Here is a 110175-nt window from a genome sequence, read left to right as displayed (position 1 = left end):
GAGGATCGCCGCGACGCCGAGCGCGAGCTGCGCGCCGGCGAAGACGCCGAGCGTCGCCGGTTCGGCGAGCGGATTGTCGAGCGCGGCCTGGGACAGCGCCCCCGACAGACCGAGCGCCGCGCCGGCCAGCAGAGCGACCGCGATCCGTGGCGCAAGGCTGTAGAGGACCAGGGCGCGATCGACCTCGGCCGATGCCGCGCTGAGGCTCGACAGAACGTCCTGGAGCGAGAGGGCTGCGGCGACCGCCGCCAGAACGCCCCACAGGAGCCAGGGCCCGACAAGCGCTCGCGGCATGCGTTCAGCCGACCGCAAGCGCTTCAAGCCCATCGGCGAGGAGCCGCGCGAAGCGCTGCGCGGCCGGCAGGGCGCCATAGGGGTTCACGGCCGGGAGCCCGACGAAGCGGCCGGAGGCGACCGGCGGCATGGCGCGCCAGAGCGGGCTCTCCCGCACGGCCGCGAGCGCCGAGGGCGGGCTCGGGCCGACGTTGACCACGATCGCCTCCGTCATCGCCGCGAGGGCCTCGACGCCGACGGCCGGAAAGGCGCCGAACCGCGTCGGAGCGCTCCAGGCGATCGTGAGCCCCAGCCGCTCGGCCACGTCGCCGAACATGCTGTCGGCGCCGAACACCCGGAAGTGACGGGAATCCGCGAGGTTCATGATGAGCACAGGGCGGCCGGCCGATCGCGCGAGCCGCGTCCGGGCGGAAGCGAGCTCCGCGTCGGCTTGGGCGACCGCCCGCTCGGCCTCGGCGCTGCGGTCGATGCGCCGGCCGAGGTCGCGCGTCGCCGCGATCGCCGCCTCGTAGGGACGACGGCCCGGCTCATAGATCGAATAGTTCGCGACCGGCGCGATCCGCGACAGGAGGCGGGCGCGGTTCTCGTACCAGGGCGAGATCAGGATGAGGTCGGGGCGCGTATCGAGGAGCTGCTCGTAGCTGATCGAACCTCGCAGGCCGAGGTCGGCGGTCGAGCGGGGCACGACCGGCTCCACCGCGGCGGTGCGGAACAGCACGAGCTCGGCCGCGGCGACCGGCGCGACCCCGAGGGCGAGCGTCGTCTCCAGCATCGCCCAGTCGATCGCCGCGAGCCGCATGGCGGGGTCCGCGCGGGCGGCGCCCAGACAAGCGAAAGCCGCGGCGCCGGTGAGGACGCCGCGGCGGGAGAGAAAACCAGGCCGGCGAACCGGCCTGTCGTCGTTCACCACGTGTAGCTCGCCCTCACCAGCGCTTTGCGCGCCTCGCCATAGGAGCACACATTGATGCCCTGGCAGCCGGAGACGTAGCGCTTGTCGAACAGGTTCGTCACGTTGAGGCTGACCTTGTAGGCGTCCCACTCGTAGCGCGCCGCGACGTCGAACAGGGTCGCGGACGGGACCTTGACGGTGTTCGGCTGCGTCGCCTCGGACTTGCCGAGATAGCGCACGCCGCCGCCGAGGCTGAGGCCCTTCATGGCCCCGGTCGTGAAGGCGTAGTCGAGGAAGGCCGAGGCGATCACCTCCGGGACGAGGAAGGGCTGCTCCCCCACCATAAGCGGGTTCTCGTCCTTGAGGATCTTCAGCTGATAGGCCGTGAACGCGCCGATGAACTTCCAGTTCTCGTTCAGGTTCGCCTGCGCCTCGAATTCGAAGCCGCGCGAGCGCACCTCGCCGAGCTGCGTCTGGACCGACGTCGGGGAGGTCGTGCCCGAAACGACGTTCTTCTTCTTCAGGTCGAAGACCGACGCGGTGAACAGACCGGAGAACCAGGTCGGCGCCCACTTCACGCCCGCTTCGTACTGGATGCCGGTCTCGGGCTTGAACGGCGTGCGGCCGATGGTCTGGAACGCCGCGTTCTGGATGTTGTTGGCCTGCACGAGCGGGTTGAACACGCTCGCGATGCTCACATACGGCACGACGCCGTTCGCGAACTCGTAGCCGAGGCCCGCGCGTCCGCTGAAGCGGCCCTTGTCGAGCTTGACGTCGGCGCCCGTGTCGGTCGGAAGCGGCTTGTAATCGCCGTTCAGCCACATGCGGTCATAGCGGCCGTTCAGGGTGGCGATCCAGCCGCCGCCGAAGCGGATCTGGTCCTGAACGTAGAGCCCCGCCTGGTGGAGCTTGCTCTTCTCGTCGATGTAGGGCGAGCCGAACGACGACTGGACCTCGTCGATCTCGTAGAACTTGTAATCGAGGCCGATGAGGAGGGTGTGATCCAGCCCGCCGGTCGCGAACTTGCCGACGACATTGTTGTCGGCGGTGAAGCTGTACGACTTGGTGTGGTGGTTGAACGGGATGAGCGAGAGCGCCGTGTTGCCCGCGCTCGGCCGCGGCTGGAAGCCGTAGCCGAACGGGTAGATCTGCGCTTCCTTGAGATCGGCGTAGGCGAACCGCGCCCTCGAGTTCACCGTCCACACGTCGTTGATGTCGTGGTTGAACTCGTAGCCGGCCATCGCCTGCCGCCGGTCGTAGCGGTCGAAATCGGAGTCGGAGAAGTTGGCGCGCCGGCTGATGCGGCCGAGGTCGATCGTGCCGTCCACCGAGGTCGCGCGCTTCACGGTGCCGTAATACGGCAGGAAGTCGCCGCCGCCGTGCTTCTGGTCGACGTGCTGGTAGTTGGCGTAGACGGTGAAATCCGTGCCGGCGTCAGGCGAATAGGTCGCCGCGCCCTGGAACACGCCGCGGATGCCGTCTTCGCGCTTGGAGTAGCCGTCGCCGCCCTCGAACTTGCCGGTGAAGCGGTACTTCCAGACCGGCGGCAGCGCGTCGCCCTTCGTGACGACGCCGTTCGGCACGACCTTGTTGATGTCGAACGCCGCGAACGCGGTGGGGTAGTTGTTGATGCCGACCTCGACCTCGCCGAAATCGTAGTCCAGCGGCCGCTTGCTGACATAGTTGATGATGCCGCCGACATTGCCGCCGCCATAAAGCGCCGCGGAGGCGCCGCGGAGCACCTCAACGCGCTCGAGCAGCCACGGGTCGGTGAAGAAGTTGCCGAAGGCGTAGTTGTAGAGCTGCATGCCGTCGCGATAGACGCCGGTCTGCGTGGCGTCGAAGCCGCGAATGTAGAACCAGTTGGTGTCCGTATCGTCGCCGAAGGGCTGCGCGAACACGCCCGCGGAGTAGCGCAACGCCTCGTCGGTCTTCATCGCGCCGAGGTCGTCCATCTGCTCGCTGCCGACCACGCCGATCGACTGCGGGATGAGCTTGATCGGCGTGTCGGTCTTGGAGCCCGTGGTGGTGGCGACCGGCGCGTAGCCCTGCACGGGCGCCACGCCCGAGCCGTTCCGCCCGATCGAGTCGCCGCGGCCCTCTCCCTGCACCTCGATCGCGTCGAGTTGCGTCGCTTGCCCGGCCTGCTGCGCGACAGCAACTCCAGGATGTGCAATCGCCGCCAGCGCCACGCCCGCAAGCAGCCCGGCCCGCATTCCCCTTACGTAGATCACCATGGTCCCCGGCGTTGTCGAAACTCGCGAGCTACAACCACCCCGGCTCTTTAGAATATATATATTCTAATCTATGAGCCGGAGTCTTGACTGCCCTCGGGGCGAGACTAAGAGTTCGGCCCGGTGCTTCCGTATTGTACGTTTCTGGCCTCAGATACTCTGAATCACTGGTGTGCCCCGCGCGCACCAGGCCGAAAGGGATTGCCGCGCGCATGGCGGGACGGCGATGAACACGTTCCAGCCGCGCATGGTCTCCGAGAGGCGCGGCGTCGCCGTCACCGGAGCGCCCCTCGCCCACGCGTCCGACATCGGCCTGGCCGAGATCTGGCGGGCGCGCTGCGCGGCCGGAGCGCGCGGCGATTACGTCTCCCGCGATCCGCGCCTTTTCGTGGTCATCGAGGAGCCCGCCTCGGAGATTGCGCTCGATCTCGGCCAGCGCGCCGGCCGCGCATCCTCGCGCAGGCTGAGCGCGACCTATGTGCCGGCGGAGGCGCCGCTCACCATGACGATCGACGGCGCGACCGAGGTCCGCCACCTCGACGTGCATTTCGACCTGGAGCGGCTGGGGCCGGTCGACGGGCTCGACCACGCCGCCGCCACGACGCCGCGGCTGATGTTCAGCGACGGTCGGCTCGAGCGCCTTGCGCGGCTCCTCGAGCAGGCCTGCGCCCGCGGTCCCGCGCCGCTCGGGCTTCTGGGGGACGGCCTGCTGACGGCGCTGGTGTCGGCGGCGTTCGCGCCGCCTTCGCGCCGCCCCGGCCGCAGCGCGCTTTCGGACCGCCAGCTGCGGCTCGCGGTGGACTACATCGACGAGCGCTGCGGCGAGACGATCCGGCTGAGCGAGCTCGCCCGCCTCGCCGGCCTCTCCGAGAGCTATTTCAGCCACGCCTTCAAGGCCGCGACCGGGATGCCGCCGCATCGCTGGCAGCTCCAGGCGCGGGTCCGCAAGGCGAAGCGCCTGATCGCCCGCGCCGAGGCCTCGCTCAGCGAGATCGCGACCGAGCTCGGCTTCGCCGACCAGGCGCATTTCACCCGTGTGTTCCGGAAGCTTTCCGGCTGCACGCCCATGGAGTGGCGTGCGACATGTCGATGATGCGGCGTAGCGCGTGCACGAGGACGGTTCCGCGATGACCCAGGGCGACCCCTCGGCGACGGCCGCCTTCGAGCTTTCGCAAGCCTCCTTCTCGGTCGGCGAGCGCGCGCTGCTCGCGCCGCTCTCGGCGCGTTTCGCGCCCGGCGCCGTGATCGGCCTTGTGGGCCATAACGGCTCGGGCAAGTCGACGCTGCTGAAGCTCCTGGCGCGGCAGCAGACCGTCACCAACGGCGCCATCCGCTATGGCGGCCGGCCGATCGGCGACTGGCGCTCCCGGGACTTCGCGCGCGAGGTCGCCTACCTCCCGCAAAACCCGCCTCTGGCGTCGGGGCTCACCGTACGCGAGCTCGTCGCGCTCGGGCGGTATCCGTGGCACGGGGCGCTCGGCCGGTTCGGCCCGGAGGACGCCGAAGCGGTCACGGAGGCGATGGAGCTCGCCGACGTTGCGGTCTTCGCCGACCGCATGGTCGAGGAGCTTTCGGGCGGCGAACGACAGCGCGTCTGGCTCGCGATGCTGGTCGCCCAGCAGGCGCGCTGGCTGCTGCTCGACGAGCCGACCTCGGCGCTCGACGTCGCCCATCAGATCGAGGTCCTGGCGCTCGTCCGCAAGCTCGCCGAGACGCAAGGGCGCGGCGTCATGGTGGTGCTGCACGACGTCAACATGGCGGCCCGGTTCTGTGACGAGGTGGCGGCGCTCCACACGGGCCGCCTGATCGCGCGCGGCTGCCCCGCCTCGATCATGGCGAAGGACCGCCTCGAGGCCATCTACGGCCTCGGCATGGAGGTGCTGCGACACCCGATCAGCGGCATGCCCCTCGCCTTCGCGAGCTGACGCCGGCGAAAGCTCAGCCGGACGACGCCGGCTGATGATCGGACGAAGGCGCCGCGCCCGACGCCGCGGCGTGCTTCTGGAACCGCTCGAAACGCGCGAGCGCTTCGTCGATCGCCTCCCGGAGACCTGCGTCCGCCTCGGCAAGCCACGTCCATTTCTGGATGAGAAGACGTCCGGCCCGCCGGTCCATCTTGAGGTCGATGGCCGCCACGAATTCGTCGCCCGCCAGAAGCGGGAGCGCGAAATAGCCGAACTCCCGTTTCGCGACCGGCACATAGGCCTCGAACCGGTGCTCATAGCCGAACAGCGCCTTGAGCCGCCTGCGCTGGATCACCAGCGGATCGAACGGCGAGAGGATGCGGATGCGGTCACGCGGGGCGGCCGGCCGGCGGGCGCTTTCGAGGACGGAGGGCGCGGCCCAGTGCTGCGTCTTCTCGAGGCCCTCGATGCTGACCGGCGTCAGGCGCTTTCGCTTCACCTCGGTCGCGATCGCCTCCGCGACGAGCCGCTTCGCCCGGAGGTCGCCGAAACAGACGGAGTCCAGGCTCACCACGCCCTGGGCGCGAAGGGCGCGAGCCAGAAGGTAGGACGCGCACTGTTTCTCGGAAGCCGGGGCAGGCCGCCTGCGCCATCCGAAGTGGCGCTTCGTCAGATCATAGGTCTTGAGCATTCCGGTTCGGCGGCTGACCACCAGGTCGCCTGCGAAGAACCCGAACCGCAGCGTCGCCCGGGACGGCTTTCGGCTCCCCCAGGGATGCGTCTTTTCGACGAGCGCGTCGTCGTCGACGTCCCGGATCGACAGCGGCCCCTCCTTGGCGATGCGCCGCAGCAGCGCTGCGTAATTGTCGCCCGGGATCGCGGCGAACATTCCGGCAGGCGCCTCCCTGAACCTGTCCATCGCCGGCGCGAAGAACCGGTAATCCGCGGTCGGCACATAGGCCAGCGCATGCGTCCAGTACTCGAAGACAGACTTGTCATCGGCCTGGGCCGTGTCGAGATCGCTCCTTCGATAGCTCGGGATGCGGGTGTGCAGGATGTGGTGGTGGCTGCGCTCGATCACGTTGATCGTGTCGATCTGCACGTAGCCGAGATGCTCGACGGCGCGGCGCGCCGCCTCCGGCCCTTCACCGAACGGAGCGTCCTGGTCGAGCTTCTGCGCGCTCAGCCAGGCGCCGCGCGCCGCCTTGAGAGACAGCGGAATCGAGCGGTCGGGCATGATGCGTTCCGGCATCTCCAGGGAGCGTTCGCGCCGGCCCGCGGGCGCGCGGAACAGCGGCTCAGCAAGCTAACGCGCCGCGGGCGCCGTTCCAGTCGATCACGACCGGTCCGGCGGGGCGCCGTCCCCTAGGCCTCAGCGATGCGCCGGAGCCATGCGCAGAACGAGCGAACGGCCGGATCGTCGGCGCAGCCGTCCGGCACATAGGTGAAATAGCTCCTGGCCGGCAGAGCCGGCTCTCTGAACGGCATGACCAGCCGTCCGGCCCGGACGTCGTCGGCGACGAGCGCCGTCGGCCCCATCGCGACCCCGACGCCATCCAGAGCCGCCTGAAGCGTCAGGTAGAAATGCTCGAGCGTGATCGAGCCGGCCGGCTTCAGGTCCGGAATCCTCGCGGCCACGAGCCATTGCGACCACACATCCGGCAGGGTCGCGGAATGCAGGATCGTGTGGCGCGCGAGATCGCGCGGATGCGTCATCGGCCGCTGTTCGATGAGCTTCGGACTGCACACCGGAATGCGCGTCTCGGACAGGAATTTCTGCGCCACATGAGCGGGGATCCGCTCCGGACCGCCGCGGATCGCCACGTCGTAAGGCTCCCGAAGGTCCTGAAGCGGCGTGTTCGAGGTCGTGAGACGGACCTCGATTCCCGGGTGGCCGAGCTGAAAGGAGGATAGCCGCGGTATCAGCCAGCGCAGCGTGAACGTCGCCATGGCGTTCACCTGCAGCAATCGACGCTCGTCGCGCTCGAGCTGCCGCGCGGTGGCGGCGGCGATCCGGTCGAACGCGGCCCCGACATCCGAGAGATAGTCGGCTCCGCGTTCCGTCAGCGCGATGCGACGGTTGCCGCGTTCGAAAAGCGGCTGCCCGAGCCACTCCTCCAACAGCCTGACCTGCCGGCTGAGGGCGCCGTGCGTGACGTTCAGCTCCTGCGCCGCGCGCGTGAAGCTCAGGTGGCGGCCGACCGCTTCAAACGCCCTCAGGGCGTTCATGGAGGGGAGACGGCGGCTCATCTGCGTCAGATTTTCTCACGCGACGTGGTCCAAAAAATCGTTTGTCGCATCACGAGGCCAAGCGCAACTTTCGCGGCTCTTCCAAGATGTTGAGCCAGATGTCGTCACTTGAGTCCGCCGGGCGCCCCGCTGCTCCAAATCGCACGCTCGCCGTGGCTGGCGTCGTCCATGCTGTCCATGACGGCTACACCGATCTCATCTACGTGCTTCTGCCGATCTGGCAGGCGGAATTCGGGCTCAGCTACAGCCTTCTCGCCGTGCTGCGCGGCGTTTACGCGGGATCAATGGCCGCGTTGCAGGTGCCGGCGGGCCGCCTCGCGGAGAAATTCGACGGACGCGTGATCCTCGCCGTCGGAACGCTCCTCTCGGCGCTGGGCTATGTGCTCGCCGGATTTTCGGGCGGCGCCATCGGTCTTTGCGTCGCCCTGGCGTTGTCGGGAGCGGGATCGAGCACGCAGCACCCGATCGCGTCCGCCGCCGTGTCGCGGGCGTTCGGCGACGCGTCCAGGGGTCCGATCGGGACCTACAACTTCGCCGGCGACGTCGGGAAGGCCTGCCTGCCCGCCTTGACGTCGCTGCTGGTAACCCTGATGCCGTGGCGGCACGCGCTCTGGCTGGTGGCGGCGCTCGGTCTGATCGCCGCCGCCGCGGTGGCGTTGATGCCGAGGATCCGCATCCCGCACCACGACCTCGCCGGTCCCGCAAGGCGGTCGCTCGGAGACCGACGCGGTTTCGCCCTGCTCTGCTGCATCGGAGGCCTTGATACGGCGGCCCGGATGGGCTTCCTCACCTTCCTTCCCTTCGTGCTGCAGGCGAAGGGCGCGGCCCTTCCGGCGATCGGGACGGCGTTGGCGACCGTCTTCGTCGGCGGCGCGTTGGGCAAGTTCGTCTGCGGCTGGCTGGGGGCGAGGCTCGGCGTTCTGCGCACGGTGCTGATCACCGAAAGCGCCACGGTCGCGCTCATACTGGCCACCGTGGCGCTGCCCCTGGCGCCGACCCTGCTTCTGCTGCCGGTCGTCGGGCTCGCGCTGAACGGCACCTCGTCGGTGCTTTACGGCACCGTTCCCGAACTCGCGCCGGCGGGGCGGGTGGAGCATGCGTTCGCGGTCTTCTACACGGGGGTCACCGGGTCGGGCGCCCTGGCGCCGATCCTGTTCGGCGTCGTGGGCGACGCAGCCGGGCGCTCTTGGGGCGTGTCCTGCGCCGCCGCCGCGTCCCTGCTGACGCTGCCTGTCGTCATTCTGCTGGGGCGCCGTCTTGTCCCCAGTCATGGGCGGGCTGGCGCGTGAATATGCGGAAACAGAACTTGTCCAGAGACGCGCCAGATCTCGCGATACGGAGAAGCATGTCTGGCGCAGCGCAGAGTTTTGCTTTCCACGGAGGCGCGTTTGATGAGTGAGGGCAGTCAGGCTCCCGTCATCCTGATAACGGGCGGCGGTCGCGGCGTCGGCGCGGCGACCGCACGGCTCGCAGCCGAGCGCGGCTACGACGTCGCGATCAGCTTCGCCTCCAACGAGGCCGCCGCCCGCGCGGTGGCTGACGACGTCAGGGCCGCCGGTCGCAAGGCGCTGGCCGTGCAGGCGGACAGCGCCGACCCCGGGCAGGTCGTCCGGCTGTTCTCCACGATCGACCAGGAGTTCGGCCGCCTCGACGTGCTCGTCAACAACGCGGCGATCATCGCGAAGCAGAGCCGGCTCGAGGACATCGGGTACGAGCGCATGCAGCGCATCTTCGCCGTCAACGCGATCGGTCCGATGCTCTGCGCGCAGCAGGCCGCGAAGCGCATGTCCCGCCGTCACGGCGGGCGAGGCGGAGTGGTGATCAACATCTCGTCGGCGGCGGCCCGCCTCGGAAGCCCGGACGAATATGTCGACTACGCCGCCTCCAAGGGCGCGCTCGAGACCTTCTCGATCGGCTTCGCCAAGGAGGTCGCGCGGGAGGGCGTCCGGGTCGCGTGCGTCCGCCCGGGCCACATCTATACCGAGATGCACGCCGACGGCGGCGAGCCCGGGCGCGTGGATCGCATCAAGGACACAATCCCCATGGGAAGAGGCGGCCGGCCCGAGGAGGTGGCGCGCGCGATCCTGTGGCTGGCGAGCGACGAGGCGTCCTTCATCACCAACACGTTCCTCGACGTCACCGGCGGGAAGTAGAGCCGAGCCATGCGGCCCGGGCGGCGCAGCGTCTCGGAAAGGAAACCGCCCCAGGACGAAGCGGACGTGCTATGATGAGGGATGGCTAAACATCAATTCGCAGTCGGCGACCCCGTTCGCCTGACAATTTCGCATGGGTCGGCCGCGACCACCCAGTTCAGGATCGTGCGCCTGGTGCCTGGAGATCGAGAGGATCTTCCGCCGGCCTATCGCATCAAGGCTCTGACCGAGAACCATGAGCGGATGGTCAAGGAAGACGAGATCGCTCCCTCGGTGTGAGTGAAGCGGCTCCGGCCGCTTGCCGATACGAAAAACCCCGCCGCCCTGAGGGCGACGGGGTCCATGACGCTCAGAAGCGCTTTCGGGCCTGAGGCTGCGGCGCTGCGACGAGCGAGGTTCGCCAGTACATCCGTGGTCGACCTCGCCGGTCGGCGCCTACGCCGGTCTGCCGCGGAAAACCGCAGCGGTCGGCGCGATCACGACTGAATCTGCAGCCGGTCGGCCGTCATCTTGCCGCTCTTGCGATCGGCGACGAGCTCGTAGGTGACCTTCTGGCCCTCCTGGAGATCGTGGATTCCGGAGCGCTCGAGGGCGCTGATATGCACGAAGGCGTCGGCGCCGCCGTCATCCGGCGCAATGAAGCCGAAGCCCTTCTGGGCATTAAACCATTTCACCGTTCCCGAAGACATGGGAACTCCTTTTTAGATCACAAAACATCCGCCGGACCTCGAAAGCCCAGCGCACCAGACATGCCACTTCATGGAAATAAAATCCGGCGCGAGATTTTCATCTCGTCGGCGCCAAATCGTATGTCGCTGAACCAACATTTTCAGCATGCGCCCTGCACGCGGGATTTACAAGGGTTTGTTTGTCGGTCGATTTCCGTGACAAAAGACGGGGCGCGTGCCGGAAGCGCGAAATCTCGGACCGCCGCTGGCTCGCTCGCAGCCCGGCCGACCGGGGCAGGCGGGGTGAGGTCTTGGACGTCATGGTCAAACCCGCGGCAGACGCGAATGAGTGGCTGCTGACCGATCTTCTGGGCCGCTCCATGGGCGTGGTTCGACGGAGCGACGGCGGGACTTTCCTGGTCGAGCCAGGCGGCAACGCGAAGCTGACGATGACCGGAATGCGCTGCGGCCCGTTCCATTCGCTCGATGACGCGCTATCCGCGATCGAGACGCACACGCGGGGCATATGCCGCCGCGAGGCCGCCCCGGACCAGTAGCTCCGCCGCAGTTCGCGGGGCGGGGCCGTGCCAACGCCCCGTCAGGTGAGAAGGCGTCGGGAACGCGCGTCGGTCGCCGAAGTTTGGATCGCGATCACCCGATCCGGACGGACGAAATTCACCCCGCCGGGGCTCTTCACTTCAATCAACTTCGCCAAGGAGCAGCCTTCCGCTGTCATGCCGCGCCGCGACTTGAATGAGCCCAGGCCCGGAACGATCACTCGTTCGATGAAGAACTTCGATCATTCACACAACTTTGCCGCGACATCTGGATAAATACGAAATTCTTTCTAGATACCAGCCGGATTTTGAAGGAGGACACGAGATGAAATATTTAGGGCGCATTAATCGACGGGGTGTTCTGGGCGGCGACTCCATAGCGAGCCTTCTCGAGATCGAGTGCTACGAACAGAAGGGCGGGCACATCACGGCGTCGGGTGAAATCGAGGCCTGCGACTCGGCGCTGGCGCTGTTTCACGGGGGCGCCAAGGTCGCGTTCGTCACGGCGGACGGTCACGCGCTGAGCCTGGCGCTGGCGGACACCAAGACCATGCCGGACGGAGCCGTCGCCCAGGTCGTCGCGACGGGCGATCTCCCCGTGATGAAGAACGGCCTGCTCGGCTGGTCTGAACCAGCCCCTCGCTCGGCCGCGACGAAGGCGCCCGCGGCCCTCTGATCGCTGAGGGCCCGCTGAACTCCGGCTCGCCCGCGCCCCCTCCGCCCTAAAGGGCATCCAGGCGCCCAGTTCCTCCCGAACTCCGAGAACAGTGCGTGCGGAAGGTCCGGCCATGATTGTCGAAAAGTGGGAGGAAGAGCTGAACCAGACGCATCGCAATGACCTTCATTCGACAGCGGAGGCCTGACGAGCGAGCGCGCCATGGCCCTGAGCCGACGGACCGCGATGATCCTGCTCGGCGCGCTCGCCCCGGGCGGGGCCCGAAGCGCGGGAGAAGCGTCCTTGAACCACGTCGTTCTCCTCGGGGACTCGGTGTTCGACAACGCCGCCTATGTGGCCGGCGGTCCCGACGTCGTATCGCAGCTTCGTGAGCGTCTGCCCCCTTCGTGGCGGGCGAGCCTTCGCGCGGTCGACGGGAGCGTGATGTCCAGCATGCCTCGCCAGCTGGCGCATCTTCCGGACGACGCGACCCATCTGGTCGTGAGCGTCGGAGGCAACGACGCCATTGCGCTCTCGGCTGTCCTGCGCGCCTCTTCGAGTTCCGTCTCCGGAAGCCTTCTTCGCCTGGCCGAGGTGAGAGACGGCTTCAGGCGTGACTACGCGGCCATGTTGCACGAGGTGACGAGAGTCGGCCTGCCGGCGGCCTTCTGCACCATCTACGAGCCGCGCTATCCGGACGCGGCCTCCCGACGCGCGGCCGCCACGGCTCTCGCGCTGATCGACGACTGCATCATCCGCCTGCTCATCGACCGGGGGCTCCCGATCATCGAGCTGCGGTCGGTCTGCGCGGATGACGCAGACTTCGCGAACCCGATCGAACCTTCCGTTCAGGGAGGCGGAAAGATCGCCGACGCCATCGCCCGCCTCCTCGCCACGCATGAGTTCGGCCGCGGTCGATCCGAGATCATCACGCGCTAGCGGATGCTGGCTCGGCGCGACCGCAGGCGGCGCACCGCCGCCAGGTTCAGACTCGCTTCAGGCCCCGGCGTCAGGCGCCAGCTCTCGCGGCCGTGAGCCGCGCCTCTTCCCTCGGGCGGGGAGCGCGCAATATGCGCCTTCACGAACAGCCGGCCGCAAGGCGGCTGACCGACACGAGACGCGCGTCAGCAGCACGCGCGACAGCCACGGGTAACGCATGAACAAGATTTCGACTCTGATCGTCTCGGGCGTGTGTTCGCTCGGGATGACCCTCGGCGTGGCGCCGGCCCAGGCGTCCTCCGTCTCCGTCCCCACCGTGGCGGGCGTCCCCATGGATCAGATCCAGACCGTCGGCCATCGGAGCCACAGGGGAGGCCATTACGGCGGCGGCAGACATGGTCACCGTGGCTGGGGCCACCGCGGCGGCTGGCGCCACGGCGGCTGGGACCGCGGCCATCGAGGCTATTACGGCCATGGCTACCGCCGACATCATCGCAACCACACGGGACGCTACATCGCGGCCGGCGTGCTGGGCCTCGCCGCAGGCGCGGCGATCGCGAACAGCAGCCGGGGCGACCGCTGTCGCTATGTCCGGAACGGACGGGCCTATTATCGTCCCTGCTGATCTGCCAACAGCTTCAGGTTCTCCGCGGCCGGGCCGGAAGCTCCGGAGATCGGCCGCGGAGAGCAGAGAAAAAAGCATGGGACTCAACACCGACGACGGCTTCTTCATCGAGAGCCGCATGACCGACGACTCGGGCGAAGGAGCGGATCGAGGCGAGCGCGTCATCCGCTGGATCGTGCTCGCGGCCTCAGCCGATGAAGCGCTGTCGCTCCTGAAGCGCGACTATCCGGGCGCGGAGCACTCCGTGGCCGACAGCGGCCGTGACATCCGCGCCCAGGCGGCGCGGCTGGGGCTCGTCCCTGGCATCTACCAGCGCGCCTGAGGGCGCTCGGGCGCCGCTCGCCGCCGCCGGCGGCGAGCCCGCGCAGGCGCTCTAGTCGCTGATCTCGGGTTCGACCAGCTTGGCGAGCTTCCTCAGGGACTCCTGCCATCCGAGGTAACAGGCCTCCGGGGGTATGATGTCGGGAACGCCGGTCTGTTCGATGCTGACCTCGGTTCCGACCGAGACGGGCTTCAGGCTCACCGTGACGGTCATCTCTCCGGGCAGGTTCACATCGTCAAACTTGTCCGTGTAGACGAGCCGCTCGCCCGGGATCAGCTCCCTGTATTGGCCGCCGAAGGAATGGACGGCGCCGGTGGTGAAGTTGCGGAACGACATGCGGTGCTCGCCGCCGACCGTCGCGTCGAGCTTGTGCACCGTGCAGGTGAACCCGTTCGGGGGCAGCCAGCCCGCGACAGCGTCGGGCTCGACAAACGCGCGGTAAACCTTCTCGGGTTTGGTGGCCAGGACCCGGTGCAAAGTGATGGTGCTCGGCACGACCGTCTCTCCTAGGTGAGCGATAGCAACAACCCTAAGACGGATGAGAGCCGCGTCCGCCGACATCGAAGCAGATCTTTTCGTGCGACGTTCACGCAAGGCGATGCGCGCCGAGCCTTCGCCATGTCCACGGCGACCTGAGCCGACGCGACTTGGGATCGACGTCGATCATCCCAGCCGGAGCGGCGCGCGGACGACCGACGACCAGTTTGAGGCGTCCCTTGGAGAGGGCCGGGATCACGGCGACGCCGCGCGGCGCCTCTTCTTGGATGAAGACGCCCGCGGCGCCGGAGGGCGCAGCGGGCGTCTTCACAAGCACAGTTCAGCCGGCTCCGGTCGCCGGCCTGAACCTCATGCGCGCCGGTTGGGGCTCCGCACGGTCAAGGCCCCTGCCCGGCCGGCGAGCAACGCCGCAGCGCCGCCGAGAAGGAGCGCGAAGAACCCGATCAGGGCGCCCATGGAGGTCGCCTCGGCGGTCGCGTCCGCCGCCTCCGCGGCCTTCTGCTTCGCCTGATCGACCGCCTGCCTGTACTGCGCCTGGTACTGGTCGATCTGGCCGCGGGCCTGCTCGACGGGGATGTTCTGCGCCTTGGCGAGCGCCTCCGCGGCCTGGGTCTTGGCCTGCTCCTGCTGCGCCGGATCGGCGCTCATGGCGCCGCGCACCGCCGAGATGGCGCGGTCGCGCAGGGCCGCCGGGTCGTCGCCGCCGGACGCGCTGCGGATGGCGCCCTCGATCGAGCCGAACGGATCGGGCGCGTTCTGCAGCGCCGGCGCCGCGCCCTGCGCGGCCGAGGTGACGGCCTGGCCTGCGCCGCTCAGGGCGCTGGTCGCCGTCGTGTACGCGCCGCCCACGAGCGCGCCCATCGCGCTCGTCAACAGATAGACGATCACGAGCGTGGTCGCGGCCCAGGCCGTCAATCCGTGCAGCGCGCCGAGCGTGGGCCGCGTCACGCCGCTCGCCCGGCCGGCGACGTAGCCGCCGATCGCGCCGGCGATGACGCCCGAGACGACCCACCAGACCGCGGCCGAGATCGAGATCGTCTGGACGTCCGGGGAGCCGTCCCCTGCCGGGTCGACGGTCGCAAGGCCGATCCCGACGCCAAGCATGCTGAGCAGCAGATGAGCGACCAGCGCCAGCGCCACGCCCGCGAAGACGGCGCCCCAGGAAATCCTGTTCAGTGCGCCCGGAATGGCGACTTCTACGACTTCTTCGGTGGTGGAATAGACCGCCATGTCGTCACCTCGATTGTCTTCATCAACGCGACGGGTCGCCCGTTGAGTGGGCGAAACAATCAGGATGGCGCTTTGTTCATGAGGCGGCGGCGCAGGGCCGGAATCCGGGTCAGCAAAACGAACGAAGAGAAGAGGATCACCCGGCCCGCGGTTCGATGCGCAGCGCGCGCAGGGCGTTCAGGATGACGGCGATGTCGATCGCCTCCTGAAGAAGCGCGCCCTGCACCGGCGTGAGATGGCCGAAAGCGGCGGCGATCATGCCGACCACCGACAGGCCGATGCCCGCCACCACGCTTTCGAGCGCGATGCGCCGCGCGCGCCGGGCGATCTCGATGCCGGTTCCCAGCCGGTCTATCCTGTCGACGAGGAGCACGACATCGGCCGCCTCGGCCGATGCGGCGGCGCCGCGGGCGCCCATCGCCACGCCGACATCCGCGGCCGCGAGCGCAGGCGCGTCGTTGACGCCGTCGCCGACCATCATGACCGGCCCGTGCTTCCGCTCGCTCAGGACGAGCAGCACCTTCTGGTCCGGACGAAGGCCGGCCCGCAGCGCGTCCAGCCCGAGCCCCTGCGTCACCTGCTCCGCGACCTCGGCGCGATCGCCGGTGGCCAGCAGGATCCGCTCGATCCCTTCGCCCCGGAGCTTGAGGAGCATGGGGCCCGCGTCGTCCCTGAGGGCGTCCGCCATGACGAGATGCCCGGCGATCGCGCCGTCGACCGCGATCGTCACCAGCACCGAGCCGGCCGGGAGCTTGCGGTGGCTCTCCGGCGCCCTCCCAACCGCCTCCGCGACGAAGCCCGGGCCGCCGACGGCGACCCTGCGGCCGTCGACGAGGCCGGTCAGCCCTTCGCCGGGGCTCTCGTCGACCTCCCCGGGCGCGGAGAGAACGAGGCCGCGGGCGAGCGCCGCCGCCATGACGGCGTGCGCGACCGGATGGCCGGACGCCTGCTCGAGCGACGCCGCCAGGCGAAGCATCTCCTGATCGGCCATGACGCCATGGTTCTCGATCGCGACGATCTGCGGGCGCCCGTCGGTCAGGGTGCCGGTCTTGTCCAGGACCAGCGTGCGGATTCGGGACATCGTCTCGAGCGGCCCGGCGCCCTTCACCAGGACGCCGGAGCGCGCGGCGCGCGACATGCCGGCCACCAGCGCGACCGGCACCGCGAGGATCAGCGGACAGGGCGTCGCCACAACCAGCACCGCGACGGCCCGGATCGGATCATCGGTGAACCACCAGGCCGCGAACGCCAGCGCGACCGTGACGGCGAGGAAGCCGACGGACCAGCGGTCGGCGAGGCGCGCCATCGGGGCCTTGGAGCGCTGCGCCTCCTCGACCAGCCGGACGATGCCGGCATAGGTGCTCTCGGCGGCGGGACGCGTCGCCACGAGGTCGAAGGCTTCGCCCGCATTGGTGGCGCCGCTCATGGCCTCGGCGCCGCGCGTCAGACGCACCGGAAACGACTCGCCCGTGAGCGCCGACGTGTCGAGGAGCGCCGTGTCGGACATGATCACGCCGTCGACCGGCGCCACGTCGCCCTGCCGGATCAGCAGGCGGTCGCCAGGCTCGATTGCGTCGAGGGAGACCTGCTCCAGCCCGCCGTCGCGGTGCCGTATCGCGGTTCGGGGAACGCGCGAGAGCAAATCCTGCATCTCGCGCCGCGCGCGGCCTTCGGCGAAGCTCTCGAGGAAGGCGCCGCCCGAATACATGAGGGCGACGACGGACGCCGCGAGCGTCTCGCCGAAGATGAGGGCGGCGGACATCGACAGGGCGGCCACGACGTCGAGTCCGACGTCGCCCCGGCGCAGGCTGCGCGCGATGTCGACCAGGAGGGCGAGCAGGACCGGCGCCGCCCCGGCGAACCATGCGATCCGGGCGGCCTCGGCGTTCCACGCGAAGGAGAAGGCGAGCCCGGTCAGGAGACCCGACAGCGCGAGCAGCAGCAGCGCCGTCTTGAAGCGGTCGACGCCGCCGCCGCCCGATCGGCTCAGTTCCATCAGCCGTGTCCATTCCTGTCGGCCCGCCGGAAAAGCGACGCTCGATTCCTGTATATCGGGCCCTGCCCCATCATCGCGGGGCGGTCACAGGGCGTCGAGCCTCGACGGCGGCCTCCGTCGGCCCCCAGGTGCGCGCGGACAGGCGTCGATCGCGAGCCTCCGATCAGTCGCCGAAGGCCAGGTTCTCGATGTGCTCGGCCGCAGCCTGCTCGATGCCCGCGAGCTCCGCGTGCCTGACCCGCTTCGGGCCGATCAGGATCATCAGGCCCTCTATCTGCGCGGTGATCAGCGCGGCCCGGAGATCGCGGCTTTCCCGGCCGATGTCGGGGCGCACGCGCTCGATCATGTCCGAGAGCCAGGACCGCATCCGCGCGTAGAACGCGCCCAGCATCTTGGACACGGGGGGAGAGTGGTTGGCCATCGCCCACATCTCCATGAGGAGCGTCACGGTCCGCTCGCGCTTGTTCTCCTCGATCATGAACTTGATCGAGAACTGGAAGATCTCGCGGTCGCCCTTGAGCCGCGACGGCACCCGCTTCTTCAGGCGTTCGTCCCAGCGATCGAAGATGAACTCCGCGAGGTCGACCATCAGGTCGTCCTTCGAGGGGTAGTAGTAGTTGACGTTGCCGACCGCGATGCCGACGCGCTTGGCGATATTGCGATAGGACAGGTTCGCGAAGCCTTCGGACACCACGATGTCCTTGGCTGCCTCCAGGATCATGGCGGACCTGCCGGCGCCCTTCCGGGTCGAACCCTTCGCGGCCGGCGACGGCAGATTGACCATGCGGGCTCCCCGTCGCTGGCGCGGCTTTCGGAAGCGCCGCGCCATTCCCAGTACGACCGTACAAGAACTTTGACCAGAGGGTGCGCCGCCGCTTCATCGAACCCTATGGGGGCCAAGGAAAATCCGATCGTGCGCGCGCAAACGCGCTGCAGCGCAGGGGGCCAGTTGGGCGCCCAGCATTTTTGCTAGGCAGCGTACTAATCTGCACACCATTCGAGCGCTCTAGGACGCCCGTACGATTTACCGGGACCGGCTCCTTGGTATCGTTCCAGACAGTCGCAACGTCTTGGAAGGACGGAGCCAGCCATGAACGCTGAGATCGACACCATGATCGTGCGCGGCGCCTGCCCGCACGACTGCCCGGACACTTGCGCGTTCGAGTACCACGTGAAGGGCGGCAAGCTGGTCGAGGTGACCGGCGACAAGAACCATCCGATGACGCAGGGGCGCCTCTGCGTGAAGCTCAAGGACTTCGCCGGCCATCATTACAATCCCGAGCGGATCCTGACGCCGCTGAAGCGCGTCGGACCGAAGGGATCGCGCCAGTTCGCGCCGATCACCTGGGACGAGGCGCTGACCACGATCCGGGACAAGTGGAACGGGATCATCGCCGAATACGGCGCGCAGGCGATCATGCCTCACGCCTATCTCGGCCATCAGGGAACGCTGAACGGGCTCACCGCGGGCGACGCGTTCTTCAACCGCCTCGGATCGACTGTCGCGGAGAAGACCTACTGCGAGAGCGGTTCGTCCACCGCCTGGGTCATGACTGTCGGGCCGTCCGGCGGACTGGACATCGAAAGCTTCGTCCACGCGAAGTACATCATCGTGTGGGGCATGAACATGACCAGCACGAACATCCACGGCTGGCCGTTCATCGTGAAGGCGCAGGAAGCCGGGGCGAAGGTCGTCGTCATCGACCCCGTCCGGACCCGCACCGCGAAGGCCGCCGACTGGCACATCCAGATAAATCCGGGCACCGACGGCGCGCTCGCGCTCGGCATGATGAACGTCATCATCGCCGAGGACCTCGTCGACCACGACTATGTCGAGAAATACACGCTCGGCTACGAGGAGCTGAAGGAGCGCGCGGCGCTGTTCCCGCCGGAGCGCGTCTCCCGGATCACGGGCATCCCGGCCGAGGACATCGTCAGGCTCGCGCGCGAATACGCGACCACGCCGCCGGCCGCGATCCGCGAGGGCGTCGCGATCGAGCGCAGCCGCGGCGGCGGACAGGCGATCCGCGCCATCACCTGCCTGCCGGCGCTGATCGGCGCGTGGCGGCATGTCGGCGGCGGCGCCATGGAGATGCCGATCTGGGAGTTCCCGACGAACTTCGACTTGATCTGCCGGCCGGACTGGATCCGCCCGGGCACCCGCGTGGTCAACGAGCTCGACCTCGGGGCCGCATTGACGGGCGAACTGCAGCTCGACCCGCCGATCAAGTCGCTGTTCGTCTACAACTCCAACCCGATGAGCCAGGCGCCCGCGCAGGCCAAGATCGCGAAAGGTCTCGAGCGCGAGGACCTGTTCACGGTCGTCAGCGAGCTCTTCATCACAGATACGGCGAAATACGCCGACATCATCCTTCCGGCCGCCATGCAGGCCGAGCAGCTCGACATCATGGTGACCTGGGGCCACCTCTACATCAGCCTCAACCAGCCGGCGATCGCGCCGCCGCCGGACTGCGTGCCGAACGTCGAGATGTTCCGCCGCCTGGCCAAGACCATGGGCTTCAACGACGATTACTGGGACCGCTCCGACTGGGAGATGCTCCAGGACTTCTACGACTGGGATTCGCCTGCGCTTGCGGGCATCACGCTCGAGACGCTGAAGGAGACGGGCTGGGCGCGCATCAATGTCGGGCTGCCGCATGAGCGCAAGCCGCACGCCGAAGGCAACTTCAAGACTCCGTCCGGCAAGTGCGAGTTCAAGTCGAGCGTCACCGAGAACTTCGTCGTGCCCGTCTGGCGGTCGATGTACGAGGGCATGCAGCCCGGCGACCCGATCGACCCGCTGCCGGATTACGTGCCGCCCTACGAGTCGCGCGAGACCAACCCCGAGCTCGCCAGGCGCTTCCCGCTCTCGATCGTCTCGCCGAAGGCGCACGCCTTCCTCAATTCGCAATACGCGAACGAGGCGCCCAAGCAGAAGCGCCAGGGGGAGCAGACCGTGTTCATGCATCCCGCCGACGCTGCGGCCCGCCAGATCGTCACCGGATCGACGGTCCGCGTGTTCAACGAGCGCGGGCATTTCGACGGCCGCGCCGAGATCGTCGACGCGCTGATGCCGGGCCTTGTGATGGCGAACCTCGGCCATTGGCCGAGCTTCACCAAGTCGGGCACGGCCGTGAACTCGATCAGCTCCGACGCCCACTGCGGCATGGGCATGGCCGGGAGCTACTCGGACAACCTCGTCGAGGTCGAACACGTCGCCGCGTGAGCCGGAGGCCGCGGCGCGCCACGACGCGCCGCGGCCGACCTTGATGGAAATGCCCAGGACGCCAGCATGACCCACGTCGTCACCGCCAACTGCCAGGCCTGCCGCTTCACCGACTGCGTCACCGTCTGCCCGGTCGCCTGCTTCCACGGCGACGAAGAGCGGCTCTACATCGATCCGGAGGTCTGCGTGGATTGCAGCGCGTGCATCCCCGCCTGCCCCGTCGGCGCGATCAAGGAGGAGTTCGACCTCTCCGGCGACGAGGAGGAGTGGATCGAGATCAACGCGACGCGGGCGAGCGCGCTCCCGGTCATCCGTTCGAAGCAGCCGCCGCTTCCTTCGGCGGAAGCCCGGCGAAGCGAGCTCGGCCTGAACTGAGGACGCGGCAGGTGAACCCGCCGGGGCCGCTCAAGGTCGTCGTCGTCGGCAGCGGGCCGAGCGGCTTCTACGCCGCCGAGGCGCTGCTCGCGGCGGGCGCGGAAGTCGACGTCGTCGAGCGCCTGCCGACGCCGTTCGGGCTGGTGAGGTTCGGGGTCGCCCCCGACCACCCGAAACTGAAGCAGGTCTGCCAGAACTTCACCGAGATCGCGGGCCACGAGCGCTTCGCCTTCTTCGGCAATGTGGCACTCGGCCGGGACGTGTCGGTCGACGAGCTGCGCGAGCTCTACGACGCCGTCGTGGTCGCCAGCGGATCGTCCGCCGACCGCAAGCTCGGCGCGCCCGGCGAGGATCTGCCCGGAAGCTGTTCGGCGACCGAGTTCGTGGCCTGGTACAACGGCCATCCGGACTATCGCGACCGATCGTTCGATCTGTCCTGCGAGACCGCGGTCGTGCTCGGCCACGGCAATGTGGCGATCGACGTCTGCCGGATCCTCTCCAAGTCCGTGGACGAGCTCCGCCAGACCGACATCTGCTCCCACGCGCTCGAAGCGCTCGCCGAGAGCCGGGTGCGGGACGTGCACCTCGTCGGCAGGCGCGGGCCCGCCCAGGCGAAGTGGACCGCGAAGGAGATCCGTGAACTCGGAACGCTTTCCGAGGCCGACGTGGTTCTCGACCCAGCGGACCTCGCGATCGGGCCGGCCTGCGCGGCCGAGATCGCCGACGCCCGGGGCGTCACGGCCGCGCAGAGCCTGAAGATCCTCAGGACGCTGGAAGGCCGGCCGCGCGAGCGGCGCAAGGCGATCCACCTGCGGTTCAACCTCAGCCCGAAGGCCATCGAGGGCGCGGGACGCGTGGAGCGGGTGCTGTTCGACCGTTGCCGGCTTTCCGGAGAGCCCTTCGCCCAGGTCGCGACGCCCTGTGGCGAAACAGCCGCGATCGAGGCGGGCCTGGTGTTCCGGAGCGTGGGCTACACCGGCGTTGCGATCGAGGGCGTCCCGTTCGACGCGAGGTCCGGCACGATACCCCACCTCCGCGGGCGCGTGATGGATCAGGGGGGCCCCGCGCCCGGTCTCTATGTCGTCGGCTGGATCAAGCGGGGGCCGTCCGGGGTGATCGGCGTGAACCGGGCCTGCAGCCTGGAGACCGTCGAGACGCTTCTTTCCGACCTTCACGGCGCGGCGCCGGGCAAACGCGGCCGCGCCGGGCTGCGCGGCCTGCTGGAGAGACGCGGCGCGCGCCCTGTCGATTTCGGAGCCTGGAAGCTGATCGACGACGCCGAGCGCCGCGCCGGCTCGGCGGCCGGCAAGCCCCGCGAGAAGCTGACCTCGATCGCGGAGATGCTGGCCGCCGCACGCCGGGATCCGGAGGCGCCCGACATCCGCTGCTGCGCGTGAGCGGCCGGGTCAGCGCATCCAGCGGAACATCGCCCGCAGCATCCGGGCGTGTCGGGCGTCGTATGGCGGATCGAGCAGCCGCGCCACCGTCCAGCGTGCGTGCCGGACATGCCCGCGCATGTTCGAGAACGTCTCGAAGCCGGCCCGCCCGTGGTAGCGGCCCATCCCGGACTGGCCGACGCCGCCGAACGGCAGCGACTCGATCGCCGCGTGGGCGACCGCGCCGTTGACCACCACCGCGCCGGAGCGCGTGCCCTCGAGGATTTTCTGTTCGACGCCGCGGTCCCGGGTCATGGCGTAGACCGCGAGCGGGGCCGGCCGGGCGCGCAGCGCAGCGAGCGCCGCATCGAGGTCCGGATGGGCTTCGATCGCGAGCAGCGGCCCGAACAGCTCCTCGGTCGCGGCGGGCGAGCCGGCGGCCGGCTCGATGACCGCAAGCCCTTCGGGAGCGGCCTGGGGCCCGAGCTCCTCGACCCGCTCCCCCTCGCCCAGACGTTCGAGCCGCGCGCGGTGATCCGCCGAGATGATGGCGGTCGGGAGCCCCTCCGGGAAGATCAGGCGGGCCGCGTCGCGCAGCGCCGCCTTGAAGGGCTCGGGGGCGACGCCCGCCAGCAGCACCGTGTCGGGCGCAAGGCAGGTCTGGCCGGCGTTCAGCCCCTTCCCGGTCACGATCAGGCGCGCCGCCTCGTCGAGGTCGGAGTCCGGCGTGATCAGCACGGGGCATTTGCCGCCTAGCTCCAGCGTCACCGGCGTGAGGTTTTCGGCGGCGGCGGCCATCACGGCGCGGCCCGCAGCCGTCGAGCCGGTGAACAGGAGATGGTCGAGCGGCAGGCGCGCGATCGCCTCCGCGACCCGCGCGTCGCCCTGCACGACGCGCGCGACCTCGTCGCCGAGCGCCTCTGCGATCAGCGCCGCCAGCAGCGCCGAGGTCCGCGGCGTCCGCTCGGAAGGCTTGAGCAGGATGCGGTTGCCGGCGGAAAGCGCGCCCACGAGGGGCAGCAGGCACAGCTGCACGGGGTAGTTCCACGGCGCGATCACGCCCACCACGCCGAGCGGCTGCGGCGTGACCCAGGCGCGGCTCGGCCAGAACGGCGCGTCGACCGCGACCCGTCGCGGCCGCGCCCAGCCGCGAAGCCGGCGCCGCGCGTGCCGGATCGCGTTAAGCGTCACGATCACCTCGGCGATCAGCGTCTCCTCGCGCGACCGGCGGCCGAAATCGCGGTCGACGGCCTCGGCGATCTCGTCCCGGCGCGCGACAAGCGCGTCCTGCAGGGCGGCGAGCCGCTGCTTGCGGATCGAAAGCGGCAGCCCGCCCTCGCGCCGGTCGGCGGCGCGCAGCGCCGCATAGGCGGTCGCGACCTCCTCCGTCACGCCAGCGCGCCGAGATCGACCGGCGCGAAGCGCACGTTCTCTTCGGGGTCGCCGACCTCCGACACCGAAATCGCTCTCCATGAAGCGAGACGGTCCAGAAGCTCCTGCACCAGTTCCTCCGGGGTCGAGGCGGCCGCCGTGACGCCGAGAACCTCGGCCTCCTCCACGAAGGCGCGCGGAAGCTCGCCGGCCTCCTCGATCAGCAGCGTCGGTCGGCCTTCCGCCTCGCCGACCTCGCGCAGCCGGTTGGCGTTGGAGCTGTTGCGGGCCCCGCACACCACCAGCCGGTCCGCCCGCCCGGCGATCCGCCGCAGCGCCGTCTGCCGGTTCTGCGTGGCGTAGCAGATGGTGCGCACGTCCGGCCCGGCGACGTCCGCGTAGCGCGCGTGAAGCGCCGCGATCACGGCGCGCGCATCGTCCACGGACAAAGTCGTCTGCACCACATAGGCGACCGGGTCCTCCGGCGCGAAGCCGAGCGCCTCGACCTCCGCCGGGCTCGCCGCCACGGCGGCCTCGCCGTCGATATGGCCGAGAATGCCCGTCACCTCCGGATGCCCCTCATGGCCGATGACGACGATCTTGCGCCCGGCCTGCGCGCTGCGGGCCGCCTCGAGGTGGACGCGGCGCACGAGCGGACAGGTCGCGTCCAGCACGGGCGCGGCGCGGCGGGCCGCCTGCCCGGCCACCTCGCGGCCGACGCCGTGCGCGCTCAGCACCGTCACCGCGTCCGGCGGAATCTGCTCCAGCTCGTCCACGAACCTCACGCCAGCGGTTTCGAGACGGTCGGTCACCCGGCGGTTGTGGATGATCTGGTGCCGGACATAAATCGGGCGATCGGTGGCGGCGCGCGCGTCCTCGACGGCCTGGACGGCGCGGCGCACGCCGGCGCAGAAGCCGCGCGGCGCGGCGAGCAGGACGGTGAGCGGCCTCAAATCGCGGCCTCACGCAGGGCGGACGGCCGCTTCGAGCGCCGGGAGGCGTGGATGCGACGTCGCCCGGCCGCGCGCCCCGACGCCACCGCCGCCTCGATGGTCGCCGGCAGCGGGCCGCCCCAGTCGCCGGCGAAGACGAGATTTTCGACGCGCGTGCGCGGGAACCCGATCGGGTCACCGACCGCATGGCGGATCGTCGCCCGCCGCTCGATCAGGACGCGGGCGTCAGGCGCCGCCTCCGACGCGTCGAGGCCGACGCACAGCCGCGCCGCGCGCACCTCGGGCCAGACGCGGTCCGCGAGGTCGGCGCGATCGAGGTCGGAGGCCGCCGAGATCGTCACGCTGGCGCAGGCCTCCCGCAGGGCGACCCATTGCGAGAGCCCGCCCGTGATCCCGACAAGCCGCGGGGCCGCGGGACCCCGCAGGGCGAAGTGGACGCCGGCGATGCTTTCGAAGGCTGCGGGCGTCGCAAGCTCCGGCATCAGCCGCGAGACCTCGTGCGGCGGGAGCGCAAGAATGACCATGTCCTCCGGCGCCACCGCCACGGAGCCGAAGCCGAAATCGAGCCGAACGACGCGCTCGTCAGCGACCGCGAGCGCCCGCAGCCGGGCGTTGAAGGCGATCGTCGCGCCATGACGCCCGAGCGCGCGCTCCGCCGGCTCGATCATGTCCGGGCCGAGGCCGCGGCGCGGAATCATGAGGCGCGCCGCGCCGGGTCGCGCCAGCCGGCGCAGCACATGACCGAGGCGACGCGACGAGGCCATCTCGGAGCGCGTGTTCAGCACCGCGACAGCGAGCGGGTCCACGAAGGTCCCGGCGAGACCGCTTGCGGCGAAGCGCGCCGCGACCGGTCGATCGCGCAAGGGGAGCGCCGCGGCCGCCAGACGGACGAGATCCGCCGCCGCGAAGCCGGCCGGCCGCCGATTCGGGTCGAGCCAGCTGAACGGGGAGAGACCGACGCAGCGCGCCGTCCCGGTCCGCGCATCCACCATCGGCAGGCCGTCCGGCTCCGGCTCCACCCAGTCGCCGAGCGCGCCGATCGCCTTCAGAAAGCCGGTCGCGGCCGTGTTACAGGAGAGAAGAGCGTGGGTGCCGTTGTCGTGGCTGAAGCCGTCCGGGCCGACCACCGTGCGACAGCGGCCGCCGAGCTGCGGCGCAGCTTCGTAGACCACCGTCCGCCGGCCCGCGACCGCGGTCTCATACGCCGCCGCCAGCCCCGCGACGCCACCGCCCACAATGTGCGCCGCGCCGCTCATGCCGGGGTCGCGGCGCGCGACAGCAGACGCAGCCGCTCGCCGAACCGCAGTCCGGACCGCGGGGCGTCGAGCTTCGGTCCGCCCTCGCGCGCCATGCGCCGGAACAGGCAGCGATAGCCTTCCATCATCAGGATGGCCGGCTTCAGCCTGCGGCGGTCGAGATGGCGGAGCATCTCGCCGGAGGCCGCAAAGCCCTGCTCGGCTTCGGCCGCGAGCCGGATCCACGCCGCCTCGAAGCGTGGCGACCGGATGAGCTGGAGGGCCGGCAGGCCCGGATCGGCCTCGATCCACGAGAGCGGGACATAGACGCGGTCGGCGCGGGCGTCCTCGCCGACATCGCGCATGACATTCACGATCTGCAGCGTGCGGCCGAGCGTCAGCGCGAAGTCGCGCGCCGACGTCGCGCCGAAGATCGAGACGGCCAGCACCCCGACGGCGCCGGCCACCCGGCGGCAGTAGAGATCGAGCGCCTCCGTGTCCGCGATCCGGACGCGGCCCCTTGCGTCCTGCTCCATGCCGTCGAGGACCGCGAGAAGCTCCTCTGGCGGCAGGTCGAACCGCTCCCGCGCCCAGGCGAGCTCGCGGCCGACGGCGCCGGTCGGCCGGTCGAGCTCGGATCGCCAGCCCGCCAGCAGGCGCGACTTCTCCTCGCGCGGCGCGGAGCAGTCCGCCACGTCGTCGACCCTGCGGCAGAAGGCGTAGACGGCGTTGATCGCCCGCCTGCGGTCGGCTTCGAGCACCGACATGCCGAGCCTGAAGGACGAGCGGGACCGGCTGACGACCCGGCGCACCGCGCGGGCGTCCGCGCCGGCGCGCCGCGCCCGCGCGAAAGTCGCCGGCAACGCAGCGATGAAGTCGCGCCGGCCGACAGCCACACGGCCAAGCACCGGATCCTCGCGCGAGAGCTTGAAGCGCAGCCGCCACGCCATCTCGATGGTGGCGCAGGCCTGCAAGGCGAGCCGGCGGTCGCGGATCGCCTCCGGAAGGGCCGCAGCGTCGCAGATCATCTCGTCGACCCGGTCGAGCAGAGCGTCGAGCACCGGGCGCCGGGCCGCGCCGCGCTCCGCGTCGAAGAACGCCGCCTCGCCGCCGGCTTCCGCGAGCCAGCTCTGCGGCAGGTACACCCGGTCGAGGGACCGCCGGTCGTCGGCCGCGTCCTGGATGTGGTTCAGGATCTGAAGCGCGGCGCAGAGCGCGTCCGAGGCCGGGAAGGCGGACTCGGTCTCGCCGTGCAGCCGGAGCAGGAAGCGACCGGCCGGCGCCGCGCTTTTCGCGCAATACGCCCTGAGGTCGTCGAGCGTCTCGTAGCGCCGAGGGCTTGCGTCCTGCCGAAACGCCTCGATCATGGCGAGCGCTTCCGCCCGGCCGACGCCGAACCGGCCGTCCACGTCGGCGAGAGCCTTCGCGACCGGATCCCCCGAATCGCCCGCCAGCAACGCCCCCTCGAAAGCCGCGAGACGAGAGAGCTTCTCCTGCGGCGCGAGGACAGGATCGTCCGCGACATCGTCCGCCCGCCGGACGAAGCGGTAGAAGGCGAGCGTCGGCGCGCGCATCTGCGGCCGCAGCAGGAAGGACGCCACCGGAAAATTCTCGTCCGCCGGCGTTTTCGACAAAGCGGCGCTCAACGGTCGCCCTCGAAGCCTGGCCGGGCGCCCTTGCGGTGCGCGGGATCCCAGCGCCCCCCGCGCGCGACGGCCGCGACGCTCTTCCAGGCGTCGTAGACGCCGCCAACCCCGGCGCGGCCCGTCAGCACCGTCTCGAAGCGCTCGGGATCACGGGAGACGACGTCGCGGGCGAGCTGGTCCATGGTCTCGGCGAGCCTGCGGCTCAGGTCCTCCTGACGCACCTCACGGTCCAGCGCGAGCAGCTCCGCCGCCGGAACAGGCTCGCCGAACGCCGCGAAGGCTTCGGCGCTCCGCTCCGTCCAGAACGCGTATTCGAACGCGACCGGCGCGAGGACGGCACCCGGCGCCGCCTCGCACAGCCAGGCGAGGCCGGGCTTCAGCCCGAGCGGGCGCTCGCGCGGATCGGAGAAGCGACCCTGCGCGGCGATCCACAACAGGCTGTCGTCACGCGAGAGGATCAGGGCGCTTTGCCGGAAGAAATCGGCCGCGCCCGACATCTTTTCGAGATCGACCCCATAGGCCCCGATGCGGCCGAAGAAGGCGTACTTCTCCAGCATCTCGCGATCCATCGGAGCGAAAGGGCGCCGGTCCGGAAACAGCCGGCGCGCCAGGATCAGGTAGAGGGCCGCGTCCCACCAGCCCGGGTGGTTGGCGTAGAGGATCAGCGGGCCGGCTCCGCCATTTCGGACGCGGGTCGCGCCCGTGAGCCGCAGCGCGTTCATATGGCGGCGGAAGTAGCGCTCGAAATAGAGCGCGAAGAAGCGCGCCTGAAACGGCGAGTACCGCTCCACGACGTTCGCGGAGCGCGGAGCCGGGGCGCGCCGCGGGGTCATCAGGCCGCTCCAGCGGCCGCCGAGGCGTCGCGGTCGAGCACGTCGGCCGCGATCCAGCCGGACATCATCACCATCGGCATGCCAGGGCCCGGATGGGCCGCGCCGCCCGCGAGATAGAGGCCCGGCACCTTGCGGCTGCGGTTGCCGGGCTTGAACGCGCCCATGAACTTGCCGTGGCTCGCAAGCCCGTAGATCGCGCCGTCCAGCACCTTGTAGCGGTCGTGGATGTCCTGAGGCGTCAGCGCGCGCTCGAACGTGATCCGCTCCTCGATGTCGTGCAGCCCTGCCGAGCGCTTCAGCTTGTCGAGGATGACCTGGCGGTAGCCGGGCAGCATGCGGCTCCAGTCCTGGCCGGGCCGGAGATAGGGGGCGTGCACCAGAACATAGAGCGCCTCGCCGCCCTCCGGCGCGACGCCCGGCTCCGTGAAGGAGGGCGCGGCGAGGTAGCAGGTCGGGTCGGGCGCGGGCCGGCCGTGCTTGTAGATCGCGTCGAACTCCTCCTCCGGGTCGCGGGAGAAGACGAAGCAGTGATGCGCGAGATGTTCGTAGCGCTGCTTGAGGCCGAGATAGAGCACCACGCCCGAGCAGGCCGGCTCGAAGCCCTTGCTCTCATAGGCGCGCGCCGCCGGTCCGCCGACCAGCTCGCGATAGGTGCGGATCGCGTCCATGTTGGAGACGACCGCGTCGAAGGCCAGGATGTCGCCCGATGCGGTCCGGACGCCGACGACTGCGCCGTCGCGAAGCTCGACGCCGGCGACGTCCGTTCCCGGCCGGAACGTGACGCCGAGCTCCCGCCCGAGCCGGACGAGCGCCTCGACCACCGCCCGCGTGCCGCCCATCGGGTACCAGACGCCGTCCGCCGCCTGCATGTGGGCGATGGCGCACAGCACCGCCGGCGACCCATAGGGCGACGAGCCCACATATTGCGTGAAGTGATCGAGCATCTGCGCCAGACGATCCTCGCGCACGTGCCGGCGGATGGTGCCGGCCACCGAGCTGCCCATCCGCAGCGACAGCACGTCCCGCATGGTCGCCGGGCTGAAGTTCGCCCGAAGGTCGATCGTGTCGAACAAGTCCTCGACCGGCTTCCAGAAGAAGAAGCGCTCCGAGACCCCGTGCAGCCCCGCGGCGACCTTCTGGAACCGGCGATAGCCCTCGCCAGCGCCAGTCCCGGGCGCGAAGCGGTCCATGGCGCCCGCCATCGCGTCGACGTCGGCCAGAAGGTCGATGCTCTCGCCTCCGTCGAAGAAGCAGCGCCACTGGGGATCGAGGCGGCGGAGGTCGAGATAGTCCGCCATGTCCCGGCCCGCTTCCGCGAAGATGCGCTCGAGCACCCGCGGCACCGTCAGGATGGTCGGCCCCATGTCGAAGCGGAAGCCGTCGGCCTCCAGCACCGCCGCCTTGCCGCCGAGCCAGCCGTTCTTGTCGAACGCCGTCACCCGATGGCCCCGCGCCGCGAGCACGCAGGCCGCAGCGAGGCCGCCCAGTCCCGACCCGATCACCCCGACCGATTTGCCGCTCATGCCACGTTCTCCGAAGCCGCCGCGCGGCGCGGGCGGAACCATCCAAGCCCCTTGGCCGCGGCGACGAGACCCAGATCCTCGAGCAGCAGACGGGTGGTGATACGCGCCCCCTCATAGATCACCGGCAGCCCGCTGCCCGGATGCGTGCCGCCGCCGACGAGATAGAGCCCCTTCGACAGGCGGTTGTGCGGCCGAAGATAGAGCATCTGTCCGAGATCGTGCGAGAGGTTGAAGGTGGCGGCCTCGTTGATGGCGAACTCGTCCCGCCACTCGTCCGGCGTGATCATCCTCTCGAAGCGGATGCGCTTCTCGATGTCCGGAAGGCCGACCATGGCGAGCCGCCTCAGCACGGTCTCGCGGAACCGGCCCGCCGCCTCGCTCCAGTCGACGCCGGAGCGCAGGTTCGGCACCGGCGCGAGCACGTAGAGCGCCGAATGGCCGGGCGGCGCGAGGCCCGGATCGGTCCGGCAGGCGTTCTGGATGTAGATCGACGGCTCGTCGGACAGCGTGCCGCCCATGATCTCGCGCACGTTCCGCTCGTGATCGCGGGCGAGCAGGATGGTGTGGTGCTCGAGCGCCGACGTGTCGCCCTCGAGACCGAGATAGAGCATGAAGGTCGAGCAGGAGAGCCGCGCCTTGTCGATCTTGGCGTCCGGCCAGCGAGGCCGGGCGCTCTCCGGCAGGAGACGGCGCGCGGCGTGGCCGAAGTCGCCGTTGATCACCACCGCATCCGCCGGAAGCAGGCCGCCGCTCGTCTCCACGCCGACCGGGGCGCCGTCGCGATAGACGACCCGCTCGACCGTCTCGCCCAGCCGGATCTCGACGCCGAGCTTCTCCGCCACACTCGCCATGGCTTCCGAGATCGCGCCGCACCCGCCGATCGGGTGGAAGACGCCGTGCTCGTATTCCAGGAAGCTCAGGATGGTGAACAGGCTCGGGCACTGGAACGGCGACATGCCGAGGTATTTGGTCTGGAACGAGAAGGCGAGCCGCACCCGCGCGTCCGAGAAGAAGCGGCGCAGGTCGCGGTCGACGCTGAACCGCGGCCGCAGATGGGGCAGCGCCGCCAGCATCGCGGGCGACGCATAGTCGGCCGGGCGGCAGAAGGACTGCTCCAGCACCGGCCGGAAGGCCGCCAGCTTGTTCCGGTTGTCCTGCAGGAAGCGCTCGACGTTCTGCGCGTCGCGGGGCGAGAACCTGGCCACCTCGGCCTTGAGCCGGGCCACGTCGGAACTCGCGCGAAGCTCTCCCGCGCCTTCGAAGACGAGGTTGTAGAGCGGATCGAGCCGCTTCAGTTCGACATGGTCGGAGAGCCGCTCTCCGCACGCCGCGAAGATGTCCTCGAGCACCCGCGGATAGAGGAAGAAGGTCGGGCCGAAGTCGAACCGGAAGCCCTCCGAGGTCGTGAAGCCGCGGGTGCGGCCGCCGACCGCGTCCGCCCGCTCCAGCAGGGTGACCGAAAGGCCGGCCCGCGCGAGCAGCATCGCGGCCGCAAGGCCTCCCGGCCCCGCTCCGACGATCGCGACGCGGCGTCCCGCCGGAGGCTGTCGGCCGACCATATCTTGCTTCTCCATGCGGAAGGTCCCGGGCGCCGGCCGCCAGCCGACGTCGCGTTGAGCATCCGAAGCGATGTCGGGGGGCGCTCAGGCGACACCCAAACGCCGCCCGTCGGATTTCGATCCGGGGCAACGGCACTAACGCGGCCGCCGATCGTTCGGACGGTGCGATGACACGATTGTGAGGAAGAATGGCGGCGCGTTGCAAGAAGGTTGGCGGCTCGACTGGTGGAGCCGCCGGATTTGCTTGAGGTCCTGATCTTCGTCGGCCTGGCCCTCGCGGCGCTGCCGGCCGGCATGACGGCGTGGAACCTCTGGCTTCTCTCGGCCCCGCCGCTGCCGGCCTCGCATCCCTCGGTCGCCATCCTGATCCCGGCGCGCGACGAGGAGGAGACGATTGGGCCCTGCGTGGAGGCAGCGCTTGGCAGCGTCGCGGCCGAAATCCGCGTGATCGTGGCCGACGACGGGTCGACCGACCGCACGGCCGAGATCGTCGGCGCGATCGCCGCGCGCGACCCCCGGGTGGAGCTGTTCTCCCCGCCCGCCCTGCCGCCGGGCTGGAACGGCAAGCAGCACGCCTGCCAGCGGCTGGCCGAACGCGCCGACGCGCCTTTCCTGCTGTTCGTGGACGCCGACGTCCGGCTGTCCCCCGAGGCCGCGGCCCGGCTCGCCGGGAGGCTGGAGAGCGGAGGCTTCGCGCTCGTCAGCGGCGTGCCGCGCCAGATCGTCGAAACCGTCTGGGAGCGCTTGCTGATCCCGATGATCAACGCGCTGCTGCTCGGTTACCTGCCGGTCTCGGTCATGCGCCGGCTCACGGCCCCCTCGCTCGGCGCCGGATGCGGACAGCTGATGATGGCGCGGCGCGACGCCTACCTCCGGGCGGGCGGGCATGCGTCCATCCGGACCTCCATGCATGACGGCCTGAAGCTGCCGCGGGCCTTCCGCCGGGCCGGCTTCATGACCGACCTAGTCGACGGAACGCCGCTCGCCTCGTGCCGGATGTACCGTTCGAAAGCCGAGGTCTGGGCGGGCTTCACCAAGAACGCGACGGAGGGCATGGCGACGCCCGTCGGTCTGCCGATCTGGACCGTTCTGCTGTTCGGGGGGCACATCATGCCCTGGCTGCTGCTGCCTTTCGCACTGGAGGCGGGGGTCTCCGCGCCGGCCGCCGCGGCGGCCTGCGCGCTGCCGATCGCCGCTCGCCTTCTGCAGGCGTGGCGATGCCGCGAGCCCTTCTGGGACGTAGCCCTGCACCCGCTGTCCATCGCGGCGACCCTGGTCCTGCAGTGGCGCGCGCTTCTCCGCCATCGTCGCGGCGCCACTGCCTCCTGGCGCGGGCGTGACTACCAGACGTCGAACTGATCGATCATGACGCGGCCCCCGCCACGGCGAGCGCCGCGATCGAGACCGCAAGCACGTCCTCGATGAGCGCCGCCGGCAGGTCCCGGCGAAGGGCGTGCGCCAGCTTGCGGCGCAGCATCGCGCCGCCGAACGCGCCCGCGACCGCCGCGCCTGCGCCAAGCGCCGCCCCGAGCAGGCCGCCGGACGCCGCTCCGTTCGCCGCCAGCCCGAAGGCGCAGCCGCAGAAGCCGCCGCTTGCGATCCGCGACCCAAGCTGGAAGGGAATGAGCCGGCTCGGCGTCGAGGGAAGCTTGTCGACGACGAGCTCGACGGCCGCGAGCGCAGTGAAGATCAGGGGCGAGGCGAGGTGTCCGAGAAAGAACAGCGGCGTCGCCGAAAGATCGATGGCGCCCGAATGGGCCGCCCAGCTCACCGCCGCCGGCGCCGTCATCGTCCTCAGCCCCGCCGCAAGCCCGATCAAAACCGCAGCGTAGATCATCTGGAAGCATCCTGAGACAGGGTGGCGGGTCCCAACTGGACCGGGCTGCGTATAGGGTCCGGCATATGCGAGCGGCGCAAGATCGATGACCGAGCAACTTCCGCTGCGCCTCGACGGCGTGAGCTACGCCTATGGCTCGCGGCGCGGCGTCGACCGGATCGGGCTCGTCGTGGAGGCCGGGGAAGTCTGCGCGCTGATCGGCCATAACGGGGCGGGCAAGAGCACCGCGATCGGCCTCGCCTGCGGCCGCCTCCGTCCGCAGGCGGGCAGCGTCCGGGTGCGGGGGCGCGACCCGGCGCGTGAGCGGGCGGCGCGCGCCGTCGTCGGCTTCGCGCCGCAGGAGGTGGCGCTCTATCCGAAGCTGACGGTGCGCGAGAACCTCGTCGCCTTCTCCGCCTTCGGAGCCGGCGACGCGAGGCCCGGCTCGGCGGGGGTCGACGACGCCCTGCGACGCGCCGACGCCGAAGCGATCGCGGGCCGGCGCGTCGAGTCGCTGTCGGGCGGCGAGAAGCGACGGGCGAACGTCGCGGCGGCGCTTCTGGGCCGCCCCGCCCTGCTGATCCTCGACGAGCCAAGCGCCGGCGTGGACGCGGAGTCGCGCGCCGTCATCCATGGCGCCGTCCGCTCGGCGCGCGCGGACGGCGCCGCAGTCCTGGTCTCCACCCATGACATGGATGAAGCCGAGGCGCTCGCCGACCGGGTGGCGCTGATGTCGGAAGGCCGCATCCTCCGCATGGGACGCCCGCGCGATCTGCTCGCGCAGGCCTTCGGCGCGGACGCGATCGAGGTGACCGCCTTCGTGGCGGAGCGTTCGCCCGACGCGCTGCGGCTCGCCCTGCGGAACGCGGGCCTTCGGGCACAGGAGGACGCCCGGCGGTGGAGCGCCATCACGCAGGGCCGCGACGACGCGATGCGGCTCGAGGAGCAGCTGTCCCGCATCGAGGGCGTGGTCGAGCTGCGGATGCGCAGGGCGGGCCTCGCGGCCCTGCTCGCCGTCGCGGCGCGCGACGCGGGAGCATCGGTCCCGTGAGCTGGCGCGCCGCAGCCGCCGTGGCCGTCGCGACCGCGCTGAGCTTCTGGCGGGACCGGGGCGCGCTTGCCGCCGCTCTCGCCATGCCGCCGCTGATCTTCGTCATCTTCGCGGCCGTGTTCTCCGGTCCCGACGGCGGCGGCGCCCGGCTGCGGCTCGTCATCGCCGACGTGGCGGCGACACCGACCACGCTCCGGCTTGCGGCCGCGCTGCCGCAGAGCGGCGCGCTCGCGGTCACGCAGCTCGCCGGCGCCGACGCCGCCGAGCGCGCCCGCGAGATGGTGAGCGCGGGGGTCGCCGACGCGGGCGTCCTGCTTCTCGCCGATCTCGCCGAGGCGGCGGAGAGCGAAGGCCGTCCGTCCGGAGCGCGTGCGCCGATCGTCATCCTCAGCTCGCAGGCGCGGGCCGGCGCCGCCGCGCTGGCGGCCGGGCAGGTGCAACGGGCGCTGTCGGAACGCCTGCCGGACGTCGCCATCGGGCAGGCGCTGGCCGGCATCGAACGCGGCGGGGGCATCACCTCCGAGCAGCACGAGTGGCTGAAGGAGGAGTTCGCCACGCGCCTCGGCGCCCAGGCCGAACGTGGAGCGGCGACGAGCCTCGCCGACCTGATCGAGATCGAGCCCGCGTCGGCTTCAGCCGGGCCCGTCGCCTACTATGCGGGATCGATCGCGACGCTGTTCCTCATGCTGGCCGCGGCCCATGGCGCGCTGGGCTTCATCGACGAGCGCGCGAGCGGGCTGCATGGGCGAATGGCCGCGACCCCCGCGGACGCGCTGGCGTCGATGCTGCTCGGCAAGTTCGTGTTCCTGACCGCGCTCGGGGTCGTGCAGGCCGCGCTCGTCTTCCTGACGGCCGCCCTCGCCTACCATGTGGACGTGTTTTCGCGCCTGCCGGTCTGGTTCGTCACCACGGTGGCCGTGTCGGCCTCCCTGTCGGCGCTCGCCCTCGGGCTCGTGGTCGGGTGCCGCTCCCGACATCAGGCCCAGACCGTCGCGACCTTTGCGCTGCTCATCCTCGCGGCGATCGGCGGCAGCATGGTTCCCCGGTACCTGATGCCGGAGTGGCTGCAGGAGATCGGCCGTCTCACCCCCAACGGCTGGGCGGTCGAGGCCTACGCGCTCACCTTGTCGGGCGCAGGATCCGGACACGCGCTGTTGGCCGCCTGGGTAATTCTGATCGGCTTCGCCGCCGCCTGTCTGGCGATCTCCCTCGCGGTCGCGCGGCGGACCGCATGAAGCGCGGCCCGGTCATTTCGGCGGCGGGTTGAGCTCGACGCGGACCGTCATGTCGCCCGTCACGGCGAACGCGGCCTTGTGGAAGCGTGGCGGGGCCGTCCTGCCGACGCCGTTGGAGAAGCCGAACCGCTCGCGCGGCAGCCCGACGGGCGTCTTGGCCAGGCGCCCGTCGCCGTCCTCGTCCTGGAAGGCCGCGGCCGCGTAGACGCCTTCGGGCAGGTCGCGGAACATCATGACCGCGACGCCGTCGACCGGCAGCGCGCGCTGCGCCGCCATGCAGTTCCGGGCGTCGAACGACTTGGAGCACAGGCTCACGAACACAGGCGCTCGGCCGGCCGCGCCGGCGACGGAGACGGTCACGTCCGCGGCCGCCGCGGCGGTGACGGACGCCATCAGGAGCGCGGCGACGAGCACGGATCGGGGATTTCGCATCCGGGCAGGATAGCAGAGGAACGCCCTCCGGGGCGCCGCGCGCTCGGCGGCTTCGGCTCGGGCGCTGATCGTCGATGGCGTACATGAAGACGAGGCTCCATGCCGAAGGCGGCGTAGGGCGCGCCGTCCCGGTGGACCATGGTGACCGAGAGCGTCGTGCGGGGGCGCTTGCCGGGCGCGAGCGACGAGGGCAGGCGGGGCTTCAGCCAGAACATCTGCGCCCGCGTCCCGTGGCTGCTGGACCGGGATCTCTGTTGGAGATCTAGTGAGATCCAACTCGGCCAAGGAGGCCTAGCTCTCCGCCATGCTCGCTGGCCATCTCGCTCTGATCGTCGCGGCCTTGTTCACCGGGGCCGCCGTTTACATCAACGTCGCGGAGCAGCCGGCGAGGCTGCTTCTCGATGACCACGCACTGCTGAGGGAGTGGAAGCCCTCATACAAGCGCGGCCTTGCCATGCAGGCTCCGCTCGCGGTCGCCGGCTTCGTCCTCGGCGTCATCGCGTGGTGGCAATCGAACGAGTGGTCCTGGCTCGCGGGCGCCGTTCTGTTGCTCGCGAACTGGCCCTACACGCTCCTGGGCGTCATGCCGACAAACAACCGCCTCATGGCGACGGACCCGAACGCCGCTGACCTCGACATCAGGGGATTGGTGGTGAAGTGGGGCGGCCTGCATGCCGTCCGCAGCGCTCTCGGCGCGCTCGCGACCGTCGCCTTCTTGTGGGCGGCGAGCGTCTGACGGCTCCCTTCCCGCCCGGCGCCGGCGATTTTCTTCCCTCCTGATGATCGCGACTGTGGGAAACCGCGCCTGCGTTTGACCTTGAACAACGTGCGGGTTGGCTCCCGGGCGCAAGAATGACACGCAGGTGCAGACAACCTGCGTGCAGCGTCACGGCGCGCGCCCGATGAGGCTCCCAGCAGAGCGAGCGCATGGACGAAGACCTTCTGGCGCAGGGCCGCCCGGGCGATCCCAAGGGAGAAGCGCGGTTCATGGCCCTGGCCCTCCTGGCCGGGTCGATCACCGGGTTCGTCGGCTCGCTCTTTCACAAGGCGATCGACAGCGCGGTCGCATGGCCCGACTGGATCGCCCTCCGTCTCGACGGCTTGGCGCTCGTCTGCGCCGCTGCGGCGATCGCCATGGCTGGCGCGGTCATAGCGGTCGCGATCGTCCGCGCCTTCGCGCCGGAGGCCGGCGGCAGCGGCGTCCAGGAGATCGAGGGCGCCATGGAGGGGTTGCGCGAGGTCCGCTGGCGTCGCGTCCTGCCGGTGAAGTTCTTCGCAGGCGTGATCGCCATGGGCTCGGGACTCGTGCTGGGGCGCGAGGGACCGACGATCCATATCGGTGCCTCCGCCTCGGCGGCGGTCGCCGAGACCTTCCGGACGACGGAGCTCGAACGGCGCGGGTTGCTGGCCTCGGGAGCGGCGGCGGGGCTCGCCTGCGCCTTCAACGCGCCGCTCGCAGCGGTGCTCTTCGTGATCGAGGAGACCCACAAGGAGTTTCCGTACACCTTCCGGACCTATCTGGGCGTGATCCTTGCGGCGATCGCCTCGACGGTCGTGACCGAGATCATGGGCGGGACCCGCCCTGACCTGCCGCTGGCGGCCGGCGCCGCGCCGCTCGCGTTCCTGCCCGCCTTCCTGCTGCTTGGGATCGTGCTCGGCGTGGTCGGACGCGTGCTCAACGCCGCCATCCTCAAAGCCTTGGCGTTTGCGAGCCGCTGCCAGCAGCGGCTGCCCTACGCCTATCCGGCGGTGATCGGGGCGGTGGTCGGCGCCCTCTTGATCCTGCTGCCGCAGGCGGTGACAGGCGGCGAGAGCGTGATCCTGCAACTCGCGAGCGCCCATCCGGGGCTGAGCCTGCTTCTCGCGCTCGCAGCCATCCGCTTCGTCACCATGGTGGGAAGCTACTCGAGCGGAGTTCCGGGCGGGATCTTCGCGCCGATATTGTCCCTCGCGGCCTGCATCGGCTTCGCGTTCGGCGAGGGCGCGCGCGCCCTCGCGCCGGCGGCTGGCTTCGACCCGACGGCTTTCGCGATCGCCGCGATGGGCGCGCTCTTCACCGCATCGGTCCGGGCGCCGATCGTCGGCGTCGCCCTGACGCTTGAGTTGACCGGGTCCTACGCGCTTGTCGTGCCGCTGATGGTCGCCTGCTTCGCCGCGGACCTCACCGCGCAATGGTGCGGGGGGAGGCCGATCTACACGCAACTCCTGGAGCGCACCCTGGCGCAGGCGGGGGTCAAGGCGCCGCAGCGCCCCGACGGGACCGGGCTGGCCTGATGACGGCGTAAGGGCGGCGACCTGCCTTCCCGCTTCACCGCGCAGCCCAGCGCGGAGCAGGCGCCAGAAAACGCGCCTGCTCACATTCCGGCATCTCGAACTTCGCCGATAAACCGGCGCCTCAGAACGGGAACTGGCGCTTGCCCATCTGCAGCGTCACCCATTTCACCTCGGTGAGCTCCTCCAGCGAGTGGCGGCCGCCCTCACAGACGATCGCTACGATTGAACTGATGCGGATCTTTTGGCGCTCGGCTCAGTCTTCGTCCTGCCACCGGCGCAGATCCGTCTGGTCACGGTAGTCCATGCGGGCAGGCGTGGTGATGAATTCAACGGTCGTGCCCCAAGGCATCCGGCAGTAGCAGACCTTGTTTCCAGGGCCCTTCTCGGTTTCGTAGGGAATAGAGCGCGGCGCGGTGAGGGGCGTGCCTCCCGCCTTCTCGAAGCGCTCGACGGATGCGTCGATGTCGTCCGTGTAAAGAGCGAAGTGCGTGATGCCGAAATCGCTGGCGCGGATCGGCTGTGCTTGCTCGGGGCCGTGCATTTCGAACAGCTCGATGTCAGGCCCCGTCCCGATCTTGACCATCGCCTGCGCGCGCACGACTGTTCCGGGGAAAGCGTTGACGGCCCGCTCGAATTCGGGACCCTGCCGCGGCGGATCATGCGGTCCGAAGGACTGGTAGATCACCTGGGCGTCGAAAGCTTCCACCAGAAACGATTTCGCTGCTTCGACGTCAGGCACCGTGATGCCGATATGATTGACGCCGCGAACGATGGGTGCGGTCATGACAGGCTCCTTCTTGTCTGCTCGATCCGTTGCAGTCGCTGCGGCGTAGTTCGCCCGCAGCATCGCGATTAGTCGGGCCGGCCACGCCAGCGCAGAGTCTTCAATCGGCTTTGAGAAGATCGATCAGAGCGGCCGCGACTTCATCCGGCCGTTCGTCCGCCACATAGTGGCCGCATCGCGGGATCGAGCCGCCAGTAACGTTGCTGGCGAACTCTTTGAGCATGGGCGCCATGTGCGCGCCAAAACGTTGTTCCCCGCCCAGAGCGAGCACCGGGATCTCGAGCGGCTGCTTCTTGTACTCGAGCGCAGCTGCGTGATCGGCGGCGAGGGTGCGATACCATTCCATCCCGCCACGCGTGCGGCCAGGAAGAGCCATCGCCTTGGCGTAGATGTCTATGTCGGCCTGATCGAAGGTGTTGTGATCGTAGAACCGCTCGGCCATGAAGGTCGAGACATAGTCATATTCACGGCCGTGGATCAGGCGCTCGGGTAGATCCCGATTCATGTGGAAGCTGAAGTGCCAGAGCTTGGCGATGGTCGCCTCCCAACCGGTCCAGCCGGGAAGCGGCACGTCCAGGACGGCCAGATGCGTGACGGCCTCCCGATAGATGGCGGCCTGCGGCAACGCCACCATTCCACCGATGTCATGTCCGCACACCGCGTAACGTTCATGCCCGAGGGCGACCATGACTTCATGCGCGTCGCGCGCCATCACGGCCTTCTCGTAGCCGTCGAGCGGACAGTCGGAAAAGCCCGCGCCGCGCAGATCGATGGCCACCACGCTGAAATGCCTGGCCAGCAGCGGCATCACGTCGTGCCATTCCCACCATGTTTCCGGCCAGCCGTGCAGCAGAAGGATCGGCTGGCCTGAGCCTCCCGTGACCGCGTTGATCCTGACGCCGTTCACCCACATCAGTTGCTGGGTGAAATCCTCCAAGGTCCCGATCATGATCGTCTTCCAGTCAGATGCTGGCGTTCAAGAAGAGCTCGCGGCGACCAGCACGCCTCAATCGAAAGGCGCCAACGCGCCTGTCAAAGTGGCTTTGCGGTCCGAGGGGAACTTAGGCGCTCGGAATTTTTTCTTGAATCGACATAGCTGCACTTCCGTCGTTCAGTTTTGTGCGGGCGGGGCGTCGATCCGCACCGGGAGACGCGGCGGCAGCGCAACTGATCAGCCCGCCGTTGACACGACTGCTTAGATCGCGTCGGGAGCCAGCTCGGCGTGACGGAGCGCCGGCGTGCCCGCGGCCGGGTGCCACCGAGTGGCCCGGCCGTAATGGCGCTTCATGAGCGTCGGTGACCCGAGGGTTACTGTGGCCGGCGGAACGGGTCCGGCTTCGCAGTCGGTCCCAGCGCGACCTTGGGTGCGCGGGCGGCCGATAGCCGAGCGCCAGGCGCCGTCGGACGGCCTTGGAGCGCCTCCGCCACCTTCCATGACGCCCAGCTCGGCGACCGAGCAGGCGTCCTCACGCTCATGAAGCTTTCAGGAACGCGCTGCTGATCGCCCAGACGCCGGACAGCCTGAGCTTTCGAGAGGGCCGAGGAGCCGACAATCTTCGCGACCTTCGTCCTGCGAAGCCGGCGGAAGCTCAATCAGCAGCGGACACAGCGCCTGCGCCGCAGCGCGACGTCTCTTCGGGTCTCTGTCGCGCGCCGGATGCGGAGAGAAACGTCGGCGATCGCAGGCTGGCGGAGGGAGGGGGATTCGAACCCCCGATACGGTTGCCCGTATACACACTTTCCAGGCGTGCGCCTTCAACCACTCGGCCACCCCTCCGTGGGGCGGGAGTTAGCAAGGCGGCGTCCGCCTGACAAGCGGCGCGAGGCATGGCGGCGCGCTCCGCCCAGGTCCGCATTGCCGGCGGCGCGCTAAAAATCCATCTTCGTCCGGGTCGGCGGCGACGCCGGCGCAGCCTCAACCACGGAAGGCCGTTCATGATCCGCTTCCTTCTCCGTCTGCTCGGCTTCCTCATCCTCGCGGGCGCCTTCGTCGCGCTGGTGATCGACGGCGCCCGTTCGATCGCGGCCGGCGCGATCAGCTTCACGCCGCTGCAGGCGACCTGGAGCGCCGCGTTCCCGCCCGGGATCGAGAAGACCCGGAAGTTCTTCGACGAGACGCTGCACGCAAGCGGGATCCTCGACGCCGTGGCCGCACAGCCGACCTTCATCGTGCTGGGCGTTCTGGGCATCCTTCTGATGCTCCTCGGCCGCAGGCGGAGGCGGCTCGTCGGCGTGGCGCCCTGAGCCTCGGCCTGCTCTCTGATGTGAACGGCCGGGCGGCTTGCCCGCGCGCCAGGGAAATGCGATGCCGCGCGCCTCTAGCGAGGGAAGCACGATGATCGAAAGACTTATCGAACGGGGCCTTTTCGCCAGCCGGTGGCTGATGGCGCCGTTCTACATCGGACTGGTGGGCGGCCTGGTCATCCTGCTCATCAAGTTCGCGCAGGAGCTGCTGCATTTCGCGGAAGGCGTGTTCTCCGCGACGGAGAGCGAGGTCATCCTCGGCGTCCTGTCGCTGATCGATCTCTCGCTGACCGCCAATCTCGTGCTGCTGGTGATCTTCTCCGGCTATGAGAACTTCGTGTCCCGGATGGACCTTCACGACCATTCCGAGCGGCCGGAGTGGATGGGCAAGATCGATTTCTCCGGCCTCAAGCTGAAGCTGATCGCCTCCATCGTCGCGATTTCGGCCATTCAGCTGCTCAAGGCGTTCATGGACCTCAATTCGGCGACGGACCGGGATCTGTGGTGGATGGCCGGCATCCATGTGGTCTTCGTCGGCTCCGGCGTCTTCCTCGCGCTTTCCGACTGGCTGAGCGACCACGCTCACCTGATCGAGGCGCGGATAAGCGCGCTGCACGGCAAGGGCGACAAGGGCGAGCCCACCGCCGACGCCCACGCCCCCGATCACGGCGGCAAGCCGCGCTAAGCGCGGCCGCCGCTGTTGGCCTCACCGCCCGGCTTCGTTTATGAAGTGCCCCCCGAAGCCGGGCGGCCATCACCGTCCGGCTGCACCAGCGGCCGACATCTCATGAACGACGCGTTCTCAGATCCGCTCGCCGATATCCGGCGTGAAATCGACCGGATCGACGAAGCCATGCACCTGCTCCTGATGGAGCGCGGCGCGGTGATCGATCGTCTGGTCGAGATCAAGCGCACCTCCGAGACCGGCTCGGCGTTTCGCCCGGCGCGCGAGGCCGACATGATGCGTCGCCTTGCGGCGCGCCATCAGGGCCGGCTTCCGCTGGCCACCGCCGAACATCTCTGGCGCACCATCATCGCGACCTTCACGCATGTGCAGGCGCCCTTCACATTGCATGTCGAACAGGGCGCGCGGGCGCTCGAGATGCACGATCTCGCGCGTTTCCACGTCGGCTTCGACGTGCCTCTGGAGGGTCATGGCACCGCCGCCCGAGTGGTGGAGGCCGTTCGCGGCTCCACTGGCGATCTGGGGCTTGTGCGGATCGATCCCGCGCCCGCGGCCGCCTGGTGGGAAGGCCTTGGGGGCGACGGTCCCCATGTGATGGCCCGTCTGCCGTTCTTCCCGGGGCCGCAGCGGCCCGCGCCGCTCGACGCCTTCGTGATCGCCCGCCCGCTCGGCCCCGCCGCCGCTGCGGAGGTGACCGTCTGGTCCACGACAGACGACGGCGGGGAAGAACTCGGAAACGAGGCCGAGACCATCGCCACGGTCACACGCAACGGGCAACGCAACCGGCTCGTCGCCGTCCGGGGCGACGCGCCGCCTGCCCCGGATGCGCGGCCGGTGGGCGGCTACGCCGCTCCGTTCGCCCCATGAGCGCGACCCTCAGCCCGGCGCCGCGGCCCGATGCGCCCGCTCCCCGGCCAGGCGCGCTCGCGATCGACATCTACGTGCCCGGCAAGAGCAAGGCGCCGGCCGGCGTGCCTCTGCGCAAGCTGTCGTCGAACGAGACCCCGTTCGGCCCGAGCCCCAAGGCCGTCGAGGCGTTCCGGGCGGCGGCGGCGGATCTCGAGATCTATCCCGACGGCGGCGCCCGCGCGCTGCGGGAGGCGATCGCCCGCGCGCACGGGCTCGATCCGGCGCGGATCGTCTGCGGCGCCGGTTCCGACGAACTGCTGTCGCTGCTGGCGCACGCCTATGTCGGCCCGGGGGACGAGGGGCTGTTCACCGAGCATGGCTTCCTGGTCTACCGGATCGCGATCCTTGCGGCTGGGGGAACGCCGGTCGTCGCGCCGGAAACGAACCTGACCGCGGACGTTGACGCGATCCTGGCCCGCGTCACCGACCGCACGCGCATCGTCTACCTCGCCAATCCCAACAATCCGACCGGCACCTACCTGCCTTTCGACGAGGTGAAGCGGCTGCAGGCGGGACTGCCGCGCGACGCGCTGCTGGTGCTCGACGCAGCCTATGCGGAGTATGTGCGGGCGAACGATTACGCGGCTGGGATCGAGCTCGTCAGCTCCTGCGAGAACGTCGTGATGACCCGCACCTTCTCGAAGGTCTTCGGCCTTGCGAGTCTCAGGATCGGCTGGCTCTACGGACCTGCCGGGGTCGTCGACGCGCTGAACCGCATCCGCGGCCCGTTCAATGTCTCCGGTCCGGCGATCGCGGCCGGGGCGGCTGCGATCGCGGATCGCGCGCACATCGACCGAGCGGTGGCGCACAACGCGCGCTGGCTGGCGGAGCTGACCGAAGGCATCCAGGCGCTCGGGCTCACGGTCACGCCGAGCGTCGCGAACTTCCTGCTGATCCATTTTCCGGACGAGCCGGGGCGCCGCGCCGCGGACGCGGACGCTTTCCTGACGCAACGCGGCCTGATCCTGCGCGCGGTCGGGGCCTATGGCCTGCCGAATGCGCTTCGCCTGAGCATCGGGTCCGAGGACGCCAACCGCGCGGTTCTGGCGGCTCTCGGCGAGTTCGCGAAGGATCGCCAGCTTGGCTGAGCCTCTGTTCGACCGCGTGGCGATCATCGGCGTCGGGCTCATCGGCTCCTCGATCGCGCGGGCCGCCCGCAAGGCTGGCCTGGCGCGAACGATCGCGGCCGCCGACCAGGACGCCTCCGTGCGCGAGCGGGTCGCGGCGCTTGGCTTGGCGGACGAAGTCTTCGAGCGCTCAGGAGAGGCCGCCGCGGAGGCGGATCTCGTCATCGTCTGCACGCCTGTCGGCGTCTGCGGCCCCGTCGCGGCCGAGATCGGGCCCCGCCTGAAGCCGGGCGCGATCCTGTCCGATGTGGGCTCCGTGAAGGGCGCCGTGGTCCGCGACATGGCCCCGCATGTGCCCGCGCACGCCCACTTCGTCCCGGCTCACCCGATCGCCGGAACCGAGGATTCGGGGCCGGACGCCGGCTTTGCGGAGCTGTTTGACGGACGCTGGGCGATCCTGACGCCGCTTGAGTCGGCCGACCCCGCCGCCGTCGCAGCGCTCCGGGCGTTCTGGGAGGGCGCCGGGGCGCGCGTCGACACGATGACGGTCGAGCATCACGACCTCGTCTTCGCGATCGTCAGCCACGTGCCTCATCTGATCGCCTACAACATCGTCGGGACGGCCGCTGACCTCGAGGAGGTCACCCAATCCGAGGTGATCAAATACTCAGCGTCCGGCTTCCGGGACTTCACCCGGATTGCGGCTTCCGATCCGACGATGTGGCGCGACGTTTTCCTCAACAATCGGGATGCGGTCCTGCAGATGCTCGGCCGCTTCGTCGAGGACCTGACGGCGCTCCAGCGGGCGATCCGCTGGGGCGAGGGCGACAAGCTGTTCGAGCTGTTCACGCGGACGCGAGAGATCCGGCGCAGCATCATTGAGCAGGGCCAGGATACCGCCGCGCCAGATTTCGGTCGCAGAAACGCCCCGTCGGCCGGCGACCATGGCGCGATTTCACCTCCTGGGCCTTGATCGCGCGCCTGCGTAGAGTCAGAGGAAGTTCATGAATTCCGCCCAGCGCGCGCCCCACTCCGTCCATCCGGTGACAAAGCTTGCGATGGAGCTCGGGCCCCTCGTGGTCTTCTTCATCGCCAACGCGCGAAGCAACCTGTTCACCGCCACCGCGCTGTTCATGGGGGCTACGGTGATCTCGCTGGCGGCGTCCTGGTTTCTGACGCGCCGGTTGCCGATCATGCCGCTCGTGTCGGGCGTGGTGGTGGTGGTGTTCGGCGGGCTGACGCTGGCGCTGCAGGACGAGCTGTTCATCAAGCTCAAGCCCACCATCGTGAACCTGCTGTTCGCAGGCGCGCTGTTCGGCGGGATCGGCTTCGGCAAGCCGCTGCTCGAGGTCGTGTTCGACCAGGCGTTCAACCTGACCCATGAGGGCTGGATGAAGCTGTCGCTGCGCTGGGCGTGGTTCTTCGTGTTCCTGGCCGTGGTCAACGAGGTGGTCTGGCGGACCCAGACCACGGATTTCTGGGTCGCCTTCAAGGTCTGGGGCATCATGCCCCTGACCATGATCTTCGCGATGGCGCAGGCGCCGCTGCTGCAGCGCTATTCCGCCGGGGCCGCCGCCGAGTAGCCCGCGCCGGGCTTCTCCGATCCATCGAACCGGAACGGCGACAGGGGCTGGGCCCAGCGCGGCGGCTTGCGGGCCAGCGCCAGCCCCTCGCTGACGGCCCGCACCTCGGCCGGCGGGTTGGCCTCCTCCGGGATGGCGCCGATCCGCAGACGGCTGCTCTCGCGCGACGTCAGGACCGCGAACGGAACCGCAAGCAGGAAGCTCGCCACCACCGGCGCCGCCCAGAACAGCACGGCGGGCGCCGACAGGGCGAAAGACAGCGCGAGCGCGCACCCGAAGGCGGTGGCGGGCCAGAGCAGCGCGGCGCTCTCGCGCCAGCCCACGCGGTCGCCCGCGCGGTTCTGCGCCGCCCAGCCGACGCCCCGGCGCAGGACGAACAGCCGGAACAGGAAGGCCGTCACCGTGAAGCTCACGATCGGCGCGAACAGCAGTCCGAACGAGACCTCCGCGGCCACGCTCCCGAGGAACACCGGCACGCCGCCGTAGCGGCGGCTCTCGGCGGGCCGCAGCGCGACGTCCAGATAGCCCATGATCTTCGGGGCGAAGAGCACCAGCATCATCACGGCGAGCAGCACCGTGCCGAGCGTCAGCGAGAACTCGCCGCCGCCGCTCACGGGGATCAGGGTCGGCGCGCCCCAGGCCTGCGCCGCGCCGGCGATCATGAAGCCCATCCAGGCCGGCGCCCCGAGATACATCAGGATCGCGATCAGCAGGTTCACGCGCCCGACGAAAGGAAGGCCCGGGCTGCCGATCAGCCTGAGATACTGCATGTTGCCCTGGCACCAGCGCAGGTTGCGCCGGATGAACTCGGTCAACGTCGCGGGATTGTCCTCCCAGGAGCCGCTCTCCTCCGGCAGCACCCGCACCTCGTAGCCGGCCTTGCGCATCAGCACGGCCTCGTAGAGGTCATGGCTGAGCACGTCCCCTCCCAGCGGCGCCGCGCCCGGCACCTGCGGCAGGCGCGCGTGATCGCGGAACGCCTTGGCCCGGATGGCGGCGTTGTGGCCCCAATAGGGACCGCAGTCGCCGCTCCACCATGCAGCGCCCATCGAATAGGAGCGCATGCTGGCCCGCATGCCGAACTGGAACGCGCGGCCGAACACCGTGCGCGCCGGCAGGCCGACCACCAGCGTCTGAAGGATGCCGAGCTTGGGGTTCGCCTGCATGATCCGGACGAGCCGGAGGATCGTCGCGCCGGACATGACGCTGTCGGCGTCGAGCGTGATCATGACCTCGTAACGGTCCGCCCAGCGATCCAGAAACTCCCGTATGTTTCCGGCCTTGAAGCCCTCATTGGTGTCGCGCCGGCGATAGATGACGCGGCTCGGGTCCTCGAGCCCGGCTCTCCAGGCGCTGATCGCCGCCTCTTCGTCTTCGATCAGTTCGGGCTTCTGGCTGTCGCTGAGGACGAACAGGTCGAAGCGGTCGCCGAACGGCGTCGCATCGAGGCTCGCCATGATGGCGTCGAGGCGGCGCACGACGCGCGCCGAATCCTCGTGGCGGATGCACATGACGATGGCGTGGCGACCCTCCACGGGCGCGTCCACACGCGTCGTCAGGACGCAGGGCGCCACCGACGCGACGGGATCCTTGGCGAACCGCAGCAGCGCGAAACCGATCGTCGCGTTCCAGAAGCCGAGAACGATCCAGGGCGACGACACCAGGAAGCAGACGAACATCGCGAGCTCCGGCGCCGACCATCCGTCGCCGCCGATGACCTGGGCGAAGGAGTAGGAAAGCGCCGCGTAGGTCGAGAGCGTCAGAGCGCCCATCGCGACGCGCCTGAGCCTGAGCGCCAGGATCGACTGCGAGCCGGTCGGAGTCGTGCCGGCGCGGCGGCCGCTCGCGGTGAGGAGGCTGGGAGTGGCGGCCTGAAGCAGGTCGGTGTCTGAACGCATCTTACGCTTTCGGGTGGGCCGGACGAGGGACGGTCTGGCGGCTCCGGGGGGCGCCGCTATATCACTTCCGCGGTCGTCAAACCGGCACGACCTGCTCCGAATTTAGGCGGATGACAGTCACCGACAACGGCCCAGAGACACTAAGTGCCAGAGCCCTCTGGTATGACGGCCGTGGCGGCGTCGAGCTTCGGGAGGAGCTGCTGGCCCGCCCGGACCCGCGCGAGCCCCTCGTCCGCACGCTTTTCTCCGGCGTGAGTCGGGGCACCGAGCGACTGGTCTGCGGCGGCCGGGTGCCGGAAAGCGAATGGCGGAGGATGCGCGCGCCCCGTCAGGAAGGCGAGTTTCCCGGCCCGGTCAAATACGGCTACGCGGCCGTCGGGCGGGTCGAGGCGGGCCCGCCGGACCTGACCGGCCGGATGGTGTTCTGCCTGAACCCGCACCAGGACGCGTTCTCCGCGCCCGCGTCGACCCTCCACCCTCTGCCGGCTGGACTGCCCCCTCGCCGCGCGGTCCTCGCCGCCAACATGGAGACCGCCCTGAACGCGGTCTGGGATTCCGGCGCGGGCCCCTGCGACCGCGCCGTGGTGGTCGGCGGCGGCCCCGTCGGGCTTCTGACGGCGGCGCTGCTCAGCCGGCTGCCGGGCGTCGAGGTCACGGTGGTCGACGTCGATGAGCGGCGGCGGGCTCTGGCGGAGAGCCTTGGCGCCGGATTCGCCGAGCCGGGCGACGCGCCCCGCGACGCCGATGTCGTCTTCCACGCCAGCGCGACCGCCGCGGGGCTTGCGACCGCGCTCGCGGCGGCGGGCGAGGAGGCGACCGTGGTGGAGATGAGCTGGCATGGCGTGGACGACGTCGCGGTGCCGCTCGGCCGCGCGTTTCACGCGCGCCGGCTCAAGCTGGTGTCCTCCCAGGTCGGTCAGGTCGCGCCTTCGCGAAGGCCGCGATGGAGCACGCGACGCCGTCTCGGCGCCGCGCTCGCGCTGCTCGCGGCCGATAACCGCTACGACCTTCTGCTCGACACCGAGATTCTGTTCGACGACGCTCCCTCCGCCTTGCCGGACGCTCTGGCGCCGGGCGCGCAGGGTCTCGCCGTCGTTCTCCGCTACCCCTGAGGTCCGCCATGTACGCCGTCGAAGTCCGCGACCACATCATGATCGCCCACAGCCTGAAGGGAGACGTGTTCGGGCCCGCCCAGGCGCTGCATGGCGCGACCTTCGTGGTCGACGTCGCGTTCTTCCGGGAAGAGCTCGACCCCGACAACATCGTCGTCGACATCGGGCGCGCCACCGAAGCGCTGAAGGCTGCGCTCGCGCCGCTGAACTACCGGAACCTCGACGAGGCCGAGGAGCTGGCCGGCCAGGTGACCACAACGGAATTCCTGTGCCGCCACATCTTCGACCGCATGGCGGAAGCCGCCCGGACAGGCGCTCTGGGCGCGCACGCGGCGGGCCTGTCCCGGATCCGGGTCACGCTCGAGGAGTCCCATATCGCCCGCGCCTGGTTCGAAGGCCCTGTCGGTGGGTGAATTCATCCTGGCCGCGCCCGGCGACCTCGCGACGCCGACGGGCGGCTATCTCTACGACGCCCGCATTCTGCGCGAGCTCAAGGCGCGCGGGCACGCGGCGCGCGCGCTGGCGCTGCCGGATGATTTTCCGCGACCGACCGAAGCCTCGCTCGCACGGAGCCTCGATCTGCTGGCCGCCGCTCCGCGCGGCGCCACGCTGGTGATCGACGGCCTCGCCTTCGCGGAGTTGCCCGCCGAGAGACTTCGGAGCCTGGGCCGACCGCTCGTCGCGCTGGTGCATCATCCGCTGGCGCTCGAGACCGGCCTCGCGCCCGCCGAAACGGAGCGGCTCGAGGCGAGCGAACGCGAGGCGCTCGCGCAGGCCGCGGCCGTCGTGTGCACGAGCGCCGCGACCCGGCGCACGCTGGTCGCGCGCTACGGGGTCCCGGAAGAGCGCGTGCATGTCGCCGAGCCTGGCGTCGACCCGGCTCCGCGCGCGGCGGGCAGCCGCGGCGGCGCGCCTGTGGTGCTCAGCGTCGGCGCCCTGATCCCGCGAAAGAACCACGAGACCCTTGCCCGCGCGCTCGCCCTGCTGGGCGATCTCGCCTGGCGCTGGAGACTCGTCGGAAGCCCGGATCGGGATCCGGCCTGCGCGCGGCGTCTTTCCGGGCTCATCCGCGAACTCGGACTGGACGAGCGGGTCGAACTTCTCGGCGCCGTCGCGCCGGCCGAGCTCGAGGCCGCCTACGCGAGCGCCGATCTCTTCGCCCTCCCCTCGCGCCACGAGGGCTATGGGATGGCCTATGCGGAAGCTCTTGCGCGCGGGCTGCCGGTGATCGCCGGAGACGCAGGGGCGGCTTCCGAGCTCGTCCCCCGCGACGCGGGCGCGCGGGTCGACCCCGACGACGTCCGGGGCGTCGCGGCGGCGCTGCGGCGGCTGATCGAAGATGGCGGCGCGCGCCCGGCGGCCTCCGACGCCGCCTGGTCCTGCGGCCAGACCCTGCCGCGATGGGCGGACGCCGCCACCGTTTTCGAACGCCTGATGGCTGGGGCCCCGCGCGCGGGCAAGGCCGCGTGAGCGGCTTCGATCCCGCCTGGCTCGATCTGCGGGAAGCCGTCGATCACAGATCCCTGGCCGCCGGCCCTCTGGAGCGGCTCGCCGCGAAGTTCGGCGACGCGCCTGTCTCCGTCGTCGATCTTGGCGCGGGCTCCGGATCGGCGTTGCGGAAGCTGGCGCCGCTGCTCGCCACGGTTCAGAGCTGGACCCTGATCGATTCCAGCGCCGCCCTTCTCGACCATGCCCGCAGCCGGCTCCGGGACTGGGCCGACGCCTCGGACGCCGAGGGCGACGCGCTGAAGCTCCGCAAGGACGCGGCGACCATCGAAGTGCGGTTCAGCCGGGCGGACCTCGCCCCGGCCCCCTTGCCGCCGGCGGCGGCCGCCGCCGACCTGATCGTCGCGGTCGCCTTCTTCGACCTCGCGGGAGACGCCTGGCTCACCGCCTTTGCTGAGCGCCTCACGGCGGCCCGGCGCACGCTTTACGCGCCGCTGATCTATGACGGCGCCAAGCGGTTCCAGCCGCCGCACGACCTTGATGAGGCGGCGCTCGCCGCCTTCAACGCGCATCAGCGAAGCGACAAGGGACTGGGGCCGGCGCTCGGGCCCGAAGCGGGAGCGCGCCTTTGCGAGCTGGCCCGCCGGAGCGGCTATGGGGCGCTGGAAGGCCGCAGCCCCTGGCGGCTCGGCCCCGCCGATCGGGCGCTTACGACGGCGCTCGTGCGCGGAATGGCCTCCGCGGCCAGCGAGACGGCGGAGGCGCCGGACGGTCTGGCGGCCTGGCTCGCCTTCCGGGAGGCTTCCGCCGCCGGCGGCGGAGAGGTCGGACATGTCGATCTGCTGCTCGAGCCGCCCGGAACCGCGCGCTAGGTCATCCGGGCCAGCACGGCGTCGCGTCGGACGAAGCGGTGAAACAGCACCGCGCCGATATGCACGCAGATCAACGCCGTCACGGTGATCCCGAGCGCGGCGTGCCAGCCGAGAAGAGTCTTCGCGAGCTCCTTGTTCTCGGCCACCAGGTCCGGGAGCGTGAACAGTCCATAGACGCTCACCGGCGCGCCGAAGGCGTTCGAGCCAGCCCAGCCGAGCCACGGCATCGTCAGCAGGATGGCGTAGAACGCGTAGTGGTTGGCGGAGGCCAAGGCCTGCTGCCAGCGCGGCATGTCCGGCTCCGGCGGGGGCGGCGGGCAGGCCAGCCGCCAGCCGAGGCGCACGATCATCAGCACCAGGACGACGAAGCCCGTCGACTTGTGCATCAGATAGGCGAAGTCCTGAACGGGTCCCTGCGGCAGCAGATCGAGCGAGAAACCGACAGGGATCAGCCCCAGCACCAGGGCTGCGATCACCCAGTGCAGGACCTTAGCCGTCCGCGAATAATCGCCCCGGGCTGGCGTCGCGCTCATCGCGTCCTCCGTCGCATCGGGCGCCCGCGGAAGCGCGCATGTCACAGTCGAACAGCACGTCGCCGTCCGCGAGCGGGTGAACGATCGTGACCGGTCGCGCCGCGCGGTCAAGGTCGCAGATCGGAGGAAGGCTCAGGCCCGGCTGGCCGGAGCCGACGATCAGGGGCGCCACCACGACGTGCAGGCGGTCCAGCGCGCCGCCCGACATGAAAGCCGAGACGGTGGCCGCCCCGCCTTCGATCAGCAGGCGACGCAATCCCCGCCGCGCGAGCGCCGCGACGATGTCGGCGGGCGCGATGAGGCCGCCGCGCGATCTCAGATGCACGGTCTCGACGCCGGGCTCGGCGCAATGCGGCGCGCCCTCGGCGCGGATGACGATCCGCCTCACGCCGTCGTCGCGCAGCGCGCGCGGCCGCGGCGGCATCCGTCCGCGCGGGTCTATGACGACCCGGGCCGGGGACGGCCCCTCCACGCGGCGGACCGTCAGCTGGCAATCGTCCGCGCAGACCGTGCCGACGCCGACCAGCACGGCGTCCGCCAGGGCGCGCAGCCGGTGCAGATGGTCGAGGCCGCAAGGTCCGTTGATGAGCGCGGAGCCGCCGCCGATCGTCGCGATCCGTCCGTCCAGCGACTGGCCGAGCTGCGCGAGCACGAGGGTCTCGGGTCTCGCGACCGGCAGCATCATCCGGCACAGCGGATGGTTTTCGAGCGACGCAGGGACGACCGCGCCCTGCCGGACGGCTCTGACCGCGCCCCAGGCGGCGGCGTCATCGGGCGGCAGCGGAACCGCTCCGCCGGACGGACTGACCATGCGTCTTCTCGCTCGATCGGGGCGAAGCCTAAGGAGCTGCCCCGCACGAGATAGCGGAGCCGCGGCCCGCCGCCAGTGTGCCCCGCATCCACGAAGACGAGGATTGAGAAACCCGCGACGGTCTGCGCCGTTGACGTGATCGTGGCCGCCATGATCCGTGCGGCGGGAATGGGGCGTGGAGGACATATGAGCGACGCGGACAAGCAGGCCGGATCTCTGGACGCGCTTTTCGAGGGCTATCGGCGGTTTCGCCATGAGGCCTGGCCGGAACTGCAGCGCCGGTACGAGAGCCTTGCGCATGGCCAGGCGCCGAAGGTGATGGTGATCGGCTGCTCGGACAGCCGGGTCGATCCGCAGCAGATTCTCGGCGCCGCTCCGGGCGAGCTGTTCGTGCTCCGCAACGTCGCCGCCCTGGTGCCTCCCTACGCGCCCGACCAGGCGCATCACGGCGCCAGCGCCGCGATCGAATTCGCCGTCCGCGTCCTTGGGGTGCGCCGGATCGTCGTGCTCGCGCACGCCGGCTGCGGCGGCGTGAAGGCGCTGTTCGACGGCGCCCCGCCCGAGGTGTCGGACTTCGTGGTGAGCTGGATGGGGATCGCCGAGCGGGCCAGGTCCGAGGTCGATCCCGCGCTCGAGGGCGAGGAGCGCAGCCGCGCCGGCGAGCAGGCCTGCGTGGGCGTGACGATGGAGAACCTGATGAGCTTCCCCTGGATCCGCGAGCGGGTCGAGCAGGGCGAGCTCGAGATCACGGGCATGCATTTCGGCGTGGCGACGGGCTGTCTCCGCTGTAGAGACGACCGCGGCTTCTGGGCCGACGTGCCGGCGAACTGACGAACTCTGGAGAGGAAATGCCGATGACCGACCTGACTTTCCGCACGGGCGAAGCGACCGTGCTGGCCGTGGAAGGCCAAGCGACGGACGCCATGCCGGAGATCGTGATCGGGACGGTCGACGGCCCGGTCGGGACCGCCTTCGCCTCGATGCTCGGCCAGTCGGTCGGCCATACGCGCATGTTCGTGGTGCGCGACCTCAACCAGACCGTGAAGCCCGCGACCATCATGACCAGCAAGGTCACGATCCAGAGCGCCGAATATGTCGATCTGCTGGGCGGCGTGGTTCAGGCGGCCCTCGGCGACGCCGTTCTCGACAGCGTGATCGAAGGGGTCATCGCCAAGGATCTCTGCGACAAGATCTGCATCATCATGACGGTGTGGCTCGACCCCCGCTGCGCCGAGGACCCGAACGTCGACAAGAAGGACCTCTACCGCACGAACTATGAGGCGACGAAGCTCGCCATCAAGCGCGCCATGACGGGCGAGCCGACGATCGATGAGCTGATCGCCAACCGCAAGACGGTGAAGCACTACGCGCTGGACGGCGTGATCGACTACTGAGCCGGCGCAGGTGGTAAGCTGGAATTAACGGTCCCGGGCGCCCTGTTCGCGCCATGCGGATGGAGCTCTCGTACAGCTTGCCCCGCTGGCGCTTCACGCGCTGGCTGACGGACGCCGGCCCGGATGTCTCGGAAGACATCAGGCGCGCCCTCGTCGCGAGCCTGTTCGGGACGCTGCCCATTTTCGCGGGCGGCGTCCTGAACAGCCTGCTGGTGTCCGGCCTTCTGGCGCTTCGCCTCCAGAGCGCGCCGTTCATCATCTGGTTCCTGTCCGAGCTGCTGATCTGCGGCGCGCGGCTCGTCGTGCTGCTGAGCGCCTTCAGGCTTAGCAAGGAAGGCCGCGACACCCCGACCGATCTCTACCTCTGCCTCGGCATCCTGTGGGCGGCGAGCGTCGGCTACGGTGCCTTCATGTCCCTGCTCAGCGGCGACTGGGTCGCGGCCACCATCGCCTGCATGTCCGCCGGCGCCATGATCGGCGGCATCGCGTTCCGCAATTTCGGAGCGCCCCGGCTCGCGGCGCTGATGATCGCCCTCAGCCTCGGCCCCACCGTGTTGGCGGCGCCGTTATCCGGCGAGCCGATCATGCTGCTGACGGTGATCCAGATCCCGTTCTACCTCGTCAGCATGCGGCTTGCCGCATACAGGCTCAACGCGCTGATGGTCGCCACCATGCAGGCGGAGCGCGAGAACGACCGGCTCGCCCGCCACGATCCGCTGACCGGGCTCTCCAATCGAGCCGGCCTGCTGCGAGAGATGGAGAAGCGCGGCGAACGTCGCGCCGCCCTGCTCTACCTCGATCTCGACGGCTTCAAGAGCGTGAACGACGGGCATGGCCACGCGGCCGGAGACGAGCTGCTGAAGGCTGCGGCCGATCGCCTGCGCGGCCTGCTCCGGGCCGGCGACGTCGCCGCGCGCATCGGCGGCGACGAATTCGTCATCATCGCCCTCGGGGTCGACCGCAGGCAGGCGCCGGCCTTCGGGGAACGTCTCATCCGGGAGCTCGGCGCGCCCTACGAGATCCAGAGCGGCCTTCTGGTCAGCGTCGGCGTCAGCGTCGGCGTGGCGCTCGCGCCTGACCACGGCGAGGACGTCTCGGAGCTGCTCGACACCGCCGACGAGGCGCTCTACCGGGCCAAGACGGCCGGCAAGTCACAGTGCATCGTCGCCACGGCTGCGGTGCGATGGGGCGCCGGCCGGCGTCCCGCGCCCTCAGCCGGGCGGGCCAACGGCATCGTCAGCTAGAACGACACTTTCGGCGCAGCCTGGTTCTCCGGGGCCGTCTCGAAGGTCGCCATCGGCTTCGCCTCAGGATAGAGCCAGCCCGCGATCCAGCGACCCGGGATCGTGCGAAGCTCCGTGTTGTAGGCCTGGACCGCCTGGATGTAGTCGCGGCGCGCGACCGCGATGCGGTTCTCGGTGCCTTCGAGCTGCGACTGCAGGGCCAGGAAGTTCTGGTTGGACTTCAGGTCCGGATAGTTCTCCGACACCGCCAGCAGCCGTCCCAGCGCGCCCGAGAGCTGCGCCTGGGCTTCCTGGAAGCGCTTCACGGCCTCCGGGTCCGACAGTTTGCTGGCGTCGATGTTGACCTGCGTCGCCTTCGCCCGGGCCTCCACCACCTCGGTGAGCACCTTCTCCTCCTGGCGCGCGAAACCCTTCACGGTCTCCACCAGGTTGGGGATCAGATCGGCGCGGCGCTGATACTGGTTCTGGACGTCGCTCCAGCGCGCCTTGGCCTGTTCCTCGAGGGTCGGCACGTTGTTGACGCCGCAGCCGGCGAGCGACAGCGCGAGACCGGTGAGCGTAAGCGCCGCGAACATGCGGATGGCGGGCGCGGTGAGCGAGAGCCTCATGGCGTCGTCCTTTCTGGGCCCGAAGACGGGCGGGAGCGGCGTTCGCGAAGGTCCGCCTTCGGGCCTGATTGTCAAGCCGCCAGGACGGAGCAGCGGACCTGCGTCTCGAAGCGCTCCAAAATCCGCCGCAGACGTTTGCAACTCATAGGGTTGTTCACTTATATCACCCCCCATGAGCGGCCGCGGATCGGGACTTTTTGCGCTGACGTCGGAGGCCTTCGCGGGCCGCTCCGACCACGTGCGCCTGCCGTCCCGCTTCCACGCGCGTCTGTCGGCGATCACGAGCCGACTCGGGAGCTGACGTCCTGCGCCGCCGGCGCAGCCCCACTCCTCTCCACGCTCCAACGACCTAGAGGCGCTCAATGTCCGCCGCCCCCAAGACCCTGTACGACAAGATTTTCGACGACCATGTCGTCGACCGTCAGCCTGACGGCTCCGTGCTGCTCTACATCGACCGTCACCTCGTGCATGAGGTGACGAGCCCGCAGGCGTTCGAAGGGCTGCGCGCCACCGGCCGCAAGGTCCGCGCACCGCACAAGACGCTCGCCGTCGTCGACCATAACGTGCCGACGTCGAACCGCTCGCTTCCGAACCCTGATCCGGAAAGCGCCGCGCAGATCGCCGCGCTGGCCGAGAACACCCGCGAGTTCGGCGTCCAGTATTACGACGCCTTCGACAAGCGGCAGGGCATCGTGCACGTCGTCGGCCCCGAGCAGGGTTTCACCCTCCCGGGCACGACGATCGTCTGCGGCGACAGCCACACCTCGACCCACGGCGCGTTCGGCGCTCTCGCGCATGGCATCGGGACGTCCGAGGTCGAGCATGTGCTCGCGACCCAGACGCTGATCCAGACGAAGGCGAAGAACATGCGCATCGTCGTCGACGGCAAGTTGCCGGAGGGCGTCGGCGCGAAGGACGTGATCCTCGCGATCATCGGCGAGATCGGCACCGCGGGCGGCACCGGCCACGTCATGGAATACGCCGGCGAGGTCATCGAGAACCTGTCGATGGAAGGCCGCATGACGATCTGCAACATGTCCATCGAGGGCGGCGCCCGCGCGGGCATGATCGCGCCGGACGAGAAGGCCTACGCCTTCCTCAAGGACCGGCCGATGGCGCCCAAGGGCGAAGCCTGGGACGCGGCGCGCCGCTACTGGGACACGCTGAGGACCGACGACGGCGCGCATTTCGACCGCATCGTCCGGCTCGACGGGGCGAACCTGCCGCCGATCGTCTCCTGGGGCACCAGCCCGCAGGACGTGGTCGCAGTCACGGGCGTCGTTCCGGACCCGGACGCGGCGGCCGACGAGGGCAAGCGCGCCGCGATCCAGCGGGCGCTGGCCTATATGGGCCTGACCCCGGGCGCGAAGATCACCGACATCGCGATCGATCGCGTGTTCATCGGCTCCTGCACCAACGGGCGGATCGAGGATCTGCGGCAGGCGGCCAAGATGATCGAGGGCAAGACCGTCAACGGCAACGTCAACGCCATGGTCGTCCCTGGCTCCGGGCTCGTGAAGGAGCAGGCGGAGGCCGAAGGCCTCGACCGGATCTTCAAGGCCGCCGGCTTCGACTGGCGCGAGCCCGGCTGCTCGATGTGCCTCGCGATGAACCCGGACAAGCTGGCGCCGGAAGAGCGCTGCGCCTCGACCTCGAACCGCAATTTCGAGGGCCGTCAGGGGTTCCGGGGCCGTACGCATCTGGTCTCCCCCGCGATGGCGGCGGCGGCGGCTGTCGCCGGCCGTTTCGTCGACATCCGCGAGTGGCGGTGACCCTCTGAAACTCGGGAGCCTCGTCTTCGGGGCTCCCGACGGATTGCGGCGCACAGCATGTCCCTGCGCATCATCCCCCGGCTCCAGGCGAGCGACGCGCCCCGTCTGGCGCCTCTGATCGCGGCTTATTCGGGAGCTCTCCTCGCAAGCCAGCCCGGCGCTCCTGACGAAGCCTACGCGGCGAAGCTGATCGCCGAGCCGATGGTGGGTATCGCTGGCGCCGAGCTAGACGGCGCGCTGGTCGGCTTCGCGCTCTATTACGACCTGCCCGAGGCGATCTCTGGCAGGCGCGCCGGTCAGCTGGACGACCTGTTCGTCGACGCCGCCTGCCGCGGAAAGGGCGTCGCCCAGGCCCTGGTCGCCTGCCTTGTCGAGGAGGGCGCGGCGCGAGATTGGGTCCACCTGCGGTGGATGGTCCCTGAGGCGAACCCGGCGGCCGCGCTCTACGACCGCATCGCCGAGCGGGCGCCGTGGCGGAACTATGTGATCAGGATCGACCGCTCCGTCGCCTGGTGAGGCTCACCAGCTCCGGCACACCTCCACGGGTCGATCGCCGCGCCTGCCGCGCTCCCAAGCGAGCCGGCAAATCAGTGACGGCCTCATCTCGTAGTGCAGCCAGGGCGTGGTCCGCACGTCGAGCCGGAAGTTGACCGGCCTGACCAGCGCGCGTTCTTCGGTCACGATCGTCCGCGACCGGAGGACTCGCTCGCCATAGGAGCGCTCATAGGGGAGATCCGCCGCAAACGCCGACGACGCCCCGCCGATCGCGAGCGCCGCCGCCAGTCCCGCCTGCCACCGCTTCATCGTCATTCCTCCGAACCGGGCGATCTCGCCGACCGGTTCGGAGTTAGCGCGCGGCGCGGACCTGAGAAGTGGCTGTTCGCCTCACCACCGCTCGCGGCAGGTTTCGATGCGCCGGCTATGCGGGCCGAACCGGCCCCACTCCCGCACATAGGTGACGCGGCAGACGCGTCGCGCCGGGCGCGGGGCGTAGTAGACGCGCGCCGGACGCGCGTAATAGACCGGCGGCCGATGGTGGTAACGCGGCCCGTCATACTCGATGTAGACGCCGGCCGCCGCGGGCGCGGCCGCGAAGCCAGCCGAAAGAATGGCGGCCGAGAACGCCAGTGCGAGAGCTTTCATCGCAGTTCCCCTCAACGAGATGCGCGCTCTCCAGACGGGAGCGCACGTCCGGCGGAGGCTCCGGCCCCGCAAGAGGCTCAGCCCGCCGCCTGATCTTCATCCTTGAAGAGGTTGATGGCGAAAAATCGACTTATAATGGGCTTCTGAATACTGGACCAGCCTTAATAGTTTACGGGTGATCTACGCCAGACGAAAAAAAGCCCGGCGCCTGCAAGCGCCGGGCTCTTTGTCGATCAGGCTCGGCTCGCGTCAGCGAACGTAGATGCCGATGCCCGGACGCGGCGGAGCCGGACGGTAGTACGGGCGCGGCCCCGGACGATAACGGCGCTCCACGACGCGATCGCGGCGCCAGCTGCGGTTGGCCCGGTCGCACTCGCGGCTCGTGACGGTGCGCTTGACGCCGTTGCGCCAGACCGTCTTGCGGACCGTGCGGCAGGCGACGTCGCTGACCGCGGCCGGCGCGGCGATGGTGGCGTGCGTGGCGATCGGCGCAGCGCTCGCGGGAGCGGCGGCGAAAGCGCCGAGGCCCAGGGCCAGCGCGGCGGCGGAGAGAAGAGCAGTCCTCATCAACGTCTCCTTGTCCCTCGGGTCGGAGCCCAAAAACGCCGACCTCAGGCTTGATCTATGGCTTGGCAGGGATGAACTCGCCGTTACGGCGGCGTTCACGTGACGTTCATTGGCAAAGCACTGGGCGCGCCTGCATGTAAGGTCGACCCCCGGGCCGCGCGCGGAGGCACGACTTGTCGCGATAACGCGACGGGATAGGATTGAGTTCCATACCGGCCTCCACGACGGCGCAGGGCACAACACTTGGATTGGACTGACCTTCCGGCTCCCGATCTGGCCGATATCGAGCGCCTCGCAGAGGAGGGTTTCGCCCGGCTTCCGGAGGCGTTCAGGGCCCTTGCGGCGACGGCGGTGATCCGCGTCGACGATTTTCCCACCGAGGAGGTTCTGGCCGAGCTCGGCGCGGAGAGCGAGTTCGACCTTCTCGGCCTGTTCACCGGCGTCGGCCTCGCGCATGCGGAAGCCGTTCCCCGCACCGGGCAGATGCCGAACGTCATCCACCTCTACCGGCGGCCGATCCTCGACTATTGGGCCGAGCACGAAGAGAAGCTCGGGGCGATCGTCACGCATGTCCTGGTCCATGAGATCGGCCATCACTTCGGCCTGTCGGACGAGGACATGGAGGCGATCGAGGCCGCCGCGACCGCGGAGCCTTGATCGCCCGACCGCGCGACGCCACCTTCAGGCGACCGCCGAGGAGACCCGACATGGCCGCCGACAGCGCCTCTTCCGACGAGGCCCGCGTAAAGCGTGACTTCTGGCCGACGGTGAAGCGCGTCGCGCGCAGCATCCCGTTCGCCGAGGACGCGGTCGCGGCCTATTACTGCGCCTTCGACCGCGAGACGCCGACCCACGTGCGGGCGACGCTGATCGGCGCCCTCGCCTATTTTGTGCTGCCGCTCGACGCGCTGCCGGACTTCGTGCCCCTGATGGGGTTCGCGGACGACGCCAGCGTGCTCGCCGCGACGCTGGCGCTGGTCCGGACCCATCTCAACGACCGCCACCGCGACGCGGCGCGGCGCACGCTCGCGGACAAGGAATTCGGCTGAGCGAGGCCCCGCCTCCGTCCGACGATCGGCTCATTGCGGCGCCGCACACGTCCGCTAAAGACTGTGCGGGGCGCGGCCAGAGCTGACGCCTCCCTGTGCGAGGCGGAGCGCGAGATGCCCGACAAACCCTGGCTGTTCCGGACCTATGCCGGCCATTCCTCGCCGGTCGAGTCGAACAAGCTCTACAAGTCGAACCTGGCCAAGGGTCAGACCGGTCTGTCGGTCGCCTTCGATCTCCCGACGCAGACCGGCTACGATCCCGACCACGTGCTGTCGCGCGGGGAGGTCGGCAAGGTCGGCGTTCCGGTCTCGCATCTCGGCGACATGCGCACCCTGTTCGACGGCATTCCGCTCGAGCAGATGAACACCTCGATGACCATCAACGCGACCGCGGCCTGGCTGCTGTCGCTCTACGTCGCGCAGGCCGAGGAGCAGGGGGCGGACCGCTCGTCGCTGCAGGGCACCACCCAGAACGACATCATCAAGGAGTATCTGTCGCGCGGGACCTACGTGTTCCCGCCCGCGCCGTCGCTCCGGCTGATCCGCGACGTCATCCTCTTCACCACGAAGGAGATGCCGAAGTGGAACCCGATGAACGTCTGCTCCTACCACCTGCAGGAGGCGGGAGCGACGCCGGTTCAGGAGCTCGCCTACGCGCTCGCGACCGCGATCGCCGTCCTTGACGAGGTGAAGGCCACCAACCCGAGCGAGGAGGCGTTCGGGCAGACCGTGCAGCGCATCTCGTTCTTCGTGAACGCGGGGATGAAGTTCATCACCGAGATCGCCAAGATGAGGGCCTTCGTCGACCTGTGGGACGAGATCACCCGCGACCGTTACGGCGTCACCGACGCCAAGTCCCGCCGCTTCCGCTACGGCGTGCAGGTGAACTCGCTGGGCCTCACCGAGCAGCAGCCCGAGAACAACGTCTATCGCATCCTGATCCAGACGCTCGCCGTCACCCTCTCGAAGGACGCGCGCGCGCGGGCCGTGCAGCTCCCGGCCTGGAACGAGGCGCTCGGCCTGCCCCGGCCATGGGACCAGCAGTGGTCGCTGCGCGCGCAGCAGATCCTCGCCTACGAGACCGACATCCTCGAATACGAGGACATCTTCACCGGCTCCAAGGTGATGGACGCCAAGGTCGAGCAGCTGAAGGAGGAGGCGCGCGCGGAGCTCGCCCGCATCGACGACATGGGCGGCGCGATCGCGGCCGTCCAGGCGGGCTACATGAAGGGCCGCCTCGTCGAGTCCAACGCGCGCCGCCTCGCGGCCATCGAGTCCGGCGATCAGATCGTGGTGGGCGTGAACAAGTTCCAGTCGACCGAGCCCTCTCCGCTCTCCACCGGCTCCGACTCGATCCAGGTGGTTCCCGAGCATGTCGGCACAGAGGCGATCGAGCGGCTGAAGGCCTGGAAGGCCCAGCGCGACGAGGCCGCGGTCGCGAAGGCGCTCGCCGAGCTGGCGGCCGCCGCCCGCGAGGACCGCAACGTCATGGAGCCCTCGATCGCCGCCGCCAAGGCCGGCGTCACCACCGGCGAGTGGGGCGCGACCCTGCGCGAGATCTTCGGCGAGTACCGGGCGCCGACCGGCGTCGGCCGCGCCGCCCGCGAGTCCAGCGGCGGCGGCGAGATCGTGGAGGTGCGCAAGGCGGTCGAGGCCGCCTCGCTCGCGCTCGGCAGGCGGCTGAAGCTGCTCGTCGGCAAGCCCGGCCTCGACGGCCATTCGAACGGCGCCGAGCAGATCGCCGTGCGGGCGCGCGATTGCGGGTTCGAGGTCGTTTATGAGGGGATCCGGCTGACGCCCGCGGAGATCGTGAACGCGGCGCTCGAGGAGGGCGTCCACGTCGTCGGGCTTTCGATCCTCTCCGGCTCCCACCTTCCCCTCGTCCGGGAGGTCATGGAGCGCATGCGCCGCAACGGCCTCGACGACGTGCCGGTGATCGTCGGCGGGATCATTCCTCCGGAGGACGAGCGGGAGCTGAAGGCGATGGGCGTCGCCGCGGTCTACACGCCGAAGAACTTCGACCTGACCGCGATCATGGCCGACATCGTCAGAATCGCAGAAGGCGCCGGCGAAAAGGCGGCCTGAACCCGCCGACCCAGGCTGGCTAGCCCGCCTGGCGGCGCTCCGGCTCGATCGCGATCGCCCGCCAGAGCTCGGCCACCGAGATCGGCTTGGTGACGACGGCGTCCGCGCCGGCCGCGAGGAAGGCCCTGATCTCGCTGTCGAAGGCCCGCGCGGTGACGCCGATGATCCGCACCTTCGCCGCCGGCCCCCGCAGGGCCCGGATCGCCCTCGCGGCCGCGAGACCGTCGAGCCGCGGCATGGCGGCGTCCATCAGGACGATGTCGTAGGCCTGGCCGGCTGCCGCCTCGACGGCCGCGGCGCCGTCCTCGACGATGTCGTGCAGATGGCCGAAATGGTCGAGCAGCGTGCCGATGACGCGCTGGTTCACCGCGTTGTCCTCCGCCACCAGGATCCGCAGCGGCCGGCTGGCGTGAGGCTCCGGCTCGGCCGCTTCGAGACGCACGACCGCGGCCACCTCGGCTCCTCCCGAGGACCGGTCGTTGGCTTCGGCGTGGCCGCCCATCCGGTGCGCGAGCTCCGAAACGAGCGCCAGTCCAAGGCCGGCCGCGCCCGGGGCCGCCGCGCCCTGCGCATAGGGCTCGAACAGTCTTTCGGGCGAGCCTCCCAGGCCGGGACCGGTGTCGCGCACGGCGAGCTTCAGCGTCACCGAGCGGGCGTCGCCGCCGACGCGCTCGATCGCGAACTCGACCGATCCGCGATCCGTGACCCTGAGCGCATTGTCGGCGAGGTTCTCCACGATCTGCCTGAGCGCGCCCTCCTCGGCCGTCACCCGGTCCGGAACGCCCGGCCCGCGCAGCGCGCGAAACACGAGGCCCTTCGCGGTCGCCCTCGCGGCGAGCGGCGGCGCGACCCGGCTCAGGAAGGCGTCGATCTCCACCGGCGCAGGCTTCGGCTGCTCCGGCGCGCCGAGAAGCGTGGTTGCGACGCCGAGCAGGTGCTCGGCCGCCGTCTTCAGCGCCGCGGCGTGCCCGCGCGCGGCCTCCGTCAGATCCTCCGCCAGCAGCAGGTCCGCCAGCGCCAGAATGCCCCCCAGCGGCGTCCTGATCTCATGCGCCGCGACCGCGATGCGGTGCGTCGCGTCGACGGCCGGAGCAGCGTCGGCGAGGCTCGCGGTCGCACTCATGCGGCGGCTCCTGAGACGGTGGCGGGGACGGAAGGTTCGACCGCGACAGTGGCTTACAGGGCTTTAACGATGGGCTAAGCCGACCGCGTAAAACAGCGTTGTGCACGCGTGATCCCCAGCTTCGCGACAAGCCCATGCGGCGGGTCCGCGTTGACCTGCGCGCCCGCAGTCCCTAGGGGTCGAACTCCCGCCCGCGCAGCCTCCGGCTCCATTCCGGCATGTCAGAACTCGTCGCCATCGTGCTCCCGACGTTCGGGCTCATCGGCCTCGGCTATCTTGTCGGGCGGCTGGGCCTGCTCGGCGACCGGGCCGGCGACGGCCTGTCGGACTATGTGTTCCTGATCGCAATCCCCTCGCTCATTTTCCGCACCCTTGCGGAAGGCCAATCGCCCGCCGCCAATCCATGGGGCTACTGGATCGCCTATTTCGGCGGGGTGGCGGTGGTCTGGATGATATCGATGGCGATCGCCATCAAGGGGTTGGGACGCGACAGGCGCGAGGCCGCGGTCCACGGGTTCGCGGCCGCCCAGTCCAACACCGTCCTGGTCGGCGTGCCGCTGATCCTCAACGTCTACGGAGAAGCCGGCGCGACGCCGCTGTTCCTGCTGCTGGCGGTCCACCTGCCGATCATGATGACCGCGGCGGCGCTGCTCATCGAGACCGCTGGCCCGCGCGGTTCCTCAGGCGCCATGGCGAAGCGGCTCGCGCGGACGATCGTCACTCACCCGATCATCCTGGCGCTCGTCGCCGGCCTTGTCGCCCAGCGCCAGGGTTATGTTCCGGCCGGCGCCTTCGGATCCGTGATCGGCCAGCTCGCCGCGACCGCCAGCCCGTGCGCCCTGATCGCCATGGGGCTGGCGCTGAAGCGCTTCGGCTTCCTGAGCGACCTCAAGGCCGTCTGGTCGATCTCGGCGCTCAAGCTCGTGCTGCACCCGCTGCTGGTGTGGGCGCTCGCGTTCCACGTTCTGGACGTCCCCCCGGTCTGGGCCGGGGTCGCGGTCCTGTTCGCCGCCATGCCGTGCGGCATCAACGCCTATCTGATCGCGGCGCGCTATCAGGTGGGCGAGACCACGGCCTCGGCGGCCATCGCGGTGTCGACGGCGATCTCGGTGCTGTCGGTCTCGGTCTGGCTGCTCGTGCTCGGCGTGGCCTAGCTCAGGCGCCGCGAGGCTTGGCCCGGCTGGTCGGCGCCGCCGCCGCCGGATCTTCCGGCCAGACGTGCTTGGGATATCGCCCGCGCATCTCGGCGCGGACCTCCTTCCAGGATCCGGCCCAGAAGCCCGGCAGGTCGCGGGTCACCTGTATCGGCCGATGGGCAGGCGACAGCAGGCGCAGCATGAGCGGGACCCGCCCCCCGGCGATCGCGGGATGTCGCTGAAGGCCGAACAGCTCCTGCACGCGGACGTCGAGCGCTGGCCCCTCCTCCGCATCGTAGTCGATCGGGAGACGGGAGCCGGACGGCGCGTCGAAATGGCTCGGCGCTTCAGCATCGAGGCGTCGGCGAAGGTCGTACGGCACGAGCGCCTCGATCGCGTTCATGACCGTCTCGGCGGGGATCTCCCGCAGCGCCGCGGCGTCTCCGAGGAACGGCGCGAGCCAGTCCCCGACGGATGCGGAGAGCGCAGCGTCCGAAAGATCGGGCCAGCCGGCCTGCGGCTGCGACCGCCGCAGGAACTCGACGCGGGCGACGAGCGCGCGCGCGCCGCGGCTCCAGGGCAGCCGCTGCAGCCCGGCCGCCGCGACGCCCTCCGCAAGCGCCGCGGCCGTCGCGGGCCCGGGCGGCGGCGCGAACGGCCGCTCCGAAAGCGTGAGGGCGCCGAGCCTGCGCCGGGCGCGTCCGCGCACCGCGGCCGCCTGCGGATCGAAGGCGATGTCCTCACGCTCCTCGATCCGATCGGCTGCCGCCTCCAGCAGGTCGGGCTCCGTCAGCGGCGCCGCGAGCAGGATCCGGCCTTCCTGCGCGACGCCGGTGACGTCGAGGGCGACCAGGTATGGCTCGCGCGAAAGCGGCGAAGCCGGATCGACCGCCGCGCCGCGGCCATTCGCGAGCAGGAAGGCCCCGGGGCGGCCGCCGCGGGCCTTCGCGATCCGGTCCGGAAAGGCGCGCGCGATCACCAGCCCGGCGCGGGCGACCTCGACCGCCTGTTCGTCGCCGGCGCCGACCGAGGAGAGCCAGCCGGCCGCGAGCCGCCGGGCGCCCTCGGCCCGCGGCCCGCGCTCCCGGGCGAAACGCTCGAGCCGCTCGGTCACGTCCGGGCTGTCGCCGCCAAGGCCGCGTTCGACGGCCAGGAGGGCGATGAGCGAGGCGAGCTTGCCATCCCCCACAGGCGCCGCGTCGACCAGCATGGCGGCGAGGCGCGGCGGCAGGGCGATCTCCCGCAGCCGCCGGCCGCGCTCCGTGATCCGGCCGTCGTCGTCGAGGGCGCGGAGCGCGCGCAGGGTCGCTCGGCCTTCCGCGACCGCGGCGGCCGGCGGCGCGTCCAGGAAGGCGAGCTTGCCGGGATCGGTGACGCCCCAGGCGGCAAGATCGAGCAGAAAGCCCGTCAGATCGCTCGCGAGGATTTCCGGCCGGGCGAACGGGTCCAGGCTCGCGGTCGCGGCCTCCTCCCACAGCCGGTAGCACACGCCCGGCTCGGTCCGGCCGGCGCGGCCCCGCCGCTGATCGGCTGCGGCGCGCGAGACCCGCACCGTCTCGAGCCGCGTCAGTCCGAGGCCCGGCTCGTGCCGCGGCTCGCGCGAAAGGCCTGAGTCGATGACGATGCGAACGCCTTCGATGGTGAGCGAGGTCTCGGCGATCGAGGTCGCGAGCGCCACCTTGCGCCGTCCGGCGGAGGCTGGAGCGATGGCGCGGTCCTGCGCGTTCGGGTCGAGCCCGCCATGCAGCTCGGCGATCTCCACCTCCGGCCCGAGATCGGCGAGCCGCTCGGCCGTGCGCCGGATCTCGGCCCGCCCCGGCAGGAACGCCAGGACGCCGCCGCGCTCCTCGCCGAGCGCGCGGCGAACGGCCGCCGCCATGGCGTCCTCGACCCGGACCCGCGCCGGGCGCGGCAGGTGACGCGTCTCGACCGGATAGGAGCGGCCGAGGCTTTCAATCGTCTCCGCGCGCCCGAGCAGGCGGGCCACGCGCGCGCCGTCGAGCGTAGCGGACATCACCAGCAACCGGAGATCCGGCCGCAGCCCCTCCTTTGCGTCGCGCGCGAGGGCGAGGCCGAGATCCGCGTCGAGCGACCGCTCGTGGAACTCGTCGAACAGCACGGCCGCGACCCCGGCGAGCTCCGGATCGGCGATGATCCGGCGCGCGAACACGCCCTCGGTGACCACCTCGATTCGCGTCTTCGGTCCCACCTTGGAGCCGAGCCTGACGCGCAGCCCGACGGTCTCGCCCACGCGCTCGCCGAGGGTGCGCGCCATGCGCTCGGCCGCCGCGCGCGCCGCGATCCGGCGCGGCTCGAGCAGCAGGATGCGGCCATCTCCGCGCCAGGGCGCGTCGAGCAGCGCCAGCGGGACCCGCGTGGTCTTGCCCGCGCCGGGCGGCGCGACCAGCACCGCGTCGCCGCGCTCGAGCGCCGCCATCAGACGCGGCAAAGCCTCGTCGATCGGCAGAGAATCGGCCCCGGACTCAGCCATCGCGGCTTCTAGCTGTTGCTCGCGGCCGCATCGCTCCGCTACAGAGGCGCACGACCGCCAAATGAGGACGTCCATGCGTATCGAAGCCATTCCGATCGGCGCCAACCCTCCGAAGGACGTGAACGTCATCGTCGAGGTGCCGATCGGCGGCGAGCCCATCAAGTACGAGCTCGACAAGGCCGCAGGGACGCTGTTCGTCGACCGCTTCCTCTACACCTCCATGCGCTATCCGGGGAATTACGGCTTCATTCCCCACACGCTGTCCGAAGACGGCGATCCCATCGACGTGCTCGTCGCCAACACGCGCGCGATCGCGCCCGGCGCGGTGATGAGCTGCCGTCCGGTGGGCGTCTTCAAGATGGAGGACGAGAAGGGCCTCGACGAGAAGATCATCGCGGTGCCGTCGGCCCACCTCACGCGGCGCTACGAGCAGATCACCAGCTACGATCAGCTGCCCGGCATCACGCTCGACCAGATCACGCACTTCTTCGAGCACTACAAAGACCTCGAAGGCGACAAGTGGGTGAAGGCGCTGGGCTGGGGCGGCGTCGACGAGGCCGAGCGCATGATCATCGAAGCGATCGAGCGCGCGAAAGCCGCCAAGGCGGACTAAGGCAGGCGGCCGGCCCCCACGGGGGCCAGGGCCGCGGGCGCGCTCACCTTCCGGTCGCGAAGTAGCTCACCAGCCGGGCGCGGATGCGCTCGGCGATCTGGGTCGCGGCGCGATCCTCGGCGTCGCGCTCGGCGCGGACGTTCGCGAAGCGCTGCAGGCCGGCGAAATAGGTCGCGGTCGCGAGCGCGTTGCCGGTGAACAGCGGGTCGATCGACCCGGCGCGCGTCAGCACGTACTGCACCGCCAGCGAGATCGTCCGCGTCTCCTGCACGTCGGTCAGCGGATCGACCACCGCCGACTGGCCGATCTCGTTGATGCTCCTCACCTCGAGCCGGTAGGCGACCGCGCCCGGGCCGGCGCCGCCCCTGAGCATGAAGATGAGCTCGTTGCGCATCTTGCCGCCGACCCGGCCCTCGATGGGCTTGACCTCGACGGTCTTGAGCGCCGCGGCGACGTCGCCGCCCCCGCCGTCCTTGGCCAGGACTCCAGGCGTGGACATGTCGCCGTAGACGGGGCGGAAGCAGCCGGCGACCAGAAGCGCCAGGCCGAAAGCCAGGCCAAGCCGGACGAAGCGCGGATCAAGCGACGACATTCACGATCCTCTGCGGCACGACGATGACCTTGCGGATCGGCTTGTCGCCGACCGCCTTCAGAACGACATCGAGTTCTCGTACCATTTTTTCGATCGTCGCGGCGTCCGCGTCGCGCGCAACCACGATCTCGTCGCGCTTCTTGCCGTTCACCTGCACCGGCAGGGTCACGGAGTCGGAGGCGAGCAGCGCCGGGTCGGCCTCCGGCCACGCCTCCTCGGCGACCAGCGTCTCATGTCCGAGCGCCGCCCAGCACTCCTCCGCCAGATGCGGCGTGAAGGGCGCGATCATCCGCACCAGGATCTCGGCCGCCTCGCGCAGCGCGAAGCGGATGTCGGCGTCCGGCTCGCGCGCGGCCTGGAGCGCCTGCCCGAGCGCGTTCGCGAGTTCGTTGGCGGCGGCGACGCAGCGGTTGAAATGGAAGCGCTCGATGCTCTCGCCGACGCGGGCGAGCGCGCCGTGCGCCGTGCGCCGCAGCGCCTCCGCCGGCGCCCCGATCTGCTCCGGCGCGGCGGCGCCGGCGGGCGCCCCGCGCTCCGCCGCCTCGTTCACGAGGCGCCACACGCGCTGGACGAAGCGGCTGGCGCCTTCGACGCCCGCCTCGGTCCAGATCACGTCGCGCTCGGGCGGGCTGTCGGACAGCATGAACCAGCGCGCGGTGTCGGCCCCGTAGGTCTCGATGATATCGTTGGGGTCGACGGTGTTCTTCTTCGACTTCGACATCTTCTCGATCGGCCCGATCTCGATCGGATCGCCGTTCGAGAGGCGCGCTGCGCGGCGCTGTCCTTCGGCCTCGCTGATCGCGATCTCGGACGGCGCGACCCACTGCCCGGACGCGTCCCGATAGGTCTCGTGGACGACCATCCCTTGCGTGAACAGGCCGGCGAACGGCTCGTCGATGCCGAGATGTCCGGTCATCTTCATCGCGCGCGTGAAGAAGCGGGAATAGAGCAGGTGCAGGATCGCGTGCTCGACGCCGCCGATATACTGGTCGACGGGAAGCCAGCGGTCCGCGACCGCCCGCTCGGTCGGGGTCGCGGCCCGCGGGGCCGTGAACCGCGCGTAATACCAGGACGAGTCCACGAAGGTGTCCATGGTGTCGGTCTCGCGCCGTGCGGGACCGCCGCAGGCCGGGCAGGAGACGTTGCGCCACGCCTCGTTGCGGTCGAGCGGATTGCCCGGCTGATCGAAGCTGACGTCCTCCGGCAGCAGGACCGGGAGCTGGTCGTCCGGGACCGGCTGCGGCCCGCAGGCCTCGCAATGGATGATCGGGATCGGGCAGCCCCAGTAGCGCTGCCGGGAGATTCCCCAGTCGCGCAGGCGCCAGTTGACCTTCCGCTCCCCGACCGGACGGTTGCCGAGCGTCGCCGCCTCGAGCCTGCGAGCGACCTCCTCCTTGGCGGCGGCGACGTCGAGACCATCGAGGAAGCGCGAGTTCACCAGCACGCCGTCGCCGTCATAGGCGGCGTCCGCGATCAGGGCCTCGGCGTCGGCGCCCGGGGGAGCGACGACCGGCTTGATCGGAAGCCCGTAAGCCCGGGCGAAATCATAGTCGCGCTGGTCGTGCGCCGGGCAGCCGAAGATCGCGCCCGTGCCGTAGTCCATGAGCACGAAATTGGCGACGTAGACCGGCAGCTCCCAACTCGGGTCGAGCGGATGGGAGGCGCGAAGGCCGGTGTCGTAGCCCTTCTTCTCCGCCGTCTCGAGCGCCGCGAGGCTCGTCCCGGCGCGCCGGCACTCCTCCACGAAGGCGTTAAGCTTCGGGTCACAGGCGGCGCAGGCCGCGGCGAGCGGGTGGTCGGCCGAGACCGCGATGAAGCTCGCCCCGAACAGCGTGTCCGGCCGGGTCGTATAGACCTCGACTTCCTTCAGCGCGCCGTCGCCATGGGCGTTTGCGAGCGCCCATCGGACCAGCATCCCTTCCGAGCGGCCGATCCAGTTCTTCTGCATGGTCCGGACCTTCTCCGGCCAGCGCGGCAGGCCGTCGAGCGCGCTCAGCAGCTCCTCGGAGAAAGCCGTGATCTTGAGGAACCACTGCGTCAGTTCGCGCTGCTCGACGAGCGCGCCCGAACGCCAGCCGCGGCCGTCGATCACCTGCTCATTGGCCAGCACGGTGTTGTCGACCGGATCCCAGTTGACCTTGGACTTCCGCCGGTAGGCGAGGCCGGCCTTCAGGAAATCCAGGAACAGCCGCTGCTGCTGCGCGTAATAGTCCGGATCGCAGGTCGCGATCTCGCGGCTCCAGTCGAGCGACAGCCCGATCGACTTGAGCTGGTTTCGCATGGTCGCGATGTTCTCGTAGGTCCACGCCTTGGGGTGGACCTTCCGCTCGATGGCGGCGTTCTCGGCCGGCAGGCCGAACGCGTCCCAGCCCATCGGATGGAGGACGTCGAAGCCCTTGGCGCGCTTGTAGCGCGCGACCACGTCGCCCATCGCGTAATTGCGGACGTGCCCCATATGGATGCGCCCGGACGGATAAGGGAACATCTCGAGCACGTAGTAGGTCGGCCGGCCGTCGGCCTCATTGGTCTGGAAGAGCTTTCGCTCGTCCCACCGGGCCTGCCACCGGGGCTCGGCCTCGCGCGCGTTGTAGCGCTCCGTCGTCATAGGTTACGCCAGGCATCCTGAAGGGTGAGCGCGCCGCGGCGATCGCCGGTCGCGAAGCGGCCGGACCTTGGCGCGAACGATTGAAACGGTCAACCGAAGAGGGTCCTGCGCGCTTGAGCGCCGCCGCGTTGCGGCTTATGCGCCACCCTCGACATGGAGATGAGCCGCGCGTGAGCACCACAGAGCCGACCGACGACGTTCCGTCCCGCCTGGCGGCGACGCTGAAGGCCATTCGCCGCGCCGAGCGCAGCGCCGGCCGCGCGGAGGGCGAGGTCACGCTGGTCGCCGTGTCGAAGACCTTCCCGGCGGACGACATCGAGCCGGCCCTCGCGGCCGGCCACCGCGCGTTCGGCGAGAACCGCGTGCAGGAGGCTAAGGCCAAGTGGCCGGGCCTCCGTGAGCGCTACCCCGACGTCGAGCTCCATCTGATCGGCCCGCTGCAGTCCAACAAGGCGGACGAGGCGGTGGCCCTGTTCGACGTCATCCACACCGTCGACCGGCCGAAGATCGCGCAGGCGCTGGCCAGCGCGATGCGGGCGCAGGGCCGCAGGCCGCGCCTGTTCGTTCAGGTCAACACCGGCGAGGAGCCCCAGAAGGCCGGCGTGCCCCCGCGGGAGGTCGACGCCTTCCTGGCCTCGTGCCGGGACGAGCACGGACTGACGTTCGAGGGGCTGATGTGCATCCCTCCGGTCGACGAGGCGCCGGCGCCGCATTTCGCGTTGCTGGACAAGCTCGCGCGACGAAACGGGCTCAAGGGCCTGTCGATGGGGATGAGCTCGGATTTCGCGGAGGCGGTCGCCCTCGGGGCGACGCATGTCCGGGTCGGCAGCGCGATCTTCGGCGCCCGGCCGAAGCCCTGACTGATCGGCGCGGGAGAGGGTCGCCGGGGTCTGAAACGCCCTCTCCCGCCCGAACAGATGCCGGTACGCATGAACCAGATCCGGCTGCGGGGACCGTCGCAAACCGCTTGCCAACCCTAATGGAGGGTCACTGCCGCAAGATATAGACGGCGCGAAGCCATCAGCCGCCACATCTGGGGAGACGTCGGCGACGGCGTCCCAGAAGGCGTCGCGTTTTGCGAATGTCGTCGCGTTTTGCGAGAGGGGCTGTCCCGCTTCGGGGCGTCAGCCGTGCTCGGCGTTCAGCGGCCGCGCTCCGGCCGCTATGCGGCGCTTCAGCTCGATCCGTTCTCTGGACGACACGCCGAGGAGATCGGCGGCCCGCCAGACGATGTTGTCCTCGATCTCGTGCACCGCGCCGTCAGCGAACACGATCTCCCACATCATCTCGACGATCTGCGCGCGGCCTGCGGCGTCCAGCGAGCGCCTGAGCACGCTCGTGAACGCGTAGAGGTCGACGGCCTCGGCCTCGCGGCTTCCGGCGGCAGCGATGAGCTCGGCCGTCTCGGCCTCGTCGAGCCCCAAATGGGACTTCAGGCTCGCGTGGAGCGCGTCGCGCTCGGCGTCCGTCACGACGCCGTCGACGCCGCTCAGATTGATCAGCAGGGCCGCCGCGGCCACGCGGTAATCGTCGACCGCGAAATGGTCGGCCTCCGGCACGCCCGCCAGATCGTGAAGAAACCTGCGGAGATTCTCGAGCACGGGGACCTCCGGCGGCTCAGCCGCTGTGGGACGCGTCGACGCTTTGCGCGCCGCGCCGGACCGTATGACCAATGTAGGTGAGGTCGGCCGCAAAACACGCATCGGCCGAGGGCGTGGTGCCGCAAGAGGGACTCGAACCCCCGACCCCGTCATTACGAATGACGTGCTCTACCAGCTGAGCTATTGCGGCGACGGCGCTCCCTCTAGCGAAACGCCGCCCGCAATGCAAGGCGAGAACCGCCTTGGCTGCATCCCGTCAGACGCCGTAGGTCGGCCGGGAGGCTGGAAAACCGCCATTATTCGCGGCGTCGCCGGTTTCCGCTCCGTTCGGACCTGGATCATCCGGCGCGCGCGCAAGCGGAAACACCGCCTGCGTCGGCCGTGCGCCGCGGCCCTTCGCCCCGTCCGGAGCCACGACGACCGTCGAGGCCGGCGCGACCTGCTTGGGCTCGTTCTTGGCCTGCGGCGGCGGCTCCGCGGCGGCGTCGATCAGCACGGGCATCGAGCGCGGCAGGGGCTCGGCGGCAGGCGCGATCGTCGCAGGCGGCGGCGGGGGAGGAGGCGGCGGCTCGTCCAGCCAGGCGTCCGCGGCGAGCTTCGGCCGGGCCTCCTCGACAGGCGTCCTCCACACGAAGGCGTCGAGCCGGCCGGTGACCGGGGAGATCGGCGCCCAGGTCTCGCTGGCGACCCCGTCGGCGACCCACGCAGGATCGCGCGGCGCACGAAGCGCGCGGCCGAGCCATTCGCGGGCGCGGCCGGCGTCGCCGTTCTTCACGTCCTCGAGCTCCGCCATCAGCATGCAGGCTCGCGCGGTGGGGCGGACCGAGAGCAGCTTGCCGACGGCCTCGCTCGCCGTCTCGAACTCGCGGGCCGCGAGCGCCGCCCGCGCCACCGCGATCAGACCCTCGGGATCGTCGCCGGAGCGTTCCGCGAGCGCCCTGGCGCGCTTGAGCTTGTCGCGGGCCGAGTTGCCTGTGCGGACGTGGACATAGACCTCGGCGAGATCCGGATGGGTCGCCTTCGCCCAGGTGGTTTCGACGATCTTCATCGCCTTGCGGACCTCGCCCTGCTCGGCGAGCAACCGGGCGGCGAGCGCCGCGGCGGGCGTGAAGTCCGGCGCGAGCCCGTGCGCCTCGCGCGCCCGCCGGATGGCGAGCGGCACGTCGCCGGACGAATCCATCGCCTGCGCGGTCAGCAGCACCGCGCGCCGGCGGCGCGTCTCGGTCTTGTCGACCAGCTTGTTCGCGCTCAGCCGCTCGAGCGTCGCAAGCGCGCCGGCCCAGTCCCGTTCGGCGCACTGGAAGTCGAACAGCGCCTGGCCGGCCCAGGGAGTCTCGGGCGACTGGCGGGCGGCGTCCTCGGCGATCGCCCTGGCGGCGACCAGGTCGCCCCTGCGCTCCGCCTCCACATACAGGCCGCGAAGGCCGAGCGAGCGGGTCTCGGGCTGGTCGGTCATGGCGCGGAAGGCGGCCTCCGCGCCCGGACGGTCGCCGGAGAGCTGGGCCGCCTGCGCGGCGAGGACCAGCGTCAGCGGCTCCTTGCCGAGCAGCCGGCGGGCTTCGTTGGCCTCGCGCCCGGCGCGGCGAGCGTCGCCGGTTCCGACCGCCACGACGCCGCGCGTGATCGCGTCATAGCCCTTGGCGCGCCTCCGGTTCCGCCGGAACAGCGCGAACGCCTCCGGCCCCGCGAGGATCCAGCGCATGACGTTCCAGAGCACGACCGCCGCGCAGGCCACCGCCGCCACGAAGGCGACGGCCGCCGCGACGCTGGTCTCGATGCGATAGCCCTGCCAGTCGATCATCAGATCGCCCGGACGATCGGCGACCCAGATCGCTCCGAGGGCGAACAGTCCGACGAGGGCGAGATAGAGCAGAACGCGAACCATGATCTTCCGCCCTTACTCGGTCGCCGACAGGCGGGCGAGCGCGGCCGCGCGCGCCCCCTCCACGGCCTTCTCGGCGGCGATGCGCGCCGTCGCCTTCTCGGCCCAGCCAGCGGTCGCCGCCTGCGCCTCCTGATCGAGACCCTGCCGCGCCGCCAGGGCCTGTTCGACATCGCCGGCCGCCGCAAGCGCCGCTACCCGCGCGCGCGGGTTCTCGGTCGCGGAGCCGGCGTCCTTCGGGGTCACCTTCACGACCGACCCCGCGCTCGCGACGAACTTGTCGAACAGCGAAGCCGATTCGGCGGGCTTCTCCGCGGGAAGCTGGGCCATGATCCCGGACAGTTCCTTCGCCAGAGCCTGCCGGGTCGGAACCCCGGAGGCCGCGAACGCGTCAAGCGCCGTGAGCTCGCCGTTCGACGTCGAGGTCTTCACCGCCTCGAGCTCCGCCGCGAAAGGCCGCCCGGCGTCGAGCGCCTGCTCGAGCGCGCCGAGCGCCACCACGCTGCGGGCCGCGGGATCGCCCGCCGGCCGCGCCTTGAGGGCGCCTTCCACCGAAGCCACGCGTCCGTCGAGAGGCTTCACCGCCTCCGCGACCGTCTCCGGCACCTTCGCGGTCAAGGCTTCGAGCTGCTCTGCGGTCGCGAGCTTGTCGAGGCGGCCGCCGAGCGCGGCGACCCGTCCGTCGAGATCAGAGATCCGCCCGTCGAGGTCGGTGACGCGCTTGTCGAGCCCCGCGACGGCGTCCACGGCCGAGCCGCGCTGCTCGACCGCTTCGAGGCGGCTGGCGAGCGCGGCGACGGCGGACTGGTCGCCGCCCTGCGGCGACGATTCGACCTTGGCCGTCAGCTCGGCGACCTGCTTCTCCAGCGCCTCGGCCCGGGCGTTGGTCGCCTCGATCGTCTTGCCGACCTCGGCGAGCCTCTCGTCCGTCGCGCCGGCGTCGCCCGCCGGCGGGGCGCTCTGGCCGGCGCGGTCACGCAGCGCCGCGACCTCGCCGCCAAGGGCGTCGAGCTTGCTTTCCGCGGCGGCGACACGCGCGTCGTCGGGCTGGACGGCAGGGATGAGGTCACGGCCGAACAGCGCGATCGTCGCCACCGCGAGCGCCGCTCCGCCGAGCATCGCGAAGATCACGCCCAGCACGCCCATCCCGCGTGAGCGGGTCGCGGCCGGCGGAGCGCTCGCGGGCCGGCCGGGCGCCGAGCTCCCGAACCGGGGCGAGGATGGTCCGGACGCAGCGGCGCCCTTCGCGGCGACCGACGGTCCCGACGGGGAGGCGCCCTGCGATCCCGAGGGCGCGCCCGCTGCTGACCCCGAGGGGGAGCTCGACGCCGTCGCCGGCTTGCCCGCGGCGGACTGCGGCGAACCAGAAGGCGCGCTGGCCGGGGCGGGGCCGGAGGGCGAAGCGGTCTTGGCGTCAGCGGCCGGCGAAGCCGCGGCGCCCGCGGCCGGCTTTGCGGCGACGCCCGCCGCGGTCGCGGGATTCGCGGCCGGCTTCCCGGCCGCGCTCGTCGGGCTCGCGGGCGAACTCGGGGATGAGGCCGGGCTCGGGGACGCGGCGGCGGGCTTCGCGGCCGCCGGCCCGGCGGGCGCAGCGACAGGCTTGGCCGGCTCGGCGGCGGGCTTCGGCGCCTCGGCGGCCGGCTTGGGCGCGGCGGTCTTGGCCGCCTCGGACGTGGATGAGCCGGATGACGCGGCGGGCTTCGGCTTCGGCGTCAGATCGGTGGCCGAGAGGTTGAGCGTCTGGGGCTTCGGCCGAGCTCCCGGCCCGCTCCTGCCGCTCTGTCCGCTCCCAGGTCCCTTCGGGTCCGCCATTGGCCGTTCCTTGCGATGCGAGAAGGGGCCGCCGGCCGACGACCCGCTGTCCTAATTAGACCGGCCGCCCCCGGAAGGCGAGGCTCCGGCCGCAAACGTCTCGAGCGCCCGCAGCAGCGCGGGCTCATCGAGCTGGGCCGCGACCGCCACCCGCTCGCAGCCCGCGAGCCGGACCGCCCCGGCGACGCGTTCCGACAGAGCCGCATGGCCCAGCGCGCGGACCTGTTCGGCGAAGCCGGCCGCCGCCGACAGCGTCAGGAAGGTTTCGGCGATTCGCCGCGAATGATGCAGCACGACGTCGACAGCCCCGGCGGCCAACGCCGACGCGGCGGCGGCGGGCAGCGTGGTCGCGGCCACGGCGCGGTAGAGCTCGATCACGGTGACGTCATGCCCATGCTCCGCGAGGGCGCCGGCGACGTCGAACGCCCGGTCGGCGCCCGCGGCGTGCAGGAAGCGCGACGGCTCGGGAAACACCCTGCGGGTCTCGACCACCAGGGAGCGGCCGTCGCCGTCCGCGACGTGCACGATCTCGAATCCGGCCTCCCGCCCCGCCTCCGCGGTGCGGTCGCCGACCGCGACCAGCGGAAGCCGCGACAGGGCGTCGATCTCCGGCCTCCGGGCGAGCTTCCGCACGCCGTTGGCGCTGGTGGCGAGAACCGCGTGATAATCCGTCCCGGGGATCGCGGAGGGGATTTCCTCGATCGTCAGGACAGGCGCGACGATTGGCGTGTGGCCGAGCCGCCCGAGCGCGCTGGCTGTGCGGACGGCGGCGCGTTCCGGCCTGAGCACGAGGACGTTCACGGCCGCGTCAGCCGAACGCGGCCAGCAGATCGGCGGGAGCGCGCGACCTGACGTCCTCGCCCGCCGCCGCGCCGAGCGCCGCCGCGTCGGACGCGGCGCCTTCGCGCGTCGCCTCCACGGCGCGCGCGCCGTCGACGGACAGCACCATCCCGCGGAACGACAGAGTGTCCCCGTTCACCCGGGCCAGCCCGGCGATCGGGGTTCGGCACGAGCCGTCCAGAACCGTGAGGAATGCGCGCTCGCAGATCAGCGCGGCGGCGGTCGCCGGACAGTCGAGCTTCGCGAGCGCCTCGCGCGTGGCTGCGTCCCCGGCGCGCGCCGTGACCGCGATCGCGCCTTGGCCGAGCGCCGGCGGAAACGTCTCCGCGTCCATGATCTCGGTCGCGTGCCGCTCGAGCCCCAGGCGCGTGAGGCCGGCGAGCGCCAGCAGCGTCGCGTCGACCTCGCCGCTGGCGAGCTTCTCCAGACGGCTGTGCACGTTGCCCCGGAACGTCACCACCTTCAGGTCCGGCCGCCGTCGGCGAACCAGCGCCCCGCGACGCAGCGACGCCGTGCCCACCACGGCGCCCTCACGAAGGGCGTCGAGCGTGGGGGCCGAGCCGCCGATCAGCACGTCGCGAACGTCCGCGCGGGGCAGCGTGGCCGCCAGTTCCGTTCCCTCGGCGAGCGCGGTCGGGAGATCCTTCGCGGAATGCACGGAGAGATCGACGCGCCCGTCGAGCAGCGCCTCGTCGATCTCCTTGACGAACAGGCCCTTGCCGCCGGCTTCGCTGAGCGGCCGGTCCTGGATCGCGTCTCCGGTGGTGCGGATCACGACGATCTCGACGGCGTCCGGCGCGAGCCCCCAGGCCTCGATCAGCCCGTCCCGCACGCGATGCGCCTGCCACAGCGCGAGCGGACTGCCGCGGGTGCCGATGCGAAACGTCTGGCTCATGCCCTAGAGAAGCTCCATTGCGGGCGCCCGATGGGCGCGGCCGGGGGCTTGGTAGCGCGATCCTTCGTCTCCCGCTATGTCTCCCGCTGTCCCTTCCCGAATATGAGGCGTCATGCTGGTTCTCGGCCTGGAAACCACTTGCGATGAAACCGCCGCGTCCATCGTCCGGCGGGGGGGCGACGGCCCCGGGGAAATCCTCTCGAATGTGGTTCGGGCTCAGGTCGAGGAGCACGCGGCGTTCGGCGGCGTGGTGCCGGAGATCGCCGCCCGGGCGCATGTCGAGGCGCTGGACGGCGTGCTGTCCGCCGCCCTGTCGCGGGCCGGAGTGACGCTGCGCGATCTGGACGGCGTGGCCGCCGCCGCAGGGCCGGGCCTCGTGGGCGGCGTCATCGTCGGGCTCACTGCGGCCAAGGCGCTCGCGGTGGTGGCGGAGAAGCCCTTCATCGCCGTCAACCATCTCGAGGCGCACGCGCTGACCGCCCGGCTCACCGACGGGATCGCCTTCCCCTACCTGCTGCTGCTGGCGTCCGGAGGCCACACGCAACTGCTCGCCGTGCTGGGCGTCGGCCGTTACGTGCGGCTGGGCACGACCCTCGACGACGCGCTCGGAGAGGCGTTCGACAAGGTCGCGAAGATGCTGGATCTCGGCTATCCGGGCGGACCCGAGGTCGAGCGGCGCGCCGAGACCGGCGACCCGGAGCGCTTCGCCTTTCCGAGACCGATGTTCGGGCGGGCGGAGCCGAACTTCTCGCTCTCCGGCCTCAAGACCGCCGTCCGCCTCGAGGCGGAGCGTGTCGCGCCGCTCTCGGCGCAGGACGTCGACGATCTCTGCGCCAGCTTCCAGGCCGCCGTGGCCGACGTCGTCGCCAACCGGGTCCGCGTCGCGTTCCGGATGTTCTGCGAGCGCCATGGCGCGCCGAGCGCGATCGTGGTCGCCGGCGGCGTGGCGGCGAACGGCCAGATCCGGCGGGCCCTCCAGAGGGTGTCGAGCGAGATGGGCGCGCGGCTGGTGGCGCCCCCACTTGCGCTCTGCGGCGACAATGGCGCGATGATCGCGTGGGCCGGCGCCGAGCGCCTCGCGCTTGGGCTCGAGGACGATCTCTCCTTCGCGCCGCGGCCGCGTTGGCCGCTCGATCTCGCGGCGGCCGCGCCGGGAGCCAAGGCGTGAAGGTCGCGGTCGTCGGAGCCGGCGCCTGGGGCACCGCCCTCGCCAATGTCGCCGCGGAGGCCACCGGCGAGCTCACGCCGCTGATCGGCCGCGATCCGGGACGCATGGCGGAGATCGCGCGCGACCGGACCAACGCCGCGCGCCTGCCCAACATCCCGCTTCACAAGGGCGTCTACCCGACCGCTGACAAGACCACGCTCGCGGACGCGGGCGTCGTGCTGATGGTCGTGCCGACCCAGACGCTGCGCGCCGTGGCGACCGAGATCGCCGCGCTGGTGTCGCCGGAGTCGGTGGTCGTCAGCGGCTGCAAGGGCGTCGAGAAGGGCACCCTGGCCCTGCCCCACATCGTGCTCGAGGAGGCGCTGCCCGGCTCCCGGCGCGCGCTGCTGTCCGGCCCGAGCTTCGCGGAGGACGTGGCGCTCGGCCTGCCGACCGCCGTCACGCTCGCCTCGGCCGACGAGGCGGCCGCAGCGCTTGTCTGCGAGGCGCTCGCGACGCGCTCCTTCAGGCCTTACCGCTCGACCGACATCGTCGGGGCGGCGCTCGGCGGCGCGGCCAAGAACGTGCTCGCGATCGCGGCCGGCGCAGTGGCGGGCCGCGGCCTCGGCGCGAGCGCCGTCGCCGCGATGGTGGCCCGCGGGTTCGCCGAGCTTGGCCGGCTCGGCCTGGCGCTCGGCGCCCGGCCGGAGACGCTCGCCGGCCTCTCCGGCCTCGGCGACCTCGTGCTCACGGCCTCATCCACCCAATCCCGCAACTTCTCGCTCGGGCTGGCGCTCGGGCGCGGGGAGCCCCCTCCGAACAAACTCGCCGAAGGCGCGGCGACCGTCGAGGCGCTGGTGGCGCTCGCCGCCGAACATGGCGTCGAGATGCCGATCTCCACGGCGGTGGCCGAGGTCCTCGCCGGACGCGTCAGCGTGGGAGCGGCCGTCGCCGGACTGCTCGCCCGGCCGCTCAAGTCCGAGATCTGAACGATGGCCTACTGGTTGTTCAAATCCGAGCCCGCCGCATGGTCGTGGGACCAGCAGAAGGCCGCGGGCGCGGCCGGGACCGAATGGACCGGCGTGCGCAACTACCTCGCCCGCAACAACATGCGGGCGATGAAGATCGGCGACCGCGGGTTCTTCTATCACTCCAACGAGGGCAAGGAGATCGTCGGCGTCGTCGAGGTCGCGAAGCTCGCCCATCCGGATTCCACGGCCGACAATCCCACCTGGGAATGCGTCGACATCCGCGCCGTGACGGACATGCCCACGCCCGTGACGCTGGCGGCCGTGAAGGCCAACCCGAAGCTCGCCGGGATGGCTCTGGTCACGTCCATGCGGCTTTCGGTCCAGCCGGTCACCGAGGCGGAGTGGGCCGAGGTCTGCCACATGGGCGGGCTGGCCGAGACAGCGTGAGCGCGCCGACGGATCGCGCGGCCTTCATCCGGGGCAACACGACGCTGCGACCCGTCCCGCACGCGCCCGAGATCATGCTCCATGTGGCCGACGAGGCCGTGCCGCTCTGGTCGAAAACCGAGGAGGAGCTGGCTCAGGCCCGGCTTCCGCCGCCGTTCTGGGCGTTCGCCTGGGCAGGCGGCCAGGCGCTGGCGCGGCATGTGCTCGATCATCCGCCGAGCGTCGCCGGGCGACGGGTTCTGGACGTCGGCTCGGGTTCCGGGCTGGTGGCGATCGCCGCGATGAAGGCCGGCGCGGCTTCGGTGACGGCGGCGGACCCCGATCCGTTCGCCCGCGCGGCGATGATGCTGAACGCCGCGGCCAACGGCGTCCGGGTGACGCCGCTCGCCGACGACCCGATCGGCGGCGCGGCCGGCGCCTTCGAGGTCGTTCTGGTCGGCGACCTGTTCTATGAGCGCGACCTCGCGGCGCGGCTGATCGACTGGCTGGAGCGGTGCGCGGCCGGCGGCGCCGAGATTCTGGTCGGCGACCCAGGGCGGAGCTACCTGCCCCGCGACAGGCTTCAGGCGGTCGCCGAGTACACGGTTCCGGTCAGCCGCGATCTCGAGGATTCCGAGATCAAGCGCACGACGGTCTGGCGGCTCGCGCGCTTCGGAAGCTGAGCGCGCGTTCTCCGCCAAACTGCCGAGAGCGGCGGCTTGTAGGGCCTCCGGGACGCGTCCTAAACTGGCCGCAGCCCGCCCGGAGAGCGGGCGCATGACTACGCTTGGGAGCGAGCGCTATGTCCGACAAAGTCCATCCCGTGCCGGAAGGCTGGGCGAAGCGCGCCTACATCGACAAGGCGCGCTACGAGGCGGATTATCGCCGCTCCGTCGAGGATCCGGAAGGATACTGGGGCGAGATCGGCAAACGCGTCGACTGGATCAAGCCGTTCTCGAAGGTGAAGAACACCTCGTTCGCGCCCGGCAACGTCTCGATCCGCTGGTACGAGGACGGGACGCTCAACGTCTCGGCCAACTGCATCGACCGCCATCTCGCGACCCGCGGCGACCAGACCGCGATCCTCTGGGAAGGCGACGACCCGGCGGACTCCCGGGCGATCACCTATCGCGAGCTTCACGAGCAGGTCTGCCGGTTCGCGAACGCCCTCAAGGCGCGCGGCGTCAAGAAGGGCGACCGGGTCACGATCTACCTGCCGATGATCCCCGAGGCCGCCTATGCGATGCTCGCCTGCGCGCGCATCGGCGCGATCCACTCCATCGTCTTCGGCGGTTTCTCGCCCGACAGCCTGGCGGGCCGGATCGAGGGCTGCGAGTCGCGCTGCCTGATCACCGCCGACGAGGGCCTGCGCGGCGGCCGCAAGGTTCCGCTCAAGGCCAACGCCGACGCCGCGATCGAGAAGGCGGGCGGCGTCGACACGGTTTTCGTGGTCACCCGGACCGGGGCGGACGTGCCCATGGTCGAGGGCCGTGACGTCCGCTACGAAGACGCGATCGCGGCGGCCTCCCCGGAATGCGAGCCGGAGGAGATGAACGCCGAGGATCCGCTGTTCATCCTCTACACGTCGGGCTCGACCGGCAAGCCGAAGGGCGTCCTGCACACGACCGGCGGCTATCTGGTCTTCGCGTCCTTCACGCACCAGCTCATCTTCGACTACCACGACGGCGACGTTTACTGGTGCACGGCGGACGTCGGCTGGGTCACCGGGCACTCGTACATCGTCTATGGTCCGCTCGCGAACGGCGCGACCACGCTGATGTTCGAGGGCGTTCCGAACTATCCGTCCACCTCCCGCTTCTGGGAGGTCGTCGACAAGCACAAGGTCAACATCTTCTACACCGCGCCGACCGCGATCCGCGCCCTGATGGGCGGCGGCGAGGGCCCGGTGAAGAAGACCTCGCGGGAGAGCCTGCGCCTGCTCGGCTCGGTCGGCGAGCCGATCAACCCGGAAGCCTGGGAGTGGTACTACCGGGTCGTCGGCGACAGCCGCTGCCCGATCGTCGACACTTGGTGGCAGACCGAGACCGGCGGCATCCTGATCACCCCCCTGCCCGGCGCGACCGACCTCAAGCCCGGCTCGGCGACCAAGCCGTTCTTCGGAATCCGGCCTGAGCTCGTCGACGCCGAGGGCAAGCCGCTGGAGGGAGCGGCGGAGGGCAATCTGGTCATCGCCGACAGCTGGCCGGGCCAGATGCGCACCGTCTATGGCGACCACAAGCGCTTCGAGGAGACCTATTTCTCCACCTACCCCAACAAGTACTTCACCGGCGACGGCTGCCGGCGCGACGCCGACGGCTATTACTGGATCACCGGCCGCGTCGACGACGTCATCAACGTCTCGGGCCACCGCATGGGGACCGCCGAGGTCGAGAGCTCGCTGGTCGCGCATGAGAAGGTGTCGGAGGCGGCGGTCGTCGGCTATCCGCACGACGTGAAGGGCCAGGGCATCTACGCCTATGTCACGCTGATGGCGGGCGTCGAGGGCACCGAGGACCTCAAGAAGGAGCTGGTCGCCTGGGTCCGGAAGGACATCGGCCCGATCGCGTCTCCGGACCTGATCCAGTTCGCGCCGGGCCTGCCGAAGACGCGCTCGGGCAAGATCATGCGCCGCATCCTGCGCAAGATCGCCGAGGACGAGTTCGCGGCGCTGGGCGACACCTCGACGCTGGCCGACCCGGGCGTCGTCGACGACCTGATCGAGCATCGGCAGAACCGGCGGACGGGCGAAGCGGCGGCCTGAGCCCCGCGGCTCCCGCCCCTGGGAGCCGCATCCCCCAGGCCGCGGCTCCCGAAGCTCAGCACCAGCCCGCGCGGCGGCCCCCCTCATAGGGCCGGGCATGGCCGTCGGCGAGCAGGGCCTCGGCGACGTCTCCGGCGCCGCTCGCCACACGCGCCACCACCCGGCCGAAATACTTGTCGGCCTCGACGTCGGTCAGCGTCAGCGGACGGCCGTCCACGAGCTTCCGCAAGGCGCGGGTCGCGGCCTCCGCCGCCGCCTTCTCGGCCGCGCAGCGACCGCGGCGCTCAGGCGCGTCGATCCCGGCGAGCCGCACGCGCGTGACGATCTCCTGTCCCGGAAACACCGTCACCCGCGCCTCGAACGTGTCGCCGTCGAGCACGGAGAGCGCGGTCGCGCGGAACCCTTGCGGCGGCGATCGTACCTCCGGCGCCGAAGGGGGGACTTCGCGGCCCTCGCCCTTCACCTGCGCCGCAACGGCGATCGCCACGCCGAGGCAGACGCCCGCGCCCAGATCGGCGAGGCGCTGCGCAGACCAGCGGCGGCGAGGCGAAAAGAAGAACATGATCCTATAAGGCGTCCATGATCTCGACAAGTAAAGGATTATCTTCCGTACTGTACAAATCATTGCGCGAAGCCACGCAAACTCGCGCGCCGGCTAAACCGGGCGTTCAGCGCCGCATGCTCTAAGGGGCGCTCAGTGTTTGACAGGCCTGCGCGACCGCAGGCGGGCGCTCGAGGCGTAGGATGACGGGTATCGGGTCGGTCGGGCTCAGGCTCTGCGCGGCGCTTGCGCTTCTGGCGTCCGGCGCGGGGCCGGGGCACGCCCGTGAGGTCGTCAGGCTGGAGAACAACCAGTACCGCGCCGGCACCATCCTGATCCGCAACGCCGAGCGGAAGCTCTATTACATCCTCAACGACGGCGCCGCCTATCGCTACCCCGTCGCGGTCGGCAAGCGCGGCAAGCAATGGCTCGGCTCGGCCTATATCAAGGGCAAGTATGTCGCCCCGGCCTGGTCGCCCCCCGCCGACGTGAAGCGCGACAAGCCTTTCCTTCCGGACGTCATTCCCGGCGGCTCGCCCCGGAACCCGATGGGTCCGCGCGCCCTGGTGCTGGACCGGGACCAGTACGCTATCCACGGCACCAACCGGCCAGGCTCGATCGGGACCTTCGCGTCCTACGGCTGCATCCGCATGCGCAACGCCGACATCGTGGACCTGTATGAGCGTGTCCGCGTCGGCGACAAGGTCGTCGTCGTGCCGTGAGATCAGCGGCAGACGTCGAGCCGGCCCATGTCGAGGTGGAAATGGTCCCGATGCGCGGCGTTCCAGTCGGGCGACAGCACCCCGGCCATGACGCCGCAGGCCCCGCTCCGCGCGTCCCGCAGGAACGCCGCCTTGGGAGTGTCGCGGCTCCAGTCCGACGCGACCGAGACCAGGTTTCCGTCTGACAGCTCGAACGCCGCGACGTCGAGCGCGTTTCCGGTCGCGTGCTGCGACCTCCGTCCCGGCCGCCCCGCGATGTCTCGGCACGAATAGGCGCCGAGATGCCGCAAGCCGACCACGCGCGCGCCGAGCCTCGCCTGCGCGGCGGGCTGGAGGACGTGCCGTTCCCAGCTCACGACGGCCGCCGCGAGCGGACAGCTCATGACCGGCAGTTTCGAGAGAGCGCCTCCGGAGAGCGTCACGCCGTCGCTGTAGCCGCAGCTGTTGGCGAGCCGCCGTTCCGGCGCGCGGCGGACCGCGACCTGCGAACGACGGAGCACGGCCACGCACCCTTCCGGGTCGCCCTTCAGGGCGCGCAGTCGCCACTGCGTCAGGAAGCCGGGCGGCTCGCGAAGATCGAGCGGCGCATAGTGGTCCAGGTCCGACAGCACGATCCCCGCGGCGATGGCGGCGATCACGACGACGCCGGCGAGCAGCCGGCTCAGAAGGCGGCCCAGGATCGGCGGCGCAGACCGACCTGCGGGCGGATCAGGCTCAGAAATCGCTCGTCAGCCCCTTCCGCTCCCAGTCCCCGTAGCGGACGGGGTCCGGGCCGGCCGGGCCCGCGATCTCGGCTTTGCGAGCGAGTTCGGCCTCGGCCTGCTCATAGGAGCGCCGGCGCTCCGCCGCCTCGGCGAGCGCCCGGGCGGCGGCCTCGCTGACGGGCTTTCGTGGCTCCTCGACCATGCGCGTCGTTCCCGATAATCAGCGCCCGTCCCCACGCTGTAGCGAAGCGGGCCTTCCGCCCACATATATGCGCTGAAACCGCACGTCACGCTGCCAGGAGGCGAAGGCTCAGATGAACTACTTCCGCACGGCCATTCTGCTCGCCGGATTGACCGCGTTGTTCATGGGGGTGGGCTTCCTGATCGGCGGCAAGGGCGGCATGCTGCTGGCGCTTGGCGTCGCGGTCGCCACCAACGCCTTCACCTACTGGAACGGCGACAAGCTGGTCTTGTCGATGCACGGGGCCCAGGAGGTCGACGAGCGGACCGCGCCGGAGTTCTACGCGCTGGTGCGCGAGCTCGCGCAACGCGCCAACCTGCCGATGCCGCGCGTCTACATAATGCACGAGGACCAGCCGAACGCCTTCGCGACCGGCCGCAACCCTCAGAACGCCGCTGTCGCGGCCACGACCGGACTGCTCAACTCGCTCACCCGCGAGGAGGTCGCCGGCGTGATGGCGCATGAGCTCGCCCATGTGAAGAACCACGACACGCTGATCATGACGATCACGGCCACCATCGCGGGCGCGATCTCCATGCTCGCGAATTTCGGGTTCTTCTTCTCGGGCAACCGGGATAACAACGCGCCCTTCGGCGTGTTCGGCACGATCGCGATGATGATCCTCGCCCCCATTGCGGCGATGGTGGTCCAGATGGCGATCAGCCGTTCGCGTGAATACGCGGCGGACCGCGGCGGCGCCGAAATCTGCGGCCGTCCGGAATGGCTGGCCTCGGCGCTCGCCAAGATCGCGGGAGGGGCCGCCCGGATCCCCAATCCGGCCGCGGAACACAATCCCGCCACGGCGCATATGTTCATTATCAATCCCCTCTCAGGCGAGCGCATGGACAATCTGTTCTCCACCCACCCGGCCACCGAGAACCGCATCGCGGCGCTGATGGAGTTCGCGCGCCGGACGGGCGGCGGCGGCGGCCCGCGCGGCTTTGCGCCGGCGCCGGGACGGGGAGCCCATGGTCCGTGGAGCTCGACGGGAACGCGCGGCGGTCCGTGGGGTTGAACCGTCCGCCTCAGGGCAGGTCCTTCGGCGGCCGGCGCTTCCAGAACGGTCCCGGCCGATCGCAGCCTGAGGTCCCGGGCCTTGCGACGCGCCGCGTCGCGGCCCGGCTCGTCGACGGCGTGCTGTCCCGCACCCGCTCGCTCGACGCCTCGCTCGAGATCGAGCACGACCCGTGCGGCTTCCGCGCGCTCGACGAACGCGACCGCGCGCTCGCGCGCGCCATCGCGGGCGTCACCCTGCGGCGCCTCGGAACGCTGCGGACGCTGGTGGCCGGCAAACTCGAGAAGGGCCTGCCCAAGAAGGGCGGCCTGCTCGAGGCGATCCTGGTGACCGGCGCCGCGCAGGCGCTCTACATGCAGGTGCCGGCACACACCGCCGTCGATCTCGCCGTCGCCACGGCGCGCGCCGATCCGGACGCCCGCCACTTCGCGGGCCTCGCCAATGCGGTGCTGCGCGGGATCGTCGCCGACGGCGCGCCGCCGGAGACGCCCGGCGCGGACGTGCCGGGCTGGCTCTATGCGCGCTGGACGCGCACCTACGGGCCGGAGGCGGCGGCGCGCATCGCCGAAAGCGTCGGGGCCGAACCCGCGCTCGACCTCTCCGTGAAGGCTGGGCCGGAGCAATGGGCCACGCGCCTCGGCGGCGTGGCCCTGCCGACCGGCACGGTCCGGCTCGTGGCGAGCGGTCTCGTCTCGGCGCTCGAGGGATTCTCCGAGGGCGCCTGGTGGGTCCAGGACGCGGCCGCCGCCCTGCCCGCGCGCCTGCTGGGCGACATCGAGGGCCTCAGGGTCATCGATCTCTGCGCGGCGCCGGGCGGCAAGACCGCGCAGCTCGCCGCCGCGGGCGCCGAGGTCGTGGCGGTCGACAAGTCCGCCGAACGCCTGATGCGGCTGTCGCAGAACCTGGCGAGGCTCGGCCTGTCGGCCGCGACCACGGTGGCGGACGCCGCCACGCTGTCGGCGGAACCCGCCGACGCGGTCCTGCTCGACGCGCCCTGCAGCGCGACCGGCACCACCCGCCGCCATCCGGACGTCGGCTGGCTGAAGCGCGAGAGCGACATCGCCGGGCTGGCGCGCGTCCAGGCGCAGCTGCTGGACTCCGCGGTCCGGCTGGTGAAGCCGGGCGGACTGCTGGTCTATTGCGTCTGCTCGCTCGAGCCGGAGGAGGGCGAGCGTCAGATCGACGCCCTGCTGGCGCGCAATCCTCGCGTTCGCGTCGTGCCGGCGCGCCCGGAGGAACTGCCCGGCGTGGAAGAGGCGATCGATCCGAGCGGATACGTGCGGACGCTGCCGTTCCATTTCCCGCATGAAGACCGCCGCCTCGCCGGCTGCGACGGCTTCTTCGCGGCGCGGCTGCGGGTTGGCTGACGCCCGCGAATCGCGACAGTCGCGGCGTCATGTGCGAGACTCCTGCGGGTGGCGCCGAGGCGTCGGCATCGGACCGGAGAGCGATGGGGTTGGCGGCGCTCGGCGAAAAGGCGCGACTCGCCGGCATCGTCTTGACCATCTGGGCGCGCGGCGTCTGGCGGCGGCTGGCCGCGCTCGCGGGTCTGCCGCGTGAGGTCGCCCATCGCACGCCCGACAAGCTTCTCATCGCTCCGCACGATCTCAGGACCACCGACCCGACCCGCGCCGCCGAAATCTACGCCGGGACGTTCGCGCTCGCCGGCCGGGTTCTGGAGACGAAAGGCGGCTCGCCCTTCCTGGCCGCGCCCCCCTCCGAGGAGTGGGCCGACGCGCTGCACGGCTTCGCCTGGTTGCGTCACCTGCGGGCGGCCGACACGACGCTCGCGCGCGCCAACGGGCGGGCGCTCGTCAATGAGTGGATCGGCCTGCGGGGCGGGCCGGCGCAGAGCGCGCACAAGCCGGAAGTGGCCGCGCGACGGCTGATCTCGTGGTTCTGCCACGCCCCGCTCATCCTGGATGGGGCGGACCGCGCCTTCTACCGGCGCTTCCTCAGGAGCGCGACCCGCCAGACGCGACGCCTGGAGCGCATGTTCCACCAGACGCCTGACGGCCTGCCCCGGCTGACCGCCGCCGCGGCGCTCGCCTATGCGGGCCTTTGTCTTTCCGGCGAGGCCCGCCTGCTCCGCACGGCGTCCAAGCGGCTTTCGCAGGAGCTCGAGCGGCAGATCCTGCCCGACGGCGGGCATGTCAGTCGCAATCCGGCGGCGCTCGTCGGCGCGCTGCTGGACCTGCTGCCGCTCCGTCAGGCCTTCACGGCGCGCAACGCGTCGCCGCCGCAGACGCTTCTCAGCGCGATCGACCGGATGATGCCGATGCTGCGGTTCTTCCGGCATGGCGACGGCGAATTCGCGCAGTTCAACGGCGCGGGGCCGACCTCGTTCGATCTGATCGCCACCGCCCTCGCCTATGACGACGCCCGCGGCGCTCCGGTGGAGGACGCGCAGTATTCGGGTTACCAGCGGCTCGCGGCCGCCGATGGCCTCGTCATCATGGACGCCGGCCCGCCGCCGCCGTTCGACGTCTCCCAGCAGGCCCACGCGGGATGCCTGTCGTTCGAGTTCTCTTCCGGCGAAGAGCGCGTCATCGTGAACTGCGGCTCCCCGCGCTTTCAGGGCGGCGACTGGTTCGCGGCCGGACGCGCGACCGCCGCGCACTCGACCGCGACGGTCGGAGAGGTGTCGTCCTGCCGGTTCACCTCGGCGGGACTGCGGCGCGTTTCGGGCGCGCGGGTGCTGGCCGGGCCCTCGGCGGCGTCGGCGCGCAGGGAGCGCAGCGGCGACCGGATCGGCGTCGTCGCCAGCCATGACGGCTACGCCACGCGGTTCGGCGTTGTGCACGAGCGCTCGCTCTGGCTGGCGCAGGACGGCCTGAGCCTCACCGGCGAAGACGTGTTCCGCCGCGTGGAGGGCTCCCGCTCGCAGAGCGACCCCGCCGTGGCTCTCCGTTTTCACCTGCACCCAAGCGTCCGCGCCACGCTCAGGGACGACGGCTTTGGGGCCCTGCTGGCCTTGCCGAGCGGCGCGACCTGGATGTTCTCGACGGCCGATGCGGCCGTCTCGCTCGAGGAGAGCGTCTATCTGTCGGACGCCCGGGGGCCGCGCCGCTCCGAACAGCTCGTGATCCGCGCCAGCGCGCGCACGACGCCGAGGATCGCCTGGTCCCTGGAGGTCGTGGACGAGGCGGCCTATGGTCGCTCCGCTCGGCTGCCGGCGGCCTCGACCCTGTTCGGTCCGCCGCCCCGGACGGCCTGAGCGTTCGTCAGCGTCGCGCGTTCGGCTCTTCAGCTCTGCGGCCCGAGATGCTACCGGCAGGTCCCCCTCGCCCGGAACCGACCCATGTCTGATCGCCCCATCGCCCGCGCGCTGCTTTCCGTTTCGGACAAGACCGGACTTCTGGAGTTCGCCCAGGCGCTCCACGCGCGCGGCGTCGCCCTGGTGTCGACCGGCGGGACCGCTCGGGCGCTGAGCGAGGCCGGCCTGCCGGTTGAGGACGTGTCGACCCTGACCGGCTTCCCGGAGATGATGGACGGCCGCGTCAAGACGCTGCATCCGAAGGTCCATGGCGGCCTTCTGGCGATCCGTGACGACGCCGGACATCAGCGTTCGATGCAGGAGCACGGCATCGCGGCCATCGATCTCCTCGTGGTCAACCTGTACCCGTTCGAGGCGACGCTCGCCCGCGCGGCGCCGTTCGACGAGATGATCGAGAACATCGACGTCGGAGGTCCGGCGATGATCCGGGGCGCCGCCAAGAACCACGCGGACGTCACCGTCGTGGTCGAGCCGTCGGATTACGATCCGGTGCTGGCCGCGATGGAGGCCAACGCGGGCGCGACGACGGCGGAGCTGCGCCGCCGGCTCGCCGCCAAGGCGTTCTCGCGCACGGCCGCCTATGACGCGGCGATCGGAACCTGGCTGTCGCGCGAGGTCGGCGAAGACGCGCCGGCGTTCCGGGCGCTCGGCGGCTCGCTCGCCCAGACGCTGCGCTACGGCGAGAACCCGCACCAGAGCGCCGCGTTCTACCGCACGGCCGAGGCGCGCCCCGGGGTGGCGACCGCGGTGCAGGCGCAGGGCAAGGAGCTTTCCTACAACAACATCAACGACACCGACGCCGCCTACGAGCTCGTCGGCGAGTTCGACCCGCGGCGGACCGCGGCCTGCGTGATCGTCAAGCACGCCAATCCCTGCGGCGCCGCCGAGGCCCCGAGCCTCGCCGAGGCCTATGAGCGCGCGCTCGCCTGCGATCCGGTCTCGGCGTTCGGCGGCATCGTGGCGTTCAACCGGAAGCTGGACGCGGCCGCCGCGCGGGAGATCGTCAAGATCTTCACCGAGGTGATCGTCGCGCCCGACGCCGACGACGAGGCCAAGGCCATCATCGCCGGCAAGAAGAACCTTCGCCTTCTGTTGGCTGGCGGCCTGCCCGATCCGCGCGCGCCCGGCCTCTCGATCCGGACCGTGGCGGGCGGCTTCCTGGCGCAGACGCGCGACTCGAGCGTCGTCGACGACCTCGATCTCAAGGTGGCGACGAAGCGCGCGCCCACCGAGCAGGAGCTTTCGGACCTGCGGTTCGCCTTCCGGGTGGCGAAGCACGTCAAGTCGAACGCGATCGTCTACGCGCGCGACGGCGCCACGGTCGGGATCGGGGCCGGCCAGATGAGCCGCGTCGACAGCGCGCGCATCGCCGCCCACAAGGCGCGCGAGGCGGCCGAAGCGGCCGGACTGTCGCGCTCCGGGACGGAAGGGTCGGTCGTGGCGTCGGACGCCTTCTTCCCGTTCGCGGACGGTCTGGACGCCGCGATCGAAGCCGGCGCCACCGCGGTCATCCAGCCCGGCGGCTCCATGCGGGACGCGGAGGTGATCGCACGCGCCGACGAGGCGGGGCTTGCGATGGTGTTCACCGGGGTGCGGCACTTCCGCCACTGAACGGCGCCGCCCCGGCTCCATTCACGCCGAGTTCAACATACGGATTCGCCCTGACCTGACTCAGCGCCCCGCTCGTGCTATCGCACGATGAGCGGGGAGTACCCCCGCACCCTTGTTGCTGCATCTTCGGGGTCCCGCACATATGGCGTCCGTCGTCTCCGTCCTCCGCGCCGGCGCGTTGCTCGGCTGCCTTGCCCTGACCGCGTCGGGCGCGATCGGCGAGCCGTTGCGCGCCCCCTGCCGGGTTGCGGACGAATATCTCGCCCTCAACGGCAGGCTCGACCGCGCCGCCTCCCATCTGAAGGACAGCGACGGCTTCAAGATCCTCGTGATCGGCTCCTCGTCGACCGCCGGCGTGGGCGCCACCTCGCCCGGCAAGGCGTACACGGCGCGGCTGCAGCAGGAGCTCGCGCAACGCCTGCCGGGCGTCAGCGTCACCGTGGTGGCGCGTGGCGTCGGCGGCGAGACCGCGGTGGGGGCCGAGGCGCGACTGTCGCGCGAGATTTCGTCGACGAAGCCCGATCTGGTGGTCTGGCAGATCGGCACCAACGACGCGGCGCGGCGGATCGATCTCGCCACCTTCCGCCGCGTGGCCGCGGAGGGCCTCAAGGCGATCTCTGGGAGCGGCGTCGACGTGGCGATGCTCGACCCGCAGTTCGTCCCGCAGGATGAAGCGAACTACGAGCCCTATGTCGACGTGCTGGAATCGCTGGCCGAGGCGAACGGGATCCCGCTCGCCCGCCGCTACGACGCCATGCGCGCGATGGCCAAGGCCGGCGGCGCCGCGATGCTCTCGCGCGATCGCCTGCACATGAACGACGTCGGCCATGCGTGCGTCGGCGCCTTCCTGGCGGAAGCCCTCGATCGCAAGCTCGCCCCGCCGCCTCCGGCCGTCGCCGAGGCCGGGCGCCAGTCCTGAGGACTTATCCGATCGGATCTGACGGTCTAGCCTGCTCCGGCGCGCGTCCCGCGGAGGAGAAGGTCTCATGCTCGTCACGACCACGCATTCGGTCGAAGGCCGCCGAATCCTCGAATATCAGGGTCTGGTGACCGGCGAGGCGATCCTCGGCGCCAACATCTTCCGCGATCTGTTCGCCGCCGTCCGGGACATCGTGGGCGGCCGCTCGGGCGCCTATGAACGCGAGCTCAAGAGCGCGCGCGACATCGCGATCGACGAGATGGTCGCGGAGGCCCGCGCCCGCGGCGCGAACGCCGTCATCGGCGTGGATCTCGACTATGAGACCGTGGGACGCGAAGGCTCCATGCTGATGGTGACGGTGTCCGGGACGGCCGTGCTGCTCGACTGAAGCGGCTCGCCCCGGCTCAACCGCTTGTTCGCCCGAGGTCCTGCATCAGTCCTGCGGCCACAGAGAGCCGGCCGAGCGTGAGCCCCGGATCGGCGATCTCGGCCACCGTCCGCCGGACCCGGCCGGCGTCCCCGGCCTTCTTGAGCCAAGCCTCGACCGCCGAGCGTCCGTCCGCCTCTGGCGCGGCCGACAACGCCGCGATCGCGGCGTTGCGCGCGGCGACGCCGATCTGATCCAGCGCCTGGTCGATGGCGAGCCTCTCGTAATAGTCGGCCGCCGTGATCGCCTGGGCGCTGCGCACCAGCCGGCTGAGCCCGAACAGGTCCGCGACCGCGAACAGGGCCGCGCCCGCGACGTCGGTGGAGCGTCCCGTGCGGTCGGCGATCAGCACAGCGTCGGTGGCGCCTTCGAGGGCGAGAAGGGCGGAGAACCGCTGCGCCAGCGGTTCGGGCAGCCCGGATCGAAGCAGCTCCTCTGCGCGCGCGGAACGTCGTCTGGCCGCCTCCGGGCTGAGGGTCTGATCGAGACCGGCAGCCACGGCGTCGACCCCGCGCTGGAAGCGGCTGGCGAGCAGTTCAAGGTCCTCCTCGAGATCGACGTTCCGCAGGAACCAGCCCATCCGATGGAGCAGCAGCTCCTGCAGGCCGGCGTAGAGCCCGAGCTGCAGGTCTCCCGAGATCTTTGCGTCCAGGGCGTCGATCTGCGCGTGGACCTCCTCCATCCGGAACGCCTCGCGAGCGACCGCGAAGGCCGTCGCGGCGCGGGCCGCGCTGGCGCCGGTCTGGTCGGCGAGGCGAACCAGGATGGCCGGGCCGCCCCGGTTGACCATCGCGTTGGCGACCGCGGTGGCGAGTATCTCGCGGCGAAGACGGTGCCCGGAAATCTCTTCCGCGAACCGCTCCCGCATCGGCGCCGGGAAGTAACTGAAGAGCTCGCCGGCGAAGTACGGAGCGTCCGGGATGTCGGAGGCCAGAATGTCGTCGTAGAGCGCGATCTTCGACCATGCGAGCAGCACGGCGAGCTCCGGCCGCGTGAGCCCCTCGCCCCCGCGGGCGCGCTCGGCGAGCGCGGCGTCGTCAGGCAGGTTCTCGACGGCCCGGTCGAGAAGGCCGCGGGACTCGAGGCTGCGCATCAGCCGGGCGTGGAAGCCCGCGTCAGCCGCCGCCGAGCGCTGCGCGAGCGAGAGGGCGAGCGTCTGGTCGTAATTGTTGCGCAGGACGAGCCGCGCGACCTCGTCGGTCATCTCGCCGAGCAGCCGGTTTCGCTCCTCCATGCGCAGTGCGCCGCTGCGGACGGGGTCCGCGAGCGCGATCTTCAGGTTCACCTCCACGTCCGAGGTGTTCACGCCGGCCGAGTTGTCGATCGCGTCGGTGTTCAGCCGGACGCCCCGCCGAGCGGCCTCGATCCGGCCGCGCTGGGTGACGCCCAGATTGGCGCCCTCCCCGATCACCTTCGCCCGGACGTCCGCCGCGGCGATCCGGATGGCGTCGTTGCCGCGATCGCCGACCGAGTCGTCCGTTTCGTCCGAGGCGCGCACATAGGCGCCGACGCCGCCGAACCACAGGAGATCGGCGGGGGCCCGCAAGATGGCGCTCATCACCTGGCGTGGGGTGGCCGAGGCGCTGTCGAAGCCGAGCGCGGCCTGCGCCTCGGGCGACAGCCGGATCGACTTCAGGGCGCGCGAGAACACGCCGCCGCCGGCCGAGATCTTCTGCGCGTCGTAGTCCGCCCAGCTCGAGCGCGGCAGGCCGAACAGCCGACGCCGCTCTTCCAGCGAGACGGCCGGATCCGGGTTCGGGTCGATGAAGATGTCGCGATGGTCGAAGGCTGCGATCAGCTTGATCGCCGGGGACAGCAGCATGCCGTTGCCGAACACGTCGCCGGACATGTCCCCCACGCCGACCACCGTGAACGGCGTGGTCTGGATGTCGACGTCCATCTCGCGGAAGTGCCGCTTCACCGCCTCCCAGGCGCCGCGCGCGGTGATCCCCATACGTTTGTGGTCGTATCCGGCCGAGCCGCCCGAGGCGAAGGCGTCGCCGAGCCAGTAGCCGCGACGCTCCGCGATCTCGTTCGCCGTATCCGAGAACGCCGCCGTGCCCTTGTCGGCCGCGACCACCAGATAGGGATCGTCGCCGTCATGCCGGACGAGCTCCGCCGGCGGCGCGGCGCGCCCGTCCCGCAGGTCGTCGGTGACGTCCAGCAAGGCGTTGATGAACAGCCGGTAGGCCTCGGTTCCCTCGGCGAGCCAGGCCTCGCGCGGTCCCGCCGGCAGCCGCTTGGGAACGAAGCCGCCCTTGGCGCCGACCGGCACGATCACCGCGTTCTTCACCTGCTGCGCCTTCACGAGCCCGAGGATTTCGGTCCGGAAGTCCTGCGGCCGGTCGGACCAGCGCAGGCCGCCCCGCGCGACCTTGCCGAAGCGCAGATGAACCCCTTCGACGCGCGGCGAGCACACCCAGATGTCGTAGAGCGGGCGCGGCGCCGGCAGGTCCTCGATCCTGCGGCTCTCGAACTTGAACGCGAAGGTTTCCCGGGGGACGCCCTCACGGTCGCCCTGGAAGAAGTTCGTGCGCACCATCGCGCGGACGAGGTTCAGGAAGCGTCGGAGGATGCTGTCCTCATCGAGGCTGTCCACCTCCTCCAGCGCCGCTTCGATCTCGGCGGTGAGGGCGGCTTCGCGGGCCTGATCGCTCGCGCCCGGAGCGGGATCGAAGCGCGCGCGAAACAGCGCCACGAGCTTCGTGGCGATCGCCGAATGCTTCACCAGCGTGCGCCACATGTAGTCCTGGTCGTATGGCGCGCGGGCCTGCCGCAGATAGCGCGACAAGGCGCGCATCAGGGCGACTTCCCGCCATGCGAGCTCGCCCTCCAGCGCGAGCGCGTTGTAGCCGTCGCTCTCCGCCTCGCCGCGCAGGACTGCGATCAGCAGCGACTCCAGCCGCGCGTCGAGTTCGGGCGTGAGATCGACGACGCCGCCGGCGGCCCGCTCCAGCGTCATGTCATGCAGCCAGACGCGGGCGCCTCCGGCCGGAGCGATCTCGAAGGTCCGCTCCTCGATCACGCGAAATCCCATGTCCTCGAGCATCGGGACCCGGCGCGACAGGGGCACGGCGTGCGCGCGGGAGAAGACCTTCAGGTTCAGCCGCGCCTTCGGCTCGTCGTCGCGCGCGTAGAAATCGACCGCGAAGGGGCGGGCCTCGTCGAGACGTTCGATCTGCTCGACATCGGTGACCGCCTCGCGCGGCGTCACACGCGCCTCGTAGGCAGGGCCGAACGCGTCGCCGTAGCGCTGCGCCAGGGATCGGGCGACCGCGCCCGGACGGGTCGCGGCCAGCTCCAGCCGGAGCCCGTCTCCCCATGTCCGGACGATCGCGCCGAGTTCCGCGTCGAGCGCCGCGGGATCGACCTGCTTTGGCGCGGCGTCCGTTCCGATGATGAAATGCACGCGCGCGAGCGGCCCCTCGGGGAAGCTCGGGCTATAGGCCGAGACGCGGCCCCCGAGACGTTCGGCCAGATGCGCCCCCAGCTTCGCGCGGACCTCTGAATCGTAGCGCTCGCGCGGCACGTAGACGAGCGCCGAGACGAACCGCTGGAACCGGTCCGGCCGCAGCAGCGCCTTCACCCGCGGCCGCCCGTAAAGCGCCAGAACCTCCATGGCCGCGGCGAACAGCGAGCCCACTTCGGCCTGGAACAACTCCTCGCGCGGATAGGTCTCGAGCAGGTTCGCGAGCGCCCGTCCGGAATGGCTCTCGGCGTCGAAGCCGGCGCGGCGGATGACCTCCGCGATCTTGCGCCGGATCAGCGGCGTCTCCCGCGCGGGACGCATCAGGGCCGAGCCCGTGAACAGGCCGAGGACGCGCAATTCTCCCGTGAGCCTGCCGTCCGCGTCGAAACGCTTCGCGCCCACATAATCCATATAGAGCCGCCGGAAGACCCGTGACTTCACGCTCGCCTTGGTGACGATCAGCGGCTTCGGCTCGTGCAGGAAGGCGCGGATCTCCGGCGTCATCACCACCAGTTCGCCGCGCTTCTTGAGCACGCGCATCTGCGGGTCGCGCAGCAGGCCGAGGCCGGTGTCCGGCACGGGATCCAGGCGCTCGTCCTCCCCCGCGCCGGTCAGGGCATATTCCCGCACGCCGAGGAAGACGAAGTCATCCTGCGTCAGCCATTCGAGGAACTGCACGGCTTCCGCGATCTCGTCGGCCGGCAGCGGCGGCGGCGCCTCGCGGAACGCCGCGACCGCGGAGCGCGCCGCGGCGAGCATCGGCGCGTAGTCATCCGCCGCGCTCCGGACCTCGCCGAGCACGCCGTCGAGCGACTCCACGAGCGCCCGGCGCTCGTCGGCGTCGTCGATGCGGTCGAGGTGAAGGTGGATCAGGCTCTCGCGCGGCGCGTTCTCGAACTCGGCGCGGTCGGCGTCTCCGCCGAAGGCGGCCAGCGTCCCATCCGGGCGGCGCGTGACCGCCAAGATCGGATGGACCACGAACCGGACCGGCAGCCGCCGATCCGCGAGTTCGGCCAGCACGCTGTCGAGCAGAAACGGCATGTCGTCATTGACGATCTCGAGCGCCGTGATCTCGCCGACGCCCGGAAGATCATGGTCCGTCAGGCGGACGTCGTGCGCGCGTGGGCGCCTCCTGCCGAGATGCTCCCACGCCGCGCCGGCGAGGCGCGCGAGCGCGTCAGGGGTGAAGGGGGCGAGATCCTCGGCGGAGGCGTGGCCGAACATCGCGTCCGCGAAGCCGGCCGGCGACGCGGCGCCGAGCAGGGACCCGGCCTCGTTCAGAAGCGCCGCGCGCTGGTCTCCGGCCTCGTCCATCGCTTCCTCTCCGCCGCACGCGGGCCGCACGCGGTCAGGTGCTCTGTTCTTGGGCTCGAAACGGCTCCGAACACCCCGCCGCGGCGGCGTTCAGCACGTCGTGAGGCGTCCAGCCGGCGGCCCGGAGCGACCGCAGCGAAGGAGAGCCCCTCGTCTTGGCGAGCTTGTGGCCGTCCGGCGCGATGAGGAGCGGGTGGTGGCGGTAGACCGGCGTCGGCAGGCCGAGCAGCCGCTGCAGCAAACGATGAACCGAGGTCGCCTCGAACAGATCCTGTCCTCGGACGACATGCGTCACGCCTTGCAGGGCGTCGTCCACCGTCACCGCGAGATGGTAGCTCGTCGGCGTGTCCTTGCGGGCGAGCACGACATCGCCCCAGAGCTCCGGACGGGCCACGACCGTCCCCCGCTCCCCGTTCGGACCCACGCCCTCCTCCGGCCAGCTCAGACGTTCGCCGGCGAGTTCGGCCAGCGCCTTGCGCATGTCGAGCCGCAGCGCGAACGGCGCCTCGGCGTCCGCCGCCGTCGCGTCCCCGACCGGCAGGCGGGGAGAGCCGTCCGGGTCCCGCGGCCAGCGAACGCCGCGCGCGGCTTCGGCCCGGGCGACCGCGGCCGCGATGTCGGACCGGGTGAGCCGGCAGCGGTAGACCAGCCCGCGTCGGTCGAGTTGCTCAAGGGCGCGCAGATAGTCGTCGAGATGCTCCGACTGCCGACGCGGCGCCCCCTCCCAGCGGAAGCCGAGCCAGGCGAGGTCCTCCTCGATGGCTTCTGCGAATTCGGGCCTGGAGCGCACCGGATCAATATCCTCGATGCGCAGCAGCACGCGCCCGCCCGCGGCCTCCGCCGCGCGCCATACGCACGACGCCGAGAGGGCGTGGCCGAGGTGCAGATGCCCGGTCGGCGACGGCGCGAAGCGGAACACCGGCCGCCCCTCTCCAGGGAGCGGCGCCGAGCCTCCCTCCTCCCTCCGATCCCGCGATGCCGGTTCCTGCATCTGTCCTTTCCCGCTAGCGTGGCAGCGGTGGGCCCTCTCCGCATTCTTGGCAAGCCTGAGCTCGCGGCGGCGCTCGACGCGCTCTGCGCGCTCGATCCCGAGATGGCGCGCCTGCGCGCGGTCGCGGGGGAGCCGCCGCTGCGCGCGCTGGACCCCGGCCTCGCCGGACTGGTCTGGCTCGTCAACTCGCAAATGATATCGGTGACCGCCGCGCGAGCCATTCACGGCCGGATCGAAGCCGCGCTCGGGGCGCTCGATCACGCCCGGCTTTCGCAGGCTCCCGACGAGCTGTTCCGCGCCGCCGGCGTCTCGCGCGGCAAGCTCCGGACGATACGAGCGCTGTGCGCGGCGGTCGACGGCGGGCTCGACATCGCTGGCCTCGCCGAACGCGACGAGCAGGAGGCGCGCGCGACGCTCACCGCCATTCCGGGCATCGGCCCGTGGACGGCCGACGTGTTCCTGCTTTTCGCCCACGGCCGCGCCGATGCGTTTCCGGCCGGAGACGTCGCGTTGCGGGCGGCCCTCAAGGAGGCGTTCGGCCTGCCTGCGCGTCCCGGCGTCGCCGAGGCCGAACGCATCGCCGAACGCTGGCGGCCGCTGCGCGGAGTGGCGGCCCAACTGCTCTGGGCTTATTACCGCGCCATGCGCGGCGGCCTTGATGCGGTCTCCGCGCCGAGCCGAGCCGCGACCGTGAGAGAGACCCTATGAGCCAGCAGATCGACGGCCCCCGCCTTGCGCCCGCCTCCGGGGTCGCGAAATCGCTCGTCGTTTTCCTCCACGGCTATGGGGCGGACGGAAACGATCTGATCGCGATCGGCCGGGAATGGGCCCGGTCGCTGCCCGACGCCGCCTTCGTCGCGCCGCATGCGCCCGAGCGCTGCATGGCCTCGCCCGCCGGGCGCCAGTGGTTCCCGCTGACCTTCCGCGATCCGGACGAGCGGCGGCGCGGCGTCATCGCCGCCCGGCCCGGCCTGGACGCCTTCCTCGACGCGGAGCTCGCGCGCCATGGCCTCGGCGGCGACCGGCTCGCCCTGGTGGGCTTCAGCCAAGGGACCATGATGGCGCTGCATGTCGGCCTGAGGCGCGCCACGCCTCCCGCCGCGATCCTCGGCTATTCGGGGATGCTGGTCGCGCCGGAGGTCCTGCAGTCCGAGGCGACGGGCAAGCCGCCGATCCTTCTCGTCCACGGCGAGCGCGACGACGTCATCCCGGTCGACGCCCTGTTCGCCGCGACGGACGCGCTGGGAGCGGCCGAAATTCCGGCCGAGTGGCACCTTTCGCCGGGCGTCGGCCACGGCATCGACCCGGAGGGTCTGCGTCAGGGCGGCGCCTTCCTGGCGAGCGCCCTGAAACCCCGAAGAACAAGCCTTCGCGCGGCTTCACAAGGCTGACGCACCACATATAGGATGCTCTCCGAGCGCGGGCCTGCGCCCGCGCGCGCTTAGGGAGTGCGTGGTGACGGTCGCCGTCTCGCCTGATGCGTGCCCGGCCTTGGTTCTCAATGCGGACTACCGTCCGCTCAGCTACTATCCGTTGTCGCTGTGGGCGTGGCAGGACGCCATCAAGGCGATCTTCCTCGACCGGGTGAACGTCCTGTCCCGTTACGACCGCACGGTGCACAGCCCATCCTTCGAGATGAGGCTGCCCTCGGTCGTCTGCCTGAAGACCTACGTCAAACCGTCGCGAAATCCGGCCTTCACGCGGTTCAATGTGTTCTTGCGCGACCGCTTCTCCTGCCAGTATTGCGGCGCGCGCGACGACCTGACCTTCGACCATGTGATCCCGCGCTCACGCGGCGGCCAGACCACCTGGGAGAACGTCGTCGCCGCCTGCTCCCCCTGCAATTTGCGGAAGGGCGGCCAGATGCCGGACGATTGCGGCATGCGGCCGACCCAGGAGCCGTTCCAGCCGTCCGTGCACGACCTGCACCGCAACGGCCGCGCCTTCCCGCCGAACTATCTGCACGACAGCTGGCTCGACTATCTCTACTGGGATTCCGAGCTGGAGCCCTGAGTAAACGGCGGACCCTCTCGCCAGTCACGCCGCCCGGTCCATCAACAACACGTTACCGCAGAGCTGTTCTGCACTGCAGACAGACCTCCCCGAAAGCGTTGCCGATTAGCAACGCCGACGGCGCCGCCACTATTTCGCGCTTTTTTAAACGTGTAGACGCCTCTATTTCAGCCGATCGGCACTGCGTCCACCGACGGTTGGACGCCTCTGAAGTTCACACGGCGACCATCATGACACTCCTTTCCTGGTCCACGTTACGTGGGTCCGTCCGATGCTGTGCGTTGCTCTGCGGCGCGCTGGCGCTCTCCGCCTGCGCATCGTCCGGCCCCCGCACTGTGGCGGGCCCTGTCCACGACCCGGCGACGCTCGCCCGGTACGGTCCCGCGCCGGACGAGCGCTTTCCCCTGCCGGCCACCGACATCTCGAAGGTCGACCCCAGGTGGCTGCGCCAGCAGGTCCCCTACGACACGCAGGAGCGGCCCGGCACCATCGTGATCGATACCCGCGCCCGGTACCTGTACCTGGTGCAGGAGAACGGCATGGCGCTGCGTTACGGCATCGGCGTCGGCAAGGCCGGGCTCGAATTCGCCGGGGCCGCGCGCGTCGGCCGGAAGGCCGAGTGGCCGCGCTGGACTCCGACGCGGGACATGATCGCCCGCGAGCCGGAGCGCTACGGCCCGGTCGCTGACGGCGTGCCGCCCGGCCTGGAGAATCCGCTCGGACCCCGCGCGCTCTACCTGTTCCAGGGGAACCGGGACACGCTGTTCCGGATCCACGGCACGTCGGAGCCCTGGTCCATCGGCAAGGCGGTGTCGAGCGGCTGCATCCGGCTGTTCAACCAGGACATCATCGATCTCTACGCCCGGGTGCCGAAGGACACGCCCGTGGTCGTGCTGCAGGACGGCGCCGACCTGCCGACGGCGGACGCCGGCTTGCCGCCTAGGACGTGGTCGGACGCCTGAGCGCGTAGAGGGCGAGAGCCGCAAGGCCGGCTGCGATCAGCGCATTGTAGCCGGCCAGCGAGAGGCCGAGCAGCCGCCACGCGGCCCTGTCGCACGGCACCAGCCGGGCGCCGCTCATCTGCTTGAGCAGATCGCTCGCGGAGGTCGGCGCGGCGTTCGCCCCGGCGCAGCTCGCCGGCCCTGGCCAGAAGCCCCACTCGACGCCGGCGTGATAGCCGCCCAGCGCCGCGCCGCCCAGGAACAGCAGGGCCGTGGCCGCAAGCAGCAGGCGCATCGCGCCGGTAGCGCCGGCGAGCCCGAGAAGCCCGGCGGCGAGCGCCAGCGGGGCCCCGACGTAATAGGGCCAGCGCTGCCAGAGGCAAAGCATGCACGGCACGTAGCCGAAGCCGTGCTGGAACACGAGCGCCGCCCCGACCGTGAGGGCGGCGGCGGCGGCGATCACGAAGGCCAGGATCGCGGCTGGGCGGTTGCGCGTCATCGGGCCGGTATGGCCGATCTCGCGCGGCCTGTCGCGTGGGCCGACCGCCGCCACGCCGTCACACCACGTATTTGACCAGCACGAAGCCGCCGACCACGAAGGCGAGCAGCAGGATCGTCGCGACCTCGAGGCGCTTCTCGATGAACTCCCGCACCGGCTCGCCGTAGCGCTTGAGCAGCCAGGCGACCGCGAGGAATCGCAGCGTCCGCGAGATGATCGTCAGCACCACGAACAGGAAGACGTTGTAGCCCGCGAAGCCGGAGACGATCGTCACGAGCTTGTAGGGGATCGGCGTCAGCCCCTTGAGCAGGATGATCCACAGCCCGTACTCGGCGTAGGCGTGCCGGAACGCCTCCATCTTGTCGCCGTAGCCGTACAGATTGATGATCCACAGGCCGACGCTGTCATAGAGCAGCGCGCCGATCGCGTAGCCGAGCAGGCCGCCGAGCGTGGAGGCGACCCCGCACAGGATCGCGTAGTAATAGGCCCTGTCCGGACGTGCGATCGTCATCGGGACGAGCAGGACGTCGGGGGGCAGCGGGAAGAACGAGCTCTCGGTGAAGGCGACCCAGAACAGGGCCCTGTCGGCCTTCGGGCCCGCCGCCAGCGAAAGCGTCCACTCGTAAAGGCGTCTCAGCATTCCCGACCCTTCGCTGAGACGCGGAGCGCGCCCCGTAGCGTCCCGATTCAACCGGCCTTCGCGCGTGCGAACCTACCTCAGGCGCCGAAGCCTATGAGGGCTTTGCGCGCGTGGCGCAAGTCGTGAGTTTCTTCAGCGCGGCGCTTCAGCGGCGGTGTCAGTGAACCTCGCCGCGAACCGGCCGTTGACGCCGAGGCCGGCCCCCTGTCCGGCGAAGGGAGGAGGATTGATGACCCGAGACGAGCTCGAAGCGCTCTACCGGCGCTACATCGCGTGCCTGAACGAACGCCGGCTGGACGAGGCCGAGAGCTTCTACTGGGATGAGTTGCTGTACAATGGGGAGCGCATGAGCAGGGCGGAGTGGCGCGCCCGGGCGATCGAGGACAGCTTCGCCGCGATGCCCGATCTTCAGTGGAGCGTCGAGAAGCTCGTCATCGAAGAGGACTTCGTCGCTGCGCGATTGCGCGACACCGCAACGCTGACGCGGGAGTGGCAGGGCCTCCGGCCGACAGGGAGGCGCGCCGCCTTCGGCGAGAACGTTTTCTACCGGTTTCGGGACGGCAGGATCGACGAGGTGTGGTCGATCGCCGACGTCGTCGCACTCGCGTCGCCCGATCCGGCCTAGCCATCTGGCGCCCCCGCCCGAGGTGGGTTACAGGAGCCGGACGCCTGCGGGCGTCCTGCACGACTGGCAGCGCCGCGGGCGTGGCGGAACTGGTAGACGCAGCGGACTCAAAATCCGCCGTCCTCACGGATATGTCGGTTCGAGTCCGACCGCCCGCACCATCGCTTTCCCATCATCGCCGAAGCCTGACGTGAGTTGCGGGCTATCTCCGCCCGCGCGCGGCAAGGATCGCGTCCGCCGCCGCGAGGCCCGTGCGCAGGGCGCCGTGCGCCGTCGAATAGTCGCGCGGCGAGCAGGCCTCGCCGGCGAAGAACAGCCGATCGTCCACCGAGGCGGCGAGGATTTCGCGCTTCCCCGCCATGCCGGGCGAGGCGAAGGAGTAGGAGCCGCGCGCATAGGGGTCGGCGCCCCAGGAATGGCTCGCGACCGGCCGAAGGCGACCCGCGAAGCCGGCGCCGAACAGTCCCGTCAGCTCCTGCCGCGCGAAGTCGAAGAAGGCGGCCGACCCGCCCCGCTCCAGATCGGCCGCGAGCGCTCCGCCGAAATAGCCCTCGATCACGGAGCGCCCGAGCGGCCGGAAATGATAGGATCCCGTCGCGACGCGGTCCGTTCGCCCGAACGCGCGGCTGTCGATCTCGAACTCCTCCGCGCCTTCGAGCGCCATGTAGAGCTTGTCGGCGAGCCCGAGCGGCAAGCCGCGCGCGGCCTCGCTTTTCTCCGGCAGAGCGGGCCGGAACGTCACGGCCTCCTGCGCCAGCAGGTCCGTCGGCAGCGTGACGACGGCGCGTTCGGCCGAGATCTCGCCCTGCGGCGTCGTGAGCCGGATGCGCCTGCCGCTGTGGTCGATCTCGCTCACGGGACATTCCAGCGCAAGCGGCACGCCGTCCGCGTGCCGCGCGATGACGGCGCCGTAGCCTGCGCCCAGGCGCCAGTTCACGCCGGTGTCCCGATAGGCCGCGAGATCGCGGGCGGAGACGCGCTGCAGTTCAGCGCCGCTCACATAGGTGCTGACTGCGTCGAGAAGGCCGTTCCACCGGTTTCCTGGCTCAAGGCAGGCGGAGGCCGGCCGGTCGGGCGAGCCAGATGCGGCTTCCCCCAGGCGCTCGTGAAACCTCTCGCTGGCCGCCCGGAAGTCCGCCTGCTGCTCCGCCGGAAAGCCGGCTGCCAGCGCCGCCTTGCTCCAGGGCGCGGCCGAGCGCTCGACGGCACGCCCCTGCCGCTCCGCGATCGCGGTCCAGGGATTCTCGTCGCCCGAATGCAGCCAGCCGCAGCCGAGGTCCAGCGGACCGACGACCGGATGGGGCTCGGTGAAGCTGCGGCCGCCGAGGCGGGCGCGGGCCTCGATCAGCAGGACGTCGACGCCCGCCTCATGCAGACGCCGAGCGGCCCCGATTCCCGCGGCGCCGGCGCCCACGACCGCGACTTCGACTTCCGCCTTGCTCATGGATCACGCCACGTCCGCGCCGCCTGTGAGGACGCGCCGCGTTCTGGCGCCTCGAAGGTGCGCCCGCAAGCTCCGGCCCCTCGCCGCCGTCAGCGGGGACGGCGGCGAAAGACGGACGTTCCATGCGGATCCGCCCCGGCCAGCGAAGACGTCGCGCGATCGGAAGCGGCGACTCTGCGATGCGACTGCTGCGCCGCACCGCTTCTGCTCAAATAAATATCGCATTGCACATAAACAGAGCGCTTGACGCCCGCAAATTAGGCGGTCACCTTTTCCTGAAAAGAGCGAAATTTTCTTCGCAAGAACATGGGGAGGAACGCCATGCGCGACCATCAGGCGCGTGTCGAAGCGATGTACAGGCGGGACAAGCTTGCGGCCTATGTCTCCGTCACGACCGTCTGGGCGGTCTACGCCTTCACGTTCTGGCGGATGTCCGATCAGTTCGCAGCCAGCGGCGTGACGCTGCTGATGCTGATCCTCGGCGGTCTTGTGCTGCTGCTCAACACCGCGGCCGTCTGGGCGTTGATCCGCCATTACAAGGAAGACAAGGCCGCGATCTACGGCACCGACATCTACTACCTGGACCGCATCGTAGCGGACCGGAGGCTGGCCCGATGAGGAAGCAGCCTTACGAGCCGCCGGCGCAGTCGGTCTTCGGGCAGATCGTCGACGCCTTCATCATGCTCGCGCTGGTGCTGGTCACGCTCTACGTGCCGCTCCTGCTGAAGCTCGCCGGCGGCGGGACCACGACCAGCACGTTCGACAATCCCACCTGGGAGACGCTCGGCCAGAACGCCACCATGGCGACCCAGTGGGAGAAGCTCGGCTTCGATCCGACCTCCGCCGCGGCGATCATCGGCGTGAAGTTCGACTACGCGTTCTCCTGGATCGGCTTCGCGGTCACGGCCGCCGTCATCCTCGTCTACTTCGTCGGCATGCTGCGCTGGTCCGACAAGGAATATCGCGAGGTCATCGCCGAACGCTTCGACGACGACCGCCCGTCGGCCTGATCCGCCTGAAGTCACAAGCCATACCGAGGAGGCCGAGATGATATCGGCGATGAACATCTGCGCCTGGTCGGCCGCGGCCGCGCTCGCGCTCTGGATGCTCTGGGACATGATCAAGACGAACCGAGCCTATTCCGAGGAGTATCTGACCTCCTCGGCGGAGGGTGAGATCATCGACGCCGAGATCGGCGAGATCACGGCGAGGCAGTGATGGTGGACCTCGCTCACCCCGCGACTCCGGCCGCCGCCGCTGCGGCCGCCCCGTCCGCCACCCCGTCGCGCGTCGCGCTGAAGCGCGTCCTCGGGCCGGCCCATGTCTGGGGGCTCGGCGTCGGCATCGTTCTTGTCGGCGAGTTCATGGGCTGGAACTTCGCCGTCGGAAAGGGAGGCGCGATCGCCGCGCTCACCGCCTGCTGGCTCGCAGGCATCCTCTACACCTGCGTCGCGATGATCGACTCCGAGGTGACCTCGACTGTCGCCGCCGCGGGCGGCCAGTACGCGCAGGCGAAGCACATCATCGGCCCGCTCGCCGCCTTCAACGTCGGCCTCTACCTCGTCATGGCCTACACGATGCTTGAGGTCTCGAACGCGATCGTCACGGGCGATCTCATCGAAGCCTTCGCGCACAACATGGGCCTGGTCGGAGATCTCGACAAACGCGCCTTCATGGTGCTGACGATCGTCTTCCTGGCGTGGCTCAACTACCGCGGCGTGCTCGCCACCCTCACGGTGAACTACGTCATCACCGCCATCGCCTTCGCGGCCATCCTGACGTTGTTCGCCTATGTCCGCCCCTGGGCGCCCGGGGAGGTCACGAAGCATTCGGATCTTCTGACCGGACTTCCCTATGGCGGCCTCGGCATCCTGGCCGCGATGCATTTCGGCCTTTGGTTCTATCTGGGCATCGAGGGGACGACCCAGGCCGCCGAAGAGGTCCGCTCGCCGGCCCGCTCGCTGCCGCTCGGCACGCTCACCGGGATCATGACCCTGCTGATCGCCGCCACCCTGACCTGGTACATCGGCACAGGCCTGATGCCCTGGGAATATCTCGGGCAGGCGATCACGCCGCTCTACGACGCCGGCCGCCTCACCGGCAGCGCGCCGCTCGAGGTGTTCCTGTTCGTCGGCACCCTGTTCGCGACGCTCGCCTCCGCCAATGGCTGCATCAACGACGCCTCGCGCGCCTGGTTCGCCATGGGCCGCGACCGCTACATGCCGGTGTGGTTCGGAGGGGTGCATCCGAAGTATCGGACGCCGTTCCGCTCGATCGTGTTCTTCGTGCCGATCGCGATCCTGTTCGCAGTGTCGACCCCGCTCGACCAGACGATCACCTTCTCGATCCTTTCCGGCCTGCTTGGCTATACGATCATGGCGATCGCGGTGATCATCTTCCGTCGCAAATGGCCGCTCGGGTCGATCAACCGCGGATACGTCCACCCGCTCCATCCGCTTCCGGCGATCCTGCTTCTGACCTTGTGCGCCGTGACCTACTTCGCGGTGTTCCTCGGCTACGGCACGCAGCTGCTCGCGATGATGAGCTTCTACATCCTGGCGTCGGCCTGGTTCGTCGTTCACCGCTACAAGTACTGCCGGCGGGGCGAGCAGTTCACGATGGCCTGGCCGAAGCCCCGCGGATACTGAGGCGGCGATGCTCGGAACCGCCGTTCTGGCGACGATCTCCGCGGCGGCGCTCGCCGCCGCGGGGCTCCGTCTGCGCAAGGCCGCGCGCGCCGAACAGAGCGGGCGCCGCGAGATCCTCGTGGACTGCCTGCCCCTGCTCGACGGCGCCGTCCTCAACCCCGACCCGTCCGGCTACGATGTCCTGCGCGGCCGCTATCGCGGCTTCGAGGCGGCGCTTCGGCCGGTGGCGGAGCAACTCGCCTTCCGTCGTCTTCCGCAACTCTGGCTGATCGCCTCGGTCCGCCTTCCGACCGGCGCGGAGGCGACCCTCGATGTTCTCCGACGCCCCACCGGCGCCGAATTCTTCGCTCTGGGCCCCAGCCTCCCTGAGGGTTTTCGGCCGCCCGCGTCGTGGCCCCAGGATTCGAGCGTCCGCGGCTCCCGTGGCGCAGAGGCGCTGCTCCCCGCGCTGGCCGGGCCGCTGGCCCCGATGCTCGCCGACGATCTCACCAAGGAAGTCTCCGTGACGCCCGCCGGCGCCCGGGTCGTGCGCCGGCTCCGGCAGGGCGAGCGAGGCGCTTATCTGCTGTTCCGGGACTCGCGGTTCGAAAACGCCCGCGCCGAGCCCGCCGAGGCGGCCCGGGCGCTCGACCTCGCGATCTCGGCCGCGCTCGCGGTCATGGAGTCCCGACAGTCAAAGGAACACGCCGATGACGCTTCGCGCGCCGCCTGATCCGCGGCTGGTTCTGCTTGTCGCCGCCATCCTGCCGGGGATGGGACATGTCATGATCGGACGCGCGGCGCGTGGGCTCGGCTTTGCGCTCTTCACCTTCGTGCTCGGCTGGCTGACGACGAAGTTCGCCGCCCCGGACGCCGGCATGATCGGCCGGCACGCTGGCGGATTTCTCGTCTGGGCGCTGTCCCTCCCGGACGCCTACAGAAGCGCCCGGACCGACGCTGTCCGGGCGAAAATGTGAGCGGAGGAAGCCTTTAGCGTCGCCGACGCACAGCAAGATTTTTCCCCACGGGAAAAACTTTTGACACGGATCAAATCTGCGTCATGATCCCATTCTGGGTCGCGCAGGTGGTGGATGAAGTCTTTCCTCTTCCAGGCTGACGGAGCGCTTCGGCGTCGGACGGGTCTGCGTTTGCAGAGATCGCCGAGGAGGAAGTCGGTTCCCTGTCGTTCCCATCGAACAGTGACACGCATACTCCGGAAATGACGCTGGTCCTCGCAGAGGCGACTTGCGCGGATCGGCGGCCCGGAGCGGCCGGCGCCGGCTGACGGCGCGCACTTCAGGGGCACGGGGAACGATCCATGACGATAGCAATGACTGAGACGCCGGTCTCAGCCGCCGACACGCATCAGCTGCGGCGAAGCATTTCCTGGACTGGCGCGTTCTGGGTGGCGAGCGGCGTGCCGCCGCTCGTGCTGTTCTCGATCGGCGGCATCGCGGGCACCACCGGCACGCCCGCTTTCGCGATCTGGGCGGCCTCGATGATGATGGGCTTCCTGCAGTCCTTCGTATACGCCGAGATCGCCGGCCTGTTCCCGAACAAGTCCGGCGGCGCCTCGATCTACGGCGCGGCCGCCTGGGTGCGCTACGCCAAGCCGATCGCGCCGCTCTCGGTCTGGTGCAACTGGTTCGCCTGGTCGCCGGTGCTCTCGCTCGGCTGTTCGATCGCCGCCGGCTACATCCTGACCGCCATCGCTCCGGTCACGCCGGGCCTCGCCGGATGGACGCTGTTCTCCGGCGCGCTCGGTCCGGTGTCGTTCTCGCTGAACTCGGCCTTCTTCATCGGCGCCGCCTTGATGCTCGGCACTTTCGCGGTCCAGCATCGCGGCATCCTGGGCACCGCGCGCGTGCAGCGGATCGTCGGCGTGCTGGTGCTGGTGCCGCTCATCATCGTGGGCGTCGCGCCGCTCCTGCAGCACGGCGTCAACTGGGCGAACTTCCAGCCCTTCGTGCCGATCGCCGAAGCCTACAAGCCCGAGCCGGGCGCGTGGAACATCCCGGGCTGGACGCTCGTGCTCGGCGGCATGTTCATCGCCGCCTGGTCGACCTACGGCTTCGAGACCGCGATCTGCTACACGAGCGAATTCAAGGATCCGGCCCGCGACACCTTCAAGGCGATCTTCTTCTCGGGCCTGCTCTGCATCGCGATCTTCGTGATCGTGCCCTTCACCTTCCAGAGCGAGCTCGGCCTGACGGGCATGCTCGAGACGCCGATCGTCGACGGCTCCGGCGTCGCGGCGGCGCTCGCCCACATGGTCGGCGGCGGCCCGATCATCGAGAACGCCCTGGTCATGCTGATGATCCTGGCGCTCATGCTGTGCCTGATGACCGCCATGGCGGGCTCCTCGCGCACGCTGTACCAGGGCTCGGTCGACGGCTGGCTCCCCCGCTACCTGTCTTACGTCAACCATCATGGCGCGCCCACCAACGCCATGTGGACGGACCTCGGCGTCAACCTGCTCCTGCTCGCGATCGCCTGCGCGGACGCCACGTCGTTCTTCTTCATCCTCGCGGTGTCGAACTGCGGCTACATCATCTTCAACTTCCTGAACCTGAACTCGGGATGGATCCACCGCATCGACAGCGGCCACATCCCGCGGCCCTACAAGGCGCCCGCGTTCATCATCGGACTCGGCGCCGTGTTCGCCTTCGTCAACGCCATCTTCATGGGGGCCGGCGCGAAGGTCTGGAACCCGATGGCGCTGTGGGCGGGCCTGATCACGGCCGCCATGATCATCCCGGTGTTCTTCTACCGGCATTATGTGCAGGACAAGGGCAAGTTCCCGCAGCAGATGCTTGACGATCTTCAGATCGGGTCGGAGGGCCTCAACGCCTCCCGCAGGGCGGGCATGCTGCCCTACCTCACGCTCCTGGCGGGCGTCGCGGTGGTCCTGATCGCGAACGCCGTCTTCCAACTCTGACGATCAGTCCCGGCCCCGGCGCGAATGCGCCGGGGCCTTTTCTTTGTCCAGCCCAGAGCCTCCGTTCATGCAGCTTTCCGAGATAAAGAGCCGTCCGGTTTATGGCGGGTTGCGGGTTGACGGTTCTGCGCGGCGTCATCTTGTGGCTGCGGAGGGCGAGGGGGCTGTGGCGGTGATCGAGGCGTTCGGCGGGGCGTCGGAGGCGCTTGGCCGGACCGCGATCCTGTACTGCCCGGCGGGGTCGGCGGGCCGCGACCATGCGGCGGCGCTGCGCGAGCTCGGGGCGGACGCCCTTCATGTGATGCCGTCGGCGCCGACGCTGCTGTTCCGCCTGAACGCGATGCTCGACGTCGCCACGATGGGGACACGGCTCTACGCGGCGGGCCGCGAGGGCTTC

Annotated in this window: 109 protein-coding genes, 3 tRNA genes and 1 pseudogene (1 of these 113 only partly in view); 66 read left to right on the top strand and 47 right to left on the bottom strand. The window is 70.4% G+C overall.

Translation table 11 applies throughout. The features are described from left to right. The 3 genes from fhuB to GGR24_RS12980 all read right to left on the bottom strand — a co-directional run. Nucleotides 1–294 carry the 5' portion of a Fe(3+)-hydroxamate ABC transporter permease FhuB gene (gene fhuB, locus GGR24_RS12990; RefSeq protein ID WP_246398423.1) on the bottom strand. Its footprint begins 1635 nt before the window's first position, so 294 of the gene's 1929 nt are visible here — the first part of the coding sequence; its start codon is at nt 292–294; its stop codon lies off the left edge, out of view. A 4-nt stretch (nt 295–298) separates the two neighbouring features. Continuing rightward, nucleotides 299–1093, bottom strand: coding sequence for an ABC transporter substrate-binding protein (locus tag GGR24_RS12985; protein WP_183395801.1), 795 nt, complete (start codon nt 1091–1093; stop codon nt 299–301). Between the two features lie 104 nt (nt 1094–1197). Next, nucleotides 1198–3420 carry a TonB-dependent siderophore receptor gene (locus GGR24_RS12980; RefSeq protein ID WP_246398421.1) on the bottom strand — a complete coding sequence of 741 codons (2223 nt, stop codon included), beginning with the start codon at nt 3418–3420 and terminating at the stop codon, nt 1198–1200. 223 nt (nt 3421–3643) lie between these two features. Between GGR24_RS12980 and GGR24_RS12975 the strand changes: the two genes are divergently transcribed. Together GGR24_RS12975 and GGR24_RS12970 are read left to right on the top strand one after the other, a co-directional pair. Further along, the gene (locus GGR24_RS12975) at nt 3644–4510 is read left to right on the top strand and encodes a helix-turn-helix domain-containing protein (protein WP_183395800.1); all 867 of its coding nucleotides are present in this window, start codon (nt 3644–3646) and stop codon (nt 4508–4510) included. A gap of 34 nt (nt 4511–4544) precedes the next feature. Next, nucleotides 4545–5342, top strand: a complete 798-nt coding sequence (locus tag GGR24_RS12970; RefSeq protein ID WP_183395799.1) for an ABC transporter ATP-binding protein — start codon at nt 4545–4547, stop codon at nt 5340–5342. Nucleotides 5343–5355: 13 nt separating this feature from the next. Here the strand turns inward: GGR24_RS12970 and GGR24_RS12965 are convergent, their stop codons facing one another. Next, a complete protein-coding gene (locus tag GGR24_RS12965; RefSeq protein WP_183395798.1) occupies nt 5356–6558 on the bottom strand; it encodes a winged helix-turn-helix domain-containing protein in 1203 nt (400 codons plus the stop codon). Nucleotides 6559–6686: 128 nt separating this feature from the next. Further along, nucleotides 6687–7571, bottom strand: a complete 885-nt coding sequence (gene gcvA, locus GGR24_RS12960) for a transcriptional regulator GcvA (protein WP_183395797.1) — start codon at nt 7569–7571, stop codon at nt 6687–6689. 98 nt (nt 7572–7669) lie between these two features. Between gcvA and GGR24_RS12955 the strand changes: the two genes are divergently transcribed. The 3 genes from GGR24_RS12955 (at nt 7670) to GGR24_RS12945 (ending at nt 10003) form a co-directional block, all read left to right on the top strand. Beyond that, the gene (locus GGR24_RS12955) at nt 7670–8860 is read left to right on the top strand and encodes an MFS transporter (RefSeq protein ID WP_246398419.1); all 1191 of its coding nucleotides are present in this window, start codon (nt 7670–7672) and stop codon (nt 8858–8860) included. 102 nt (nt 8861–8962) lie between these two features. Further along, entirely contained in the window at nt 8963–9724 is a 762-nt protein-coding gene (locus GGR24_RS12950; protein WP_183395795.1) for an SDR family oxidoreductase, read from the top strand. A gap of 81 nt (nt 9725–9805) precedes the next feature. Further along, nucleotides 9806–10003: a hypothetical protein gene (locus GGR24_RS12945; RefSeq protein ID WP_183395794.1), complete on the top strand. Its 198-nt coding sequence runs from the start codon at nt 9806–9808 to the stop codon at nt 10001–10003. A 197-nt stretch (nt 10004–10200) separates the two neighbouring features. Here GGR24_RS12945 and GGR24_RS12940 read toward each other — a convergent pair whose 3' ends face one another. After that, entirely contained in the window at nt 10201–10413 is a 213-nt protein-coding gene (locus GGR24_RS12940; RefSeq protein ID WP_183395793.1) for a cold-shock protein, read from the bottom strand. Nucleotides 10414–10712: 299 nt separating this feature from the next. Here GGR24_RS12940 and GGR24_RS12935 point away from each other — a divergent pair, with 299 nt between their 5' ends. The 5 genes from GGR24_RS12935 (at nt 10713) to GGR24_RS12915 (ending at nt 13490) form a co-directional block, all read left to right on the top strand. After that, entirely contained in the window at nt 10713–10949 is a 237-nt protein-coding gene (locus GGR24_RS12935) for a hypothetical protein (protein WP_183395792.1), read from the top strand. A 325-nt stretch (nt 10950–11274) separates the two neighbouring features. Next, nucleotides 11275–11625: a hypothetical protein gene (locus GGR24_RS12930; protein WP_183395791.1), complete on the top strand. Its 351-nt coding sequence runs from the start codon at nt 11275–11277 to the stop codon at nt 11623–11625. Between the two features lie 201 nt (nt 11626–11826). Further along, the gene (locus GGR24_RS12925; RefSeq protein WP_246398417.1) at nt 11827–12543 is read left to right on the top strand and encodes a GDSL-type esterase/lipase family protein; all 717 of its coding nucleotides are present in this window, start codon (nt 11827–11829) and stop codon (nt 12541–12543) included. 217 nt (nt 12544–12760) lie between these two features. Beyond that, nucleotides 12761–13168, top strand: coding sequence for a hypothetical protein (locus GGR24_RS12920; RefSeq protein ID WP_183395790.1), 408 nt, complete (start codon nt 12761–12763; stop codon nt 13166–13168). 76 nt (nt 13169–13244) lie between these two features. Next, nucleotides 13245–13490, top strand: coding sequence for a hypothetical protein (locus tag GGR24_RS12915; RefSeq protein ID WP_183395789.1), 246 nt, complete (start codon nt 13245–13247; stop codon nt 13488–13490). Between the two features lie 51 nt (nt 13491–13541). Here the strand turns inward: GGR24_RS12915 and GGR24_RS12910 are convergent, their stop codons facing one another. The 4 genes from GGR24_RS12910 to GGR24_RS12895 form a co-directional block, all read right to left on the bottom strand. Continuing rightward, nucleotides 13542–13985 carry an SRPBCC domain-containing protein gene (locus tag GGR24_RS12910; RefSeq protein WP_183395788.1) on the bottom strand — a complete coding sequence of 148 codons (444 nt, stop codon included), beginning with the start codon at nt 13983–13985 and terminating at the stop codon, nt 13542–13544. Between the two features lie 351 nt (nt 13986–14336). Further along, the gene (locus GGR24_RS12905; protein ID WP_183395787.1) at nt 14337–15218 is read right to left on the bottom strand and encodes a PhnA-like protein; all 882 of its coding nucleotides are present in this window, start codon (nt 15216–15218) and stop codon (nt 14337–14339) included. A gap of 136 nt (nt 15219–15354) precedes the next feature. After that, a complete protein-coding gene (locus tag GGR24_RS12900; RefSeq protein ID WP_183395786.1) occupies nt 15355–17214 on the bottom strand; it encodes a heavy metal translocating P-type ATPase in 1860 nt (619 codons plus the stop codon). Nucleotides 17215–17377: 163 nt separating this feature from the next. Further along, a complete protein-coding gene (locus GGR24_RS12895; RefSeq protein WP_183395785.1) occupies nt 17378–17998 on the bottom strand; it encodes a TetR/AcrR family transcriptional regulator in 621 nt (206 codons plus the stop codon). 306 nt (nt 17999–18304) lie between these two features. On the opposite strand from GGR24_RS12895, the gene GGR24_RS12890 reads away from it, so the two are divergent. From GGR24_RS12890 to GGR24_RS12880, 3 genes are all read left to right on the top strand, one after another. Beyond that, complete coding sequence (locus tag GGR24_RS12890; RefSeq protein ID WP_183395784.1) at nt 18305–20440, top strand: molybdopterin-containing oxidoreductase family protein; 2136 nt, start codon at nt 18305–18307, stop codon at nt 20438–20440. Nucleotides 20441–20506: 66 nt separating this feature from the next. Further along, the gene (locus tag GGR24_RS12885) at nt 20507–20815 is read left to right on the top strand and encodes a ferredoxin family protein (RefSeq protein WP_183395783.1); all 309 of its coding nucleotides are present in this window, start codon (nt 20507–20509) and stop codon (nt 20813–20815) included. A gap of 11 nt (nt 20816–20826) precedes the next feature. Further along, nucleotides 20827–22212: an FAD-dependent oxidoreductase gene (locus tag GGR24_RS12880; protein ID WP_183395782.1), complete on the top strand. Its 1386-nt coding sequence runs from the start codon at nt 20827–20829 to the stop codon at nt 22210–22212. 9 nt (nt 22213–22221) lie between these two features. Here GGR24_RS12880 and GGR24_RS12875 read toward each other — a convergent pair whose 3' ends face one another. From GGR24_RS12875 to crtI, 7 genes are read right to left on the bottom strand one after another with little or no spacing between them, the layout of a single operon-like run. Then, nucleotides 22222–23583: an aldehyde dehydrogenase family protein gene (locus GGR24_RS12875; RefSeq protein ID WP_183395781.1), complete on the bottom strand. Its 1362-nt coding sequence runs from the start codon at nt 23581–23583 to the stop codon at nt 22222–22224. After that, complete coding sequence (gene ispH / locus GGR24_RS12870) at nt 23580–24515, bottom strand: 4-hydroxy-3-methylbut-2-enyl diphosphate reductase (RefSeq protein WP_183395780.1); 936 nt, start codon at nt 24513–24515, stop codon at nt 23580–23582. The genes GGR24_RS12875 and ispH overlap by 4 nt, the downstream gene beginning before the upstream one ends. After that, nucleotides 24512–25771 (bottom strand): hydroxysqualene dehydroxylase, encoded by a 1260-nt coding sequence (locus GGR24_RS12865; RefSeq protein ID WP_183395779.1) that lies wholly within the window; start codon nt 25769–25771, stop codon nt 24512–24514. Before GGR24_RS12865 ends, ispH begins: the two co-directional genes overlap by 4 nt. Then, on the bottom strand, nt 25768–27384 hold the full coding sequence (locus GGR24_RS12860; protein ID WP_183395778.1) for a squalene/phytoene synthase family protein: 1617 nt from the start codon (nt 27382–27384) through the stop codon (nt 25768–25770). The genes GGR24_RS12865 and GGR24_RS12860 overlap by 4 nt, the downstream gene beginning before the upstream one ends. Nucleotides 27385–27392: 8 nt before the next feature. Beyond that, nucleotides 27393–28229 (bottom strand): lysophospholipid acyltransferase family protein, encoded by an 837-nt coding sequence (locus tag GGR24_RS12855; protein ID WP_210286187.1) that lies wholly within the window; start codon nt 28227–28229, stop codon nt 27393–27395. Beyond that, entirely contained in the window at nt 28229–29752 is a 1524-nt protein-coding gene (locus GGR24_RS12850; RefSeq protein ID WP_183395777.1) for a phytoene desaturase family protein, read from the bottom strand. The genes GGR24_RS12855 and GGR24_RS12850 overlap by 1 nt, the downstream gene beginning before the upstream one ends. Further along, complete coding sequence (gene crtI, locus GGR24_RS12845; RefSeq protein WP_246398413.1) at nt 29749–31326, bottom strand: phytoene desaturase family protein; 1578 nt, start codon at nt 31324–31326, stop codon at nt 29749–29751. The genes GGR24_RS12850 and crtI overlap by 4 nt, the downstream gene beginning before the upstream one ends. A 225-nt stretch (nt 31327–31551) precedes the next feature. Between crtI and GGR24_RS12840 the strand changes: the two genes are divergently transcribed. Then, nucleotides 31552–32670: a glycosyltransferase family 2 protein gene (locus GGR24_RS12840; protein WP_343066252.1), complete on the top strand. Its 1119-nt coding sequence runs from the start codon at nt 31552–31554 to the stop codon at nt 32668–32670. Nucleotides 32671–32674: 4 nt separating this feature from the next. Here the strand turns inward: GGR24_RS12840 and GGR24_RS12835 are convergent, their stop codons facing one another. Beyond that, nucleotides 32675–33148 carry a DUF4126 family protein gene (locus GGR24_RS12835; protein ID WP_183395776.1) on the bottom strand — a complete coding sequence of 158 codons (474 nt, stop codon included), beginning with the start codon at nt 33146–33148 and terminating at the stop codon, nt 32675–32677. 85 nt (nt 33149–33233) lie between these two features. On the opposite strand from GGR24_RS12835, the gene GGR24_RS12830 reads away from it, so the two are divergent. Together GGR24_RS12830 and GGR24_RS12825 are read left to right on the top strand one after the other, a co-directional pair. Further along, nucleotides 33234–34178, top strand: coding sequence for an ABC transporter ATP-binding protein (locus GGR24_RS12830; RefSeq protein WP_183395775.1), 945 nt, complete (start codon nt 33234–33236; stop codon nt 34176–34178). Next, nucleotides 34175–35413: an ABC transporter permease gene (locus GGR24_RS12825; protein WP_183395774.1), complete on the top strand. Its 1239-nt coding sequence runs from the start codon at nt 34175–34177 to the stop codon at nt 35411–35413. Before GGR24_RS12830 ends, GGR24_RS12825 begins: the two co-directional genes overlap by 4 nt. Before the next feature lie 12 nt (nt 35414–35425). On the opposite strand, the gene GGR24_RS12820 is transcribed toward GGR24_RS12825, so the two are convergent. Then, on the bottom strand, nt 35426–35806 hold the full coding sequence (locus tag GGR24_RS12820; RefSeq protein WP_183395773.1) for a DUF2141 domain-containing protein: 381 nt from the start codon (nt 35804–35806) through the stop codon (nt 35426–35428). 343 nt (nt 35807–36149) lie between these two features. Here GGR24_RS12820 and GGR24_RS12810 point away from each other — a divergent pair, with 343 nt between their 5' ends. Both GGR24_RS12810 and clcA read left to right on the top strand, forming a co-directional pair. Next, on the top strand, nt 36150–36581 hold the full coding sequence (locus GGR24_RS12810; protein ID WP_183395771.1) for an anthrone oxygenase family protein: 432 nt from the start codon (nt 36150–36152) through the stop codon (nt 36579–36581). Between the two features lie 191 nt (nt 36582–36772). After that, entirely contained in the window at nt 36773–38119 is a 1347-nt protein-coding gene (clcA, locus tag GGR24_RS12805; protein ID WP_183395770.1) for a H(+)/Cl(-) exchange transporter ClcA, read from the top strand. Between the two features lie 253 nt (nt 38120–38372). Here clcA and GGR24_RS12800 read toward each other — a convergent pair whose 3' ends face one another. From GGR24_RS12800 to GGR24_RS12790, 3 genes are all read right to left on the bottom strand, one after another. Further along, nucleotides 38373–38903 carry a VOC family protein gene (locus GGR24_RS12800; protein ID WP_183395769.1) on the bottom strand — a complete coding sequence of 177 codons (531 nt, stop codon included), beginning with the start codon at nt 38901–38903 and terminating at the stop codon, nt 38373–38375. 100 nt (nt 38904–39003) lie between these two features. Beyond that, complete coding sequence (locus GGR24_RS12795; RefSeq protein WP_183395768.1) at nt 39004–39852, bottom strand: alpha/beta fold hydrolase; 849 nt, start codon at nt 39850–39852, stop codon at nt 39004–39006. 738 nt (nt 39853–40590) lie between these two features. After that, nucleotides 40591–40680 (bottom strand) — tRNA-Ser (locus GGR24_RS12790). 158 nt (nt 40681–40838) lie between these two features. Between GGR24_RS12790 and GGR24_RS12785 the strand changes: the two genes are divergently transcribed. The 6 genes from GGR24_RS12785 to GGR24_RS12760 all read left to right on the top strand — a co-directional run bounded on the left by GGR24_RS12785 (nt 40839) and on the right by GGR24_RS12760 (nt 45391). Next, a complete protein-coding gene (locus GGR24_RS12785) occupies nt 40839–41147 on the top strand; it encodes a hypothetical protein (protein ID WP_183395767.1) in 309 nt (102 codons plus the stop codon). Between the two features lie 91 nt (nt 41148–41238). Then, nucleotides 41239–41832: a TIGR00645 family protein gene (locus GGR24_RS12780; RefSeq protein WP_183395766.1), complete on the top strand. Its 594-nt coding sequence runs from the start codon at nt 41239–41241 to the stop codon at nt 41830–41832. 102 nt (nt 41833–41934) lie between these two features. Continuing rightward, entirely contained in the window at nt 41935–42699 is a 765-nt protein-coding gene (locus tag GGR24_RS12775) for a chorismate mutase (RefSeq protein ID WP_183395765.1), read from the top strand. After that, complete coding sequence (locus tag GGR24_RS12770) at nt 42696–43829, top strand: pyridoxal phosphate-dependent aminotransferase (protein WP_183395764.1); 1134 nt, start codon at nt 42696–42698, stop codon at nt 43827–43829. Before GGR24_RS12775 ends, GGR24_RS12770 begins: the two co-directional genes overlap by 4 nt. Continuing rightward, nucleotides 43822–44781 (top strand): prephenate/arogenate dehydrogenase family protein, encoded by a 960-nt coding sequence (locus GGR24_RS12765; RefSeq protein WP_183395763.1) that lies wholly within the window; start codon nt 43822–43824, stop codon nt 44779–44781. The genes GGR24_RS12770 and GGR24_RS12765 overlap by 8 nt, the downstream gene beginning before the upstream one ends. 31 nt (nt 44782–44812) lie before the next feature. Further along, entirely contained in the window at nt 44813–45391 is a 579-nt protein-coding gene (locus tag GGR24_RS12760; RefSeq protein ID WP_183395762.1) for a septation protein A, read from the top strand. On the opposite strand, the gene mdoH is transcribed toward GGR24_RS12760, so the two are convergent. After that, nucleotides 45364–47289, bottom strand: coding sequence for a glucans biosynthesis glucosyltransferase MdoH (gene mdoH / locus GGR24_RS12755; RefSeq protein WP_183395761.1), 1926 nt, complete (start codon nt 47287–47289; stop codon nt 45364–45366). The genes GGR24_RS12760 and mdoH overlap by 28 nt on opposite strands. Nucleotides 47290–47399: 110 nt before the next feature. Between mdoH and GGR24_RS12750 the strand changes: the two genes are divergently transcribed. Genes GGR24_RS12750 through GGR24_RS12735 form a run of 4 tightly spaced genes read left to right on the top strand, consistent with a single transcriptional unit; the run spans nt 47400 to nt 50719 of the window. After that, entirely contained in the window at nt 47400–48401 is a 1002-nt protein-coding gene (locus GGR24_RS12750; protein WP_183395760.1) for a zinc-dependent alcohol dehydrogenase, read from the top strand. Nucleotides 48402–48409: 8 nt separating this feature from the next. Next, complete coding sequence (locus GGR24_RS12745; RefSeq protein WP_183395759.1) at nt 48410–48814, top strand: 6-pyruvoyl trahydropterin synthase family protein; 405 nt, start codon at nt 48410–48412, stop codon at nt 48812–48814. After that, the gene (locus GGR24_RS12740) at nt 48807–49871 is read left to right on the top strand and encodes a glycosyltransferase (protein WP_183395758.1); all 1065 of its coding nucleotides are present in this window, start codon (nt 48807–48809) and stop codon (nt 49869–49871) included. Before GGR24_RS12745 ends, GGR24_RS12740 begins: the two co-directional genes overlap by 8 nt. Further along, nucleotides 49868–50719 (top strand): methyltransferase domain-containing protein, encoded by an 852-nt coding sequence (locus GGR24_RS12735; protein ID WP_183395757.1) that lies wholly within the window; start codon nt 49868–49870, stop codon nt 50717–50719. The genes GGR24_RS12740 and GGR24_RS12735 overlap by 4 nt, the downstream gene beginning before the upstream one ends. Here the strand turns inward: GGR24_RS12735 and GGR24_RS12730 are convergent. Beyond that, nucleotides 50716–51252 carry a cytochrome b gene (locus tag GGR24_RS12730; RefSeq protein WP_183395756.1) on the bottom strand — a complete coding sequence of 179 codons (537 nt, stop codon included), beginning with the start codon at nt 51250–51252 and terminating at the stop codon, nt 50716–50718. The genes GGR24_RS12735 and GGR24_RS12730 overlap by 4 nt on opposite strands. Then, nucleotides 51209–52063 carry a RibD family protein gene (locus GGR24_RS12725; protein WP_183395755.1) on the bottom strand — a complete coding sequence of 285 codons (855 nt, stop codon included), beginning with the start codon at nt 52061–52063 and terminating at the stop codon, nt 51209–51211. The genes GGR24_RS12730 and GGR24_RS12725 overlap by 44 nt, the downstream gene beginning before the upstream one ends. Before the next feature lie 186 nt (nt 52064–52249). Between GGR24_RS12725 and GGR24_RS12720 the strand changes: the two genes are divergently transcribed. The 3 genes from GGR24_RS12720 to GGR24_RS12710 all read left to right on the top strand — a co-directional run bounded on the left by GGR24_RS12720 (nt 52250) and on the right by GGR24_RS12710 (nt 54701). Next, nucleotides 52250–52894 (top strand): carbonic anhydrase, encoded by a 645-nt coding sequence (locus tag GGR24_RS12720; RefSeq protein ID WP_183395754.1) that lies wholly within the window; start codon nt 52250–52252, stop codon nt 52892–52894. A 23-nt stretch (nt 52895–52917) separates the two neighbouring features. Next, on the top strand, nt 52918–53457 hold the full coding sequence (gene fae, locus GGR24_RS12715; protein WP_183395753.1) for a formaldehyde-activating enzyme: 540 nt from the start codon (nt 52918–52920) through the stop codon (nt 53455–53457). Nucleotides 53458–53534: 77 nt separating this feature from the next. Beyond that, a complete protein-coding gene (locus GGR24_RS12710; protein ID WP_246398409.1) occupies nt 53535–54701 on the top strand; it encodes a GGDEF domain-containing protein in 1167 nt (388 codons plus the stop codon). Here GGR24_RS12710 and GGR24_RS12705 read toward each other — a convergent pair. Next, the gene (locus GGR24_RS12705; protein WP_183395751.1) at nt 54698–55309 is read right to left on the bottom strand and encodes a LemA family protein; all 612 of its coding nucleotides are present in this window, start codon (nt 55307–55309) and stop codon (nt 54698–54700) included. The two genes, GGR24_RS12710 and GGR24_RS12705, sit on opposite strands and share 4 nt — an antisense overlap. 362 nt (nt 55310–55671) lie before the next feature. Here GGR24_RS12705 and leuC point away from each other — a divergent pair, with 362 nt between their 5' ends. Both leuC and GGR24_RS12695 read left to right on the top strand, forming a co-directional pair. Beyond that, nucleotides 55672–57081: a 3-isopropylmalate dehydratase large subunit gene (gene leuC, locus GGR24_RS12700; RefSeq protein ID WP_183395750.1), complete on the top strand. Its 1410-nt coding sequence runs from the start codon at nt 55672–55674 to the stop codon at nt 57079–57081. A 57-nt stretch (nt 57082–57138) separates the two neighbouring features. Then, nucleotides 57139–57597 carry a GNAT family N-acetyltransferase gene (locus tag GGR24_RS12695; protein ID WP_183395749.1) on the top strand — a complete coding sequence of 153 codons (459 nt, stop codon included), beginning with the start codon at nt 57139–57141 and terminating at the stop codon, nt 57595–57597. Nucleotides 57598–57600: 3 nt separating this feature from the next. Here GGR24_RS12695 and GGR24_RS12690 read toward each other — a convergent pair whose 3' ends face one another. The 3 genes from GGR24_RS12690 to GGR24_RS12680 all read right to left on the bottom strand — a co-directional run bounded on the left by GGR24_RS12690 (nt 57601) and on the right by GGR24_RS12680 (nt 58791). Next, nucleotides 57601–57885: a hypothetical protein gene (locus GGR24_RS12690; protein WP_183395748.1), complete on the bottom strand. Its 285-nt coding sequence runs from the start codon at nt 57883–57885 to the stop codon at nt 57601–57603. A gap of 81 nt (nt 57886–57966) precedes the next feature. After that, nucleotides 57967–58224 (bottom strand): hypothetical protein, encoded by a 258-nt coding sequence (locus GGR24_RS12685; protein WP_183395747.1) that lies wholly within the window; start codon nt 58222–58224, stop codon nt 57967–57969. A 249-nt stretch (nt 58225–58473) separates the two neighbouring features. Beyond that, entirely contained in the window at nt 58474–58791 is a 318-nt protein-coding gene (locus GGR24_RS12680; protein ID WP_183395746.1) for a hypothetical protein, read from the bottom strand. 243 nt (nt 58792–59034) lie between these two features. On the opposite strand from GGR24_RS12680, the gene GGR24_RS12675 reads away from it, so the two are divergent. The 3 genes from GGR24_RS12675 to GGR24_RS12665 all read left to right on the top strand — a co-directional run bounded on the left by GGR24_RS12675 (nt 59035) and on the right by GGR24_RS12665 (nt 61925). Then, nucleotides 59035–59448, top strand: a complete 414-nt coding sequence (locus GGR24_RS12675) for a metallopeptidase family protein (protein WP_183395745.1) — start codon at nt 59035–59037, stop codon at nt 59446–59448. Nucleotides 59449–59498: 50 nt separating this feature from the next. Then, on the top strand, nt 59499–59840 hold the full coding sequence (locus GGR24_RS12670; protein ID WP_183395744.1) for a YkvA family protein: 342 nt from the start codon (nt 59499–59501) through the stop codon (nt 59838–59840). A 114-nt stretch (nt 59841–59954) separates the two neighbouring features. Further along, nucleotides 59955–61925: a protein meaA gene (locus GGR24_RS12665; protein ID WP_183395743.1), complete on the top strand. Its 1971-nt coding sequence runs from the start codon at nt 59955–59957 to the stop codon at nt 61923–61925. Between the two features lie 19 nt (nt 61926–61944). On the opposite strand, the gene GGR24_RS12660 is transcribed toward GGR24_RS12665, so the two are convergent. Further along, nucleotides 61945–63048: a response regulator gene (locus tag GGR24_RS12660; RefSeq protein WP_183395742.1), complete on the bottom strand. Its 1104-nt coding sequence runs from the start codon at nt 63046–63048 to the stop codon at nt 61945–61947. Nucleotides 63049–63266: 218 nt separating this feature from the next. Here GGR24_RS12660 and GGR24_RS12655 point away from each other — a divergent pair, with 218 nt between their 5' ends. Beyond that, the gene (locus tag GGR24_RS12655; RefSeq protein WP_183395741.1) at nt 63267–64202 is read left to right on the top strand and encodes an AEC family transporter; all 936 of its coding nucleotides are present in this window, start codon (nt 63267–63269) and stop codon (nt 64200–64202) included. A 1-nt stretch (nt 64203) separates the two neighbouring features. On the opposite strand, the gene hrpB is transcribed toward GGR24_RS12655, so the two are convergent. Next, complete coding sequence (gene hrpB / locus GGR24_RS12650; protein ID WP_183395740.1) at nt 64204–66675, bottom strand: ATP-dependent helicase HrpB; 2472 nt, start codon at nt 66673–66675, stop codon at nt 64204–64206. A gap of 73 nt (nt 66676–66748) precedes the next feature. On the opposite strand from hrpB, the gene ppa reads away from it, so the two are divergent. Next, on the top strand, nt 66749–67288 hold the full coding sequence (ppa, locus tag GGR24_RS12645; RefSeq protein WP_183395739.1) for an inorganic diphosphatase: 540 nt from the start codon (nt 66749–66751) through the stop codon (nt 67286–67288). Nucleotides 67289–67331: 43 nt separating this feature from the next. On the opposite strand, the gene lptE is transcribed toward ppa, so the two are convergent. Both lptE and leuS read right to left on the bottom strand, forming a co-directional pair. Beyond that, a complete protein-coding gene (lptE, locus tag GGR24_RS12640) occupies nt 67332–67880 on the bottom strand; it encodes an LPS assembly lipoprotein LptE (RefSeq protein ID WP_183395738.1) in 549 nt (182 codons plus the stop codon). Beyond that, nucleotides 67867–70485 carry a leucine--tRNA ligase gene (gene leuS / locus GGR24_RS12635; RefSeq protein ID WP_183395737.1) on the bottom strand — a complete coding sequence of 873 codons (2619 nt, stop codon included), beginning with the start codon at nt 70483–70485 and terminating at the stop codon, nt 67867–67869. Before leuS ends, lptE begins: the two co-directional genes overlap by 14 nt. Before the next feature lie 170 nt (nt 70486–70655). Here leuS and GGR24_RS12630 point away from each other — a divergent pair, with 170 nt between their 5' ends. Further along, nucleotides 70656–71345, top strand: a complete 690-nt coding sequence (locus GGR24_RS12630; RefSeq protein ID WP_428978228.1) for a YggS family pyridoxal phosphate-dependent enzyme — start codon at nt 70656–70658, stop codon at nt 71343–71345. A 264-nt stretch (nt 71346–71609) separates the two neighbouring features. Here GGR24_RS12630 and GGR24_RS12625 read toward each other — a convergent pair whose 3' ends face one another. The 4 genes from GGR24_RS12625 to GGR24_RS12610 form a co-directional block, all read right to left on the bottom strand. Next, nucleotides 71610–72086 carry a TerB family tellurite resistance protein gene (locus tag GGR24_RS12625; protein WP_183395736.1) on the bottom strand — a complete coding sequence of 159 codons (477 nt, stop codon included), beginning with the start codon at nt 72084–72086 and terminating at the stop codon, nt 71610–71612. A 114-nt stretch (nt 72087–72200) separates the two neighbouring features. Further along, nucleotides 72201–72276: transfer RNA gene (locus tag GGR24_RS12620), tRNA-Thr, on the bottom strand. Between the two features lie 66 nt (nt 72277–72342). Continuing rightward, a complete protein-coding gene (locus tag GGR24_RS12615) occupies nt 72343–73971 on the bottom strand; it encodes a heme biosynthesis protein HemY (protein WP_183395735.1) in 1629 nt (542 codons plus the stop codon). A 12-nt stretch (nt 73972–73983) separates the two neighbouring features. Continuing rightward, nucleotides 73984–75063, bottom strand: coding sequence for a COG4223 family protein (locus tag GGR24_RS12610; RefSeq protein WP_183395734.1), 1080 nt, complete (start codon nt 75061–75063; stop codon nt 73984–73986). Between GGR24_RS12610 and GGR24_RS12605 the strand changes: the two genes are divergently transcribed. Then, nucleotides 75029–75835, top strand: coding sequence for a hypothetical protein (locus GGR24_RS12605; RefSeq protein ID WP_183395733.1), 807 nt, complete (start codon nt 75029–75031; stop codon nt 75833–75835). The two genes, GGR24_RS12610 and GGR24_RS12605, sit on opposite strands and share 35 nt — an antisense overlap. Here the strand turns inward: GGR24_RS12605 and GGR24_RS12600 are convergent. Next, entirely contained in the window at nt 75832–76581 is a 750-nt protein-coding gene (locus GGR24_RS12600; protein WP_183395732.1) for a uroporphyrinogen-III synthase, read from the bottom strand. The genes GGR24_RS12605 and GGR24_RS12600 overlap by 4 nt on opposite strands. Before the next feature lie 7 nt (nt 76582–76588). Further along, entirely contained in the window at nt 76589–77515 is a 927-nt protein-coding gene (gene hemC, locus GGR24_RS12595; protein ID WP_183395731.1) for a hydroxymethylbilane synthase, read from the bottom strand. A 112-nt stretch (nt 77516–77627) separates the two neighbouring features. On the opposite strand from hemC, the gene tsaD reads away from it, so the two are divergent. The 5 genes from tsaD (at nt 77628) to acs (ending at nt 82820) form a co-directional block, all read left to right on the top strand. Continuing rightward, nucleotides 77628–78683 (top strand): tRNA (adenosine(37)-N6)-threonylcarbamoyltransferase complex transferase subunit TsaD, encoded by a 1056-nt coding sequence (gene tsaD / locus GGR24_RS12590; RefSeq protein WP_183395730.1) that lies wholly within the window; start codon nt 77628–77630, stop codon nt 78681–78683. Beyond that, the gene (locus GGR24_RS12585) at nt 78680–79651 is read left to right on the top strand and encodes an NAD(P)H-dependent glycerol-3-phosphate dehydrogenase (RefSeq protein ID WP_183395729.1); all 972 of its coding nucleotides are present in this window, start codon (nt 78680–78682) and stop codon (nt 79649–79651) included. Before tsaD ends, GGR24_RS12585 begins: the two co-directional genes overlap by 4 nt. 3 nt (nt 79652–79654) lie before the next feature. Beyond that, the gene (locus tag GGR24_RS17680; protein ID WP_246398408.1) at nt 79655–80080 is read left to right on the top strand and encodes an EVE domain-containing protein; all 426 of its coding nucleotides are present in this window, start codon (nt 79655–79657) and stop codon (nt 80078–80080) included. Next, nucleotides 80077–80742: a class I SAM-dependent methyltransferase gene (locus tag GGR24_RS12580; RefSeq protein WP_343066251.1), complete on the top strand. Its 666-nt coding sequence runs from the start codon at nt 80077–80079 to the stop codon at nt 80740–80742. The genes GGR24_RS17680 and GGR24_RS12580 overlap by 4 nt, the downstream gene beginning before the upstream one ends. Before the next feature lie 119 nt (nt 80743–80861). After that, a complete protein-coding gene (gene acs, locus GGR24_RS12575) occupies nt 80862–82820 on the top strand; it encodes an acetate--CoA ligase (RefSeq protein WP_183395727.1) in 1959 nt (652 codons plus the stop codon). Between the two features lie 55 nt (nt 82821–82875). Here the strand turns inward: acs and GGR24_RS17485 are convergent, their stop codons facing one another. Continuing rightward, nucleotides 82876–83382 carry a thermonuclease family protein gene (locus GGR24_RS17485; RefSeq protein WP_210286184.1) on the bottom strand — a complete coding sequence of 169 codons (507 nt, stop codon included), beginning with the start codon at nt 83380–83382 and terminating at the stop codon, nt 82876–82878. A 182-nt stretch (nt 83383–83564) separates the two neighbouring features. Between GGR24_RS17485 and GGR24_RS12565 the strand changes: the two genes are divergently transcribed. Next, nucleotides 83565–84083 (top strand): L,D-transpeptidase, encoded by a 519-nt coding sequence (locus GGR24_RS12565; protein WP_183395726.1) that lies wholly within the window; start codon nt 83565–83567, stop codon nt 84081–84083. Between the two features lie 2 nt (nt 84084–84085). Here GGR24_RS12565 and GGR24_RS12560 read toward each other — a convergent pair whose 3' ends face one another. Together GGR24_RS12560 and GGR24_RS12555 are read right to left on the bottom strand one after the other, a co-directional pair. Beyond that, a complete protein-coding gene (locus GGR24_RS12560) occupies nt 84086–84721 on the bottom strand; it encodes an extensin family protein (RefSeq protein ID WP_183395725.1) in 636 nt (211 codons plus the stop codon). 76 nt (nt 84722–84797) lie between these two features. Continuing rightward, nucleotides 84798–84989, bottom strand: coding sequence for a DUF1674 domain-containing protein (locus GGR24_RS12555; protein WP_183395724.1), 192 nt, complete (start codon nt 84987–84989; stop codon nt 84798–84800). A 112-nt stretch (nt 84990–85101) separates the two neighbouring features. On the opposite strand from GGR24_RS12555, the gene htpX reads away from it, so the two are divergent. The 6 genes from htpX (at nt 85102) to GGR24_RS12525 (ending at nt 92238) form a co-directional block, all read left to right on the top strand. Then, complete coding sequence (htpX, locus tag GGR24_RS12550; protein WP_183395723.1) at nt 85102–86043, top strand: zinc metalloprotease HtpX; 942 nt, start codon at nt 85102–85104, stop codon at nt 86041–86043. Next, nucleotides 86040–87410, top strand: coding sequence for an RsmB/NOP family class I SAM-dependent RNA methyltransferase (locus tag GGR24_RS12545; RefSeq protein WP_183395722.1), 1371 nt, complete (start codon nt 86040–86042; stop codon nt 87408–87410). The genes htpX and GGR24_RS12545 overlap by 4 nt, the downstream gene beginning before the upstream one ends. Nucleotides 87411–87493: 83 nt before the next feature. Then, nucleotides 87494–89260 (top strand): heparinase II/III family protein, encoded by a 1767-nt coding sequence (locus GGR24_RS12540; RefSeq protein WP_183395721.1) that lies wholly within the window; start codon nt 87494–87496, stop codon nt 89258–89260. Between the two features lie 84 nt (nt 89261–89344). Next, complete coding sequence (gene purH, locus GGR24_RS12535; RefSeq protein WP_183395720.1) at nt 89345–90931, top strand: bifunctional phosphoribosylaminoimidazolecarboxamide formyltransferase/IMP cyclohydrolase; 1587 nt, start codon at nt 89345–89347, stop codon at nt 90929–90931. 142 nt (nt 90932–91073) lie between these two features. After that, entirely contained in the window at nt 91074–91850 is a 777-nt protein-coding gene (locus GGR24_RS12530; RefSeq protein ID WP_183395719.1) for an SGNH/GDSL hydrolase family protein, read from the top strand. A gap of 67 nt (nt 91851–91917) precedes the next feature. Continuing rightward, on the top strand, nt 91918–92238 hold the full coding sequence (locus GGR24_RS12525; protein ID WP_183395718.1) for a heavy metal-binding domain-containing protein: 321 nt from the start codon (nt 91918–91920) through the stop codon (nt 92236–92238). Nucleotides 92239–92254: 16 nt separating this feature from the next. Here the strand turns inward: GGR24_RS12525 and GGR24_RS12520 are convergent, their stop codons facing one another. Together GGR24_RS12520 and gluQRS are read right to left on the bottom strand one after the other, a co-directional pair. Then, on the bottom strand, nt 92255–97060 hold the full coding sequence (locus GGR24_RS12520; protein WP_183395717.1) for an NAD-glutamate dehydrogenase: 4806 nt from the start codon (nt 97058–97060) through the stop codon (nt 92255–92257). A 34-nt stretch (nt 97061–97094) separates the two neighbouring features. Then, the gene (gene gluQRS, locus GGR24_RS12515; protein ID WP_343066250.1) at nt 97095–97979 is read right to left on the bottom strand and encodes a tRNA glutamyl-Q(34) synthetase GluQRS; all 885 of its coding nucleotides are present in this window, start codon (nt 97977–97979) and stop codon (nt 97095–97097) included. 99 nt (nt 97980–98078) lie between these two features. Between gluQRS and GGR24_RS12510 the strand changes: the two genes are divergently transcribed. From GGR24_RS12510 to GGR24_RS12495, 4 genes are all read left to right on the top strand, one after another. Then, nucleotides 98079–98759, top strand: coding sequence for a DNA-3-methyladenine glycosylase 2 family protein (locus tag GGR24_RS12510; RefSeq protein WP_183395715.1), 681 nt, complete (start codon nt 98079–98081; stop codon nt 98757–98759). Further along, nucleotides 98756–99442, top strand: coding sequence for an alpha/beta hydrolase (locus GGR24_RS12505; protein ID WP_183395714.1), 687 nt, complete (start codon nt 98756–98758; stop codon nt 99440–99442). The genes GGR24_RS12510 and GGR24_RS12505 overlap by 4 nt, the downstream gene beginning before the upstream one ends. A gap of 64 nt (nt 99443–99506) precedes the next feature. Beyond that, complete coding sequence (locus tag GGR24_RS12500; protein WP_183395713.1) at nt 99507–100064, top strand: HNH endonuclease; 558 nt, start codon at nt 99507–99509, stop codon at nt 100062–100064. Nucleotides 100065–100294: 230 nt separating this feature from the next. After that, nucleotides 100295–101026: a L,D-transpeptidase gene (locus GGR24_RS12495; RefSeq protein ID WP_183395712.1), complete on the top strand. Its 732-nt coding sequence runs from the start codon at nt 100295–100297 to the stop codon at nt 101024–101026. Here GGR24_RS12495 and GGR24_RS12490 read toward each other — a convergent pair. Together GGR24_RS12490 and GGR24_RS12485 are read right to left on the bottom strand one after the other, a co-directional pair. Continuing rightward, nucleotides 101004–101504: a disulfide bond formation protein B gene (locus GGR24_RS12490; protein WP_183395711.1), complete on the bottom strand. Its 501-nt coding sequence runs from the start codon at nt 101502–101504 to the stop codon at nt 101004–101006. The genes GGR24_RS12495 and GGR24_RS12490 overlap by 23 nt on opposite strands. 58 nt (nt 101505–101562) lie before the next feature. After that, a complete protein-coding gene (locus GGR24_RS12485; protein ID WP_183395710.1) occupies nt 101563–102144 on the bottom strand; it encodes a YqaA family protein in 582 nt (193 codons plus the stop codon). A gap of 229 nt (nt 102145–102373) precedes the next feature. On the opposite strand from GGR24_RS12485, the gene GGR24_RS12480 reads away from it, so the two are divergent. Then, nucleotides 102374–102769, top strand: coding sequence for an ester cyclase (locus GGR24_RS12480; protein ID WP_183395709.1), 396 nt, complete (start codon nt 102374–102376; stop codon nt 102767–102769). A gap of 74 nt (nt 102770–102843) precedes the next feature. Further along, nucleotides 102844–102930: transfer RNA gene (locus tag GGR24_RS12475), tRNA-Leu, on the top strand. A 41-nt stretch (nt 102931–102971) separates the two neighbouring features. On the opposite strand, the gene GGR24_RS12470 is transcribed toward GGR24_RS12475, so the two are convergent. Continuing rightward, entirely contained in the window at nt 102972–104213 is a 1242-nt protein-coding gene (locus GGR24_RS12470; RefSeq protein ID WP_183395708.1) for a flavin monoamine oxidase family protein, read from the bottom strand. Nucleotides 104214–104534: 321 nt separating this feature from the next. Here GGR24_RS12470 and GGR24_RS12465 point away from each other — a divergent pair, with 321 nt between their 5' ends. The 8 genes and pseudogenes from GGR24_RS12465 to GGR24_RS12430 form a co-directional block, all read left to right on the top strand. Beyond that, nucleotides 104535–104831, top strand: coding sequence for a hypothetical protein (locus GGR24_RS12465; protein WP_183395707.1), 297 nt, complete (start codon nt 104535–104537; stop codon nt 104829–104831). Continuing rightward, nucleotides 104828–105223 carry a hypothetical protein gene (locus GGR24_RS12460; RefSeq protein WP_183395706.1) on the top strand — a complete coding sequence of 132 codons (396 nt, stop codon included), beginning with the start codon at nt 104828–104830 and terminating at the stop codon, nt 105221–105223. Before GGR24_RS12465 ends, GGR24_RS12460 begins: the two co-directional genes overlap by 4 nt. 37 nt (nt 105224–105260) lie before the next feature. Next, nucleotides 105261–105431, top strand: a complete 171-nt coding sequence (locus GGR24_RS12455) for a hypothetical protein (RefSeq protein WP_183395705.1) — start codon at nt 105261–105263, stop codon at nt 105429–105431. Continuing rightward, entirely contained in the window at nt 105431–106861 is a 1431-nt protein-coding gene (locus GGR24_RS12450) for an APC family permease (protein ID WP_183395704.1), read from the top strand. The genes GGR24_RS12455 and GGR24_RS12450 overlap by 1 nt, the downstream gene beginning before the upstream one ends. A gap of 7 nt (nt 106862–106868) precedes the next feature. Next, on the top strand, nt 106869–107573 hold the full coding sequence (locus GGR24_RS12445; RefSeq protein ID WP_183395703.1) for a hypothetical protein: 705 nt from the start codon (nt 106869–106871) through the stop codon (nt 107571–107573). Then, nucleotides 107551–107817 (top strand): hypothetical protein, encoded by a 267-nt coding sequence (locus GGR24_RS12440; protein WP_183395702.1) that lies wholly within the window; start codon nt 107551–107553, stop codon nt 107815–107817. The genes GGR24_RS12445 and GGR24_RS12440 overlap by 23 nt, the downstream gene beginning before the upstream one ends. A 341-nt stretch (nt 107818–108158) precedes the next feature. Next, nucleotides 108159–109778, top strand: a complete 1620-nt coding sequence (locus tag GGR24_RS12435) for a trimethylamine N-oxide permease (protein WP_183395701.1) — start codon at nt 108159–108161, stop codon at nt 109776–109778. Between the two features lie 67 nt (nt 109779–109845). Then, nucleotides 109846–110175, top strand: a pseudogene (locus GGR24_RS12430) (dimethylamine monooxygenase subunit DmmA family protein); the annotation flags it as partial.

Origin of the sequence: Hansschlegelia beijingensis, assembly GCF_014196425.1 — a bacterium.
Lineage (GTDB): Bacteria > Pseudomonadota > Alphaproteobacteria > Rhizobiales > Methylopilaceae > Methylopila > Methylopila beijingensis.
This window is presented reverse-complemented; position numbering and strand designations above follow the sequence as displayed.

What these genes read in the sequence shown, in the direction of transcription:
- GGR24_RS12680 (WP_183395746.1), bottom strand. Translation starts at nt 58,791, where the DNA reads ATGAGGACTGCTCTTCTCTCCGCCGCCGCGCTGGCCCTGGGCCTCGGC.
- hemC (WP_183395731.1), bottom strand. Translation starts at nt 77,515, where the DNA reads ATGAGCCAGACGTTTCGCATCGGCACCCGCGGCAGTCCGCTCGCGCTG.
- GGR24_RS12935 (WP_183395792.1), top strand. Translation starts at nt 10,713, where the DNA reads ATGGTCAAACCCGCGGCAGACGCGAATGAGTGGCTGCTGACCGATCTT.
- GGR24_RS12865 (WP_183395779.1), bottom strand. Translation starts at nt 25,771, where the DNA reads ATGAGCGGCGCGGCGCACATTGTGGGCGGTGGCGTCGCGGGGCTGGCG.
- GGR24_RS12520 (WP_183395717.1), bottom strand. Translation starts at nt 97,060, where the DNA reads ATGGACGAGGCCGGAGACCAGCGCGCGGCGCTTCTGAACGAGGCCGGG.
- GGR24_RS12450 (WP_183395704.1), top strand. Translation starts at nt 105,431, where the DNA reads ATGGTGGACCTCGCTCACCCCGCGACTCCGGCCGCCGCCGCTGCGGCC.
- GGR24_RS12505 (WP_183395714.1), top strand. Translation starts at nt 98,756, where the DNA reads ATGAGCCAGCAGATCGACGGCCCCCGCCTTGCGCCCGCCTCCGGGGTC.
- ppa (WP_183395739.1), top strand. Translation starts at nt 66,749, where the DNA reads ATGCGTATCGAAGCCATTCCGATCGGCGCCAACCCTCCGAAGGACGTG.
- GGR24_RS12435 (WP_183395701.1), top strand. Translation starts at nt 108,159, where the DNA reads ATGACGATAGCAATGACTGAGACGCCGGTCTCAGCCGCCGACACGCAT.
- GGR24_RS12685 (WP_183395747.1), bottom strand. Translation starts at nt 58,224, where the DNA reads ATGAAAGCTCTCGCACTGGCGTTCTCGGCCGCCATTCTTTCGGCTGGC.
- GGR24_RS12455 (WP_183395705.1), top strand. Translation starts at nt 105,261, where the DNA reads ATGATATCGGCGATGAACATCTGCGCCTGGTCGGCCGCGGCCGCGCTC.
- GGR24_RS12775 (WP_183395765.1), top strand. Translation starts at nt 41,935, where the DNA reads ATGAACGACGCGTTCTCAGATCCGCTCGCCGATATCCGGCGTGAAATC.
- GGR24_RS12760 (WP_183395762.1), top strand. Translation starts at nt 44,813, where the DNA reads ATGAATTCCGCCCAGCGCGCGCCCCACTCCGTCCATCCGGTGACAAAG.
- GGR24_RS12470 (WP_183395708.1), bottom strand. Translation starts at nt 104,213, where the DNA reads ATGAGCAAGGCGGAAGTCGAAGTCGCGGTCGTGGGCGCCGGCGCCGCG.
- GGR24_RS12945 (WP_183395794.1), top strand. Translation starts at nt 9,806, where the DNA reads ATGGCTAAACATCAATTCGCAGTCGGCGACCCCGTTCGCCTGACAATT.
- GGR24_RS12950 (WP_183395795.1), top strand. Translation starts at nt 8,963, where the DNA reads ATGAGTGAGGGCAGTCAGGCTCCCGTCATCCTGATAACGGGCGGCGGT.
- GGR24_RS12830 (WP_183395775.1), top strand. Translation starts at nt 33,234, where the DNA reads ATGACCGAGCAACTTCCGCTGCGCCTCGACGGCGTGAGCTACGCCTAT.
- GGR24_RS12665 (WP_183395743.1), top strand. Translation starts at nt 59,955, where the DNA reads ATGCCCGACAAACCCTGGCTGTTCCGGACCTATGCCGGCCATTCCTCG.
- htpX (WP_183395723.1), top strand. Translation starts at nt 85,102, where the DNA reads ATGAACTACTTCCGCACGGCCATTCTGCTCGCCGGATTGACCGCGTTG.
- GGR24_RS12660 (WP_183395742.1), bottom strand. Translation starts at nt 63,048, where the DNA reads ATGAGTGCGACCGCGAGCCTCGCCGACGCTGCTCCGGCCGTCGACGCG.
- GGR24_RS12890 (WP_183395784.1), top strand. Translation starts at nt 18,305, where the DNA reads ATGAACGCTGAGATCGACACCATGATCGTGCGCGGCGCCTGCCCGCAC.
- GGR24_RS12925 (WP_246398417.1), top strand. Translation starts at nt 11,827, where the DNA reads ATGGCCCTGAGCCGACGGACCGCGATGATCCTGCTCGGCGCGCTCGCC.
- GGR24_RS12985 (WP_183395801.1), bottom strand. Translation starts at nt 1,093, where the DNA reads ATGCGGCTCGCGGCGATCGACTGGGCGATGCTGGAGACGACGCTCGCC.
- lptE (WP_183395738.1), bottom strand. Translation starts at nt 67,880, where the DNA reads ATGTCGTCGCTTGATCCGCGCTTCGTCCGGCTTGGCCTGGCTTTCGGC.
- GGR24_RS12750 (WP_183395760.1), top strand. Translation starts at nt 47,400, where the DNA reads ATGACAGTCACCGACAACGGCCCAGAGACACTAAGTGCCAGAGCCCTC.
- GGR24_RS12810 (WP_183395771.1), top strand. Translation starts at nt 36,150, where the DNA reads ATGCTCGCTGGCCATCTCGCTCTGATCGTCGCGGCCTTGTTCACCGGG.
- GGR24_RS12905 (WP_183395787.1), bottom strand. Translation starts at nt 15,218, where the DNA reads ATGGCGGTCTATTCCACCACCGAAGAAGTCGTAGAAGTCGCCATTCCG.
- GGR24_RS12670 (WP_183395744.1), top strand. Translation starts at nt 59,499, where the DNA reads ATGGCCGCCGACAGCGCCTCTTCCGACGAGGCCCGCGTAAAGCGTGAC.
- acs (WP_183395727.1), top strand. Translation starts at nt 80,862, where the DNA reads ATGTCCGACAAAGTCCATCCCGTGCCGGAAGGCTGGGCGAAGCGCGCC.
- GGR24_RS12530 (WP_183395719.1), top strand. Translation starts at nt 91,074, where the DNA reads ATGGCGTCCGTCGTCTCCGTCCTCCGCGCCGGCGCGTTGCTCGGCTGC.
- GGR24_RS12745 (WP_183395759.1), top strand. Translation starts at nt 48,410, where the DNA reads ATGTACGCCGTCGAAGTCCGCGACCACATCATGATCGCCCACAGCCTG.
- GGR24_RS12690 (WP_183395748.1), bottom strand. Translation starts at nt 57,885, where the DNA reads ATGAAGCGGTGGCAGGCGGGACTGGCGGCGGCGCTCGCGATCGGCGGG.
- GGR24_RS12835 (WP_183395776.1), bottom strand. Translation starts at nt 33,148, where the DNA reads ATGATCTACGCTGCGGTTTTGATCGGGCTTGCGGCGGGGCTGAGGACG.
- GGR24_RS12525 (WP_183395718.1), top strand. Translation starts at nt 91,918, where the DNA reads ATGCTCGTCACGACCACGCATTCGGTCGAAGGCCGCCGAATCCTCGAA.
- GGR24_RS12795 (WP_183395768.1), bottom strand. Translation starts at nt 39,852, where the DNA reads ATGATCGGGACCTTGGAGGATTTCACCCAGCAACTGATGTGGGTGAAC.
- gcvA (WP_183395797.1), bottom strand. Translation starts at nt 7,571, where the DNA reads ATGAGCCGCCGTCTCCCCTCCATGAACGCCCTGAGGGCGTTTGAAGCG.
- GGR24_RS12970 (WP_183395799.1), top strand. Translation starts at nt 4,545, where the DNA reads ATGACCCAGGGCGACCCCTCGGCGACGGCCGCCTTCGAGCTTTCGCAA.
- GGR24_RS12465 (WP_183395707.1), top strand. Translation starts at nt 104,535, where the DNA reads ATGCGCGACCATCAGGCGCGTGTCGAAGCGATGTACAGGCGGGACAAG.
- GGR24_RS12655 (WP_183395741.1), top strand. Translation starts at nt 63,267, where the DNA reads ATGTCAGAACTCGTCGCCATCGTGCTCCCGACGTTCGGGCTCATCGGC.
- GGR24_RS12900 (WP_183395786.1), bottom strand. Translation starts at nt 17,214, where the DNA reads ATGGAACTGAGCCGATCGGGCGGCGGCGGCGTCGACCGCTTCAAGACG.
- GGR24_RS12975 (WP_183395800.1), top strand. Translation starts at nt 3,644, where the DNA reads ATGAACACGTTCCAGCCGCGCATGGTCTCCGAGAGGCGCGGCGTCGCC.
- fae (WP_183395753.1), top strand. Translation starts at nt 52,918, where the DNA reads ATGACCGACCTGACTTTCCGCACGGGCGAAGCGACCGTGCTGGCCGTG.
- GGR24_RS12800 (WP_183395769.1), bottom strand. Translation starts at nt 38,903, where the DNA reads ATGACCGCACCCATCGTTCGCGGCGTCAATCATATCGGCATCACGGTG.
- hrpB (WP_183395740.1), bottom strand. Translation starts at nt 66,675, where the DNA reads ATGGCTGAGTCCGGGGCCGATTCTCTGCCGATCGACGAGGCTTTGCCG.
- GGR24_RS12495 (WP_183395712.1), top strand. Translation starts at nt 100,295, where the DNA reads ATGACACTCCTTTCCTGGTCCACGTTACGTGGGTCCGTCCGATGCTGT.
- GGR24_RS12485 (WP_183395710.1), bottom strand. Translation starts at nt 102,144, where the DNA reads ATGCTGAGACGCCTTTACGAGTGGACGCTTTCGCTGGCGGCGGGCCCG.
- GGR24_RS12770 (WP_183395764.1), top strand. Translation starts at nt 42,696, where the DNA reads ATGAGCGCGACCCTCAGCCCGGCGCCGCGGCCCGATGCGCCCGCTCCC.
- GGR24_RS12460 (WP_183395706.1), top strand. Translation starts at nt 104,828, where the DNA reads ATGAGGAAGCAGCCTTACGAGCCGCCGGCGCAGTCGGTCTTCGGGCAG.
- GGR24_RS17485 (WP_210286184.1), bottom strand. Translation starts at nt 83,382, where the DNA reads ATGTTCTTCTTTTCGCCTCGCCGCCGCTGGTCTGCGCAGCGCCTCGCC.
- GGR24_RS12780 (WP_183395766.1), top strand. Translation starts at nt 41,239, where the DNA reads ATGATCGAAAGACTTATCGAACGGGGCCTTTTCGCCAGCCGGTGGCTG.
- GGR24_RS12705 (WP_183395751.1), bottom strand. Translation starts at nt 55,309, where the DNA reads ATGAGGCTCTCGCTCACCGCGCCCGCCATCCGCATGTTCGCGGCGCTT.
- GGR24_RS12540 (WP_183395721.1), top strand. Translation starts at nt 87,494, where the DNA reads ATGGGGTTGGCGGCGCTCGGCGAAAAGGCGCGACTCGCCGGCATCGTC.
- GGR24_RS12930 (WP_183395791.1), top strand. Translation starts at nt 11,275, where the DNA reads ATGAAATATTTAGGGCGCATTAATCGACGGGGTGTTCTGGGCGGCGAC.
- GGR24_RS12480 (WP_183395709.1), top strand. Translation starts at nt 102,374, where the DNA reads ATGACCCGAGACGAGCTCGAAGCGCTCTACCGGCGCTACATCGCGTGC.
- GGR24_RS12730 (WP_183395756.1), bottom strand. Translation starts at nt 51,252, where the DNA reads ATGAGCGCGACGCCAGCCCGGGGCGATTATTCGCGGACGGCTAAGGTC.
- GGR24_RS12850 (WP_183395777.1), bottom strand. Translation starts at nt 29,752, where the DNA reads ATGAGCGGCAAATCGGTCGGGGTGATCGGGTCGGGACTGGGCGGCCTC.
- GGR24_RS12490 (WP_183395711.1), bottom strand. Translation starts at nt 101,504, where the DNA reads ATGACGCGCAACCGCCCAGCCGCGATCCTGGCCTTCGTGATCGCCGCC.
- GGR24_RS12955 (WP_246398419.1), top strand. Translation starts at nt 7,670, where the DNA reads ATGTCGTCACTTGAGTCCGCCGGGCGCCCCGCTGCTCCAAATCGCACG.
- GGR24_RS12820 (WP_183395773.1), bottom strand. Translation starts at nt 35,806, where the DNA reads ATGGCGTCCGTCACCGCCGCGGCGGCCGCGGACGTGACCGTCTCCGTC.
- GGR24_RS12565 (WP_183395726.1), top strand. Translation starts at nt 83,565, where the DNA reads ATGACGGGTATCGGGTCGGTCGGGCTCAGGCTCTGCGCGGCGCTTGCG.
- GGR24_RS12940 (WP_183395793.1), bottom strand. Translation starts at nt 10,413, where the DNA reads ATGTCTTCGGGAACGGTGAAATGGTTTAATGCCCAGAAGGGCTTCGGC.
- GGR24_RS12885 (WP_183395783.1), top strand. Translation starts at nt 20,507, where the DNA reads ATGACCCACGTCGTCACCGCCAACTGCCAGGCCTGCCGCTTCACCGAC.
- GGR24_RS12965 (WP_183395798.1), bottom strand. Translation starts at nt 6,558, where the DNA reads ATGCCCGACCGCTCGATTCCGCTGTCTCTCAAGGCGGCGCGCGGCGCC.
- GGR24_RS12785 (WP_183395767.1), top strand. Translation starts at nt 40,839, where the DNA reads ATGATCCGCTTCCTTCTCCGTCTGCTCGGCTTCCTCATCCTCGCGGGC.
- GGR24_RS12615 (WP_183395735.1), bottom strand. Translation starts at nt 73,971, where the DNA reads ATGGTTCGCGTTCTGCTCTATCTCGCCCTCGTCGGACTGTTCGCCCTC.
- GGR24_RS12445 (WP_183395703.1), top strand. Translation starts at nt 106,869, where the DNA reads ATGCTCGGAACCGCCGTTCTGGCGACGATCTCCGCGGCGGCGCTCGCC.
- GGR24_RS12725 (WP_183395755.1), bottom strand. Translation starts at nt 52,063, where the DNA reads ATGGTCAGTCCGTCCGGCGGAGCGGTTCCGCTGCCGCCCGATGACGCC.
- GGR24_RS12440 (WP_183395702.1), top strand. Translation starts at nt 107,551, where the DNA reads ATGACGCTTCGCGCGCCGCCTGATCCGCGGCTGGTTCTGCTTGTCGCC.
- GGR24_RS12695 (WP_183395749.1), top strand. Translation starts at nt 57,139, where the DNA reads ATGTCCCTGCGCATCATCCCCCGGCTCCAGGCGAGCGACGCGCCCCGT.
- GGR24_RS12920 (WP_183395790.1), top strand. Translation starts at nt 12,761, where the DNA reads ATGAACAAGATTTCGACTCTGATCGTCTCGGGCGTGTGTTCGCTCGGG.
- GGR24_RS12895 (WP_183395785.1), bottom strand. Translation starts at nt 17,998, where the DNA reads ATGGTCAATCTGCCGTCGCCGGCCGCGAAGGGTTCGACCCGGAAGGGC.
- GGR24_RS12915 (WP_183395789.1), top strand. Translation starts at nt 13,245, where the DNA reads ATGGGACTCAACACCGACGACGGCTTCTTCATCGAGAGCCGCATGACC.
- mdoH (WP_183395761.1), bottom strand. Translation starts at nt 47,289, where the DNA reads ATGCGTTCAGACACCGACCTGCTTCAGGCCGCCACTCCCAGCCTCCTC.
- tsaD (WP_183395730.1), top strand. Translation starts at nt 77,628, where the DNA reads ATGCTGGTTCTCGGCCTGGAAACCACTTGCGATGAAACCGCCGCGTCC.
- GGR24_RS12980 (WP_246398421.1), bottom strand. Translation starts at nt 3,420, where the DNA reads ATGGTGATCTACGTAAGGGGAATGCGGGCCGGGCTGCTTGCGGGCGTG.
- GGR24_RS12605 (WP_183395733.1), top strand. Translation starts at nt 75,029, where the DNA reads ATGAGGTCACGGCCGAACAGCGCGATCGTCGCCACCGCGAGCGCCGCT.
- GGR24_RS12720 (WP_183395754.1), top strand. Translation starts at nt 52,250, where the DNA reads ATGAGCGACGCGGACAAGCAGGCCGGATCTCTGGACGCGCTTTTCGAG.
- GGR24_RS17680 (WP_246398408.1), top strand. Translation starts at nt 79,655, where the DNA reads ATGGCCTACTGGTTGTTCAAATCCGAGCCCGCCGCATGGTCGTGGGAC.
- clcA (WP_183395770.1), top strand. Translation starts at nt 36,773, where the DNA reads ATGGACGAAGACCTTCTGGCGCAGGGCCGCCCGGGCGATCCCAAGGGA.
- crtI (WP_246398413.1), bottom strand. Translation starts at nt 31,326, where the DNA reads ATGGAGAAGCAAGATATGGTCGGCCGACAGCCTCCGGCGGGACGCCGC.
- purH (WP_183395720.1), top strand. Translation starts at nt 89,345, where the DNA reads ATGTCTGATCGCCCCATCGCCCGCGCGCTGCTTTCCGTTTCGGACAAG.
- GGR24_RS12555 (WP_183395724.1), bottom strand. Translation starts at nt 84,989, where the DNA reads ATGGTCGAGGAGCCACGAAAGCCCGTCAGCGAGGCCGCCGCCCGGGCG.
- GGR24_RS12855 (WP_210286187.1), bottom strand. Translation starts at nt 28,229, where the DNA reads ATGACCCCGCGGCGCGCCCCGGCTCCGCGCTCCGCGAACGTCGTGGAG.
- leuC (WP_183395750.1), top strand. Translation starts at nt 55,672, where the DNA reads ATGTCCGCCGCCCCCAAGACCCTGTACGACAAGATTTTCGACGACCAT.
- leuS (WP_183395737.1), bottom strand. Translation starts at nt 70,485, where the DNA reads ATGACGACGGAGCGCTACAACGCGCGCGAGGCCGAGCCCCGGTGGCAG.